The sequence below is a fragment of the Paenirhodobacter sp. genome, from assembly GCF_047600745.1.
In the GTDB taxonomy this organism is placed as follows: Bacteria; Pseudomonadota; Alphaproteobacteria; order Rhodobacterales; family Rhodobacteraceae; genus Rhodobacter.
In genome coordinates, this window is the sequence record NZ_JASGKI010000006.1 from 1 (window position 1) to 113,228 (window position 113,228).

The 113,228-nt window shown below is 67.5% G+C and carries 106 protein-coding genes and 7 pseudogenes (1 of these 113 running past the window's edge); 60 read left to right on the plus strand and 53 right to left on the minus strand.

Going from position 1 to position 113,228, the window contains the following annotated elements; genetic code table 11:
- The 7 genes from QM789_RS19100 to QM789_RS19130 all read left to right on the plus strand — a co-directional run.
- The coding region (locus tag QM789_RS19100; protein WP_420353440.1) for a hypothetical protein at positions 1–664 on the plus strand (664 nt) is incomplete at its 5' end.
- Positions 661–1,269: a DUF4159 domain-containing protein gene (locus QM789_RS19105; protein ID WP_420353441.1), complete on the plus strand. Its 609-nt coding sequence runs from the start codon at positions 661–663 to the stop codon at positions 1,267–1,269. The genes QM789_RS19100 and QM789_RS19105, both read left to right, overlap by 4 nt.
- 13 nt (positions 1,270–1,282) lie before the next feature.
- On the plus strand, positions 1,283–2,980 hold the full coding sequence (locus QM789_RS19110; RefSeq protein ID WP_420353442.1) for a hypothetical protein: 1,698 nt from the start codon (positions 1,283–1,285) through the stop codon (positions 2,978–2,980).
- A 25-nt stretch (positions 2,981–3,005) separates the two neighbouring features.
- Positions 3,006–4,679, plus strand: a complete 1,674-nt coding sequence (locus QM789_RS19115; RefSeq protein ID WP_420353443.1) for a TldD/PmbA family protein — start codon at positions 3,006–3,008, stop codon at positions 4,677–4,679.
- A gap of 252 nt (positions 4,680–4,931) precedes the next feature.
- A complete protein-coding gene (locus QM789_RS19120) occupies positions 4,932–6,047 on the plus strand; it encodes a metallopeptidase TldD-related protein (protein ID WP_420353444.1) in 1,116 nt (371 codons plus the stop codon).
- Between the two features lie 104 nt (positions 6,048–6,151).
- Entirely contained in the window at positions 6,152–7,330 is a 1,179-nt protein-coding gene (locus QM789_RS19125) for an efflux RND transporter periplasmic adaptor subunit (RefSeq protein WP_420353445.1), read from the plus strand.
- On the plus strand, positions 7,327–9,297 hold the full coding sequence (locus tag QM789_RS19130) for a MacB family efflux pump subunit (RefSeq protein ID WP_420353446.1): 1,971 nt from the start codon (positions 7,327–7,329) through the stop codon (positions 9,295–9,297). Before QM789_RS19125 ends, QM789_RS19130 begins: the two co-directional genes overlap by 4 nt.
- A 165-nt stretch (positions 9,298–9,462) precedes the next feature.
- Here the strand turns inward: QM789_RS19130 and QM789_RS19135 are convergent, their stop codons facing one another.
- Both QM789_RS19135 and QM789_RS19140 read right to left on the minus strand, forming a co-directional pair.
- On the minus strand, positions 9,463–9,918 hold the full coding sequence (locus QM789_RS19135; protein WP_420353447.1) for a TonB-dependent receptor domain-containing protein: 456 nt from the start codon (positions 9,916–9,918) through the stop codon (positions 9,463–9,465).
- 94 nt (positions 9,919–10,012) lie between these two features.
- Positions 10,013–11,842, minus strand: a pseudogene (locus QM789_RS19140) (TonB-dependent siderophore receptor); the annotation flags it as partial.
- On the opposite strand from QM789_RS19140, the gene QM789_RS19145 reads away from it, so the two are divergent.
- The 10 genes and pseudogenes from QM789_RS19145 to sigJ all read left to right on the plus strand — a co-directional run bounded on the left by QM789_RS19145 (position 11,827) and on the right by sigJ (position 21,314).
- On the plus strand, positions 11,827–12,342 hold the full coding sequence (locus tag QM789_RS19145; protein ID WP_420353448.1) for an RNA polymerase sigma factor: 516 nt from the start codon (positions 11,827–11,829) through the stop codon (positions 12,340–12,342). The pseudogene QM789_RS19140 and the gene QM789_RS19145 overlap by 16 nt on opposite strands.
- Positions 12,343–12,423: 81 nt before the next feature.
- Positions 12,424–13,335 carry a FecR family protein gene (locus QM789_RS19150; RefSeq protein WP_420353449.1) on the plus strand — a complete coding sequence of 304 codons (912 nt, stop codon included), beginning with the start codon at positions 12,424–12,426 and terminating at the stop codon, positions 13,333–13,335.
- A gap of 103 nt (positions 13,336–13,438) precedes the next feature.
- Positions 13,439–15,823 (plus strand): TonB-dependent siderophore receptor, encoded by a 2,385-nt coding sequence (locus QM789_RS19155; protein ID WP_420353450.1) that lies wholly within the window; start codon positions 13,439–13,441, stop codon positions 15,821–15,823.
- Positions 15,823–16,098, plus strand: a complete 276-nt coding sequence (locus QM789_RS19160; RefSeq protein WP_420353451.1) for a DUF3649 domain-containing protein — start codon at positions 15,823–15,825, stop codon at positions 16,096–16,098. The genes QM789_RS19155 and QM789_RS19160 overlap by 1 nt, the downstream gene beginning before the upstream one ends.
- An 83-nt stretch (positions 16,099–16,181) precedes the next feature.
- Positions 16,182–17,635 (plus strand): annotated as a pseudogene (locus QM789_RS19165) (PepSY-associated TM helix domain-containing protein).
- Positions 17,632–17,931 carry a DUF3325 domain-containing protein gene (locus tag QM789_RS19170; protein WP_420353452.1) on the plus strand — a complete coding sequence of 100 codons (300 nt, stop codon included), beginning with the start codon at positions 17,632–17,634 and terminating at the stop codon, positions 17,929–17,931. Before QM789_RS19165 ends, QM789_RS19170 begins: the two are co-directional and overlap by 4 nt.
- A 4-nt stretch (positions 17,932–17,935) precedes the next feature.
- Entirely contained in the window at positions 17,936–19,072 is a 1,137-nt protein-coding gene (locus QM789_RS19175; RefSeq protein ID WP_420353453.1) for a YncE family protein, read from the plus strand.
- Positions 19,073–19,273: 201 nt separating this feature from the next.
- A complete protein-coding gene (locus tag QM789_RS19180; protein ID WP_420353454.1) occupies positions 19,274–19,759 on the plus strand; it encodes a hypothetical protein in 486 nt (161 codons plus the stop codon).
- Positions 19,760–19,984: 225 nt separating this feature from the next.
- Positions 19,985–20,425: a carboxymuconolactone decarboxylase family protein gene (locus QM789_RS19185; RefSeq protein WP_420353455.1), complete on the plus strand. Its 441-nt coding sequence runs from the start codon at positions 19,985–19,987 to the stop codon at positions 20,423–20,425.
- A 22-nt stretch (positions 20,426–20,447) separates the two neighbouring features.
- Positions 20,448–21,314, plus strand: a complete 867-nt coding sequence (sigJ, locus tag QM789_RS19190) for an RNA polymerase sigma factor SigJ (protein WP_420353456.1) — start codon at positions 20,448–20,450, stop codon at positions 21,312–21,314.
- Positions 21,315–21,727: 413 nt separating this feature from the next.
- Here sigJ and QM789_RS19195 read toward each other — a convergent pair whose 3' ends face one another.
- The 9 genes from QM789_RS19195 to QM789_RS19235 all read right to left on the minus strand — a co-directional run bounded on the left by QM789_RS19195 (position 21,728) and on the right by QM789_RS19235 (position 29,414).
- On the minus strand, positions 21,728–22,417 hold the full coding sequence (locus QM789_RS19195) for a SufD family Fe-S cluster assembly protein (RefSeq protein ID WP_420353457.1): 690 nt from the start codon (positions 22,415–22,417) through the stop codon (positions 21,728–21,730).
- Positions 22,418–22,851: 434 nt separating this feature from the next.
- The gene (locus tag QM789_RS19200; RefSeq protein WP_420353458.1) at positions 22,852–23,571 is read right to left on the minus strand and encodes an ABC transporter ATP-binding protein; all 720 of its coding nucleotides are present in this window, start codon (positions 23,569–23,571) and stop codon (positions 22,852–22,854) included.
- A gap of 120 nt (positions 23,572–23,691) precedes the next feature.
- The gene (locus QM789_RS19205; RefSeq protein ID WP_420353459.1) at positions 23,692–24,741 is read right to left on the minus strand and encodes a class I SAM-dependent methyltransferase; all 1,050 of its coding nucleotides are present in this window, start codon (positions 24,739–24,741) and stop codon (positions 23,692–23,694) included.
- Between the two features lie 189 nt (positions 24,742–24,930).
- Positions 24,931–25,830: a helix-turn-helix domain-containing protein gene (locus QM789_RS19210; protein ID WP_420353460.1), complete on the minus strand. Its 900-nt coding sequence runs from the start codon at positions 25,828–25,830 to the stop codon at positions 24,931–24,933.
- A gap of 209 nt (positions 25,831–26,039) precedes the next feature.
- Positions 26,040–26,801, minus strand: a complete 762-nt coding sequence (locus QM789_RS19215) for an ABC transporter ATP-binding protein (protein ID WP_420353461.1) — start codon at positions 26,799–26,801, stop codon at positions 26,040–26,042.
- Positions 26,798–27,736 (minus strand): FecCD family ABC transporter permease, encoded by a 939-nt coding sequence (locus tag QM789_RS19220; RefSeq protein WP_420353958.1) that lies wholly within the window; start codon positions 27,734–27,736, stop codon positions 26,798–26,800. The genes QM789_RS19215 and QM789_RS19220 overlap by 4 nt, the downstream gene beginning before the upstream one ends.
- A gap of 19 nt (positions 27,737–27,755) precedes the next feature.
- Entirely contained in the window at positions 27,756–28,769 is a 1,014-nt protein-coding gene (locus QM789_RS19225; RefSeq protein WP_420353462.1) for an iron ABC transporter substrate-binding protein, read from the minus strand.
- A complete protein-coding gene (locus QM789_RS19230; RefSeq protein WP_420353463.1) occupies positions 28,766–29,212 on the minus strand; it encodes an SAM-dependent methyltransferase in 447 nt (148 codons plus the stop codon). Before QM789_RS19230 ends, QM789_RS19225 begins: the two co-directional genes overlap by 4 nt.
- Complete coding sequence (locus QM789_RS19235; protein WP_420353464.1) at positions 29,205–29,414, minus strand: TOBE domain-containing protein; 210 nt, start codon at positions 29,412–29,414, stop codon at positions 29,205–29,207. Before QM789_RS19235 ends, QM789_RS19230 begins: the two co-directional genes overlap by 8 nt.
- A 193-nt stretch (positions 29,415–29,607) precedes the next feature.
- Between QM789_RS19235 and QM789_RS19240 the strand changes: the two genes are divergently transcribed.
- Entirely contained in the window at positions 29,608–31,674 is a 2,067-nt protein-coding gene (locus tag QM789_RS19240) for a TonB-dependent receptor plug domain-containing protein (protein ID WP_420353465.1), read from the plus strand.
- A gap of 258 nt (positions 31,675–31,932) precedes the next feature.
- On the opposite strand, the pseudogene QM789_RS19245 reads toward QM789_RS19240, so the two are convergent.
- Positions 31,933–32,493, minus strand: a pseudogene (locus QM789_RS19245) (integrase core domain-containing protein); the annotation flags it as partial.
- Here QM789_RS19245 and QM789_RS19250 point away from each other — a divergent pair.
- Positions 32,489–33,262: pseudogene (locus tag QM789_RS19250) on the plus strand (IS3 family transposase); the annotation flags it as partial. The pseudogenes QM789_RS19245 and QM789_RS19250 sit on opposite strands and share 5 nt — an antisense overlap.
- A 152-nt stretch (positions 33,263–33,414) precedes the next feature.
- Here QM789_RS19250 and QM789_RS19255 read toward each other — a convergent pair.
- From QM789_RS19255 to QM789_RS19270, 4 genes are read right to left on the minus strand one after another with little or no spacing between them, the layout of a single operon-like run.
- Complete coding sequence (locus tag QM789_RS19255; protein ID WP_420353466.1) at positions 33,415–34,335, minus strand: ABC transporter substrate-binding protein; 921 nt, start codon at positions 34,333–34,335, stop codon at positions 33,415–33,417.
- Positions 34,336–34,355: 20 nt separating this feature from the next.
- Positions 34,356–35,123 (minus strand): ABC transporter ATP-binding protein, encoded by a 768-nt coding sequence (locus tag QM789_RS19260; RefSeq protein WP_420353467.1) that lies wholly within the window; start codon positions 35,121–35,123, stop codon positions 34,356–34,358.
- On the minus strand, positions 35,120–35,872 hold the full coding sequence (locus QM789_RS19265; RefSeq protein ID WP_420353468.1) for an ABC transporter permease: 753 nt from the start codon (positions 35,870–35,872) through the stop codon (positions 35,120–35,122). Before QM789_RS19265 ends, QM789_RS19260 begins: the two co-directional genes overlap by 4 nt.
- Positions 35,863–36,981 (minus strand): aryl-sulfate sulfotransferase, encoded by a 1,119-nt coding sequence (locus tag QM789_RS19270; protein ID WP_420353469.1) that lies wholly within the window; start codon positions 36,979–36,981, stop codon positions 35,863–35,865. Before QM789_RS19270 ends, QM789_RS19265 begins: the two co-directional genes overlap by 10 nt.
- 122 nt (positions 36,982–37,103) lie before the next feature.
- Here QM789_RS19270 and QM789_RS19275 point away from each other — a divergent pair, with 122 nt between their 5' ends.
- The 3 genes and pseudogenes from QM789_RS19275 (at position 37,104) to QM789_RS19285 (ending at position 38,985) form a co-directional block, all read left to right on the plus strand.
- Positions 37,104–38,150 (plus strand): substrate-binding domain-containing protein, encoded by a 1,047-nt coding sequence (locus QM789_RS19275; protein ID WP_420353470.1) that lies wholly within the window; start codon positions 37,104–37,106, stop codon positions 38,148–38,150.
- 75 nt (positions 38,151–38,225) lie between these two features.
- Positions 38,226–38,645, plus strand: a pseudogene (locus QM789_RS19280) (SDR family oxidoreductase); the annotation flags it as partial.
- A gap of 103 nt (positions 38,646–38,748) precedes the next feature.
- Positions 38,749–38,985, plus strand: a complete 237-nt coding sequence (locus QM789_RS19285; RefSeq protein WP_420353959.1) for an SDR family NAD(P)-dependent oxidoreductase — start codon at positions 38,749–38,751, stop codon at positions 38,983–38,985.
- A 35-nt stretch (positions 38,986–39,020) separates the two neighbouring features.
- Here the strand turns inward: QM789_RS19285 and QM789_RS19290 are convergent, their stop codons facing one another.
- Entirely contained in the window at positions 39,021–40,280 is a 1,260-nt protein-coding gene (locus QM789_RS19290) for an MFS transporter (RefSeq protein WP_420353471.1), read from the minus strand.
- Positions 40,281–40,548: 268 nt separating this feature from the next.
- Here QM789_RS19290 and QM789_RS19295 point away from each other — a divergent pair, with 268 nt between their 5' ends.
- Positions 40,549–41,046, plus strand: coding sequence for a MarR family winged helix-turn-helix transcriptional regulator (locus QM789_RS19295; RefSeq protein ID WP_420353472.1), 498 nt, complete (start codon positions 40,549–40,551; stop codon positions 41,044–41,046).
- On the opposite strand, the gene QM789_RS19300 is transcribed toward QM789_RS19295, so the two are convergent.
- The 4 genes from QM789_RS19300 to QM789_RS19315 form a co-directional block, all read right to left on the minus strand.
- A complete protein-coding gene (locus QM789_RS19300) occupies positions 41,007–41,336 on the minus strand; it encodes an NIPSNAP family protein (protein ID WP_420353473.1) in 330 nt (109 codons plus the stop codon). The genes QM789_RS19295 and QM789_RS19300 overlap by 40 nt on opposite strands.
- On the minus strand, positions 41,333–43,042 hold the full coding sequence (locus QM789_RS19305; RefSeq protein WP_420353474.1) for an FAD-dependent oxidoreductase: 1,710 nt from the start codon (positions 43,040–43,042) through the stop codon (positions 41,333–41,335). Before QM789_RS19305 ends, QM789_RS19300 begins: the two co-directional genes overlap by 4 nt.
- A gap of 13 nt (positions 43,043–43,055) precedes the next feature.
- Positions 43,056–44,378, minus strand: coding sequence for an MFS transporter (locus tag QM789_RS19310; protein ID WP_420353475.1), 1,323 nt, complete (start codon positions 44,376–44,378; stop codon positions 43,056–43,058).
- Between the two features lie 226 nt (positions 44,379–44,604).
- Positions 44,605–45,363 (minus strand): IclR family transcriptional regulator domain-containing protein, encoded by a 759-nt coding sequence (locus QM789_RS19315; protein WP_420353476.1) that lies wholly within the window; start codon positions 45,361–45,363, stop codon positions 44,605–44,607.
- Between the two features lie 103 nt (positions 45,364–45,466).
- On the opposite strand from QM789_RS19315, the gene QM789_RS19320 reads away from it, so the two are divergent.
- From QM789_RS19320 to pcaF, 3 genes are read left to right on the plus strand one after another with little or no spacing between them, the layout of a single operon-like run.
- Positions 45,467–46,189, plus strand: coding sequence for a 3-oxoacid CoA-transferase subunit A (locus QM789_RS19320; protein ID WP_420353477.1), 723 nt, complete (start codon positions 45,467–45,469; stop codon positions 46,187–46,189).
- Positions 46,186–46,857 (plus strand): 3-oxoacid CoA-transferase subunit B, encoded by a 672-nt coding sequence (locus QM789_RS19325; RefSeq protein ID WP_420353478.1) that lies wholly within the window; start codon positions 46,186–46,188, stop codon positions 46,855–46,857. Before QM789_RS19320 ends, QM789_RS19325 begins: the two co-directional genes overlap by 4 nt.
- Before the next feature lies 1 nt (position 46,858).
- Positions 46,859–48,058 (plus strand): 3-oxoadipyl-CoA thiolase, encoded by a 1,200-nt coding sequence (gene pcaF, locus QM789_RS19330; protein WP_420353479.1) that lies wholly within the window; start codon positions 46,859–46,861, stop codon positions 48,056–48,058.
- 33 nt (positions 48,059–48,091) lie between these two features.
- On the opposite strand, the gene QM789_RS19335 is transcribed toward pcaF, so the two are convergent.
- The 3 genes from QM789_RS19335 to QM789_RS19345 are packed head-to-tail and all read right to left on the minus strand — an operon-like array spanning position 48,092 to position 51,907.
- Positions 48,092–49,567: an AMP-binding protein gene (locus QM789_RS19335; protein ID WP_420353480.1), complete on the minus strand. Its 1,476-nt coding sequence runs from the start codon at positions 49,565–49,567 to the stop codon at positions 48,092–48,094.
- Between the two features lie 21 nt (positions 49,568–49,588).
- A complete protein-coding gene (locus QM789_RS19340) occupies positions 49,589–50,416 on the minus strand; it encodes a p-hydroxycinnamoyl CoA hydratase/lyase (RefSeq protein WP_420353481.1) in 828 nt (275 codons plus the stop codon).
- 30 nt (positions 50,417–50,446) lie between these two features.
- Entirely contained in the window at positions 50,447–51,907 is a 1,461-nt protein-coding gene (locus QM789_RS19345; protein WP_420353482.1) for an aldehyde dehydrogenase, read from the minus strand.
- 129 nt (positions 51,908–52,036) lie between these two features.
- Here QM789_RS19345 and QM789_RS19350 point away from each other — a divergent pair, with 129 nt between their 5' ends.
- Genes QM789_RS19350 through QM789_RS19365 form a run of 4 tightly spaced genes read left to right on the plus strand, consistent with a single transcriptional unit; the run spans position 52,037 to position 56,123 of the window.
- Positions 52,037–52,486, plus strand: a complete 450-nt coding sequence (locus tag QM789_RS19350) for a MarR family winged helix-turn-helix transcriptional regulator (protein WP_420353483.1) — start codon at positions 52,037–52,039, stop codon at positions 52,484–52,486.
- A gap of 45 nt (positions 52,487–52,531) precedes the next feature.
- Complete coding sequence (mhpT, locus tag QM789_RS19355; protein WP_420353484.1) at positions 52,532–53,728, plus strand: 3-(3-hydroxy-phenyl)propionate transporter MhpT; 1,197 nt, start codon at positions 52,532–52,534, stop codon at positions 53,726–53,728.
- Positions 53,725–54,606, plus strand: coding sequence for an amidohydrolase family protein (locus tag QM789_RS19360; protein WP_420353485.1), 882 nt, complete (start codon positions 53,725–53,727; stop codon positions 54,604–54,606). The genes mhpT and QM789_RS19360 overlap by 4 nt, the downstream gene beginning before the upstream one ends.
- Positions 54,603–56,123, plus strand: a complete 1,521-nt coding sequence (locus tag QM789_RS19365) for an acyl-CoA dehydrogenase family protein (RefSeq protein ID WP_420353486.1) — start codon at positions 54,603–54,605, stop codon at positions 56,121–56,123. Before QM789_RS19360 ends, QM789_RS19365 begins: the two co-directional genes overlap by 4 nt.
- Here the strand turns inward: QM789_RS19365 and QM789_RS19370 are convergent.
- Genes QM789_RS19370 through pcaD form a run of 5 tightly spaced genes read right to left on the minus strand, consistent with a single transcriptional unit; the run spans position 56,120 to position 59,681 of the window.
- Complete coding sequence (locus QM789_RS19370; protein ID WP_420353487.1) at positions 56,120–57,133, minus strand: 3-carboxy-cis,cis-muconate cycloisomerase; 1,014 nt, start codon at positions 57,131–57,133, stop codon at positions 56,120–56,122. The genes QM789_RS19365 and QM789_RS19370 overlap by 4 nt on opposite strands.
- Positions 57,134–57,186: 53 nt before the next feature.
- Complete coding sequence (pcaG, locus tag QM789_RS19375; protein ID WP_420353488.1) at positions 57,187–57,786, minus strand: protocatechuate 3,4-dioxygenase subunit alpha; 600 nt, start codon at positions 57,784–57,786, stop codon at positions 57,187–57,189.
- A gap of 1 nt (position 57,787) precedes the next feature.
- Entirely contained in the window at positions 57,788–58,516 is a 729-nt protein-coding gene (gene pcaH / locus QM789_RS19380; protein WP_420353489.1) for a protocatechuate 3,4-dioxygenase subunit beta, read from the minus strand.
- Positions 58,513–58,899 carry a 4-carboxymuconolactone decarboxylase gene (pcaC, locus tag QM789_RS19385; protein ID WP_420353490.1) on the minus strand — a complete coding sequence of 129 codons (387 nt, stop codon included), beginning with the start codon at positions 58,897–58,899 and terminating at the stop codon, positions 58,513–58,515. Before pcaC ends, pcaH begins: the two co-directional genes overlap by 4 nt.
- Positions 58,896–59,681 (minus strand): 3-oxoadipate enol-lactonase, encoded by a 786-nt coding sequence (pcaD, locus tag QM789_RS19390; protein ID WP_420353491.1) that lies wholly within the window; start codon positions 59,679–59,681, stop codon positions 58,896–58,898. The genes pcaC and pcaD overlap by 4 nt, the downstream gene beginning before the upstream one ends.
- Positions 59,682–59,768: 87 nt before the next feature.
- Here pcaD and QM789_RS19395 point away from each other — a divergent pair, with 87 nt between their 5' ends.
- Positions 59,769–60,683, plus strand: coding sequence for a LysR substrate-binding domain-containing protein (locus tag QM789_RS19395; RefSeq protein WP_420353492.1), 915 nt, complete (start codon positions 59,769–59,771; stop codon positions 60,681–60,683).
- Here the strand turns inward: QM789_RS19395 and pobA are convergent.
- Positions 60,680–61,849: a 4-hydroxybenzoate 3-monooxygenase gene (gene pobA / locus QM789_RS19400; protein WP_420353493.1), complete on the minus strand. Its 1,170-nt coding sequence runs from the start codon at positions 61,847–61,849 to the stop codon at positions 60,680–60,682. The genes QM789_RS19395 and pobA overlap by 4 nt on opposite strands.
- 92 nt (positions 61,850–61,941) lie before the next feature.
- On the opposite strand from pobA, the gene QM789_RS19405 reads away from it, so the two are divergent.
- Positions 61,942–62,781, plus strand: a complete 840-nt coding sequence (locus tag QM789_RS19405; protein WP_420353494.1) for a helix-turn-helix domain-containing protein — start codon at positions 61,942–61,944, stop codon at positions 62,779–62,781.
- A 9-nt stretch (positions 62,782–62,790) separates the two neighbouring features.
- Here the strand turns inward: QM789_RS19405 and QM789_RS19410 are convergent, their stop codons facing one another.
- The 10 genes from QM789_RS19410 to QM789_RS19455 form a co-directional block, all read right to left on the minus strand.
- Positions 62,791–63,309, minus strand: coding sequence for an NTP transferase domain-containing protein (locus tag QM789_RS19410; RefSeq protein ID WP_420353495.1), 519 nt, complete (start codon positions 63,307–63,309; stop codon positions 62,791–62,793).
- Positions 63,306–64,208 (minus strand): XdhC family protein, encoded by a 903-nt coding sequence (locus tag QM789_RS19415; RefSeq protein ID WP_420353496.1) that lies wholly within the window; start codon positions 64,206–64,208, stop codon positions 63,306–63,308. Before QM789_RS19415 ends, QM789_RS19410 begins: the two co-directional genes overlap by 4 nt.
- The gene (locus QM789_RS19420; protein WP_420353497.1) at positions 64,208–64,810 is read right to left on the minus strand and encodes a flavin reductase family protein; all 603 of its coding nucleotides are present in this window, start codon (positions 64,808–64,810) and stop codon (positions 64,208–64,210) included. The genes QM789_RS19415 and QM789_RS19420 overlap by 1 nt, the downstream gene beginning before the upstream one ends.
- A gap of 18 nt (positions 64,811–64,828) precedes the next feature.
- Positions 64,829–66,112: a solute carrier family 23 protein gene (locus QM789_RS19425; protein ID WP_420353498.1), complete on the minus strand. Its 1,284-nt coding sequence runs from the start codon at positions 66,110–66,112 to the stop codon at positions 64,829–64,831.
- The gene (locus QM789_RS19430; protein WP_420353499.1) at positions 66,109–66,735 is read right to left on the minus strand and encodes an isochorismatase family protein; all 627 of its coding nucleotides are present in this window, start codon (positions 66,733–66,735) and stop codon (positions 66,109–66,111) included. Before QM789_RS19430 ends, QM789_RS19425 begins: the two co-directional genes overlap by 4 nt.
- A 46-nt stretch (positions 66,736–66,781) precedes the next feature.
- The gene (locus QM789_RS19435; protein WP_420353500.1) at positions 66,782–67,813 is read right to left on the minus strand and encodes a leucyl aminopeptidase; all 1,032 of its coding nucleotides are present in this window, start codon (positions 67,811–67,813) and stop codon (positions 66,782–66,784) included.
- Between the two features lie 14 nt (positions 67,814–67,827).
- Positions 67,828–68,601, minus strand: a complete 774-nt coding sequence (locus QM789_RS19440; RefSeq protein WP_420353501.1) for an alpha/beta fold hydrolase — start codon at positions 68,599–68,601, stop codon at positions 67,828–67,830.
- A 10-nt stretch (positions 68,602–68,611) separates the two neighbouring features.
- Complete coding sequence (locus QM789_RS19445; protein WP_420353960.1) at positions 68,612–69,313, minus strand: maleate cis-trans isomerase family protein; 702 nt, start codon at positions 69,311–69,313, stop codon at positions 68,612–68,614.
- A 160-nt stretch (positions 69,314–69,473) separates the two neighbouring features.
- Positions 69,474–70,127, minus strand: a complete 654-nt coding sequence (locus QM789_RS19450) for a TetR/AcrR family transcriptional regulator (protein ID WP_420353502.1) — start codon at positions 70,125–70,127, stop codon at positions 69,474–69,476.
- On the minus strand, positions 70,127–70,561 hold the full coding sequence (locus QM789_RS19455; protein WP_420353503.1) for a MarR family winged helix-turn-helix transcriptional regulator: 435 nt from the start codon (positions 70,559–70,561) through the stop codon (positions 70,127–70,129). Before QM789_RS19455 ends, QM789_RS19450 begins: the two co-directional genes overlap by 1 nt.
- A gap of 210 nt (positions 70,562–70,771) precedes the next feature.
- Between QM789_RS19455 and QM789_RS19460 the strand changes: the two genes are divergently transcribed.
- From QM789_RS19460 to QM789_RS19475, 4 genes are all read left to right on the plus strand, one after another.
- Positions 70,772–71,251: a (2Fe-2S)-binding protein gene (locus QM789_RS19460; RefSeq protein ID WP_420353504.1), complete on the plus strand. Its 480-nt coding sequence runs from the start codon at positions 70,772–70,774 to the stop codon at positions 71,249–71,251.
- The gene (locus tag QM789_RS19465) at positions 71,244–74,591 is read left to right on the plus strand and encodes a molybdopterin cofactor-binding domain-containing protein (protein ID WP_420353505.1); all 3,348 of its coding nucleotides are present in this window, start codon (positions 71,244–71,246) and stop codon (positions 74,589–74,591) included. Before QM789_RS19460 ends, QM789_RS19465 begins: the two co-directional genes overlap by 8 nt.
- A 151-nt stretch (positions 74,592–74,742) precedes the next feature.
- Positions 74,743–75,891, plus strand: coding sequence for an FAD-dependent monooxygenase (locus QM789_RS19470; RefSeq protein WP_420353506.1), 1,149 nt, complete (start codon positions 74,743–74,745; stop codon positions 75,889–75,891).
- A gap of 94 nt (positions 75,892–75,985) precedes the next feature.
- Positions 75,986–77,305: an MFS transporter gene (locus QM789_RS19475; protein ID WP_420353507.1), complete on the plus strand. Its 1,320-nt coding sequence runs from the start codon at positions 75,986–75,988 to the stop codon at positions 77,303–77,305.
- Positions 77,306–77,431: 126 nt separating this feature from the next.
- On the opposite strand, the gene QM789_RS19480 is transcribed toward QM789_RS19475, so the two are convergent.
- Positions 77,432–78,151: an ATP-binding protein gene (locus tag QM789_RS19480; RefSeq protein ID WP_420353508.1), complete on the minus strand. Its 720-nt coding sequence runs from the start codon at positions 78,149–78,151 to the stop codon at positions 77,432–77,434.
- Positions 78,152–78,701: 550 nt separating this feature from the next.
- Between QM789_RS19480 and QM789_RS19485 the strand changes: the two genes are divergently transcribed.
- Positions 78,702–79,490: an ATP-grasp domain-containing protein gene (locus QM789_RS19485; RefSeq protein ID WP_420353509.1), complete on the plus strand. Its 789-nt coding sequence runs from the start codon at positions 78,702–78,704 to the stop codon at positions 79,488–79,490.
- 577 nt (positions 79,491–80,067) lie between these two features.
- Here QM789_RS19485 and QM789_RS19490 read toward each other — a convergent pair.
- The 4 genes and pseudogenes from QM789_RS19490 to QM789_RS19505 form a co-directional block, all read right to left on the minus strand.
- Entirely contained in the window at positions 80,068–80,715 is a 648-nt protein-coding gene (locus tag QM789_RS19490; protein WP_420353510.1) for a DUF1826 domain-containing protein, read from the minus strand.
- Entirely contained in the window at positions 80,712–81,875 is a 1,164-nt protein-coding gene (locus QM789_RS19495; protein WP_420353511.1) for an S-(hydroxymethyl)glutathione dehydrogenase/class III alcohol dehydrogenase, read from the minus strand. Before QM789_RS19495 ends, QM789_RS19490 begins: the two co-directional genes overlap by 4 nt.
- 31 nt (positions 81,876–81,906) lie before the next feature.
- A complete protein-coding gene (locus tag QM789_RS19500; protein ID WP_420353961.1) occupies positions 81,907–82,194 on the minus strand; it encodes a GTP-binding protein in 288 nt (95 codons plus the stop codon).
- A pseudogene (locus QM789_RS19505) lies at positions 82,185–82,321 on the minus strand (GTP-binding protein); the annotation flags it as partial. The pseudogene QM789_RS19505 and the gene QM789_RS19500, both read right to left, overlap by 10 nt.
- A gap of 527 nt (positions 82,322–82,848) precedes the next feature.
- Between QM789_RS19505 and hisI the strand changes: the two are divergent.
- From hisI to QM789_RS19565, 12 genes are all read left to right on the plus strand, one after another.
- On the plus strand, positions 82,849–83,313 hold the full coding sequence (gene hisI / locus QM789_RS19510) for a phosphoribosyl-AMP cyclohydrolase (RefSeq protein ID WP_420353512.1): 465 nt from the start codon (positions 82,849–82,851) through the stop codon (positions 83,311–83,313).
- A 10-nt stretch (positions 83,314–83,323) separates the two neighbouring features.
- Entirely contained in the window at positions 83,324–83,980 is a 657-nt protein-coding gene (ribD, locus tag QM789_RS19515) for a bifunctional diaminohydroxyphosphoribosylaminopyrimidine deaminase/5-amino-6-(5-phosphoribosylamino)uracil reductase RibD (RefSeq protein WP_420353513.1), read from the plus strand.
- Between the two features lie 7 nt (positions 83,981–83,987).
- A complete protein-coding gene (locus tag QM789_RS19520) occupies positions 83,988–84,215 on the plus strand; it encodes a hypothetical protein (RefSeq protein ID WP_420353514.1) in 228 nt (75 codons plus the stop codon).
- 763 nt (positions 84,216–84,978) lie between these two features.
- The gene (locus QM789_RS19525) at positions 84,979–85,824 is read left to right on the plus strand and encodes a sugar transferase (RefSeq protein WP_420353515.1); all 846 of its coding nucleotides are present in this window, start codon (positions 84,979–84,981) and stop codon (positions 85,822–85,824) included.
- 110 nt (positions 85,825–85,934) lie between these two features.
- On the plus strand, positions 85,935–87,308 hold the full coding sequence (locus QM789_RS19530; RefSeq protein WP_420353516.1) for a hypothetical protein: 1,374 nt from the start codon (positions 85,935–85,937) through the stop codon (positions 87,306–87,308).
- Positions 87,305–89,281 carry a glycosyltransferase gene (locus QM789_RS19535; protein ID WP_420353517.1) on the plus strand — a complete coding sequence of 659 codons (1,977 nt, stop codon included), beginning with the start codon at positions 87,305–87,307 and terminating at the stop codon, positions 89,279–89,281. Before QM789_RS19530 ends, QM789_RS19535 begins: the two co-directional genes overlap by 4 nt.
- A complete protein-coding gene (locus QM789_RS19540; protein ID WP_420353518.1) occupies positions 89,278–90,849 on the plus strand; it encodes a hypothetical protein in 1,572 nt (523 codons plus the stop codon). Before QM789_RS19535 ends, QM789_RS19540 begins: the two co-directional genes overlap by 4 nt.
- 62 nt (positions 90,850–90,911) lie before the next feature.
- Entirely contained in the window at positions 90,912–92,069 is a 1,158-nt protein-coding gene (locus QM789_RS19545) for a glycosyltransferase (protein ID WP_420353519.1), read from the plus strand.
- On the plus strand, positions 92,066–93,166 hold the full coding sequence (locus tag QM789_RS19550; protein WP_420353520.1) for a glycosyltransferase family 4 protein: 1,101 nt from the start codon (positions 92,066–92,068) through the stop codon (positions 93,164–93,166). Before QM789_RS19545 ends, QM789_RS19550 begins: the two co-directional genes overlap by 4 nt.
- A 9-nt stretch (positions 93,167–93,175) precedes the next feature.
- Complete coding sequence (locus QM789_RS19555; RefSeq protein ID WP_420353521.1) at positions 93,176–94,099, plus strand: glycoside hydrolase family 16 protein; 924 nt, start codon at positions 93,176–93,178, stop codon at positions 94,097–94,099.
- Between the two features lie 67 nt (positions 94,100–94,166).
- On the plus strand, positions 94,167–95,372 hold the full coding sequence (locus QM789_RS19560) for a glycosyltransferase family 4 protein (RefSeq protein WP_420353522.1): 1,206 nt from the start codon (positions 94,167–94,169) through the stop codon (positions 95,370–95,372).
- Positions 95,373–95,435: 63 nt separating this feature from the next.
- Positions 95,436–96,878, plus strand: coding sequence for a lipopolysaccharide biosynthesis protein (locus QM789_RS19565; protein ID WP_420353523.1), 1,443 nt, complete (start codon positions 95,436–95,438; stop codon positions 96,876–96,878).
- Between the two features lie 3 nt (positions 96,879–96,881).
- Here the strand turns inward: QM789_RS19565 and QM789_RS19570 are convergent, their stop codons facing one another.
- The 3 genes and pseudogenes from QM789_RS19570 to QM789_RS19580 form a co-directional block, all read right to left on the minus strand.
- Positions 96,882–98,132: a polysaccharide biosynthesis/export family protein gene (locus tag QM789_RS19570; protein ID WP_420353524.1), complete on the minus strand. Its 1,251-nt coding sequence runs from the start codon at positions 98,130–98,132 to the stop codon at positions 96,882–96,884.
- A 75-nt stretch (positions 98,133–98,207) separates the two neighbouring features.
- Positions 98,208–99,128: a glycosyltransferase gene (locus QM789_RS19575; RefSeq protein ID WP_420353525.1), complete on the minus strand. Its 921-nt coding sequence runs from the start codon at positions 99,126–99,128 to the stop codon at positions 98,208–98,210.
- A gap of 7 nt (positions 99,129–99,135) precedes the next feature.
- Positions 99,136–99,273, minus strand: a pseudogene (locus tag QM789_RS19580) (hypothetical protein); the annotation flags it as partial.
- A gap of 509 nt (positions 99,274–99,782) precedes the next feature.
- Between QM789_RS19580 and QM789_RS19585 the strand changes: the two are divergent.
- The 6 genes from QM789_RS19585 to QM789_RS19610 all read left to right on the plus strand — a co-directional run bounded on the left by QM789_RS19585 (position 99,783) and on the right by QM789_RS19610 (position 105,391).
- On the plus strand, positions 99,783–100,049 hold the full coding sequence (locus tag QM789_RS19585; protein WP_420353526.1) for a hypothetical protein: 267 nt from the start codon (positions 99,783–99,785) through the stop codon (positions 100,047–100,049).
- 600 nt (positions 100,050–100,649) lie between these two features.
- Positions 100,650–101,705, plus strand: coding sequence for an NAD-dependent epimerase/dehydratase family protein (locus tag QM789_RS19590; protein WP_420353527.1), 1,056 nt, complete (start codon positions 100,650–100,652; stop codon positions 101,703–101,705).
- A complete protein-coding gene (rfbF, locus tag QM789_RS19595) occupies positions 101,702–102,481 on the plus strand; it encodes a glucose-1-phosphate cytidylyltransferase (protein ID WP_420353528.1) in 780 nt (259 codons plus the stop codon). Before QM789_RS19590 ends, rfbF begins: the two co-directional genes overlap by 4 nt.
- 12 nt (positions 102,482–102,493) lie before the next feature.
- Entirely contained in the window at positions 102,494–103,837 is a 1,344-nt protein-coding gene (locus QM789_RS19600; protein ID WP_420353529.1) for an NAD(P)H-dependent oxidoreductase, read from the plus strand.
- The gene (rfbC, locus tag QM789_RS19605) at positions 103,834–104,382 is read left to right on the plus strand and encodes a dTDP-4-dehydrorhamnose 3,5-epimerase (RefSeq protein ID WP_420353530.1); all 549 of its coding nucleotides are present in this window, start codon (positions 103,834–103,836) and stop codon (positions 104,380–104,382) included. The genes QM789_RS19600 and rfbC overlap by 4 nt, the downstream gene beginning before the upstream one ends.
- 40 nt (positions 104,383–104,422) lie before the next feature.
- Positions 104,423–105,391 (plus strand): DUF707 domain-containing protein, encoded by a 969-nt coding sequence (locus tag QM789_RS19610; protein ID WP_420353531.1) that lies wholly within the window; start codon positions 104,423–104,425, stop codon positions 105,389–105,391.
- Between the two features lie 48 nt (positions 105,392–105,439).
- Here QM789_RS19610 and betC read toward each other — a convergent pair whose 3' ends face one another.
- From betC to QM789_RS19630, 4 genes are all read right to left on the minus strand, one after another.
- The gene (betC, locus tag QM789_RS19615; protein ID WP_420353532.1) at positions 105,440–106,948 is read right to left on the minus strand and encodes a choline-sulfatase; all 1,509 of its coding nucleotides are present in this window, start codon (positions 106,946–106,948) and stop codon (positions 105,440–105,442) included.
- 5 nt (positions 106,949–106,953) lie between these two features.
- Positions 106,954–107,667: a glycine betaine ABC transporter substrate-binding protein gene (locus QM789_RS19620; protein WP_420353533.1), complete on the minus strand. Its 714-nt coding sequence runs from the start codon at positions 107,665–107,667 to the stop codon at positions 106,954–106,956.
- Complete coding sequence (locus tag QM789_RS19625; RefSeq protein WP_420353534.1) at positions 107,564–107,878, minus strand: hypothetical protein; 315 nt, start codon at positions 107,876–107,878, stop codon at positions 107,564–107,566. The genes QM789_RS19620 and QM789_RS19625 overlap by 104 nt, the downstream gene beginning before the upstream one ends.
- 157 nt (positions 107,879–108,035) lie before the next feature.
- On the minus strand, positions 108,036–108,281 hold the full coding sequence (locus tag QM789_RS19630) for a hypothetical protein (protein WP_420353535.1): 246 nt from the start codon (positions 108,279–108,281) through the stop codon (positions 108,036–108,038).
- 79 nt (positions 108,282–108,360) lie between these two features.
- On the opposite strand from QM789_RS19630, the gene QM789_RS19635 reads away from it, so the two are divergent.
- The 5 genes from QM789_RS19635 (at position 108,361) to QM789_RS19655 (ending at position 112,934) form a co-directional block, all read left to right on the plus strand.
- Positions 108,361–109,197, plus strand: a complete 837-nt coding sequence (locus tag QM789_RS19635) for an ABC transporter substrate-binding protein (protein WP_420353536.1) — start codon at positions 108,361–108,363, stop codon at positions 109,195–109,197.
- A gap of 1 nt (position 109,198) precedes the next feature.
- The gene (locus QM789_RS19640) at positions 109,199–110,239 is read left to right on the plus strand and encodes a FecCD family ABC transporter permease (protein ID WP_420353537.1); all 1,041 of its coding nucleotides are present in this window, start codon (positions 109,199–109,201) and stop codon (positions 110,237–110,239) included.
- Positions 110,236–111,030, plus strand: a complete 795-nt coding sequence (locus QM789_RS19645) for an ABC transporter ATP-binding protein (RefSeq protein WP_420353538.1) — start codon at positions 110,236–110,238, stop codon at positions 111,028–111,030. Before QM789_RS19640 ends, QM789_RS19645 begins: the two co-directional genes overlap by 4 nt.
- Before the next feature lie 3 nt (positions 111,031–111,033).
- The gene (locus QM789_RS19650) at positions 111,034–111,471 is read left to right on the plus strand and encodes a pseudoazurin (RefSeq protein WP_420353539.1); all 438 of its coding nucleotides are present in this window, start codon (positions 111,034–111,036) and stop codon (positions 111,469–111,471) included.
- A gap of 959 nt (positions 111,472–112,430) precedes the next feature.
- Complete coding sequence (locus QM789_RS19655) at positions 112,431–112,934, plus strand: VPLPA-CTERM sorting domain-containing protein (protein ID WP_420350317.1); 504 nt, start codon at positions 112,431–112,433, stop codon at positions 112,932–112,934.
- Between the two features lie 139 nt (positions 112,935–113,073).
- On the opposite strand, the gene QM789_RS19660 is transcribed toward QM789_RS19655, so the two are convergent.
- Positions 113,074–113,228: the 3' end of an amino acid permease gene (locus tag QM789_RS19660; protein ID WP_420353540.1), read on the minus strand. Its footprint extends 1,261 nt past the window's final position; the window shows 155 of its 1,416 coding nt (coding positions 1,262–1,416); its start codon lies off the right edge, out of view; its stop codon occupies positions 113,074–113,076.

Genomic DNA, 113,228 nt, shown 5'->3' on the forward strand with positions numbered 1-113,228 from the left:
TGACGCCTTTGTCGAGGAAGCGATGCCGCTCGCCGCGCATGCCACGGATATCCGCGGCAAGATCGACGGATTCGTCGAGGAGATCGGCGAGGGCGGGCGCTTCCCGGTGCCGCCTTTGCTGCTCGACGCCCAGGCGGCGATGTGGGAGGGCAGCCGCGCGCTCGCGGTGGCCGAGACCGGCGAGGCGCTGCCGCCGCTGCGCCGCGCACATGAGGCGCTGAAGCTCTGGAGCAATGCCGCGAAGTATTACCTGCGCGGCCAGGCCGAGGGCGCCCATGTCGAGATCGACAAGGTTCGCATGACCGGCGAGGAGGTGGTTTCCATCGGCCCCCGCCAGCCCGCCGGGATCGACCCCGCCCCGCGCGACAGGCTCGCCGGGCAGGTCGACGCGGCGCTGCGCCTGCTGGCCTTTGATCGTGAACGCGCCGTCGAGGCGCTGACGCTCCTGCGCATCGAGGCCCTGCGCGACGGACCCGCCGCCGCGCCGCCGCTGGAACAGGCGTTGGCGGCTCTGCGCAGCGAAGGCGAGGCCGGGCAGGAGCGGGCACGAGCGCGCGCCCTCGACCACCTGCGCGCAGCCCGCGCGCAACTCGTCGGCGCCCCGGCGGTGCTGAACCGCCTGCCGGACTGGAGCCATGCCGGAAAGAAAGGGATGCAGCCGTGATCTTCACCTTCGCCACCGCCAAGTACGAATCCGGCGACTGGGACAGCATCCCCAACCTGCCTGCCGCCGTCACCGACGCGCTGGTGCGCTATACCGGGATCCCGGCCACCCCGGCCGGGGTGGTGGTGGAACTCGGCGGCAGGGAGGTCTTCGACTATCCCTTCCTGTGGCTGACCGGGCATCTGCCGGTGCGCTTCACCGACCGCGAGCGCGAGAACCTGCGCCGCTATGTCGATCGCGGCGGCTTTCTGGTCATCGACGACCACAACCACGACATCGAGGGCGTGTTCCACCAGACCGCCACCGAGGAGATCCTCCGCACCTTCGGGCCGCTGGAGAAGGTTCCGAATGGTGACGAGCTCTATCGCTGCTTCTTTAGCTACGAGAACGGCCCGCCCAACACCAGCCACGAGCTGAACGGCTGGGGCGACCAGCTGGTGCATGAGGAGCTTTGGGCGATCCGTCGCAATGGCCGCATCGGGCTGCTCTACAGCAACAAGGACTATTCTTCGGAATGGGACATGCGCCCGGACAGCAAGCGGTTTCTGGCGGTCGATCCGACGCTCTTCGGGGTGAACATGATCGTCTACGCCCTGACGCGCTGAGGGGAGACCAGCCATGAACACGATCCCTCCGAGACCCCGGGACGATGCCGCCCTCTGGCGGCGTGCAGCGGAACGGGCGCTTTACCTGATCGCCGTGGCGGCGCTCATCGCGATGCTCTGGCTGCTGGTCTTCGCCTCACCGCAGGGTGGGGGCCATGCGCGGACGGATTCGGCCGGTCTGACGCAGGCGCTGGCGACATGGAGCCGGGTTGCACCGGACGAGGCAGACGTGACCCTCAACACCCAGCCCGATGCCGCGGCCCGCGACTGGCTGCGCGCCATCGCCGCGACCGGGACATCGGTGAGTTGGCAGAACGGTGCCGCCCCGGTCTTTACCCCTCTGGGGTTGACCGCCGAGCCCGTCGCCGATCCGAAACACCCCACCCGGATCTGGGTCGCGGCGCCGGGTGGGACCGTCGAGGAACTGATCCTGCCGCCGGTCGAGGGGCAGTCGGGAGAAGGCCAACAAGCGGGTGACGCAGAGGCCGGGGGCGGCAGTCACGCTGCCATTGACAGGCAGGCTGTGGCTGCTGGTCAGAATGATCCTCAGGCCTCGGATGGCGTCCTCGGCATGCCGATCGCAGACCTGCCCGCCGGCCAGTCCGGCGGCGGGTTGATCCAATGGCCGGGCCGGCCCGATGCCCTGCGGCTGCTGGCGGGCGAAGGCCATGCCGGCGCCGTGCTGCACGACAGCCTCACCCTGAAGCCGGTGCTGCTGCTGGCCCGGGCCGGCTGGGAGCCGCGTTTCGCCGCCGCCGCGTTGGAGCGTCAGGGCTGGCAGGTCGAGATGCGCCTGTCGCTTGGGCCCGACCGCGAGGTCGTGTCGGAGGATGAACCCTCGCCGATCACCACCGAGACCTACGCGGCGGTGCTGGTCTTCGACGACAGCGCCGAGGATCTGGCGCAGGAGATCGCCGGCTTCGTCCGGGACGGTGGCGGGCTGATGCTCTTCGGCAAAGCCGCCGCCCTGCCGCAATGGCGGGGCCTGCTGCCCGCGGTTCGCATGGGCCTGGAGATCGAGGCTACGGAGTTCGCTGGCGAAGATGAAGGTGCCGTGAACGCCGCTGCCTTGTCCGACATGCCAGTGGAGCAGAACGCTATCGGTAAGTCGCAGCCTTCGCAGGAGTTGGCGGCGCAGAACCCAGCCGAAATTGAGGCTCGTGCGGATGCACCGCCCCCGCAGGATGCCGCCGGTGCGGTTCCGGCCGACGTGGAAGAGCGCACGGAACCGGCAACTTTGCAAAACGCAGCCGATAGCGCCCCGCCCATAGGGGACCCGCGCGATCATCTGGCACTGACGCCGCTTGAAGGTCTCGCGGATGGGGCCGAAGTGCTGGAACGCCGTGGCGACAATGCCGCCATCGCCCTGCGCCGGTTCGGCGAGGGTCGCGTCTGGCAAAGCGGCTATGTCGATCTCTGGCGCTGGCCGATGGCGGCGCAAGACGATGCCGCGCAGGGCTATCAGGACTGGCTGGCGGGTTGGCTTTCGCTGGTGGCGCAGGCGCCGCGCGGCGATGCCACACTCGGCGTTCGGCAGATCGGCCTCGACGATCCGGCACCCATGGCGGAATGGGTCGCGGCCTTCGGCCCGGCGGGGCCGGGCGGGGCGCCGGTCGCGGAGCGGCCCGACCTCATCGCCCGGCTCTTCGCCACGGCCTGCCTGGCCCTGCTGCTGCACTGGGCCAGCCGCCGGTTGCGCGGCGCGATGTGAACGTATTCTCGGAAAGGAGTAGCCGATGAGTTACAGCTTCAACCGCAGGGATGTCCTGCGCACGGCGGCGTTGGGGGTCTGGGCGATGGCTCCGGTCCTGCGCAGCCCCGCCGCCTGGGCGCAGACGCCGCAGGGCCTGCTGCGCGGCCCGGAACCCGATGCGGATGCGCTGGTGGTGGTGGCGCAAAAGGCCGTCGCGGCGGCGCGGGCGGCGGGGGCCGCTCAGGCGGATGTGCGGGTGCTGCACGGGTCGCGGCTGAGCTGGGCGCCGCCGCCGAATGTCACCGTGTCCTCCGCCGCGCACCGGCCCGGCGGGGCGGATATCGGCCAGCCGATGATCGGCACCTTCATGCGCATGGGCATCCGCGCCTGGGTCGGCGGGCGGATGGGCTTTGCCGGGAACCTGCTGCCGGTGAGCGATGCCGAGACGGTGGCGCTGGCCCGGATGGCGGTGGAGCGTGCCCGGGCCTGGCCGGGCGCGGCGGCGGAGATCGCGCCTGCGCCGGTGGTCACGAATGGCCGCTGGGAAAGCCCGGTGCGGGTCGACCCGTTCACCGTGCCGATCCGCGAACAGGAACAGCTTTTGCTGGATGTGGTGCAGGACGTGCTGAAGACGCCGGTGGAGCGGGGGCAGGTCATCGCGCTGATCAATGTCGCCTTCACCCGCACGCTGGAGATTTTCGTGTCGAGCGAGGGGGCGGAGATCCGGCAGCGTTTCCATACCGCGGAGGATCAATCCGCCGCCGTCAGCGTGCCGGGCAACGACCGGTCCGATATGTTCGTTCTCCGGACACCGGGTTTCGCCGGGGCCTATGGCTACGAAGTGTTTGACGATCTGCGCAGCCGCATGGCGCGCAAGATCGAGACGCTGCACGAGATGCGCAAGACGCCGGGGCGGCCCGTGGACATCGGCCGCCATGAAATCGTGCTGAGCGCCAATGCCGCGGCGCAACTGCTTGGCCCGACGATCGCCGATCCGCTGCAACTGGACCGCGCCCTGGGGCGCAGTTCGGTGAAGAAGGGGCATTACGGTTCCTATGCGGTGCCGCCGGAGGAGGCTTTGGGGACGTTCCGGCTGGGCAGCGAATTGCTCAATGTCCGGGCCGACCGGACCCGGGCCGGCCTGACCGGCACCTGCGGCTGGGATTCCGAAGGCGTGGCCGCGCGGGAATTCGATCTGGTCCGGGGCGGGGTGGTGGCCGACTACCTGACCGACCGCGCCACCGCTCCGGCGCTCAGGACGGCCTATGAACGCATGGGCCGGGAGGTCCGCTCGAACGCCTGTAGCGCGGATACCGGCGGGCGGGTTCCGGTGATCAAATCGCCCAACCTGGCGCTGCTGCCCGAGGCCGAGGAACGCTCGGAGGACGATCTGATCGGGGACGTCAAGCGCGGCTACTACATCGACTTTCTGGTTCCCGGCCCGGACCATGCCGGGCTGAACGTGCAGGCCGATGCCGCCCACATCCGCCAGATCGTCGATGGCAGGAAGGGCGATTTCGTCTATGGCGCCGCGCTGCAATTCAACACGCCGCAGTTCTGGCGGGAACTGGATGCCGTTGGCGGGCCGGGGTCTGTCGAAACCTTCGGGCGGGTGATCGACGATCCGGGGATCGAAATGCTGTCCCAGACCGGGGTCAGCGCGCCGCCGGTGCATCTGCGCCGGGTCAATGTCGTGAACACGAAAAAGAGGGGCTGAGCATGAGCGACAGCGTGCAGGGCATGCCGGACAAGGCGCAGGCCGAGAAAATCGCCGCCTTCGTCCTTGGCCGGGTCAAGGCGACGGAGGCCCAGGTCGGCATCATCTCCCGTCAGGAGAGTTACGCCGAAATCGCCCGTAACGAATTGCTGTCGATGGACGGCACGACGCTGACGGGGGTGGAGCTTGAGGTTTCGCTCGATGGTGGCCGACAGGCGAAATGCGTCACGCAGGATTTTTCCGAAGCGGGCCTTGCCGCGCTGGTGGCCGAGGCGGAGGGGCTGGCCGAACAGCGGATCCGGACGGTGCCCAAGGGGCTGCTGCTTCTCGGATCCGACGCCGCTCGGGGATCCGCGGGGGCTGTTCTTTGGCGCCACGGTGCAGGCGGCGCAGCCAAAGGCGCAGGCCGGGTTGATGCTGGATGCGGCGAGACAGGGGGCGCAGGCGGGGATGATGCTCAGCGCCGGGCTCAAACATGCGTTCGAGGCGAAGCTGATCATGAGCAGCAACGGCTATGGCGGCTACACCCGCAGCAGCTATTGCGAGGTCAACGCCAGCGCGCGGACAGGTTCCGGGCGGGGCTCCGGCTGGGCCTGGGCGGGGACCGAGGACGCCCGCCGGGTCGATGTGGCGGCGGCGGCGGGGCGGGCCATGGACCTTGCGGCGCGCGGCGAAAGCCCGGTGGCGGTGGAACCGGGGCGCTATACCGTGATCATCGAACCCGAAGCGCTGGCGCAGCTGTTGTTCATGATCCTGCGCGCCGATACGACCAGCGTGATGAGCGCCCGCGCGGCGGAACGCGGCGGTGTGGTGTTCAGCAATCCCGAAGGCGGCACCCGGATCGGCGAGCGGATGGCCGATCCGCGGGTGCAGTTCCTTTACGATCCGGCCGACCCGCTGATGCCGTTTTCGCCGCTCAACCCGATGGCGATGATGCGGCGGACAGAGTGGCTGCGCGATGGCGTGCTGGTGAATTTGATGTTCGATTCCCACTATGCCGACCAGCACAAGCTGCCGGTGATCCCGCAGCCGATGAAGGCGCGGCTGGAGATCAAGGGCCCGACCCAGACGCTGGAGGAGATGATCGCCGGCACGCGGCGCGGCATCTGGATCCACCGTTTCAGCGATCCGGTGCTGATCGACAGCCCGTCGCTGTTGCTGGGGGGTGTGACGCGCGACGGGACGTTCCTGATCGAGAAGGGCAAGGTCACCCGGCCGGTGAAGAACATGCGCTTCTCGGAATCGCCCTTCTACATCCTCAGCAGGCTCGACGCCTTCGGCGTGCCGCAACGGGCATCGGAGCGCATCACCTGCCCCCGGATCAGGGCCCATGACTTCGAGTTCACCGCATTGAGCGATGCGATCTGAGGCGGGGCAGGGGAAACAGGGGCGATCCCATTGGAAACGCAGGCAACATGAACCGACACCACACCGACAGCGCCGTTGCGCTGGACAGGAGCAATCCGCCGCCCATGACCGCCGGACGCAGGCTTTTCCGGCGGCTGGCGGTGCTTGCGGTGATCGTCGTCGCGGGCGGGGTCAGCGTATGGCTGCGGCCCGGAAGCGGCGAGGCCCTCATCACCGAAGAGGTCAACCGTGGCGACATCGAGACCTTCGTGACCGCCGTGGGCAGGCTGCAACCGCGCGCCTTTGTCGATGTTGGCGCCCAGGCCTCGGGGCAGTTGCGCAGGCTGATGGTCGCGGTCGGCGATCAGGTGGCGGTGGGCCAGCCGCTCGCCGAACTCGATCCCGAGGTGCAGAACGCGAAGGTCGCGGCGAGCCGGGCCGAGCTCGAACGGCTGGAGGCGGTGCTGGAGGAGCAGCAGGCGCTGGCGGATTTCGACGCGGCGCAACTGGCGCGGAACGGCGCGCTGGCGCGGCGGAACGCGGTTTCGGATCTGCGGCTTGAGGAAAGCCGCCGCGACATGCGCACCAGCGCCGCAAGGGTCGCGGCGACACGCGCCCAGATCCGGCAGATGCAATCCACGCTGCGCGCCGACGAGGCCGCGCTCGCCTATACAAGCATCGACGCACCGATGGCGGGCACCGTCCTGTCCATAGATGCGCGCGAGGGCCAGACCCTCAACGCCAATTATTCCGCGCCGCAGATCATGCGCATCGCCGATCTGAACACGATGACGGTCTGGACCGAGGTGTCCGAGGCCGACGTGACCCGGCTGTGGGTCGGGATGGATGTGGTCTTTACCACGCTCGGCCATGGCGTCCGGCGCTGGCAGGCGAAGCTGCGCCAGATCCTGCCCGCGCCGCAGAAGCCGGACCAGACCGCCGACTCCGGTGCTGTTTCGGGCAATGTGGTTCTTTATGCGGCGCTGTTCGATGTGGAGAACGAGGGCGGTGCGTTGCGGCCGGAGATGACCGCGCAGGTGTCCTTCGTCACCGCCTCGGCGAAGGATGTCGTCCTGGCGCCGCTGTCGGCGCTGAAGGACGCGGCGGGCGAGCCGTTCATGACCGGCGACACCGCCTTTGTCGCGGTGGCGGCGGCGGGCGGTGTCGAGCGGCGGCAGATCCGCCTGGGCCTGCGCGACCGGTTCACGGCGGAGGTGGTGGCGGGGCTGAAGGCGGGCGAGCGCATCGTCACCGGCACGGGCAGCGGCAAAGCCGGACCCTCACGCGTGGGGTTCTCGCTATGAACGCGGAAGAGAGGGGCGTCGACGCGCTGCGGTCAAGGGCGGCGCCGCTGATCGAGTTGCGCGACATCCGCCGCAGCTATCACGCCGGGACCAGCGCGGAGGTCGAGGTGCTGCGCGGTATCTCCATGACGATCCACGCCGGGGAGTTCGTCGCGATCATGGGGCAGTCCGGCTCGGGCAAGTCGACGCTGATGAACATCCTCGGCCTGCTCGACCGGCCCACCGGCGGGGTCTATCGTTTCGAGGGCCGCGATGTTGCCGGGCTCGACCGCGACACCCGCGCCAGGCTGCGGCGCGAGGCCTTCGGCTTCGTCTTTCAGCAATACAACCTGATCGCGTCGCTCACCGCGCTGGAAAATGTCGAGATGCCCGCCGTTTACGCGGGACAGCCCGGCGGTGAGCGCCGTGCCCGGGCCGCGGGTCTGCTGGCAATGCTCGGCCTCGGCGACCGCATGGTGCATCGTCCGAACGAACTCTCGGGCGGGCAGCAGCAACGGGTCTCCATCGCCCGCGCCCTCGTCAACGGCGGCCGCATCATCCTGGCCGACGAGCCGACCGGGGCGCTCGACACCGCCAGCGGCGTTCAGGTCATGGATCTGCTGACCGGGCTCGCCCGCGACGGCCATACCGTGATCCTCATCACCCACGATCCGGCTGTGGCGGTGAAGGCCGACCGGACCATCGAGATCCGCGACGGCCGGATCGTGACGGACAGCGGGACCATGCCACCGGATGGCCTGACCGGCGAGGGCACACCACCGTCGATGCCAATGGGTTCGGCACCGATCCTGTCGGATCTGCGCGAGGCGGTGCGGTCCGGCGGGCGGGCGCTGCTCGCAAGTCCGGTCCGAACGGGGCTCACCCTGCTCGGCATCGTCGTCGGCATTGCCTCGGTGATCGCATTGCTGGCGATCGGGCAGGGGGTGAAGCAATCGGTGATCGGCGAGATTTCGGTCTTCGGCGCGAGCCGCCTCTTCGTTGTGCCGGGTGGCGAGGACAGCCGCGGCCCGCCGGGGCGCCTGCTCGCACGCGATGCCGAGCTGATCGGCGGGATCGCCAATGTCGCCGCCGTCATGCCGCAGCTTGATGGCAGCGTGACCGTCCGCGCCAGCAATATGGACGTCGCCGGTCCCGCTCTCGCGGTTTCCACCGACTTCCCCCGGGTGATGATGTGGGAGGTGGAAAAGGGCGTGTTCTTCAACCGCGAGGACGAGCGTTCGCTCGCCACCGTCGCCGTGATCGGCAGCAAGCTCGCGCAGCGTCTGTTCCCGCCCGGCGCGGTCGGCCGGACGGTGCTGGTCGGCAATATCCAGTTTCAGGTCATCGGCGTTCTGCGCGAACGCGGTGCGCTGGCCGAGGACAACGAGGACGAGAGCATCGTCTTTCCGCTCTCGACCGGAAGCCTGCGGGTCTTCGGACGCCAGGACCTGTCGGCGATCCGGGTTCTGGTCGAGGATGTCGCGCGGCTCGACGCGACCGAAGCGGCCATCGGCAGGGCGCTGGAAGAGGCGCATCATGTGCGGGATTTCCGCATCTTCAATGCCACCGAGGCCATCGCGACTGGGAACCGCATCTTCGACCTGCTGACGCTGCTGCTCGCCGGCACGGCGGCGATTTCGCTTTTCGTCGGCGGCATCGGCGTCATGAACGTCATGCTGATGACGGTGACCGAGCGCACCCGCGAGATCGGCATTCGCATGGCCACCGGCGCGCGCACGGGCGACATCCTGCGCCAGTTCCTGACCGAGGCGATGATGGTGGCGGGCGCGGGCGGCATCGTCGGCCTCGCCCTCGGCCTGGGCCTCGGCATCGCGGCCGCCTTCCTCTTCGGCATCACCGTGATCTTCTCCCTGACCGGCATCGCAACGGCCGTCCTCTGCGCCGTCCTCACCGGCCTCGCCTTCGGCTTCATGCCCGCCCTGCGCGCCGCGCGGCTCGACCCGGTTGCCGCTTTGGCGCGGGAGTAGGGGGGTGACATGGCGCGGGCGGGTGGCGTGAAGCAGCGCCCTGGATGGCCGGGCGCTGGTCGTGGCGGTGAAGGCCCCGCAGGGCGGGGGCCGCCCGTAACCCTGCGCGGTTCACCGCCGCGAATTGAGGCTTCGGCGCGAGGGTCGCCCCCCGCGCCGCGAATGTCAGAACCGCGCGCGGAGGGTCAGTTCGAGGCTGCGATCCTCGCCATAGACCACGGTGTCGTAGAACCCCGTTGTGGCGTAATATTTCCTGTCGAGGATGTTGTTCACGCTCAGCGTCAGATCCGCCTTTTCCGACAGCGCATAGGAGGCGTTCAGGTCGAAGACCGCATAGGATCCCTGATGCACGTTCGGCTGTTCCACATCCGAGGCGAAGTCCATGCTGTCGGTGCCGGTCTGCCAGCGCATCGCGCCGCCGAGCGTCAGCCTGTCGCCGAGGCGGTAATCCGTCGCGAGCTTCAGCGTGTGCTTCGGCTGATCGGCGGCGAATTTATGGCCGTCCTTGTCTTTCGAGGTGCGGAACGTATAGCCCGCCGAGACGTTCCAGCGGTCGCTGATCGCCCCCGCCGCTTCCAGCTCGAAGCCGCGGGTCGTGGTGCCCTCGACGTTCTCGGTCAACGCTGCGGTTCTCCTCGGGGATCCAGGCGACATAGCGCGCCACGTCCTTCTGGTCGGTCTGGAACACCGCGGCCGAGACGTAAAGCGCCCCGCCCATCAGCCCGCCCTTGACGCCCAGTTCGTAGTTCCAGCCGTAGGTCGGATCCAGATACTGCCGGTTCACGTCCTGCTCCAGCCCCGGCTTGTAGATGCTGGTGATGCTGCCATAGGCGGTATAGGTCGGGTCGATGTCATAGGTGAAGCCGAGGTAGGGCGTCACCTTGGCCGCGAAGTCATAGCGCGCCGTCGGCGGCCCGCCCGCGCCCTGGCTTCCGTCCCACCAGTTCGCCCGCGCCCCGGCGATCAGCTTCAGCCGGTCGCTCAGGCTGAACTGTCCGGTGGCGTAAAGCGCGTATTGCTTCGCCTCGCTGTCGGAGAAATAGTTCGGCTCGCGCAGCAGCATGGGGGCGGGCGCGCGGCCGTTCATGTGGCGGATGTTGACCGGGAAGGTCGCGCCCGATCCGTAGCCGTAATAATGCCCCTCGCCCTTCGACGCCATCGCGCCCAGCACGAATTGATGCGTCCGGCCAAAGGCGCCGAAATCGCCGTTCAGCACCGCGTTCAGGTTGGTCTGCTTATAGCCGCCATCGTAGCGCGTGCCGTAGCCCACCATGCCCTCGCCGGTTTCGCGCAGCGGCGTGCCGTAGATCCAGGCCAGCGCCGCATCCATGTTGTTCTTGACATGGGTGAGCACCACCCGCCCGGTCCAGCCATTGTCGAACACATGTTCCAGCGAGCCGAAGATCTCGGTGCGCTCGGTGTCGGCATGGGTCCAGTCCTGCCCGGTGCTGGCGCCGCGCGGCCAGTCGATCAGCCCGCCGTCGGCATAGAACGGCGCGAGCCCGCCCCAGGTCACGTTGTCGGCCTCGGTCTTCTGGTAGCTGATGCCGGTGCTGAGCGTGGTATTCGGCCCGAGGTCGATGTCGAGCGCGCCGAACAGCACATATTTCTTCTTGTGATACCGGTCGAGCGAGCCGTCGCGGTCATCCATCGCGCCGATCAGCCGCCCGCGCATCGTGCCCGCCGCGTTGAGCGGCCCGGAGACATCCGCCTCGACCCGCGCGCCGCGCGGCGAGGCGAGCGCGAAGGCGCCCTGGCTGAGGAATGTGTCGGTCGGCCGTTTGCGGATGAAGTTGACCGAAGCCCCCGGCTCGCCCGCGCCCTGCATCAGCCCGGTGGCGCCGCGCACGATTTCGACGTGATCGTAAAGCGCCATGTCGGCATTGTTGTCGCCGAACTGCCAGACACCATCACGCGGCACCGGCACGCCGTCATACTGATAGGCGTCGATGTTGAAGCCGCGCGCGTAATAGTTGATCCGGTCGCTCTCGTAGGCCTGAACGGTGATGCCGGTGGCCGCCTCCATCGTTTCGGAAACGGTGGTGATGTTGCGGTCCCGGATCTGGGTGTTGGTGATGACGCTGGTGGATTGCGGCGTCTCCTTCTGGCTCAGCACGAGGCCGGTGGCCGAGCGCATCCATTCGGTCGTCCAGCTGTTCTTGTCCTCGGTCTGGGTGCCGGGGGCGGCGGTGATTTCGAGCGTATCGAGGACGGTGGCATCGTCCTCGCTGTCCTGGGCCTGGGCGGTTGCGGGCAACAGCCAGACCCCGGCACAAAGCGCGGTGGTCAGGGAAAGGAAGCGTTTCATCGGGGCCTCTCTCGCGTTTCGGGGAAAGGCTGGCATCCGCTGGCGCCCGTCGGGTGGCGCGGATGCCGCACCGATACAACAGGATTCCCGGGGCGGGGGCGCGATCCGGCCCGCGTTGTGGCGCAGCGGGCACAGAGGAGCGCTTGGGGGGGGGTGCTTGCGGTTCGGGCGGCATTGGGCTAATGGCCTGAGTGTTTTTGTCGGGAAATGGCGGCGCCACGATGCTCGAATCCCCATCGCCCCCGCCGGGTGACCTGCGGCAGGAGATCTATCTGTCCCACCGGGCGGCGCTGATCAATTACGCGGCGCCGATCCTCGGCTCGCGCGAGGCGGCGGAGGATGTGGTGCAGGAGGCCTTCCTGCGCTTTGCCCCCGCCCGGCTGCGCGCGCTTGCGCCCGGGCAGATGCGGGCCTTTCTGTATCGGATCGTGCGGAACCTGTCGTTCGACCGGCTGAAGCGGCGCGGGCTGGAACAGCGGCAGGCGCCGTTCTGGGCAATTCCGGCGGAGCGCCCCACGCCCGAGGAACATCTGCTGATCCGCGACCAGATCCGCATCGTGAACGAGGTGCTGGCCGGTTTCCCGCCGGAGGTGCGCGTCGCGGTGGAGATGCACCGTTTTGGCGGCTTTACGCTGGAGGAGGTCGCGGCGCATCTGGGCGTTTCCGTCGCGACGGCGCAGCGCTATGTTCAAAAGGCGCTGGTGGCGGTGGCGCTGCGTCTTGACCGGCGCGATTGAAACAGGGGCGGTGAGAAAAATCCCGCCCCGGATCGTCTTATGAACAGCCAGCGTAGCCAGCAAGATCGCGAGCGAGACAGCATGACCCGACCCAGCCCCCCGATCCCGGAAGCCCGCCTTGAGGAGGCGGCGGAGTGGTTCATGCGCCTGAACGACCCCGGGGCGGATGCGGCGCTGCGCGCGGCCTTTGACGACTGGCTGGCGCAGGGGGAGGAGCAGCGCCGCGCGTGGGAGCGGATCTGTGGCACATGGCAGGTCATGGGGCAAAGGGCGCCGCGTCGTCCGGTCTGGCCGCTCGCGGCGGCGGCGGTGGTTCTGCTGGCGGTCGGGGTGCTGGCGGGGCCGCGGATCCTGTTGTGGTCGCGGGCCGATTATCTGACGCAGGTGGCGCAGACGCGGACGATCCCGCTTGAGGATGGATCTGTCATCAGCCTTGGCGCGCAAAGCGCGGTCGAGATCGACATGGACGGCCGGAAACGCCGGGTGCGGCTTTTGGCCGGGGAAGCCTTTTTCGACGTCGCGCCCGATCCGGAGCGGCCCTTTGTCGTTACCGCCCGCGATGTCCGGGCGAAGGTTCTGGGCACCGCCTTCAACGTGCGGCTGTCGGAGGGGGCGACGGAAATCGAACTGGCGCGCGGGTCGCTGCGGGTTGCGGGGGCGCAGAATGCCACCCTGTCGCCCGGAGACAGCATCACCGTTTCCCACGGCACCGGGCGGATGCAGCGCGGCCATGTGCCCCCGGCGGATATTGCCAGCTGGCGCGACGGCCGGATTTTCGTCGATGACGAACCGATTTCCGCCGTGGTCGAGCAGATCCGCCGCTATCACCCCGGCTGGATCCGGGTGGCGAGCGCGGAGCTTGGCCGTCAGCGGGTCACCGGCCTTTACGACCTGCGCGACCCGGACAGCGCCCTGCGCGCGCTGGTGCATCCCTATGGCGGGCGGGTGCGGCAGATCTCGCCCTGGGTCACGGTGCTGCTGGCGGGAAGCTGATTTCTGTAAAAAATCGTTAACGGGGTGAAAAATAACGCCGCGCTGATCGTCCTTGAGGCAGGAACCATGTGCGCGATGCACGCCAGAACTCAGGGACGGATCCATGAAACCGTATCAAGACAAAGGGTTGACCCGTATCAGGGCGCTGCTGCTGACGACGGCGCTTGCCGCGATGGGGGCGCCGGTGCTGGCGCAGGGGTTCGACATTGCCGCGCAGCCGCTGGCCTCGGCGCTGAATGCCTTTGGGCGGCAGTCGGGGTTGCAGGTGTCGATGGCGGCTTCGGTGGCGCGGGGGATGTCGTCGCGCCCGGTGCATGGCGCGCTGAGCGCGGAGCAGGCGCTGGCGCAGATGCTGGCGGGAACCGGCATTCCGTTCCGGATCACCGCCGATGGCACCGCGCTGATCGGAACCGCGGAGGCGGGGCAGGCGGCGGATGGCTCGGTGATGCTCGACACGCTCACCATCGGCGCGACGGGCGGCACGCCCGCCCCCTATGCGGGCGGGCAGGTGGCGACGGGCGGGCGCGTCGGCATGCTGGGCAACAAGGAGGTGCTCGACACGCCCTTCAGCACCGTCAGCTATACCGAAAGCTATGTCGCGAACCGGCAGGCGCACAGCATACAGGAGGTGATCGCCAAGACCGACCCGGCGGTTTTCACCTCCGGTTCGACCGGGATGATCAACGAAAGCTATTCGATCCGGGGCTTCGGCTCGGCGATCAGCGATGTTTCCGTTGGCGGGCTGTTCGGGGTCAGCCCCTATTGGCGCATCTCGCCCGAGGCGTTCGAGCGGGTCGAGGTGCTGAAGGGGCCTTCGGCGCTGTTGAACGGCATGCCGCCGGGCGGGTCGGTCGGCGGCACGGTCAACCTGGTGCCGAAACATGCGCCGGACGAGCCGCTGACCAATGTCACGCTGAGCTATGCGAGCGATGCGCAGATCGGCACGCATGTCGACCTTGCCCGCCGGTTCGGGGCGGAGGGGCAGTTCGGCCTGCGCGCGAACGGTGTCTGGCGCGATGGCGACGGCGCGGTGAAGGACCAGAAGATGGGCACGCGGCTGTTTGCCCTCGGGATGGACTGGCGCGGCGAGCGGGCGCGGCTCAGCGCGGATCTGTATTATAGCCGCGACCATGTGGACGGGCTGAACCGGGGGGTCAGCCTGGCGCCCGGCATCGGCGTGCCGCGCGCGCCGGATACGGATACGCTGCTGAACCCGCCATGGACCTTTTCCACCACCAAGGACCGGGCGGCCATCCTGCGCGGTGAGTTCGACGTCACCGACAGCGTGACCGCCTATGCCGCCCTTGGCTTCAGCCATTCCGATTTCGATGCGATGGCGGCCTCGACCTATCAGGTCTTCAACGAGGCGGGCGATTTCCGGACCAACGTTTCGCATCAGCGCTCGATCTACAGCCGCAGGACGGCGGATGTCGGGCTGCGCGGGCAGTTCACGACGGGCGAGGTGCGCCACGAATGGACGGTGAACGCGACCTATTACGACCATGACAACAAGTTCGGCTTTGCGCGCAACATGATGGCGCAGGACTGGATCACCAATATCTACAACCCGGTCTGGGGTCCGGCGGTGGATCGCGGCTTCAGCCATGCGCATCTGGACCGCACCGGATCACAGCGGACGCAGAGCATCGGTTTCGCCGATACGATGTCCTTTGCCGATGACCGGGCGCAGGTGACCTTTGGTCTGCGGCGGCAGAAGGTGGTCACCACCAGCTGGAACCCGGACGGCAGCCGCGCCGGAACGCCCTATGACGCCGGCGCCACGACCCCGGCGATTGCGGCGAACTGGCGGCTGACGGATCAGGTCTCGATCTATGCCAATTACATCGAGGGGCTGAGCGCGGGCGCGACCGCCCCGGCGACGGCGGAAAACGCCGGAGAGGTCTTTGCCCCCTACAAGACCCGGCAAAAGGAGATCGGCGCGAAATGGGACATGGGCAGCCTGATCCAGACCCTGAGCCTGTATGAGATCCGCAAGCCCAGCAGCTACACCGACCCGATCACCAACGTCTTCTCCTTCGGCGGCGAGCAGCGCAACCGGGGCGCGGAATGGTCGGTGGTCGGCGCGCTGCGGCCGGACCTGCGGCTGATGGGGGGGCTGGGCTATGTCGAGCCGGAGCTGACCCGCACGGCGGGCGGCGTCAATCAGGGCAAGATGGCGACGGGGATGCCGAAGGTTCAGGCCAAGCTGGGCGCGGAATGGGATCTGCCCTCGGTCGAGGGGCTGACGCTGATCGGCAACGCCACCTATATGTCGAAGCAGTATATCAACGCGGATAACACGCTGTCGATCGGCGGGCGCACGGTCTATGACCTTGGCGCGCGCTATGTCACCACGGTGCAGGACCGGCCGCTGACGGTGAAGGCCAGCCTGACCAATGTCACCGACAAGGCCTATTGGGCGACGACGCTGTTCAGCGGCCTTGGCGCGCCGCGGACGTTCCTGCTTTCGGCGACGATGGCGTTCTGATGGCGGTCGGGCAACAGATCAGGGCGCATGGTCCGGTGGCGTCGCGCATCGTCGCGGCGCTGTTCGGGGGCTATGCGCTGGCGGCGCTGACCTCGGTCGCGGCGCTCGCGCTGCCGATGCGGGGGACGGAGGCGGTGTTCACCGGAATGCTGCTGAGCTTTCTGGTCTATGCGGGCGCGGTGGTCTGGGTCTTTGCCGTGCGCTCGGCCCGGCGGGCCTGGGCGGGGCTGGCGCTGGCCGGGCTGGGGCTGTGCGCTGTCTGGGGGCTGGCATGAGCGCGAAGCCGCGCGGCATCCGGCAAACGATGTCGGACCTGCATATCTGGACCGGGCTTCTGGTCGGGTGGATCCTTTATGCGATGTTCCTGACCGGCACGGTGAGCTATTTCCGCGAGGAAATCTCTGCCTGGATGCGGCCCGAACTGCCCGCCGCCTCCGCGCCGATGGCGCCCGAGGTGGCGCAGCGGGTGGCCGATGCGCTCCCCCCGGCGCGACGACATGGAGCATCACCCTGCCCACCGCGCGCAACCCGGCGGCCTCGGCCTTCTGGCGCGAGGGGAGGGGGTTCCGCAACGGCCTCTTCGATCCGCGGACCGGCGGCAGGCTTTCGGCGCGGGACACGCAGGGCGGGGATTTCTTCTATGCCTTCCACTTCAACCTGCATTACATGTCGCCGCTCTGGGGCCGCTGGATCGCCGGGATCTGCGCCATGTTCATGCTGGTCGCGATCATCAGCGGCGTGATCACGCATAAGAAGATCTTCACCGATTTCTTCACCTTCCGCTGGGGCAAGGGGCAGCGGTCCTGGCTTGACGGGCATGCGGCGCTGTCGGTGCTGGGGCTGCCGTTCCATTTCATGGTGACCTACAGCGGGCTGATCACGCTGATGGTGATGTATATGCCCTGGGGGCTGCAAACCCTGCCCACGCCCGCCGAGCGCGCGGCGGTCACGAACGAGATGCGCTTCTTCCTGCCCGCGCCGCCGCCGAAGGGCGAGGCCGCGCCCCTCACCGCCCTTGCGCCCCTCGTCGCGCAGGCCGAGGCGCGGTGGGGCACCGGCACCGTCGGGCGGATACAGGTCAACAATCCGGGCGATGCGGGCGCGCAGATCGCCATCGCGCAGGCGCAGGAGACGCGGGTTTCCACAACCCCGCGCTATCTGCTGTTCGATGGCGTCAGCGGCGCGCTGATCACGGCGAAGGAACACTCCGGCCCCGCCGCCGAAACGCAGGGCGTGCTGTATGGCCTGCACATGGGCCGGTTCGCCGATCTGGCGACGCGGTGGCTTTATTTCCTCGTCAGTCTGGCGGGGACGGCGATGGTCGGCTCCGGGCTGGTGCTGTGGACGGTGAAGCGGCGCGCGCGGCCGCTCCATTTCGGTTTCCGGCTGGTCGAGCGGCTGAACATCGCCACCATCGCCGGGCTGCCGCTGGCGATGGCGGGGATGCTCTGGGCGAACCGGCTGTTGCCGCTGGACATGGCGGGGCGGAAGGAGTGGGAGGTCCATGTGGTCTTCCTGCTCTGGGCCGCGGCGCTGGTCCATGCGGTGCTGCGCCCGCCGAAACGGGCCTGGGTGGAACAGTTTCTGGCCACCGGCGCGGTGCTGGCGCTGTTGCCGGTGCTGAACCTGCTGACGACGGCGCGCGGGCTGCCGTTCAGTCTGGCGCGGGGGGATTTCCTGTTTGCCGGGTTCGACCTGACGCTGCTGGTCCTTGCGCTGTCGAGTGTCGAGATCGCCCGCCGCACCGCCCGCCACAAACCCCCGCAACCGAAAAAGCGCCGCGCTGCCCCGGCGCTGAGCGAGGCCGCATGACCCATCTTGCCGTTCTGCTGCTCGCGCTCGCCGGTTTCGCCGGGCTCGCCCTGTCGATGGAGCGTCATCAGCGCGACCAGTTCGGCCATCTGCTGATGCCGGGGCGGACGCGGGCGCTGCGCTGGCTGGGCTGGGGTCTGATCGGGCTGGCGCTGCCGGTGGCGGTGGGGGGGCTTGGCACGGGTTTCGGGCTGGTCGCCTGGACCGGGCATATCAGCCTCGCCGCCGCGCTGGTTTTTGCCGGCCTGCTGCTGCGGCTGCGCTGGCCGTTTCGTTTCACATCAACCGAAGGATGAACACATGCGTCGTTTCCACCGTCTGGGCCTGAGTGCCGCGCTTGTCGCCGCGCTGATGGGGGGCACTGCCGTTCTGGCCGAGGTGCCTGCAACGCCCGCCGTCGCCACCGATGCCCGCGCGCTGCGCGCCGAAATCGCCCCGGCGCTTTACGAACTGGCCTATTCGGCCGGGCAGAAGGCGCTGTTCGTGGCCTCTGCCGGAGGGTTTGGCGATGATGCGCCGCCCTCGAAGATCCTGCGCCTCGATCCGCGCACGCTGAAGGTGGAGGCCGAGATCGCGCTGGAGGGCCGGGGCTTCGGCCTTGCGCTCGATGATGCGGCGGGGCGGCTTTATGCGGGCGATACCATGGACGGCGCGGTTCATGTCATCGACATCGCGGCGAACAAGGTGATCGGCAAGATCCGCCTGGCCGAGAAGGTGAAGGGCGAAGACGGCACCGAGCGGCCCGCCTACAACCTGCGCGAACTGGTGCTCGACCCCGCGCGCAACCGCCTTTATGCGCCCGGCCTGACCTTCGAGGACAGCGTGCTTTATGTCGCCGATACCAAGGCGATGCAGGTCGAGAAGGTCGTGCCCGGGTTCGGCTTTGTCGCCACGGGCATCGCGCTGGATCCCGGCGCGGGGCGGCTTTACGTCTCGAACATGCAGGGCGCGCTTTATACCGTCGATACCGGCAGCCTTGAGGTTCTGGGCAAGGTGGAGACCTCGGGCGATCAGCTTCTGAACCTCGCGCCCGATCCTGCGGGCGGGCGGATCTTCGCGACGGACGAGGGCCATCCGCGCATCGACGGCATGCGCGCGAAAGCCGTGCCGGATTACAAGGTCAAGGGCGCGGGCAATCTGGTGCTGGTGCTGAAGGCCGCCGATGGCAGCACGATCCGCGCCCTGCCCACCGGCGAAGGCCCGATCGCGCCGCTGTTCGACGCCGCGCGCAAGCGCCTTTATGTCACCAATCGCGGCGAGGGCACAGTGAGCGTGTTCGACACCGAAAGCTATGCGCTCCTGGAAAAGATCGCGCTGCCTGCGCATCCGAACAGCCTCGCTCTGGATCCCGCAAGCGGGGCGCTGTTCGTCACCGTGAAGAACGGCGAGGATGCGGCGAAGGGTGCGCCCGAAAGCGTCCTGCGCATCGGTCTGTGACCGGCGGGGCGGGCGGGGCGATGGCGCCGCCCGCTTCGGTGTGCGGGGGGTGCCCGATCCCGGGCGATCGGCGGGGATCGGACCTCCGGGCGGGTTGCCGCGCATGCCTCCCGGCCCGGCCTTGTTCGCTGCCCATGGCGCACCTAGATCAGCGCCAAGCCATGAGGCCAGCGACAATGATAATATACGGGCATGCTGACGATGCGCTATCTGCTTATGTTCCACACCCCGACGACCAGCCAGTGGCGGTGCCTCGACACCGCGTTCCTGCCGGTCAGGATCGGCACACCCGGGGATCTGCCCGAGGTGCTCCGCGCCGCCCCGGAGATCATGCTGCGCTGGATGCTGGCCCGGAGGGAGATCGGGGCGTTCTCCCCGGGCAGGCCGGTCGGGAGCGCGGGGCAGATCGTGGTCTATCGGCTTGACCGAGGGGCCGCGCGCTTCAGCATGGCAACCGGCTATCAGGGGGTTCGGCTGGAAATGTTCATGCTGTCGAACCGCCCTGTCGGCACGATCACGCTGCGCGCGGCCTTGCCCCGCAAACCCGCCAGCCTCGGCCTGCTGGAACGGCGCATCGCCGATCCGCTCAAGGCCGACGATCCCGTCTGTCAGCAGACGATGGACATCCTGCGCGAACAGGGGGGCCGCGCGGCGCGGATCGGGGCGATGCCGCGCGAGACGACCTGACAGCCGGTTTCGCGGCCCATCGCGCTGACCGGGGTGCCGAAGCGAGGTGGGGGTTTGGCGGCCGAATTGCAGATGCCTCCAGGCCGGGCGCAACTGTCCGTCCCCCAGCGACCACGGTGATTTCGGCGAGGTGCCTGGCCTCCGTGCCGATTTCCACGGGCGCGTCACAAACCGATGCGCTGGTTCGTCATATCAAGGTAAGACCGTCCTGAGGAAGGAACCACCATGACCGAACACGAGACCACCGCACCCTTCAGCTATCAGAAGTCCATTCCCGACGTCCTAGAGGCCTTCCTGAAGGTGCATGGCGCCATCGACGCGCACGGGTTGGAGCGCCGCCTGTATCACCTGATTTTGTTGCGTGCATCGCAGATCAATGAATGCGCGCATTGCATAAAGCTGCACGTCAGGGAGGCGCTTGAGGATGGCGAAACGCATGATCGCCTGCATCGTCTTGTCGTTTGGCGCGATGTCAGCGATTTCACGCCGCGCGAACGCGCCGCATTGGCATGGACGGAGGCGCTGACGCGGCTGGAGCATGGCGCGGATTACGGGCCGCTCCGCGCGGAGCTGCGCGCACATTTTACCGACGAAGAAATCGGTGCGGTGACCGCCAATATAACGATGATCAATGTCTGGAACCGTATTCGGATTTCGGCGCATTGAACGGGATGACGGGCGAAAGCATGTGCGTCTCTTCGAGGAGCGGCGCCGGTTTCTGACCGGCCTCGCCTATCGCATGCTGGGGTCCGTCGCCGATGCCGAGGATGCCGTTCAGGAAACCTGTGTCCGATGGCTGAGGGCCGATCGGGCCGCGATCGGAAATCCGGCGGCCTGGCTGACGACGGTCTGCACCCGTCACTGTCTCGACCTGCTGCAATCGGCCCAACGGGCGCGGGTGGATTATATCGGCATCTGGCTGCCCGAGCCGGTGCAGACGGCCGAAGCGGCGACACCCGAGGATGCTGCGGAACTGGCGTCTTCGCTGTCGATGGCGTTTCTGCTTGTTCTGGAACGGCTTTCGCCGAAGGAGCGGGCGGCCTATCTGCTTCACGAGGTGTTCGATCAGTCCCATGCGGATGTCGCGGCAACGCTGGGCGTGACCGAAGCGGCGTGCCGCAAGCTGGTGTCGCGCGCGCGGGCGGGAGTCGGGCACCGGGGGAAGCGGAATACGGTGTCTTTGGAGCGGCAGGACGCGCTGCTTTCGGCCTTTCGGCAGGCCGTGGAGACGGGCGATACAACACGACTTGCCGCGCGCCTTTCCGAGGACATTGAACTCCGCGCGGATGGCGGAGGCAAGGTTCCCGCCAATCCCGAACCGCTCGTCGGCAGGATCGACGTGCTTGACTTCATTTCCGGGAAGCTCGGAATATTCTGGAAGAATTACGCGTGGAGGCCAATATCGCTGAATGGTTTCCGAGGGGCTCTTCTGTGCGAGAATGGCCGGATTGCGGCCTCGGTCAGTTTTTCATGCGATGTCGAGGGGAGGCTTTCCGGAATATTCATTACCCGCAACCCGGAGAAATTATCGCGATTTGAGGGGGGCGCGATTTGAGGGGAGATCAGGCATTATTCCGGCGAAGCCGTAGGGCATGCGGAGATTGGGGCTTCATGGTGCGTTTGCGGATCAGTAGTCGGGAGGCGCTACTCACCCTGTCCGAAGAAGCGCATTGCCCCAGGCTGCGCGCGGCGTGGCTTGTTCGATGACCGGACGATCCAACGGCGCCCGGGCCGGACGGCCATTGCCGCTTATGGACGCCAGCGTTTCCGGGCACCCCCCGGAGGGCGGGCGGTGGATCATCCCGACCCCTTGCCCGGGCCGGGACGATCCCGCGATCCGGCCCGGGCGAAACCCGTTCATGCCGGTAACTGCGGAGGAAACGCCGCGCGGGCGTAACCCCATGTCTTCGGCTTTCGGAGCGATTGTCGTGGCGACTATCGCCCCGGGCCGCATGCGGAACAGCCGCGCTACATGGATCCGGATTTCGCGGCGGCGATCATCGCCGTGACCTCGGCGCGCATGGCTTCGGGCATGTGGCTTTCGTCGAGCCGCAGGAAGCCTTGCAGGATCAGGTCGCGCGCGGCGTCCTCGGTCAGGCCGGTGGCCATCAGATAGGCCATCTTCTCCGCCGAAATCATGCCAATCGAGGCCTCGTGCGACAGTTGCGCCTCCGCGCTTTCGGCACGCAGGCCGGGGATGGAGACGATCTCCCCCGCCGCCCCCAGCCTGAGCCCGTCACAGCCCAGAAAGCCGCGCGTGCCCGGTGCGGCCCCCACCAGCAGGTTGCGGTTGGTGATATGTCCGCCCGCGGTGACCATCCGCGTCACGCTGTCGGAACTCGCGCCGCGCCCCGTCAGGCGGATTTCGCTGTCCATGATCCGGGTGGTGCCTTCGGGGGCGAAGACGATGGCCTGATCGCTCGACGATCCGTCCTGCGCGATTTCGGTCACGCTGTGCGATTGGTGGTGGCGCAGCGGTGACATCATGATGTTCGTCGCCACCGAATGCGCGCCCCGGGCGATGCGGCTGCGGGCATAGGAATGGACCTGCATATCCGCCCCCCATTGCTCGACCGAGACGGAGCGGCAGGTCGCCCCCTCGCGCAGGAAGCTTTCGGAGATCGAGACGTGATGCCCCGCGCGCACATTGCCCGACACCGAGGAGCCGGTGACGAAATCGACCTCCGCCCCCTTTCAACCACGGTGATGTTGTGGAAGAACTGCCGCTGCTGCGGGGTTTCGATCATGTCGAAAAGCTGCACCGGCAGGCGCAGTTTCGCGCCCTCCATCACCCGGACGAAATGGCCCAGTGGCGGGTCGGTGCTTTCGGACGCCTGCCGGACGTGTTCGTCATGGTCCGGCGCGATCAGCGAGAACATCAGATCCTGCACCCAGTCGTAACGCTTCAGCGCCTCGGCGATGGGCAGGATTTCGACCTGATTGTCCTGCACCGAGATATGGCGCACGCCCTGATCGACCAGAATACAGGTGCCCGCGCGTTCGGCATCCGTCGCATAGCCAAGGCGCGCCAGCCGCGCGACCTCTTCCGCCGACAGGGGAGGGGTGTGGATGGTCATGGTCGTCACTCCTGTTCACGCCATCTGCGCGGCGGGCGCGCGATAGCCGTGGTTGCGGATATGGGTGAACAGCGCCCGCGGATCGCCGGAATGGACGATCCGCCCCCCGGCCATGATATGACCCACATCCGCCGTCAGATGGTCGAGGATGAAGCCGGTATGGGTGATGACCAATCCGGTCCGCCGCCCCTTCGGCCCCTGCATCAGCCGGTCGATGGCCGATCCGACCGCCGCGATATGTTCCAGATCGACCCCGCTTTCCGGCTCGTCGAAAAGCAGAAGGTCGGGCTGCTGAAGAAACAGCTTCAGGATCTCCCACCGCTTGATCTCGCCGCCCGAGAAGCCCTGATTGATGCCGCGCCCGATGAAGGGTTCGAGGTCCAGCGCGGCGGCCTCGGCCCGCAGCCGGTCGCCGGCGCCAAGCGCATCGGCCAGGCCGGTGACCGTCACCCCGTCGAGCGCGGGCGGGCGCTGGAACGCCATGCCGATGCCGAGGCGCGCGCGTTCATCGACCGCCAGCGTGTCGATCCGCTGGCCCCGGAACAGGATCTCGCCCCCGGTCACCCGGAACGGCGGCAGCCCCATGATTGCCGCCAGCAGCGACGATTTCCCCGAACCGTTCGGGCCGAACAGCACATGCAGCTCGCCCTCCCTCACGGTCAGATCGACGCCCGAGAGGATCTGCGCCTCCCCGGCGGAAACATCCAGATTGCGGATTTCTAGCGTTGCGGCCACGAGCCTTCCTCCTGCTCATGTGGTTTGAAAAACCGGACCCGCTGCGGAAAGGGCGTGGCCTGCCGGAAACAGGATCATGATATTCGGGGCGAACGCGAACGCGCCTTGATCTGGCGCAAGTCATCCGCCACCGGGGGCGATGTTCGGATCAATCGAACAGGGGCGAGCGGGGCCCTTGCGCGCGCTGTCGAGCCGATAGCGCCCGAACGGGGTGAAAATGGTCTCGACACTCGCGCGCAACAGCCCGGCACCGGCCATCGCCCGCGCGATCTCGCCCTCCGTGAACGAGGTATCGCCGCTGCGCAGCGCGGGCATCAGCCGCCCGATCACATGTTCGGGCGGCGCGGTGCGGGCATCGGTCAGCGCCTCGTGGAAACTGACCAGCACCCCGCCCGGCGCAAGGCGCTCTGCCAGCCGGGCGATCAGCGCGGGCAGGCCCCGGTCGTGGAAATAAAGCGTCATCGAACACCAGATAATGTCGAACGGACCCTCGGGCAGGGTCTCGTTGTAGCTGCCGCCCAGAATGGCGACGGGCAGGTCCGCCGCGTCGTGACGGATCCGTTCCGCGACGGGGGGCAGGTCGAACAGCGTCACCCGCAGATCCGGCCGCCGCGCGAGAAGCCGCCGGGCCAGCACCGCGGACCCCGGGCCGATGTCGAGCAGGGTCCGGGCCCGCGGCCATTCCGGCAGGCCGGTCAGGCAGGGTTCCATCGCATCGGCGGCCAGGGCACGGTGAAAGGCCGCGAGCGAGCGGTGGCTTGCGTCCCAATGCGCGGCGTCGAACAGCGGTTTGCCCGGCGCCTCGTCACCACCGGCCAGCAGCGCCGCGATCCGGTCGAGCCCGGTGTGCCGGGTCGTCGCCAATGCGCGCAGGGTCTCGACCATATTGCGCGGGCTGCCGGTGGCGACGAAGGGCAGAACCTCCGGCGCGGTGCGGAACCCGGCCGCTTCGGGCCGCACAAACCCCGCCGCCGCCAGCGCCCGCAGCACCGTCAGCAACCTGTCGGGCCGCAGATGCAGCGCTGCGGCCAGATCATCAACCGGGGCCGGGTCGGCGCAAAGATCGAAAATCCCCACCGTCAGCGCCCAGTCCAGAAGCGCATGGCGGATCGGCCCTTCCAGCGTTTCGAGCAGCAGGCCCGCGCCCGTCCGGTGTTCCGGCGTCACCATGACATCCTCCGGTTCACGCCGGTGATCGCGCCTTTCCGGGCGCATGCGCGCACGCCGCAACGGGTGGTGGTCAGGCAAAACCTCAGGGATGTTCGGGACATGGGCGGCCTCCTTTGACAAAGGCTCTGGCATGGCGCCGGGCAGAAGGCTTGTAACGGGCGAAAGAAGCCTTGAATCTGGCGAAACCGGTCAGGGATTCCCTCTGCGCCGCCACGCGCCTGCCGTTGTGCCGTAACGCTTGCGGAAGACCCGTGACAGATGGCTGGCATCGGCAAAGCCGCATTCCGCCGCGATCTCGGTGATGCTTCGGTCCGTGTGCCGGATCATGCGTTCCGCCGCCTCGATCCGCATCTCGCGCAGCCGCGCGAAGATGGTCATGCCGGTTTCGGCGCGAAAGATCCGGTTCAGGGTGACGTGGCTGAGACCGGCCGCCTGTTCGATCTCGGCCATGGTGATCGGCCCGGCCAGACGTTCGGACAGCAGCGCGCTCAGCCGCCCGGTGAGCAGGGCCGGATCCGCCGGGCCATCCGCCGCCAGTTCCTCGAACGCATGGCCGAGGAGGGCAAGGCACTGGCCCTCCTTGCGCAGCAGCGCGGCCGGATCGGTGCGCCCGTCCCGCAGCGTATCCAGAACGGCGCCGCCCGGCATCGGCAGCCGCAGCCGTCGAAAGGGCGCGTGCCGGGGCAGGGCGCGATGGCACAATCCGGCCAGCCGGGGGCCCATCCGCGAGAGCGTCCCCGCGATGACCAGATTCGCGCAGCCCTCCCCCTTCTCCACGACCCGCTGCATGCGGTTTCCGCCGCAGCGGATCATCCATGCCTGCCCGCCGGACATGTCATGCGCCCCTCCGTTCGGCTCGATCAGCCGCATCCGCCCCGAGAGGTTGATCGCCAGGATCACCTGATCCCCGGGGCGGCGGATTTCGGCGTCATGACGGGTCGCGGGCGAAAAGTGGCTATGGGCCAGCACCAGCCCGTCGCTGATCCGCAGCACATCGACATGGGTGCTGCGATGCAGGCCGGGAAGGGTGACGCGGGTCGCATTGCCGGTTTCGCGCGGCGTGAAGCGATGGGGTTCGATGAGGGTCATCCCGAGGCGTCCACAGCAGGGTCAGGCGCTCCGGCCACGGCGGAGGGCAGGCGGATCAGTGTTCCCGATTTCGCGGCCCTCCGCAAGCCGCCGCCGATCCGGGTTTCCGTAAGGCGGCCAACTCCGAGGGGGATGGTCGCGGGGAAGCCTTTGCCCGTTGACGACGGGCAGGGTGCAAAGCTCGGCTCCGCGCCGGATCGCCGCGCGGGCTACCAGAAGTGCAGGCGGCCGTCCGGGGTTTTGTCCCGCCGCACCGGGATGCCGTAAAGGCGGGAGAGGGTTTCGGCGGTCATGGCGTCAGCCACCGGGCCGGAGGCGACGACGCCTGTGCGGTTGAGCAGCAGGGCATGGTCGGCGATGGCGGCGGCGTGGTCGGGGTCGTGGCTCGACAGGATGATCCCGGTTCCGGCATCGGCGAGCGCGCGGATCGCCTGTCCGACCTGCAAGCGGTTCGCGAAATCGAGGCTGGCGGTGGGTTCGTCCATCACCAGGGCGCGGGCCTCCTGCGCGAGCGCGCGGGCGATCAGCACCAGTTGCCGCTGCCCGCCCGAAAGCCGCGTGACCTCCGCCCCGGCCAGATCGTTGATGCCGAGGCGGGCGAGGGAAGCCATCGCGCGGGCGGTCTCGGTGCGGCCGGGGCGGGCAAAGGGGCCAAGCCGTGCCGCCGCCCCCATCAGAACAATATCCAGCGCGGTGAAGGCAAAAGGCGTGCTCAGCGCCTGCGGCACATGGGCGAGGCGGCGGGCGATTTCGGCGCGCGACAGGCGGGGGAGGGGCGTGCCGTCCAGCGTGATCCGGCCCTGAACCGGTGGGATCAGGCCCAGAAGGGTGCGAAACAGCGTCGTTTTCCCCGTCCCGTTCGGGCCCAGCAGGCACAGCACGCGGCCCGGTTCCAGCCGCAGCGAAACCCCCCGGATCAGCGCGTGGCCGCTGTGCCCGATGGCCAGATCCGTGGCCTCGATCAGGCTCATTCCCGGCCCCCGCGCGCCAGCAGCCACACGAAGAGCGGCGCCCCCAGCACGGCGGTGAGGATGCCGAGCGGAACCTCCACCACCGCGATGCTGCGCGCGCAGGTATCGACCAGCACCATGAACCCCGCCCCGATCAGCACCGCCGCAGGCAGCAGCCGGTCGAAGCGCGGGCCGGTCAGCAGCCGCGCCATATGCGGCACCATCAGCCCGATCCAGCCGATCACCCCCGCCATCGCCACCGCCGCCGCCGTCATCAGCGTGGCGCAGGCGATGACCAGCAGCCGCAGGCGGGTGGCGTGGATGCCCATCGCGCGGGCCTCGTCATCGCCCATCGCCAGAAGGCCGATCCGCCAGCGCAGCGCGATCAAGGGCGCGATCCCGACGATCAGCGCGGGCAGGGCGGGGGCAAGGTCCGCGCGCTTGACCCCCGCAAGGCTGCCCATCAGCCAGAAGGTGATCGCGGGCAGTTGCTGATCCGGATCGGCGAGCAGCTTGACCAGAGAAATCCCCGCCCCCGCCAGCGCGCCGATGGCGATGCCGCACAGCACCATCACCAGAACCTGCCCCCCGCCCCGCAGCGCCAGCGTCAGCCCCAGCACCAGCGCGACGGTGCCGAGCCCGGTGCCGAAGCCCAGCATCTGGATCGCCATCACCGGCCAGCCGAGCAGGATGCCCAGCACCGCGCCAAACCCCGCCCCCGCCGAAACGCCCAGAATATCGGGCGAAACCAGCGGGTTGCGGAAGGTCGTCTGATAGGCCGCACCCGCCGCCGCGAGCGCCGCCCCCACCATCGCCGCCGCCAGAACCCGGGGCAGGCGGATGTTCCACAGCACCGTTTCCGCCTGCGGATCGCCGCCGGTAAGCAGCACGCGCAGCGGGATCGGATAGGGCCCCGTCGCCGCACCCACCGCCATCACGACGATCAGCCCGAGCATGAGGCCAAGGGTGCGCCGCTCACTCACCCAGCAGCGCCCTCAGCGCGGCCTCATCCGGGCGCTGGCCGTAGAACAGTTCGTAGAACCCGGCGATCCGGTCGCGCAGATCGCCCGTCGCCGCGCCCGGATAAAGCCGGTGGCTGAGCCAGATCAGCCCCGCCAGCCGGTTGACCGAGGGCGGCGCGTCGACAAACCCGAAGGGCGCCGCGGGGATCAGATAGACCCGCCCCTGCGCCACCGCCGGTATCCCCTGCCATTCCGGCATCTTGCCGACATTTGCGGCGAAATCGGGGCTGGTGGCGAGGATCACGTCGGGCGCCCAGGCCTGCACCTGTTCGGGCGACACCACGGCCAGCCCGTCGCTGTCGGTCTCGGCCACGTTATGCGCGCCGATGCGGGTGATGACCTCGGCATTGACCGAGGCGGGCCCGGCGGTCTCGATCCCCTCCGGCCCGCGCGCGAGGTAGACCCGCGGGCGGTCCCCCTGCGGCACGCGCGCCAGAACCGCATCGGTATCGGCCAGCACCCGTTCGGCATGGGCGGCCAGCGCTTCGCCGCGCTCGGGCACGCCCAGCACCCCCGCCATCTGCCGGATCGTGCGGGGCGTGTCGTCCAGCCCGCCGTCGATCAGCACATAGGGCACGCCCGCCTGGTCCTGCACCCGGTCGGCAAGGTCGATATAGGTCGGGTTCACCGTGCCGTAATCCACGATCAGGTCGGGCCGCGTGACAAGCAGCCCCTCAAGGTTCAGCGTGCCGCCCCGCCCGGTCAGCCGCCCGAGTTCGGGCAGGTCCGCCACTTCGGGCCGCAGAAAGGGCCGGTCCTGCGGTTTCGGCGCCCGGACCCAGCCGACCATCGCCCCGGGCTTCAGCGCATAGAGCAGCACGGCGGCGGGCGGCCCGGCGGCAAAGACCCGCTCCGGACGGGCGGGCACCTCGACCACGCGCCCGGCGGCATCGGTCAGGGTCTCGCCCCCGAACGCAGGCGTGGCGAGCAGAAAGGCCAGAACCAGACGGCGGGTGAGGGCGATCATGGCAGGGCTCCGCAGTCCGATTTCAGGTCGATCAGCGGGGTGCCGTCGAGGCAATCCAGCCCCCGCACCGTCAGCACCGGCCCATCCACCGCCAGAAGCCGCACCACCGAAGAGGCCACCGGATTGGGCCGCACCGGCGAGCGCAGGGCAAAGGTGCCGGTCGCGCTGTCGCCAAAGCCCGGGTTTTGCAGGACCAGATCCCGCCGCGCCCTGTCCATCCAATAGAGCACCTGCACCCGGTCGTGCCGCGCGATCCCGGTCAGGCCCGGGGTCCAGGGCTCGAACAGTTCGATCCGGCAGTCGGGCCCGGCCTCCGGGTCGCCCCGGCGCGGGCAGTGGCCGCGCTCGGTCCAGGGCGTGCGGATCCGGCCGATGAACCACAACTGCGCATCGAACCGATCGGGAACCGGCACCGTCAGTTCGTGCGGGCGCAGATCAGTCATCGACCCCGACCATGACATCCGACGCCTTGATCACCGCCGAGGCGCGGGCCCCGACCGCAAGGCCCAGATCCTTCACCGCCTCGTTGGTGATCGAGGCGGTCACCACGCTGCCGCCGAGGTCGATGCGGACATGGCTGGTCACCGCGCCGGTGACGATCTCGACCACGGTGCCGGGCAGGACGTTTCTTGCGCTGAGTTTCATCTTCAGGCTCCTTGTTCGACAATGGTTGCGCAGGCAGGCCAGGATCGGCCCCGGCGCCTCCCGCAGCTTCCATATGTATAATGGAACATATCGTGGGGGGCTTGCAACTCCCTGCGGCCTTGTGCCGTCCGGCTCCGTTCCATTATGTTTCGCCAAACACAACGATTCCCCGAAAGGGACAGGAGGGACGTGCATGCGGGTCGCGATACGGGCGGGGTTGGTCGGCGCCACGATTCTGGGGGGCGCACCACTGGCGGCGCAGGAAACCCCCTTCGTTCTGGGCACGATCACGGTGCGGGCCGAAGATGGCACCGGCACCACGAGCCGCGTGACCCCGGATGATGTCCTGCGCGAAAACCGTGCCACGCTGGATGATGCGCTGCGGACCGTGCCCGGGGTGCAGGTCGGCAATACCGGCGGCAGCCGGAACGAGCGGCTGATCTTTGTGCGCGGCTTCGACCGGTTTCAGGTGCCGCTGTCGGTCGATGGCATCCGGGTCTATCTGCCGGCCGACAACCGGCTGGATTATGGCCGCTTCGTGACGCCGGATCTTGCGGAGATTCAGGTGCAGAAGGGCTATGTCTCGGTGCTGGACGGGCCGGGGGGCATGGGCGGGGCGATCAACCTCGTCACCCGGCAGCCGGTCAGGCCGTTCGAGGGCGAGGCCCGGCTGGGCATCGAGGCGGGCAACCGGGGCGACATCTCTGCGCGGACGGGCTTCCTGTCGCTGGGCGCAAAGCGGGATGCGTGGTGGGTGCAGGGCAGCTATCTGCGCCGCGACAACGACGGGTTCTATCTCTCGCGCGACTACAAACCCCGCCCGCAGCAGGGCAAGGGCGCGCGCGACAACAGCGCCACCGATGACAGCCGCCTGAACCTGAAGGCGGGCTGGACGCCCAATGCGACGGATGAATATGTCCTGAGCTACACCCGCCAGACCGGCGAGAAAGAGGCGCCCTATAACGTCGATCAGCCGATCCGGGGCCGCACCGATCCGCCCGGCCTGGGGCAGAGCTGGCAGCGGGACTGGACCTGGCCGGAATGGGATCTGGAGAGCCTCGCCTTTTATTCACACACCGATCTGGGCGGGGGCTATCTGAAGACCCGCGCCTATTACAACAGCTTCGACAATCTGCTGTCGGCCTGGGACGATTCCACCCATGCGTCGCAGACCGTGCGCCGCGCGTTCGATAGCCGTTACAAGGATCGCGCCTGGGGGCTGAGCCTTGAGGGCGGCGTCGATCTGCCTGCGGACAACACCCTGCGCGCCGCGCTGCATTACCGCCGCGACCGCCACCGCTCGATCCAGACGCCGCAGCCCGGCCTTGGCATCGGCGCGGATCCGACCGAGGTGAGCAAGGAGGAAACCTGGTCGCTGGCGGTCGAGGATAGCTGGCAGATGCGCGACGACCTGCGTTTCGTCGCCGGGATCAGCTATGACCGGGCCGAGGTGTTGCAGGCCGACCGCACCGCCACAGACCGGGGCCAGCCGACCGGTTCGACCCATGCGGTGAACTGGCAGATGGCGGCGATCTGGCAGCCCGAGGGCAATGGCGAATTCCACGCAAGCCTGTCGTCGCGCACCCGCTTCCCGACGCTGTTCGACCGCTACAGCACGCGCTTTGGCCGCGCCGTGCCCAATCCGGGGCTGAAATCCGAACGCGCGCTGAATGCCGAAATCGGCTATGGCGGCGATTTCGGCCCCGCCCGGATCGAGGCCGCGCTGTTCCACAGCCGGGTGCGCGACATGATCCAGTCGGTCCCGACCGGCGGGCGCAACAGCGAGGACGAGGCCCTGTGGCAGAGCCGCAATGTCGGCGATGGCCGCTATACCGGCTTTGAGATCGCGACGCGTTGGGAGATCAGCGACGCGCTCGGGCTGGCGGCGAATTACACCTGGCTGCATCGCGGCATCGACGATCCGATCCGCGCCGACTACCGCCCGACCGACACGCCGCGCCACACCGCCTATCTGCGGCTGGACTGGAAGGCGCGGGAAAACCTGACGCTCTCGCCCTCGGTCGAGGTTTCGGGCGCGCGGCTGTCCGATGCCGCGATCCAGCCCGCGGATCCGGCCCAGGTCGCCTATAGCCGGATGGGGGGCTTCGCGCTCGCCAATTTCGACGCGGAGTGGCAGGTGACGGAGCAGGCCAGCTTTGCCTTCGGTGTCCGCAACATTTTCGACCGGAACTATCAACTGGTCGAGGGTTTCCCGGAGCCGGGCCGGAGCTTCTTCCTCACCACCCGGATGACGTTCTGACGGGATGGGGGGCCTCGGGCAGCCGGGGCCAGCCCGGCATGCCAGACCGTTTCGGGGAAATTCCGCGTGAACCGCGCAGGTCACACCGGCGGCGCTGGTGATCGGGGTCCGCCCCGGTCGTCGGGCGTGACCCCACGATACCACTGGTCGCCTTTGCTGTGACCCCCGATAATTCCTCCATTTGATGCTAGAGTCCGGCCCAAGAATGCTCTGCTCCCCGACCTTGGACCGCCGCGATCTGGAGTTTTGCGGCTCTGATCACAGGGGCGGGCTGGTTGCGCCACCGGGAATATGCAGGTCGATCGGCACGTTGTAACCGATCGCGCTGTGAGGCCGGACCTCGTTGTAGTCTCTGCGCCAAGCCTCCAACTTTTCGCGGGCATCCGCAAGATCCATGAACCAGTGGGCGTTCAGGCATTCCGCCCGCAGCTTGCTGTTGAACGCCTCGATGAAGCCGTTGTCGGTGGGTTTCCCCGGTCGGGAGAAGTCCAATGTGACGTCGTTGGCATAGGCCCACAGATCCAGGTCGCGGGAGATGAACTCGCTGCCGTTGTCGACCCTGATCGTCTGCGGGTAGCCGATCTGCCGACAGACCCGTTCCAAGGTCTGAACCACGTCCTCGCCCCGGTAAGCAAATCGTGGATCCGTCGCCGGACAATAGCGCGAATGGATATCCACGATGGTCAGGATCCGCAGTTTCTTGCCCAAGGCGAGTTGGTCATGGACAAAATCCATCGCCCATACTTCGTTTGGCCCGGAGGCCTCCTGACGGTCCTCGCGCAGCTTTGCCTTCACCCGGCGCTTCGGATGCTTGTTGCGCGATGCCGCCGAGACGCATCGGCGGTTCGGTTATCGGCGCCTGCATGTGATCCTCCAGCGGGACGGCCATGTGCTGAACCGCAAGCGAACCCAGCGGCTCTATCGCGAGGAGGGCCTGTCGGTGCGCCGTCGTCGCAGCCGCAAACGCGCTATCGGAACCCGGGCACCGCTGGTGACAGTGGCCGTGGCAAACGCCCGCTGGTCGGTCGATTTCGTCCAGGATCAGTTCGCTGACGGGCGGCGCTTTCGCATCCTGAACGTGATCGACGACGTCACCAAGGAGAGCCTGGCAGCCGTGGTCGATACCTCGATTTCCGGCCGCCGGGTTGCCCGGGAACTGACGGCGCTGATCGAGCAGCGCGGAAAGCCCGGCGTGATCGTCAGCGATAATGGCACAGAGTTCACCTCGAACGCGATCCTGGAATGGGCGGAGAAGATGCAGGTGAAATGGCACTACATCGCGCCGGGCAAGCCCATACAAAACGGCAATTGCGAAGCCTTCAACGGTCGAATGCGTGACGAGTTGCTGAAAGAGACCCTGTTCTTCGGCATTGACCATGCACGAGCGGCCGTGGCTCGCCGGACTCACTCCTGCAACACCGAGCGGCCGCATTCAGCTCTCGGCTATCAGGCCCCGGTGGTCTTTGCCGCCCAAATCACCGCAATGGGCGATCTGCTTCGCGCATCTGAACCGCTGCGCAGATCGCCCATTGCCCCGTCGGAGCAACCGCGCCAAATTCAACCGCCGACTCTAGCATCAGATGGATGAGTGTCGGGAGTCATAGCAACCTGGGCCACCTTCGGCGGCATATGTCACCGCCTTCGTCAGGGGGCGACGGTATCCATAAATCATTGGTTCTTTTCACCGTTCACTGATGAGACACGGACAGATGCAGCCGTCCCTCCGGGCACATCGGGGGCCTAGTGCGGGTCCGGGAAGAAGCCTTTCACCGTGGCGAGGTCGGGTTTTTCGGCGCGGATCTGGCCCTGATCGACGATCCAGCCGCCCTGCCGCACCAGCAGTTCGGCGAGGTTGTCGCTCAGCCCCACGCCGATCACCGTGTCCTGCCATTGTGCCAGAACCTGTTCGGCGGAGATGTTGCCGCTGGTGGCGTCGGACATGATCTGCGCGGCTTCCTGCGGATGGGCGGCGATGAAGGCGTCGGCCTTGCGGAAGGCGTCGAGCAGCTTGCCGATTTCCGCTGCCTTGCCCGTCGCGGCGGGGAGCGTGGCGGTGACGATGAAATAGGGCTCATAGGCATCGTTCGGGATTTCGGCCGCGCGGGCGCCAAGCGCCTGACGGATCTGCGGATAGGCGTTCGGGAAGGCCGAGACCGCCTCGACATCGCCGCGCGCCAGCGCCGCCGCAAGGTCGCCCGGGCCGACGTTGACGATCTCCGCCGTCACCCCGGCTTCGGCGAGCAGGCTCGACAGCGCGAAATCGACATTGGTGCCAAGCGTGGTGCCGATCCGCCGCCCCTTCAGGTCTGCGGGCGTGGTCAGCGGCCCGGCGTCGGTGCTGCCGATGATGCGGCTGCCGGTGAAATGCGACAGTTCCGCCACGATCCGGAACGGCTGCCCGGTCAGGATCCCGGTGGCGGCGGGAAATTCGGCCATCGCCGCCAGATCGGCCTGCCCGCCCAGAAGCGCCTCGAACGCCTCGCGCCCCGATTGGAAGGTGGTGACGGTGAGGTCGAGCCCGGCTTCGTCGAGGTAGCCTTTGGCGCGGGCGACATCGAGTTGCGGCGTCTGCGGCGAGGGCGACCAGGCGATGGACAGCGGTTCGGCCAGCGCGGCGAGCGGCATGAGCGCGAAGGCGGCGAGAAGGACGGAGAAGCGCATGGGAAATCCTGTCATTCGGGTCAGGTTGAAGGCGGGCAGGTCTGGCTGAAGGCGGGATGCAGCAGGTCGAGGATCTCGGCCTTGACGGCGTGAGGAAGCTCAGCGGGGTTGCGCGGGCGCGGCAGGTCGATCGCGTAATCGCGCAGGATCCGGCCCGGCCCCGGGCTCATCACCAGAACCCGGTCGGCGAGCATCAGCGCCTCGTCGATGTCATGGGTGATGAACAGCACCGTGGCCCCGGCCTTGAGGAAGATCCGCGACAGCAGCCGGTGCATCGACAGCCGCGTCTGCGCATCCAGCGCGCCGAAGGGTTCGTCCATCAGCAGCAGCGCCGGGCGGCGTACGAAGCTGCGCGCGAGCGCCACGCGCTGCCGCATGCCGCCCGACAGCTGGGCGGGGTATTTGCGCATGTGGTCGGAGAGGCCGACCTCGGCCAGCGCTTCCTCGGCGCGGGCCTTTTCCTCGGCCCGGCCAAGGCCGAGCGAGCGCAGCGCGAAGCGGACATTGCCAAGCGCGGTCATCCACGGAAACAGCGCATATTGCTGAAACACCACGCCGATCCGGTCGGATTGCGCGGCGATCGGGCGACCGTCGAGCAGGACTTCGCCCGCGCTTAGCGGCTGAAACCCGGCGACGACATTCATCAGCGTGGACTTGCCGCAGCCCGAAGGCCCGACCAGCGCCGTGAACCGCCCGCGTTCAAGGGTCAGATCGGTGGCGGGCAGCGCCACGGCCCGGTTGAAACGGACCTCGACGCCCTTGAGGATGACTTCGGCCCCGGTCGTCATGCTGCCCCCTGCCAATGGATCAGCCGCCGCCCGATCCGCGCCACCAGCCAATCGAAGCTGGCGCCCAAGAGGCCGAGCAGGATCAGCAGCGCGAACATCCGGTCGGTGCGCAGATACTGCCGCGCCTCCTGCAAGCGGAAGCCAAGGCCGGAGGACGCCCCCGACAGTTCCGCCGCGATCAGGCTGAGGAAGGCCAGCGCCACGCCCAGCCGGATGCCGGTAAAGATATGCGGCGCCGCAGCGGGCAGCGAGACGAAGAAGAATTCGCGCGGCCCCGAAACCCCGATGGAGCGCGCCGCAAGGCCGTAGATCCGGGGGATGAACTCCATCCCCTGATGGGTGTTGAACCAGACGGCGAGGAAGACGGTATAGGAGATGACGAAATATTTCGACCCCTCGCCGATGCCGAACCACACGATCGCCAGCGGCACCAGCGCGATCGCCGGGATCGGGCGCAGCAGGGTGAAGAACGGCTCCAGCACCGCCCGCACGATCCGGATCCGCCCGGTGGCGAGGCCGATCAGCACGCCCAGAACCGCCCCGATGCCAAAGCCCACCGCCGCCCGCCCGAGCGAAACCGCAAGGTCGCGCCCCAGCGTGCCATTGGCCCAAAGCTCGGTCAGCGCGCGCCAGGTTTCCGCCGGGGAGGGCAGGAACAGCGCGGGCACCAGGCCGCTGGCCGAGACCGCGCCCCATAGCGCCAGCACCAGCCCGAAGGACACCACCGCGGGGGGGATCCTCACAGCCATGGCAGGGATTCCGCGCGGTAGCGATGCGCCTTGAAGCAGGAATTCTGCGCCCCGGTGATGAAGCGGTTCAGCGGCGCCGGATATTCGTTGAAATGCGGGATGACATATTCCCAGACCACGCGGCCCTCGGGCGTGACCTCGAACAACCGGCCAAAGGCGCTTTCGCAGATCAGCGTGTTGCCGTTCCACAGCCGCTCGCACGAGCCCATGAAGGGCGAAAAGAAGCTGTTCGGCACGTTGTCCACATAGCGCCAGGTGACCGCGCCGGTCAGCGGGTCGAACTGCACCGCGCGCGAATGGGTCGAGGACATGCCGCGCCGCAGATTGCCGTTGTCGAAGGCGAGGATCGTGCCGTCCTCCATCTCCACCGGGGCGTGCTGCTGCGTCACGGTATCGCCCGCGACATGCCAGCGCACGGCCCCCGTCGCCCGGTCCACCGCGATCACGCCCGAGGTGGTGCGCAGGCTCATCAGCACCAGCCCGTCGCGGGTGAGCGACAGGCCGTTGATCATCGGCCAGTGGCGGCGGTCGAAGATCTCGTGGATCGGGAAATCGCGCGGGTCGAGGTGCTCCCACGCGCGCCATTCCCAGACCGTCTCGCCCTTGCGGTTCACCTCGCGCACGATGTCGGACTGAATCACGCCATCGGCGCCGTCCTTGCGCGGATCGCCGCCGGTCACGCGGGCGGCCTTGTCGGCGGGCATCGGCGCGGCGGCGGTATAAAGCAGGTTTCCGTTGTCGAGCCACTGCCCATCGTGGTGGTGGAACGGATCCTCATATCGCCACAGGATCTCGCCCGCGGGCGAAACCTCCATGAAATCGCCGCCATGCCAGATGTCCCAGGCGGGATACAGCCCGACCGAGGTCGCATGCGAACCGTTGTAGCCGAGGTTGCCGTTCTTCAGGATCACCGCATCCCGCCCGGGCCGCACCGGCAGGTGCCATTGATGCGCCGGGGTGCCGTCCATCGCCACCAGCTCCACCAGCCCGCCCGCCGTCTGCGGCGCATAAAGCGTATAGCCCCCCGCGCTGTTCTGCGGTTCATGTCCACGCAGGCCGATGCCCGCGCGCCTGCGAGTAACCTGGTCCATTTCGATCAGAGGTGTCATTCCGCCATTCCAAATTAAAACGTTTTAATGACCTTGTGCCGCACCACCAAACCAGAGGACAAGGGGGTTCCGGTCCCCTGGCCCACAACGCAGGGGATCTTTCCTCCCGGGGGGTATGAGCGATGAAAAAATACTCCGATCCGCCATCCGGGCAGCAGGCTGAGAACAAAGCGCCGAAGCGGGTGACGATTCTCGATGTCGCGCGGGCGGCGCGGGTGTCGGCGGGCACGGTGTCGAATGCGCTCTCGGGCAAGCGGCAGGTCGATCCGGAGACGCGGGCGCGGATCGACGCGGCGATCGCAGCGCTTGGCTATGTGCCGAACCGGGCGGCGCGGGCGCTGCGGCATGGGCGGTCGAACCTGATCGCGGTGTGTTCGTCGATGCCGTGGCAGGTGGCGGGCGGGTCGTCGCGGCTGGGTTTTCTGATGGAGGTGGTGGCGGCCGTCGCGCCGGTCGCGCTACGCCATGGCATCGCGGTGACCCTGCTGCCCGCCGAGGCGGAGGCGGAGGGCTTTCTCGACCGGATCGCGCTCGACGGCGCCATCGTGATCGAACCGCTGCGCGAGGATCCGTTCCTCAGGGCGCTGCGGGCACAGGCGCTGCCCGTCGTGGTGATCGGCCAGCCGCCGGTGCCGGACTGGGTGCATGTCGATCTGGATTATCCCGCCGTCACCCGGCTGCTGTGCGACCATCTGTATGGGGCGGGCGCGCGGCGGTTCCCCCTGTTGACCGGGCAGGAGGATCGCGTGGTGCATGAGGAGACGATCCGCGCCTATCGCGCCTTCGCGGCGGAGCGCGGCATGGTGCCCGAGGTGCTGCGCCTGCCCGAAGCCGCCGGGGAGGCCGGTTCCGCCGCGCTGATGACCGAACGGCTGGCGCGCCGGGACATCGACGCGGTTCTGGTGCCGGTCGATACCTTTGCGTCGGGGGTGATGGCGGCGGCGCGGGGGCTGGGGCTGGTGGTGCCCCATGACCTGAGGATCGCGACGCGCTATGACGGGCTGCGCGCGCGGCAGGAGGTTCCGGGCCTGACGGCGGTGGATCTGAACCTGCCGGAGGCGGCGGCCCATTGCATCCGGCTGCTGCTGGCGCTGATCGCGGGGGAGGGGGTGCCGCCCGCCACCCCGGTCGCGCCGCCCCGGCTGATCCCGCGCGGATCGACGCGATAGGGGCGCATGGCTATTGCGCGATGCCCGGGGTGGAAATATGTTGCGATAGCAACACTCGTGATGGGAGGATCCGCGATGGGATGGCTGCAACTCGAAGGGAAGACGGCGGTGGTGACGGGGGCCGCCGGGGGGATTGGCGAGGCGATCGCCCGGGCCTTTGCGTCTGAGGGCGCGCGGCTGGTGCTGATCGACCGGGCGGGCGACCGGCTGACGGAACTGGCCGATGAACTGGGCGGCGTGGCGCGGGTCTGCGACCTGTCGCGGGCGGCGCAGATCGCGGCGGCGGCAGAGGGGATCGAGGCCGATATTCTGGTCAACAACGCCGGGATCCTGCGGCCCGGCCCGCTCGAATCCGTGTCCGAGGCGGATTGGAACCTGATGCTGGCGGTCAACCTGACGGGGGGGATGCTGGCGGCGCAGGCGTTCGGGCGGGGGATGCTGGCGCGTGGGTCGGGGGCGCTGGTCCATGTCGCCTCGATCGCGGGGAGCCAGCCGCAACCGATGAGCGGGGCCTATTCGGCCTCAAAAGCGGGGGTGGTGATGCTTCTCGCGGCAGCTGGCGGCGGAATGGGGGCCGCGGGGCGTGCGCTCGAACGTGGTGAGCCCGGGGCTGGTGCTGACGCCGATGTCCGAAAAGTTCTACGAGGATCCGCAGGTCAAGGCGCGGCGGGAGAAGATCGTGCCGATGCAGCGGATCGCGACCCCGGCGGATATGGCCGATGCGGTGCTGTTCCTGGCCTCGCCCCGGGCGGGCTATGTCACCGGGCAGGAGATCGTCGTGGATGGCGGGCTGTCGCAGGTGCTGATGGGGCTGGTGCCCCGGCCCGGATACTAAGCGGAGGGGCCCGGTGAAAGCCGGGCCCGACCGGATCAGGCGCCCTGATGGAAGACGCGGGTCGTGGCCAGCGCGACGGCGCCCAGCAGCCCCACCACGGCAAAGACATAGAAGCCCCACGGATGGCCGATCCCCATGGAAACCAGCGTGCCGCCCAGAAGCGGGCCGGTGATCGCGCCCAGACGCCCGACCCCCGCCGACATGCCAAGCGCGGTGGCGCGGATCCCGGGCGGGTGGTTTGCGGCGGTGAAGGCATAGACCAGCACCTGCGCCGAGAACACGAAGCAGCCGGTGAGGAACACCATCGGATACAGCAGCGGCGCCGGCATCCGCACCGACAGCGCCGCAAGCAGCACCGCCCCGCACAGGAACCACAGCAGTGCCGCGGGCTTCAGCCCGATCCGGTCGCCGACCCGGCCCGCCACCAGCAGCCCGCAGATCGCCCCGGCATTGAGCAGAAGCAGCAGCCACAGCCCGCCGGTCAGGCCATAGCCCGCCGCCACCATCAGCTTTGGCAGCCAGGTGTTGAGCGCATAGACCAGCAGCAGCCCCATGAACGAAGTCACCCAGATCGCCAGCGAATTGCGCAGGAACGGGTGGCGGAACAGCGCGCTGATGGAGGTGTGCTCCGCCGCCGCTGGGGCGGTGAGGGTCAGGCCGTATTGCGCGGCGATCGCCTCGGCCTCGGCCTTGCGGCCCTTGGCGAGCAGGAAGGAGGGCGATTCCGGCAGGTATTTCAGCATCAGGGGCGCCAGGACGAAGCCCGGGATCGCCCCGGCCAGAAACATCGCCCGCCAGCCAAGCCACGGCAGCAGCACGAGGCCCAGAAGCGCCGTTGCCACCGCGCCGACGTGATAGCCGGTCATCACCGAGGTCGAGGCCTTGCCCGCCTTGCCGCGGGAAAACTCCGTCACCATCGCGATCGCCGTCGGCAGGCAGCCGCCAAGGCCGAAGCCCGCGAGGAACCGGAACAGGCCCAGCTGGATGTAATTCGTGGCGAAGGCACAGGCCAGCGTCAGCGCGGAAAAGGCGAAGACCGCCCAGACCATCGCCTTGCGCCGGCCGAGCCAGTCGGTCGCGATGCCGATCGACAGCGCGCCAAGCGTCATGCCGACGAGGCTGATGGTGGAAACGAAGGTGGCCTCGGCGGGGGTCATCCAGGGGGTGTCGCCGCCCGTCAGCGTCGGGATCAGGGCGCCGAGAACGACCAGATCGAACCCGTCAAGGACGACGGCGATCCAGCACAACAGCGCGACGGTGCGCGGAGAGATACTCTGGGGCGAGGTGGGGGACACGGGTTTCTCCTTCCTGGGTCAGGACGGTCGGGCTCCTCAACCCGATGGCAGCGCGCGCGCTGCCCCGTCCGGAGGGCGAGAGTAGAAGGCGCGTGTTGGGGCAGCAATATTCCCTTGGCATGCGAAAAGATGATATTTTCCGGCGGATACATATCCCGTGGGTTATGGTTCATGCGGTCCGGGCGAAAAACCCGGCGCGGAGCGGGAAATTTCCCTTCCGGTCTTTGGGCTTGCGCGGCAATGGTATAGGCAGGCCGCAGGAGGGCCCATGGATCAGGACCGTTTCGATCTTCAACGCTGCATCGGTGCGCTGAGCACCAGCTTCTCCAGCCGTCTGGGCGCGGGGGCGTCGCAGGAATACCACCGCCGGTTCGGCATCGGCGTGGTGGAGTGGCGGGTGCTGTGCCACCTTGCGGTCGAACCGTGGTCGAATGTCATCGCGATGGCGAATTCGATCGGGCTCGACAAAAGTTCGGTCAGCCGGGCGCTGTCGGGGATGGAGACGCGCGGTCTGGTCGAGATGCGCGACGGTGCCCGGCGGCGGCGCGAGGCGGCGCTGACCCCGGCGGGCTGGACCCTGCACCGCGACGTCCTGCCGGTGGCGCGGGCACGGGAGGCGGCATTGCTCGATGGCTTTTCGGCGGCGGAGTTCGAGCAGTTGCTCGATTACTTCCACCGCCTGATCGCCAATCTCCCCCGGGTCGAGGAAGACGCGCAGAGCCGCGCTCAGGACAGCGGTGCCGCCCTGAGCAGCCGGTCCTCCTGAGCCACGACCAGATGCGCCGAGGCCCGAAGGTAGGCCGGGAAATCGGGATGCGCATCGCGGGCGGCCCAACGCGCCTCCATGTCCGCGAAATCGCGATAGGCCCAGAGGTGCACGACCTGATTGAGCGGGCCGACCGCGCTGGTATAAAACCCGATCGGCGCGCCGAGGGTTTCGATCAGCACCGGCATCGCCAGACGGCCGAAGACATCGAGGAATTCGCCCATCTTGCGCGGCGCGATGGTGTAATAGCGCAGGTTGACCAAAGGGCGGTCGGTGGGGGCGGTGATCATTTTGTCTTCTCCGTAGCAGGTTGGCCGGCGATAGCGCGCGCGGCGACATAGCCGAAGGTCATTGCCGGGCCGATGGTGATGCCCGCGCCCGGATAGGCGCCGCCCATGATCGACGCCGCATCGTTCCCCGCCGCCCAAAGGCCCGGGATCGGCACGCCCTGCGTATCCAGCACCCGCGCCTGCGTATCGGTGACAAGGCCCGGGAAGGTGCCCAGATCGCCCATCACGATGCGCAGCGCGTAGAACGGGCCGTGCTCGATCGGGGCCACGTTCGGGTTCGGCCCGTGGTTCGCATCGCCCAGATAGCGGTTGAAGGCCGAGGTGCCGCGCCCGAACTGCCGGTCCTCGCCCACCCGCGCGCCTTCGTTATAGGTGCGGATTTCATCGGCGAGCGCGGTCGGATCAACACCGATGCTGCGGGCCAGATCCGGAACCGTCCGGCCCCGGCGCAGGTAGCCCGAACGCAGATGCGGGCCGAGCGGCATCGGATAGGGCTTCACGAAGCCGATGCCGTATTTGCGGATCGTGCGGTGATCGGCGATCAGCCAGGCTTCGGTTTTCCCGCTGCCGTGGCAGGCCTCGATCATCGCGCGGCCCACGTCGTGATAGGACCAGCTTTCGTTGACGAAGCGGCGCCCCGAGGCGGTGACCATGATGAAGCCGGGTTTGTAGCGGTCCACCAGATGCGGGAAGGCGATCTCGCCGTCCGGATAGGGCACCTTGGACACCGGCATCCAGGCGGCGGCATTCGGCAAGCCCGCGGACATATGGCCGCCCACCGCCTCGCCGAGCGCAATGCCGTCGCCGGTGTTGCCCTCGGGGACGGGGGTGAAATGTTCTCCGCCGTCCTGCAAATGCGGGTAATGCGCCGCGGTCCGGCTGGCATCGCGCGCGAAACCGCCCGCCGCCAGCAGCACGCCCCGGTTGGCGGCAATGCTGCGCCGCTGGCCGTTGAGGGTGACGATCACGCCGGTGACGCGGTTGCCTTCGCGGGTCAGTTCCGTCACCGACGCTTCGGTCACGATTTCGATGCCGAGGTCGAAGGCCGATTTCGCCAGCCGCGCCGCCAGCGCATTGCCGGATGTCAACTGCACGCCCCGGCCATAGCGCGCCAGATGCGTCAGATGCACCGCCAGCCGCTTTGCCACATAGGCCGCCGACACCGGCGATCTGGTGACGTTGAAGAAATGCTTCAGGTCGTTGTTCGAGGAATTGAACATCATCCCCATGAAGGTGATCGTCCTGAGCGGCGGGCGCAGACGCTTGAACTCCTTGCCCAGACGGCGCCCGTCATAGGCCGCCGCCGTCACCGAGCGGCCGATCTGCACGCCGCCCGCTTCCTCCGGGTGGTAATCGGGGTAGAGGGTGCGGACGAACCTGACCTCGGTCTCCCGCTCCAGAAAGCGCAGCATCTCGGGGCCGTGGTCGAGATAGGCATCGACGAAACCGGCATCGTATTTGTTGCCCGCCTCGCTCTTCATATAGGTGTGGACGGCCTCGCGGTCCTCGGTATAGCCCTCGGCCTCGTAATGCGGGTTGCCGGGGATCCAGACCACGCCGCCGGAAAAGGCGGTGGTGCCGCCAAAGACCGGCGCCTTTTCCAGAACCACGACCGACAGCCCCGCCTTCTTCGCGGTGATCGCGGCGGTCAGCCCCGCGGCGCCAGAGCCGACCACGACCATATCATAGGCATTCTTCACGGACATATTCGGCTCCTTCTCATTCAGCGGGGGCAGGTTGGCGGGCGCGCACCAGAAGCGCCGCCAGCCCGGCGATCACCAGCGGGATCGCGTAGATCATCATCAGGTTCGGGATGCTCAGCCCCTGGCCGATCAGCACGCCCCCCAGCAGCGGCCCGATCACCGCGCCCAGACGCCCGATCCCCATCGCCCAGCCAATGCCGGTGGAGCGGATTTCGGTCGGATAAAGTTCCGCCGCCAGCGCGTAGAAGCAGTTGAAGCCGCCATTGGTGGTGAAGCCCGCGCAATAGGCAAGGAACAGCGTGACGGCGAGCGAGACCGACAGATGCCCGAAGGCCGCGACCACGACCGCCCCCGCGACCATGGCGGTGAAGGTGATCCCCTGCAACCCGAAGCGCAGCGCGAAGGTGCCAAGAACCAGCGTCCCGGTAAAGCCGCCGAGGTTGAACAGCGCCCCGGCATAGATCGCGTTTTCCACCGCGAGGCCCGATTGCACCGACAGTTGCGTGATCCAGGACACGAGGAAATAGAAGGTCATGAAACCCATGATAATCGCGAGCCAGAGCGCCAGCGTGGGCAGGGTGCGGCCCTGTGCGAAGATGGTGCCGACCGAGACCTTTTGCGCCGTTACGCGCGGCGGCAGCACGGCCATCGGCGCTTCGCCCAGCCGGGCGCGGATCGCGTTCAGCCGTGCGAGCGCGTTCTTCGGCTGCACCCGCGACAGGTAGTCGATGGATTCCGGCAGGATCAGGATCACCAGCGGCAGCGTGACCAGCGACACCAGACCCGCCATCGTCAGCGCCCCGTTCCAGCCCCAGACCGGCAGGAAATGCGCGACCGTCAGCCCGGTCACCACCGCGCCGAAGGCATAGCCCGAGATCGCCATGGCAACGACGAAGGCCTGCCGTCCCGGCGGGGCGAAATCGGCGGCCATGGTGGTTACGCTGGCCAGAAAGGCGCCGACCGAAACGCCGATCAGGGCGCGCAGGATGACCAGTTCGGTCACGCTGGTGGCGCGGCTGCTGATCAGCATGGTCACCGTGATCACCGACAGAAGCGCGATGATCAGCGGCCGGCGCCCGAACCTGTCGGCCAGCGGCGCGATGAACAGCCCGCCAAGCGCCATCCCGGCGAGCGAGGCGGAGAACACCGTGCCAAGCGCCTCGGGGCTCAGGTTCCAGGCCGATTTCAGCTCCGGCGCGATGTAGGACATGATCACGATGTCCATGCCGTCAATCGCGTTCAGCACGAAGCAGATGAAGATGACCGCGATGCGCAGCGGCGTCCAGCGCCCCGGCCCGGCAATGTCGTCCGTCGCGCCCGACGGCAGGTGATGCGCCATGAAGTTCTCCCCCCAAAACCGGACAAAGGGATCCTGCCCATGGCGCGGGCACGCCATGCGGGTGTGGTCTCTTTGTCGAATGATCCTCCGGCGCCCGTCTCCCCTGGGCGCCTTCCTATGTGCTATTCAGGTTGCACCTTTGCGTCAAATGTTTTGTTGCGATGACAACATAAACCTGAGCAGGGAATTGGAATGGCTTGGGAAAATTTTTCGGGCCGGGCGCGAATCAGCGCAGGATGCGGCGCAATCCGTCCTGAACGCGCAGCAGCGCGGGCAGGTAGAGCGCGGCCAGATCGCCCGCCTCGTCCTGCACCGCGGCAACGCCGGTGTTGAGCGCGGCGACCACCCGGCCATTCGCGGCAAACAGCGGCACGGCGATGGAGCGCAACCCGCTCTCGACCTCCTGATCAATCAGCGCGAAGCCTTCGCTGCGGGCGGCGGCGATGCGGGCCATGATGTCTTCGGGATCGGTCAGGCTGCGCGGTGTGCGCGGCGCGAGGTCGGAGCGGTCGATCAGCGCCCGTGCCTCTGCCACCGGCAGCGCGGCGAGCAGCACCCGCCCGAGCGAGGTGCAATGCGCCGGAAGCCGCGAGCCGGGCAGCAGCCCGATCGACATCACCCGCCGCTGCGCCGCGCGGGCGATATAGACGATCTCGGTCTCGTCCAGGATCGCGACCGAGGTCGATTGCCCGATCCGCTCCGACAGCTGATCAAGCCACGGCTGCACCAGCTGCGCCATTGGCAGCGCGGCCAGCGCCCCCATCCCCAGCCGCAGGATCCGCGGCGTCAGGGTAAAGAACTTGCCGTCGTAATCGGCATAGCCAAGCGCATGCAGCGTCAGCAGGCAGCGCCGCGCGGTGGCCCGGTCCAGCCCGGTGCGTTCGGCCACATCGGCAATGGCGAGTCGCGGCGTTTCGGCGCGGAAGGCCTCGATCACCTTCAGACCCTTGGCCAGCGCGGCGATGGTATCGGTTTTGTTCAACATGCGCACAGGATCTGACACGATCCGAACAAATGTCAACATCCGCACGAAATTGCTGGATCGGCGCGCGGGCAGGGGTAGCTTCCGGCCATCGACGGAGGAACTCATGGACAAACGCATTGCCACATTGGCCGAGGCGGTCGCCGGGATCCCGGACGGCGCCACGGTGATGATCGGCGGGTTCGGCGGCTCGGGCGCGCCGATCGAACTGATCCACGCGCTGATCGACCGCTTTCTGGCGACGGGCAGCCCGAAAGACCTGACCATCATCAACAACAACGCCGGGAACGGACATGTCGGCATCGCCGCGCTGATCGAACAGGGCATGGTGCGGAAAATGGTCTGCTCCTTCCCGCGCTCGGCCGATCCGAAGGTGTTCACGGACAAATACCTGGCCGGAGAGATCGAACTCGAACTGGTGCCGCAGGGCACGCTTGCGGAACGGATCCGCGCGGGCGGGGCGGGGATCCCGGCGTTCTTCACGCCCACCTCCTTTGGCACCGACCTTGCGAAGGGCAAGCCGGTCGAGGTGTTCGAGGGCCGCTCCTATGTCATGGAGCGCTGGCTCAAGGCCGATTTCGCGCTGATCAAGGCGGAACTCGGCGATCATTACGGCAACCTGACCTACCGGATGGCCGCGCGCAATTTCAGCCCGATCATGGCGATGGCCGGAGCGCGGACCATCGCGCAGGTCACGCGGGCGGTGGCGCCGGGCGCGATCGACCCGGAACATGTCGTCACCCCCGGGATCTTCGTCGATGGCATCGTCGAAGTCACCGATCCCGCTCAGGAAGAAGCCCTCAACCGCGCCGGAGCGCATCACCCATGACGCAGAAACTCACGAATGCGCAGATCGCCTGGCGCGCGGCGCAGGACATCGCGGATGGCGCCTATGTCAACCTTGGCATCGGCTTCCCGGAGATGGTGGCAAAGTTTCAGCCGCCGGGCCGTCAGGCGGTGTTCCATACCGAAAACGGCGTCCTCGGCTTTGGCGAGGCACCGGCCCCGGGCGAAGAGGACTGGGATCTGATCAACGCGGGGAAAAAGGCGATCACGCTGAAACCCGGCGCGGCCTTCTTCCACCATGCCGACAGCTTTGCCATGGTGCGGGGCGGGCATCTGGATGTGGCGATCCTGGGCGCCTATCAGGTGGCGCAGAACGGCGATCTGGCGAACTGGTCCACCGGGCCGAAGGGCGTGCCTGCGGTGGGTGGCGCGATGGATCTGGTCCATGGCGCGAAACGTGTGGCGGTGATCACCGATCACGTCACCAAGGACGGCAAGCCGAAACTTCTGGAATCCTGCACCCTGCCGCTGACCGGGGTGGGCTGCGTGACGCGGGTCTATACGTCGCTTGCCGTGGTGGACATTCAGGACGGCCATTTCGTGCTGCGTGAAAAGCTGCCCGCGCTGTCGTTCGACGCCTTGCAGGCGGTGACGGGCGCGGTATTGCATCTGGATGGCCCGGTGGGCGATCTGATTGTTCCGGAGGTGTGAGATGACCGAAGTTTTCATTTGCGACTATATCCGCACGCCCATCGGCCGGTTCGGCGGGGCGCTGGCGCCGGTGCGGGCCGATGACCTGGGGGCGGTGCCGCTGCGCGCGCTGATGGCGCGCAACCCGGGCGTGGATTGGGAGGCGATTGACGATGTGATCTTCGGCTGCGCCAATCAGGCGGGCGAGGACAACCGCAACGTCGCGCGGATGTCGCTGTTGCTCGCGGGTCTGCCGATCGCGGTGCCGGGCACGACGATCAACCGGCTGTGCGGATCGGGGATGGATGCGGTGATCACCGCCGCCCGCGCGATCAAGGCGGGCGAGGCCGAGATCATGATCGCGGGCGGCGTCGAGAGCATGTCCCGCGCGCCCTTCGTGATGCCCAAGGCCGAAACCGCCTATAGCCGCACGACCGAGATCCACGACACCACCATCGGCTGGCGCTTCGTCAACCCGCTGATGAAGGCGCAATACGGCGTCGATTCCATGCCGCAGACCGGGCAGAACGTGGCGGATGACTTCGGCATCACGCGCGAGGATCAGGACGCGATGGCGCTGCGCTCGCAGACCAATGCGGCGGCTGCGCAGGCGAACGGGCGTCTGGCCGAGGAGATCACCCCGGTCACGATCCCGGCGCGCAAGGGCGATCCGGTCGTTGTGTCGCGCGATGAACATCCCCGGGCGACCACGCTGGAAACGCTGGCAAAGCTGCGGCCGCTGTTCCCGAACGGGTCGGTCACGGCGGGGAATGCCTCGGGCGTGAACGATGGCGCGGCGGCGCTGATCGTGGCCTCCGAAGCGGCGGCGAAGAAATACGGCCTGACGCCGCTGGTGCGGGTGCTTGGCGGTGCGGCGGCGGGCGTGCCGCCGCGGATCATGGGCATCGGCCCGGCGCCCGCGTCGAAGAAGCTGCTCGCGCGGCTTGGCCTGACGCAGGCGCAGCTGGACGTGATCGAACTGAACGAGGCCTTTGCCTCGCAGGGGCTGGCGACGCTGCGCGACCTTGGCATTGCCGATGACGATCCGCGGGTGAACCGCAACGGCGGCGCGATCGCGCTTGGCCATCCGCTCGGCATGTCGGGCGCACGGATCACCGGGACGGCGGCGCTGGAACTGGTGAAGACCGGCGGGCGGGTGTCCTTGTCCACGATGTGCATCGGCGTCGGGCAGGGCATCGCCATCGCGCTCGAACGGGTCTGAAACGGGGTCGGCGCGGGGAGACCGCGCCGACCTTTACCTCTGCTCCCGCAGGATGTGCTTCATCACCTTGCCCGATCCGGTGCGGGGCAGGTCGGCGACGATCAGCACCTCCTTCGGCACCTTGTAGCGCGCGATCAGCCCGGCGCAGTGGCGCATCAGCGCCTCGGGCGTGGGCGCTTCGCCCGGCATCGGGATCACATAGGCGCGGCCCACCTCGCCCCAGCGGTCATCGGGGATGCCGATCACCGCCGCCTCGCGCACCTGCGGATGTTCGCGCAGCGCGGTTTCCACCTCCACCGGATAGACGTTTTCGCCGCCCGAGATGAACATGTCCTTGCGCCGGTCGACGATGGCGATGAAGCCATCCGCATCGCGCCGCCCGACATCGCCGGTGCGGATCCAGCCGTCGGCGGTAAAGGCGCGGGCGCGTTCCTCGGGGCGGTTCCAGTAGCCGGGCGTGACGTTCAGCCCGAAGATCAGGATCTCGCCCGGGGTGCCGTCGGGGACGTCGCGGTCCTCCTCATCCACCAGCCGAACGGCGGTCAGCGGCCCGCACAGGCCGACGGCCCCGGCCTTCTCGCGCAGGATCTCGGGCGCGAGCGGCATGCCCAGCGTGGTGCCGGTTTCCGTCATGCCGTAGCCGTCCACCATCCGCACGCCACGGTCGAGCCACCAGCGGATATTCGCGGGCGGGTTCGGCGCGCCACCGGTGAACAGCGCCTTCAGCCGGATCCAGCGTTCGGGGGCAAAGTTTGGCGCATGGCGCAGCGCATCGGCCATCTGCGGCACGCAGAAGTAATGCGTCACGCCGAAATCGGACCCCAGCCAGCCGTTGGTTTTTTCCGCGTCGAACCCCGGCGTGACGATGAAGGTGCCGCCGCGCAGCAGTGGCGGCCAGATCTGCGTGACGATGCCGATGACATGGAACATCGGGCTGTCGCACAGGAAGACGCAGCCGGTATCGACCTCGCCCAGAACGTTGAAATTCACCGCCGTCGCCAGCAGGAATTGCGAGGTCAGCAGCGCCCCCTTCGGCACGCCCGAGGTGCCCGAGGTATAAAGGATGATGCAGGTGTCATGCCCCGAATGCGGCGGCGGGCGATCGGCGGGCTGCGCCGCCACAAGTGCCGCGGCGAACCCGGCGAAGGGCAGCGTGCGGCAGCCCGGCGGCGCCTCCTGATCCGCATAAAGCAGCGCGGGCGTGCAATCGGCCAGCAGCCGCGCCAGTTCCGGCAGGCTGAGCCGCCAGTTCAGCGGCACGAAGATCGCCCCGAGCCGCATCAGCGCCTGTTGCAGGACGATCTGATAAACGGAATTCTTCGCCAGCGCGGCAACCCGGTCGCCCCGGCCGATGCCTTCGGCGGTCAGCACGGTCACCGCACGCTGGATGTCGCGGTCCAGCGCGCGATAGCTCCAGCGCTGGCCGGTTTGCAGATCGACGCAGGCAAGCGCCTCCGGCCGGAGGCGCGCATGGAGCGCCACCGGATCGGGTGAGATGAAATCGAGCATGGTCTCCTCCCTGCTCCCGCCTCAGCCCTGCCGCGACTTGTCGTAGGCGCCAAGGCCGGGCTTGTAGCTCTTTTCGTCGATGAACTGACGGATGCCTTCCTTGCGGCCCTCGTTGTCGTAGGAATTCGCCGCCTCCTGCGCGCGCACGAGGTAATCCTCGGCCTCGTCATAGGTCAGGGTGCCGACGCGGCGGATCGCGTCCTTCGTGGCCTTCAGCGCGACGGGGTTCTTTGCCAGCAGGGCCTGCGCCACCGCCGTCACCCGGGTCTTCAGCTCCGCCAGCGGCAGGGATTCATTGACCAGCCCCCAATCCGCCGCGGTCCTGCCGTCGATCGGCTCGCCCAGCATGGCGTGATACATCGCCTTGCGGAACGGCAGCAGTTCCACCGCGACCTTGGTCGCGCCGCCGCCGGGCAGGATGCCCCAGTTGATTTCCGACAGCCCGAACTTCGCCTCGTCGGCGCAGAAGGCCAGGTCACAGGCGAACAGCGGGCCATAGCCGCCGCCGAAGCACCAGCCGTTCACCATCGCGATCGTCGGCTTCTGATACCAGCGCAGCCGTCGCCACCAGCCGTAGGATTCGCGCTGCGCCTTGCGGGTGCCCCTGAGGCCCTGCGCCTCGGTTTCGCGGAAATATTCCTTCAGGTCCATGCCCGCCGTCCAGGCCGCGCCCTCGCCGGTCAGCACCAGCACGCCGACGTCATCGCGGAATTCGAGGTCATCGAGCGCCGCCATCATCTCGCGGTTCAGCGTGGGGGACATGGCGTTGCGCTTGTCGGGGCGGTTGAAGCGCAGCCAGGCAATGCCGTCCTGCACGTCATAGGCGACGGTATCGTGATCGTTGGCCATCGGGGCCTCCTTTGCGGTATGGGAAATGGGTTACAGCGGGTAGTGGCCCGGCTGCGTTTCGATGGTGATCCAGCGCAGTTCGGTGAATTCGGCGATCCCCGCCTTGCCGCCGAACCGGCCATAACCGGAGTCCTTCGTGCCGCCGAAGGGCATCTGCGCCTCGTCATGCACGGTGGGGCCGTTGATGTGGCAGATGCCGGAGCGGATCCGCTTCGCCACGCTCAGCGCGCGGGGGATGTCGCGCGAAAACACCGCCGCCGAAAGGCCGTAGTCCGTGGCATTCGCCAGCCGGATCGCGTCCTCCTCATCGGTGGCGCGGAAGATCGCGACGACCGGGCCGAAGCTCTCCTCGGTCGCGATGCGCATGTCTTCGGTCACATGGTCCAGCACCTGCGCGGGCATCAGCACGCCCTCGGCGGCACCCGCGGAATGGAGGGTCGCGCCCTTCGCCCGGGCGTCCTCGATCAGCGCGGTGACCTTCTGAACGGTCAGGGTATCGACCACCGCGCCAAGCGGCGCCGTGCCCTCGCGCGGATCCCCGGCCTTGAGCGCCGCCGCCCGGGCGGTGAAGCGGGTCACGAAGTCATCGGCGATTTCCGGGGCGAGGATGATCCGCTCGGTGGACATGCAGATCTGGCCCTGATTGAAGAAGGCGCCGAAGATCGCGGCCTTCACCGCCTCGTCAAGGTCGGCATCCTTCAGCACCACGAAGGGCGCCTTGCCGCCCAGTTCCAGCAGGCAGGGTTTCAGCACCCGCGCCGCGCGTTCGGCGATGATCCGTCCGACCCTGGTCGAGCCGGTGAAGTTGATCCGCCGCACCGCCGGGTGATCGACCAGCGCGCCGACGATTTCGCCCGCATCCTCGGGCGCATTGGTGACAAAACTGACAAGGCCCGGAGGCAGGCCGCCTTCGTCCAGCGCCTCGACGATCAGCGCATGGGTGCGCGGGCAGATCTCGGATCCCTTGAACACCACGCCATTGCCGCAGGCCAGGGGCGTCGCCAGGGCCCGCACGCCCAGGATCACCGGCGCATTCCAGGGCGCGATGCCCAGCACCACCCCCACCGGTTCGCGCAGGCCCATCGAAAGGCAGCCCGGCTTGTCCGACGGGATCACCTCCCCCGCGACCTGCGTTGTCAGCGCGGCGGCCTCGCGCAGCATCGCCGCCGCGATCATCACGTTGAAGCGCGCCCACATCTCGGTCGCGCCGGTTTCCTCGGCCATCGCCGCCGCAAAGGCGTCGCCCTTCGCGGCCAGCGCATCGGCGGCCCTGAGCAGCACCGCGCGCCGCGCATTCGGCCCGAGCGCGGCCCAGCCCGGGAAGGCCGCCGCCGCCGCATCCGCCGCATCCGCCGCCGCAACGGCGTCAGCCACCGTCGCGGCCGGGGCCTCTGACGCGAGAGCACCGCTGATCGGGTTCAGGCGGCGGAACACCCGCCCGTCGGACGCGGGGCAGGCCGCGCCCGCGATTTTCATGCTGATATGGGTCATGTCTCTCCTCCCTTCGGCCCGCCTGCGCGAATCGGCGAGCTGTCCGTATGCTATGAAGCATAGCGATTGACTGCTATGCTGTATAGCATTATCACGGAGGCAACCAGAAACCGGCCCGAGGGGGATTCCATGACCATCCAGACACCCGCAAAGCCCGTGCGGCTTCAGGATCTGATCGGCTATCACCTTCGCCGCGCTTCGGTTTTCGATCTTCAGGGGGCGGTGGCGGCGCTGGAACCGGCGGGGCTGCGCACGGTGCCGATGTCGGTCCTGTTCGCCATTGTCGAGCAGCCGGGAATCAGCGCGGCGGAGATCTGCCGTGCCCTTGGCATCCAGCGCGCGAATATCGCGCCGATCCTCGCCGATCTGGAAAAGCGCGGGCTGTTCCTGCGCGAGGCCGACCCGGCGGACAACCGCGTTCAGCGCCTGTTCCCCACGCCCACCGGCGCGGAACAGGCCGCGCAGGCGATCGCGCGGATCGCCGCGCATGAGGAGACCATGCTTTCCCGGTTCACGCCGGGCGAGCGCGAGGAGCTTCGCCGCCTGCTGGCGAAGCTGTGGCAGCACGACGGGGGCTGACCCCGGCGCTTTCGCGGGACGGGAGACCCGCTCAGGGAGGACAACATGGAATTCGCAACTGAACCCCGCCGCGGCGGGGGGCGGGCGCTTGCGCTCGTCTGTCTGGCCGCGGTGATCGAGGGCTTTGATCTGCAATCGGCGGGGGTCGCGGTGCCGAAACTGGCGCCGGCCTTCGGCCTCAGCCCGCAGCAGATCGGGCTGTTCTTCTCGGCGGCGACCTTCGGGCTGATCTTCGGCGCGCTGATCGGCGGGCGCATCGCCGATGCCCGGGGGCGGCGCGCGGGGCTGGTGGTGTCGCTGGTGACCTTCGGGGTGTTCTCGCTCGCGACCGCCATGGTCAGCACCTTCGAGCAGCTTGTGGTGATCCGCTTCCTGACCGGCGTGGGCCTTGGCGGCGCTTTCCCGAACCTCGTCAACATCGCGGCGGAGGCGGTCGAGCCCAGCCGCCGGGGCCGGGCGGTGGCGGTCATGTATGCGGGGGTTCCGCTGGGTGGCGCGGTCGCTTCGGGCGTGGCGATGACGGGGCTGCATGGCGACGACTGGCACACGATCTTCATCGTCGGCGGGCTGCTTCCGCTGATCATCGTGCCCTTCGTGCAGTTCCTGCTGCCGCCGCTGACCGTGCCGAAGACGGAGAAGAAATCCTCGACCGCCGCGCTGGCCGAGGTGTTCGCGCCCGGCACGCTGATGACGACGGCGGTGCTGTGGCTGTCGTTCTTCCTCGGTCTGGTGGTGGTCTATCTGCTGCTGAACTGGATGCCGCAGCTTCTGGTGTCGCGCGGGCTGGCGAAGAACGAAGCCTCGCTGGTGCAGGTGCTGTTCAACATCGGCGGCGTTCTGGGCGGGCTGATCGGCGGGCAGATGCTGGACCGGCGCAACCCGCTCGGCCCGGTGGCGCTGTGCTTTGCGGCGGCGGCGGGGGCGCTGCTGATCCTCGGCATGCTGCCCGCGAGCCTTGGCTTCATGCTGCTGGGCGGGGCGCTGGTGGGGGGTGCGATCCTGTGCGTGCAGGCGATCCTTTATGGCGTGGCGCCGCAGTGTTATCCGCTGGCGATCCGGGGCACCGGTGTGGGCGTCGCGGTGGCGGTGGGGCGGCTCGGCTCGATCGCGGGGCCGCTTCTGGCGGGGGCGCTGGTCGCGGCGGGGGCGAGTTCGTCCGACATCATGTATATCATGGTGCCGATCACGCTGGCCGCCGGGCTGTTCACGGTGCTGCTTCTGGCGCGGCGGGGTGGGCGATGATCGACCTTGCGGCGCTGCGCGCGATCGACTTTCACACCCATGCCGAAGAGCCCTGCGGCTGTCATGCCGATGATGGCTATGACGCGCTTCAGGCCACCATGGCGCGCCATTTCCGCGCGCCCTGGCGCCACCCGCCGACCATCGACGAAACGGCCGCGCATTACCGCGCGCAACGGATCGCGGCGGTGATCTTCCCCGTCGATGCGGAGCGCGAGACCGGCTACCGGCGTTATCGCAACGAGGAGGTGGCCGAGGCCGCCGCCCGTCACGCCGATATCCTGATCCCCTTCGGCTCGATCGACCCGGCGCGGGGCCGGATGGGCGCGCGCGAGGCACGGCGGCTGGTGGCGGAGCACGGCATCCGGGGCTTCAAGTTCCACCCGACGATGCAGGGCTTCTACCCCAACGACCGCATGGCCTGGCCGCTGTACGAAGCCATCGCCGAGGCCGGGGTGCCCGCGCTGCTCCACACCGGGCAGACCGGGGTGGGCGCGGGCATGCGGGGCGGCAACGGCATGCGGCTGAAATACTCGAACCCGATGTATCTGGATGATGTCGCGGCGGATTTCCCGGACATGCAGATCATCGCCGCGCATCCCTCCTTCCCCTGGCAGGAGGAGGCGCTGGCGGTGGCGGTGCACAAGCCGAACGTCTGGATCGACCTTTCGGGCTGGCGGCCGAAATACTTCCCGCCGATCCTGATCCAATACGCGAACACGCTGCTGAAGGACCGGGTGCTGTTCGGCTCGGACTGGCCGATGATCGCGCCCGAGGGCTGGCTTGCGGAATTCGCCGATCTGCCGATCCGCGATGCCGTGCGCCCGATGATCCTCAAAGACAATGCCGCCCGGCTGCTCGGGCTGAAGGAGGCCGCATGATCCCGTTTGAAGCGCCCGTTGAGGAGATCCTGTTTTCGCTCGACCATGTGGCCGGGGCGGGGCGCCTGCCCGGTTGGGATGCCGACCTGGTGCGCGAGATCGTCACCCAGTTCGCGCGCCTGGCCGAAAGCGCGATTGCCCCGGCGGATGAGGCCGCCGACCGTCTGGGCTGTGTGCTCGATGGCGGGCGGGTGCGGATGCCCGGGCCACTGGTTGCGGCCTATGCCGATTTCGCCGCGCAGGGCTGGCCCGCGCTGACCCTGCCCGAAGAGGCGGGCGGGCAGGGCATGCCCGGCCCGGTTGCGGGCGCGGTGACCGAGATTTTCGCCGGGGCCTCGCATGCGTTGCAGATGGTGGCCGGGCTGGTTCCGGCGGCGGCGCGCACCATCGCCACCTTCGGGACGGCGGCGCAAAAGGCGCTGTGGCTGCCCCGGCTGGCCTCGGGCGCGTGGCTGGCGACGATGGCGCTCACCGAACCCGGGGCGGGGTCGGACCTCTCCGCGCTGCGCACCCGGGCCGAGGGCGGGCGGATCACCGGCGAAAAGATCTTCATTTCCGGCGGCGATCAGGATCTGACGCCGCGCATCCTGCATCTGGTTCTGGCGCGGACCGGCGGCGCGGGGGTAAAGGGGCTGAGCCTGTTCCTGATCCCCTCGCATGACGACGCGGGCAACCGGCTGCCGGTCACGGTGACGCGGATCGAGGAGAAGATGGGCCTGCACGGCTCGCCCACCTGCCAGATGCTGTTCGATGCCGCGCCGGGCGACCTGCTGGGGGAGGAAGGCGAGGGGCTGCGGGTGATGTTCACCATGATGAACCACGCCCGGCTCGATGTCGCGTTGCAGGGCGTGGCCCATGCCACCCGCGCCGGGCGGATCGCCACCGCCTATGCGGCCACCCGGCGGCAGGGGCGCGGCCTGACCATCGACCAGCACCCCGACGTGCGGCGGATGCTGGACGATATGGCGGCGCTGGCGCTTGGCGGGCGGGGGCTGGCGCAGCTGGCACTGGTGGAGCTGGAGCTCGGCGAACGGCCGGAGCTGGTCGATGTCCTGACCCCGCTGTGCAAGTTCACCTGCACCGAGGCGGGGATCACGGCGGCGAACCTGGGGGTTCAGGTTCTGGGCGGCTACGGCTACCTGCGCGAATACCGGATGGAGCAGGTGCTGCGCGATGCCCGGATCTGCGCGATCTACGAGGGCACGAACGGCATTCAGGCGATCACGCTGGCCACGCGGCTGCTGCGCCGGACGGATGCCTTTGCCGCGTTCCTTGCTGAACGGCCCGAGACGCTGGCCCTGTGGCAGGAGGTGCGGGCGCGGATGCTGGCGGTCGAAGACCCGGTGGCGGCGGCCGATGCCTTCATGCGGCTGACGGCGGAGGCGGCGCTGGCGGTGGTCTGGCACCGGATCGCGGCCTCGGGCCGGTTCGACCGGCTCGCCGCGCGCGAGGCCGGGCTGCACCCGATCCGGATGCGGTTTCATGCGGAGATGGTCGGGCTGGCGCTACGCGCCTAGCCCATCCGCTGCACCTGACCGGCAAGGGTCCGCGCCACGACAAGGGCGCGGCCCGTCGCCTGCGCCATCTGCGGCAGCACCATCCATTCGAGCGCCCAGGCCGTGCCGGAGCGTTCCTGTTCATGCACCAGCGCCAGATGCACCGCCGATAGCTGCACCGCGTTGAACCGCGCCAGCGTGACCAGAAGCTCCGCCCCGACCGGGTTCTGCTTGTGCGGCATCGCCGAGGATCCGCCGCCGCCCGAAAGCGCGATTTCGGAAATCCCCTGTTGCGCCATCAGCGCGATATCCTGCCCGATCTTGCCCAGAGTGCCGCTGACCAGCGACAGGAACCCGGCGAATTCCGCCACCCCGTCCCGCATCGCATGCCAGGCGCGCGGCGGCGCGCCAAGGCCGAGCGCGGCGGCAACATCCTCGACCATCCCGGGCCTCAGCCCCGCGCGGTCGCCCGAGGCCCCGCCGATCTGCACCACCGCCACCCGGGGGCGCAGTTCCGCCAGCCGGTGCCGATGGGTCAGCAGCGGCAGCAGCCAGGGCGCGATCCGGTCATGCACGGTGATTTCCGTCGCCGCCTGCATCCGCGTCCGCCCCATCAGGGGCCGGGTGCCAAAGCGCATGTCCAGATCGGTCAGCGCCTCGACCAGCGCGGCAAGGCGGGTGTCGAGCAGGGCCAGCGTGTCGCGCATCGCAAGCGCGGTCGCGCTGTCGATCACGTCTTGCGAAGTGGCGCCCTTGTGGACGGGCGCGCCCGCCGCGGCCTTCATCTGCGCGACCAGCCGGGGCACGACGACGCCATCCTGCGCCGTGCCCGCGCGCAGATCGGCAAGGTCGAACTCCATCGCCTCGATCGCGCGCGCCGCGGCCTCTGAATTGTCTTGGCCAAGCGCCCGGCTCCACGCGGCCTCGAAGGCGCGCATGCCGGACAGTTGCGCCTCGGGTGACCACAGCGCGCCCATATCCGGATCGGCGAACAGCCCGCCAAGCCAGGGGTGATCGAAAACGTCGGTCATGGTCTTGTCCCGTGAAAAGGGCGGCGCGTGCCCGCACCGCCCGTCTAACCCGTTCAGATGTCGAGGAACACCGTTTCGCCCTCACCCTGAAGGCGGATGTCGAAACGGTATCTGTTCTCGCCGATCTTCTTCGCGATCAGGGTGTCTACCCGGGGACGCTGCTCGATCCGGGCGAGCAGCGGGTCCGTGGAATTATCCTCGTCCTCGAAATAGATCCGGGTCTGAAGGCCGATGTTGATGCCCCGCGCCACGACCCAAAGCGCGATATGCGGCGCGAACGCCTTGCCATAGCGCGAGGGCACCCGGCCCGGCTTGACCGTGCGCAGGGTGAATTCCCCCGTCACCGCATCCGCCGCGAACCGGCACAGGCCGGAAACGGCGGGGTTGGCGCCTGCCTGCCCCGGAAAGATCCCGGCGGCATCGGCCTGCCAGCTTTCGATCAGCGCATCGCGCAGCGCCCAGCCGGTGCCGTCATAGACGGAGCCGACGATCTCGATCACGGTGCCCTGCGCGCCGTCGGCAATCGGCGAAACGCCGATCTCTTCGTGGTAATAGCCCGGGTTGCCCGCATAGGTCGGCATCAGGCCGATGTGGACATAGGGCCCGGCGGTCTGCGACGCGGTTTCGGGCAGGTAGTTCAGCGGTTGGACCATCTCACATCCCCTCCAGCTTGTTTTCGAACATGGTCTGGCGGCGTCCGCGCAGCACGATGTCGAATTTGTAGGCCAGGAAATCCAGCGGGCGCGAATGCGCCATGTCGAGCGGCGCCACCAGACGGTCAAGCTGCGAGCGGTCCTGGATCGTTTTCGCGATCGGGCACAGCCTGATCAGCGGGTCGCCCTCGAAATACATCTGGGTGATCAGCCGCTGGCCGAAGCTGTGGCCATAGACCGAGATATGGATGTGCATCGGGCGCCAGTCGTTGCCACGGTTCGGCCAGGGGTAGGCGCCGGGGCGGATCGTCAGGAACTGGTAATAGCCGTTCTCGTCCGTCAGGGTCCGGCCGCAGCCGCCGAAATTCGGGTCGAGCGGGGCAAGATAACCGTCCTTCTTGTGCCGGTAGCGCCCGCCCGCGTTCGCCTGCCAGATCTCGACCAGCGTCTGCGGCACGGCACGGCCGTTTTCGTCGAGCACGCGGCCGTGCATCAGGATCCGTTCGCCCACGGCGGGGGCGGCGCCCTTGGTCCAGTTCAGGATCAGGTTGTTGTCGAGCGCGCCGATCTTGTCATGGCCGAAGGTCGGGCCGGTCTCCTCGGAGGGGCCGGATTCCATCGACAGCAGCGGCAGGTTCGGCGACCGCGCGATGGATGTCTTGTAATCGGGGAAATAGGGGACCGGGTGCATGTCCCGATTTCGCGGGATGAGTGGGCCTTGGTCGATCATTTCTCTGCCGCCTCCATTTCGGCATAGGTCTGTTTCGCCAGCTTGATGGCGTGGTTCGCGCGCGGCACGCCGGCATAGATCGCTACATGCAGGAAGGCCTGCATCACGTCTTCGCGGCTTGCCCCGGTTCGGGCGGTGGCCCGGATGTGCATCGGGATTTCCTCGAAATTCCCGGTCGCGGCGAGCAGCGCGAGGGTCAGCATCGAGCGTTCGCGCCGCGAGATCGCATCCGATGCCCAGACCGTGCCCCAGGCCGAAGCGGTGATCAGATCCTGAAACGGCTGATCGAACTCGGACTTCGCGGCCTCGGCCCGGTCGACATGCGCATCGCCCAGCACCGCGCGGCGGGTCTCCATGCCCCGGTCATAGCGAGCATCGGTCATCCTGCGGTCCTTTCGAGAAATGCGGTCAGTCGTGCGGCGGTCGCCGCCGGTTGCTCGACGCAGGGGATATGGCCCGCATCGGGGATCAGGTGGAACTCGGCCCCGCACAGCGCCGCCGTCGCGCGGACCAGATCGGGCGGGGTCGAGCCATCTTCGTCCCCCGCCAGCGCCAGCACCGGCAGGCGCAGCGCGCGGGTGCTCTCGGTCAGGTCCGCCGCCGCGATGGCGGCACAACAGCCGATGTAGCCCTCGACCGTGGTGCGGGTCAGCATGTTGCACCACAGCGCAAATTCGGGGTTGGTGTCGCGGAACGGCGCCGTGAACCAGCGCTCCATGATCGGGCCTTGCAGCGCGGCGATGCCCTGCGCGCGGATGGTGTCGATCCGCGCCTGCCACATTTCCGCACTGCCGATCTGCGCCGCGGTATCCATCAGCACCAGCGCGCGCAGAAGGTCCGGCCGTTTCGCCGCCAGCCCCTGCCCGATCAGCCCGCCGATCGACAGGCCGACGAAGGTGACCCCGGTCAGGCCCAGCGTCTCGCACAGCGCCTCGGCATCATCGACCAGCGTGTCGAGCCTATAGGGCGCGGGCGGCGCATCCGAAAGCCCGTGGCCGCGTTTGTCGAACCGCACGATCCGCAGCCCCGGCGGCAGCATCGGCAAAAGCGCGTCCCAGACCCGCAGGTCGGTGCCCAGTGAATTCGCGAAGACGACGGGCCTGCCGTCGCGCGGGCCATCGTCGCGGATGTGCAAGGTGGCGTCAGGTCGAACAAGTGTGTGCATGAGTGTCCCCCTGCGCCGGTTATGCCATGGCGAATCCGGCGTGAAAATTATAATGATGCGAAGAAGGCATAACTGAGGGGTTATGAAATGCTGTCCCAGCATCTGCGCCTGCGCCACCTGCGCTGTTTCCTTGAGGTCGCGCGGCAGGGCAGCCTGTCCGCCGCCGCCGCCGCGCTGCATGTCAGCCAACCGGCGGCGTCGAAGACGATCCGCGAGCTGGAGGAGATCCTTGGCGCGCAACTGTTCGACCGCTCCGGGCGGCGGCTGACGCTCACCGCCGCCGGGCGGGTGTATCAAAGCCACGCGGGCGCGGCGCTGGCCGATCTGGAGCGCGCGCAGCGGCTGGTTCTGGATCCGCCGGGCGAGCGGGTGCGGCTGCGGGCGGGGGTTCTGCCGACGGCGGCGACGGGGCTGGTACCGCGCGCGGCGCTGGCGTTTCGCAAGGATAATCCGCGGGTTCTGCTCGATGTGATGACGGGGCCGAACTGGCTGCTGCTGTCGTTGCTGCGCGAAGGGCAACTGGATCTGGTCGTCGGCCGCGCGCCGCCCGAGGGTGAGGGCGAGGCGCTGACCTTCCGCGCGCTTTACTGGGAACGGGTGGTGCCGGTGGTGCATCCGGGCCATCCGCTGCTGCGGCAGGATTGGGAGTATGGCGCGCTGACCCGCTATCCGCTGATGCTGCCGCCGCAGGGCGCGCTGATCGCGGCGGGGGTGCGCAGCTGGCTGCATTCGGTGGGGATTCCCGATCCGGAACCGGCGTGGGAAAACGTCTCGCTCGCCTTCGGGCGCGAGGTGGTGCTGCATTCCGATACGGTGTGGTTCATTTCCGAAGGCGTGGTGCGGCCGGAACTGGAATCGGGCACGCTGGCGGTGCTGCCGATCCGCAACGAATTGCTGGGCGGACGGGTGGGGATTTCGCTGCGCGACCGGGCCGAACCTTCGGCCCCGGCGCAGGCGCTGATCGCCGCGCTGGAACACGCGGCGATCGGGATGGGCGCCTAATAGGGCAGGCCGACGTAATTCTCCGCCAGATCGCGCCGCGCGGTTTCGGATTCCGCCAGATGCGCCAGCGTCGCGCGCCGCATCTGCGCGGCAAAGCTGTCCTCGCCGTCGAACCGGTGCAGCATCGTCGTCATCTGCCAACTGAACCGCATTGCCTTCCAGATCCGCCGCAGGGCGCGGTCGGAATAGGCGTCGATGCCCTTGTCGCTGTTTTGTTTCAGCGCCTCGGTCAGCGCCTGATGCAGATAGAACACATCCGAGGCGGCGAGGTTCAGCCCCTTCGCCCCTGTCGGCGGCACGATATGCGCCGCATCGCCGACAAGGAACAGCCGGCCCCAGCGAAGCGGCTCGCTGACGAAGCTGCGCAGGGGCGCGATGGATTTTTCGATCGACGGGCCGGTGATCAGCTTCGCGGCGGCGGAGGAGGGGATCCGGCGCCTGAACTCGGTCCAGAACCGCTCGTCGGACCAGTCTTCGACCGTATCGCGCAGCGGCACCTGCACATAATAGCGCACCAGATTGGCGTTGCGCATCGAGGCCAGCGCGAAGCCATGCGGCGAATTCGCATAGATCAGTTCGTCATTCACCGGCGGCGTGCGCGACAGGATGCCGAGCCAGCCGAAGGGATAGACGCGCTCGAACTCGCGGCGCTTTTCCTCGGGGATGGTGCGGCGCGAGACGCCGTGGAAGCCGTCGCAGCCCGCGACATAGGCGCAGGTCAGGCGGCGCTTTTCCCCGTTCAGCGTGAATTCCACCGCCGCCTGCGGCCCGTCGAGGTCAAGGATCCGCACATCCTCGACGCCGTGCAGGATCGTCGCGCCCATCGCATCCTGCGCGGCATACAGATCCTGTGTCACCTCGGTCTGGCCATAGACCATGACGCGCTTGCCGGTGAGGGCCTTGAAGTCGATATGCACCATCCGGTCGGCATCGGTGATCCAGGTGCCGTCATGGGCGAAGCCCTCGGCATCCATCCGCGCGCCGACGCCCGCCTCGCGCAGCAATTCGACCGAGCCCCATTCGAGGATCCCCGCCCTGATCCGCGACAGCACATGTTCGCGCGTGCTGCGTTCCAGAATGACCGTGGCGATGCCCGCGCGGTTGAGCAGTTGCGACAACAGCAGCCCCGAAGGACCGCCGCCGATGATGACGACCTGAGTATCCATGATGTGTCCGATTGTTCTCCCACGGATCTGTCTATCGGGGCGGGGGCGGCGCGCGAATGGACGGGGCGGGCAAAAGATGGTATTTTTCGTGCATGGGCTTGGCATCGCAAATCCCCGTCTTCAACCTCTTCGGCGAGACCGGGGCCTTTCCGGACGTCGTGCATTGCGAACGGATTTGGGACCGGGCGCGGCTGCACGACTGGCGGATCGCGCCGCATCGGCATCTGGAAATGGCGCAGGTGTTCTTCATGCGGCGGGGGGAGGCGCGGGTGCGGGTGGATGGCGCCGCGACCACGCTGGGGGATGGCGATTTTCAGTTCATCCCGGCGCGGTCGGTGCATGATTTCCTGATCGGGCAGGGGAGCGAGGGGCTGGTGCTGTCCTTCCCGCTCGCGGTGGTGTCCGGGCTTCCGCCGGGGCCGTTTCATGGCGCGGCGGATGCGCGGGCGGTGGTGCTGATGGATCAGCTTGCCGAGACATTCGGCGGCACGGGGGCGTTCCGCGCGCCGCTTCTGGTGGCGCTGGCGCAGGCCGTGCTGGCCGCCGTGGCCGAGGTCGCCGCGCGCCGGGCCGAGGCGGTGGAGCCGCTGGCCCTGCGCCGGATGCGCGATTTCGACCAGCTGCTGACGCTGCATCTGGCGCAGGGCTGGGGCGCGGCGGAGTTCGCCTCCGCGCTCGGGATCACGCCGGGGCATCTGAACCGGATCTGCCGCGCGGCGACGGGAACCCACGCGACCCGCCATATCGAAACCGCGCGGATGACCGAGGCGCGCCGCCTGCTGGCCTTCACCCAGCTTGCCGTGGCCGAGATCGGCTATCGGCTGGGGTTCCAGGATCCGCCCTATTTCTCGCGCCGGTTCCGGGCGGTGACGGGCGAAACGCCCTCGGCCTATCGCGCGCGTTTCGCCGATGTGGCGCCGCCGGGCCTGTGAACCCTGCCGTCAGGCCATGTCGCCCGGCGTGTCGATGTCGCGCAGGGTGTCGGCGGTGGTGCGGATCCGGGCAAGGCCGGGCAGGGCGCGCAGGAGGGGGCCGGCGCCACGGTCTCCGGTCAGGGCCAGAAGGGCGGGGAACAGTGCGCGGGGCAGATGCGCGGGCGGGCCGGGCGGGCCTTCGGCCACGGCGGCGGCGGGGGGCGGCGCGGCGGCCAGCGCGCGCAGCAGCGCGGCGCCGACATGGGGCATGTCTCCCAGCACGACCAGCACACTTTCGCCCGTCACCGCCTGGATCCCGGCGCGCAATGATGCGGATTGCGGCCCTTTGGTCCAGACGATGCGGAACTCGGGCAAGAGCCGCGCCACCGCCGGATCGGCGACCACGGCCACCCGGGGCAGGCCGGTGGCGAGGATGGCCTCGGCGGCGTGGCGGATCAGCGGCTGGCCGCGATAAGGCGCCTGCAACTTGCACTCCGGCCCGAAGCGGCGCGACGTTCCGGCGGCGAGGAGCAGCGCCGTGATCATGTCAGCGCCGCGCCCAGATCGAGGATTTCGGCCAGCACCGAGACCGCCAGCATCCGCGGATCGCGGCTTGAGGGGATCAGCCCGATCGGCCCGCGCAGGCGCATCAGGTCGGCCTCGCTCACGCCCTCGGCGCGCAGCCGGGCCAGCCGGCTCGCCTGTGTCGCGCGGCTGCCCTGCGCGCCGATGTAGAAGGCAGGCGAGGCGAGGGCGCGGCGCAGGATGCCGGGTTCATGATCGTGGTCGTGGTAGAACAGCACCACCGCCGTTGCCGGGTCGATGCCGAGCGCGTCGATTTCGGACAGCGCGCGCAGGGGCCGGGCGTTGCAGCCCTGCGCCGCCGCGATCAGCGCATCCTGATGCGAGAGCAGCAGATGGTCATGCCCCAGCCCCGCAACCAGCCGCGCAAAGACCAGCGCCTCCGGCCCCGCGCCAAAGACCACGAAGCGCAGCGGGCGCGCAAAGCCCAGCACGAACCGCCCGGGCAGGGCCTGCGTCGGGCGAAACGGCACCAGCCGGAGCCGGTCGCCGATCTCCAGCGCCACCGGCTGGCGCGCCGCCCGCGCCCGGGCCAGCGCGTCGAGCGGCGCATCGTTGAGCGCGAACAGCAGGACGTCAATCGCGCCGCCGCAGGGCAGGCGCAGGTCGAAGAAGGGCGAGCCCCGGCCATAGCGCAGGCGCTGCGGCCCGCCCCGGCGCACATCCGCCGCGCGCAGGACCAGATCCGCCTCGATACAGCCCGAACTGATCGCCCCCGCCGTCCGGCCATCCGGCGCAATTGCCAGCGCCGCGCCGATGCTGCGATAGGCGGGCCCCTCGGTCCCCACCAGAACCGCCATCACCGTGCCCGCACCCCAGTCCCGCGCCGCATCCCAAGGGTCCGAAAGCGCGCGCGACAGCATCACAGCGCCGGGCGTTTCATCCGGAATACGCTGTCGATCGCCGCGAAATCCGAATAGCCCAGCCGGGTCAGCGGGCGGTAGCGGGTGACGTCGAACCGGCCCTCGTTCAGGCAGTCGTCGCGCAGGTGGATCGCCTCGACCCGGGCGATGACCAGATGGTTGCCCGCGCCCTCCAGCACGATGTGCTGCGTCAGCACGCATTCCAGCGCGGCGGGCGCATGGGCCAGGCGGGGGCAGGCGATCACCCGGCAGGGCTCGGTCGCAAGGCCAAGGGCCGCGATCTCGCTCACCCCGCGCGGATAGGGGGCGGAGGACTGGTTCAGCGCCTCGCGGTCGTCATATCCGGCGATGTTGACGCAGAACTCCCCGGTTTCGAGGATGTTCGACAGGCTGTCCTTGCCGGTCTCGCGGTCGGGCTTGCTGCCGACCGAAGCCAGGATCACCTGCGGCGGGGCATAGGCCACGGCGTTGAAGAACGAATAGGGCGCGAGGTTCACGCCCTCCACCCCCCGGGTGGAAACCCAGGCGATCGGACGCGGCGAGACGATGGCCGAGAGCGGGTCGATCTTCAGGCCCGATCCGTCTGCTGTCAGGTAGAACATGAGAAACCTCCGGGATGTTCAGGGCGTCCTGCGGCCGATGCCAAGCAGCTGATAGACGATCAGCGCGGCGAATGTGGCCGTCCCGATCCCGCCGAGCGCGAAGCTGCCGAACTGGACCGTAAACCCGCCCGCGCCAAAGACAAGCGTGATGCCCACGGTGAACAGGTTGCGCGGATCGGCGAAATCGACCCGGTTATCGACAAAGAGCCGGATCATCGCGGCGGCGATCAGGCCGAAGACCGCGACCGCCAGCCCGCCCAGAACCGGCGCCGGAATGGTGCGCAGGAGCGCGCCGAACTTCGGCGAAAAGCCGAGCGCGATCGCCACCACCGCCGCCACCACGAAGACCAGCGTCGAGAACACCCGCGTCACCGCCATCACGCCCATGTTCTCGACATAGGTGGTGACGCCGGTGCCGCCGCCCGCGCCCGAAACCATGGTGGCAAGACCGTCGCCGATGAAGCCGCGGCCGATGTAGCGGTCCATGCTCTCGCCGGTCATCGCGCCGATGGCCTTCAGATGGCCGAGGTTCTCGGCCACGAGGATCAGCGCGACCGGGGCGATCAGCGCCATCGCCGGGGCGCTGAACTCCGGCCGGTGGAAGGTCGGCACGCCGAACCAGGGCGCGGCGGAAAGCTCGGTGAACGAGACCGGCGGCAGGAGGCCGAAGCCGTTGCCAAGGACCAGCACCGCGCCATAGCCGACCGCGATCCCGATCAGGATCGACACCCGCCGCAGCGCGACCGGCCCGAAGGTCGAGATCAGCGCCACCGCAAGCAGCGTCAGCATCGCGACGAAGACATGCGGCCCGCTGCCCTGACTACCCTGCACGGCAACCGGCGCGAGGTTGAGCCCGATCGCCGCGCCGATCGCGCCGGTGACGGCGGGCGGCATCAGCCGTTCGACCCAGCCGGTGCCGGTAGCCATCACCACCGCGCCGATCAGCGTGTAGAGCGCCCCGGCGGCGATGATGCCGCCAAGCGCCGGGCCTATGTTCGGGTTCGGCCCCGCCCCGGCATAGCCGGTAACCGCCACCACCACGGCGATGAAGGAGAAGGACGAGCCGAGGTAGCTTGGCACCCTTCCGGCGGTCAGCACGAAAAAGATCAGCGTGCCGATCCCGGAAAACAGGATCGCGAGGTTCGGGTCGAACCCCATCAGCAGCGGCCCGAGGATGGTTGACCCCGACATCGCCACCAGATGCTGCACCCCCATCGGGATCGTGGCGCCCCAGCTCAGCCGCTCGCCGGGCAGGACGGTCGGCCCGTGCGCGACGGGCCAGCGCGGGAAATAGCGGCTCATTGCGGCAGGCTTTCGATCCACTCAAGGATCTCCGCCGCCTCCGTCACATCGGCGTATTTCTGGCCCATGTCGTAAAGGTTCGCCTCATGCGGGGCCTGTGCCCGATCCGCGCATCCGTCGCGCGGCACCAGCACGTTGAAGCCCGACTGCACCGCGTCGACCACCGTCGCCCGCACACAGCCCGAGGTCGTCGCCCCGGTGACGATCAGCGTATCCACCCCCGCCCCGGTCAACAGCGCCGCGAGCGTCGAGCCGAAGAAGGACGAGGCGCCCTTCTTTACCACCACCGCATCGCCGGGCTGGATCCCGGTGGCGGCGTCGATTTCAACGAGCCGCGTGCCCTCGATCAGGGCGGCCATGCCGGCGGCCTTCTTCAGCCAGGGCAGCTTGTCGATCTCGCCCGGGTGATAGGCGATGGTCGAAAAGATCACCGGGCAGCCGCGCGCCCGCAGCGCGTCGCAGATCTCGCGGGTGCGGGCCATCTGGGTGCTGGCGTCGGAGGCGGTGGGATATTGCGGGTCGGTGAAGCCATAGGAGAAATCGACGACGATGATCCCCGGGCGGGTGCCGCGCGGTACCGCGCGCCCGAAACCGGCTTCGGAATAGATCTGTTCCTGGGACATGGAAACCTCGGAGAAGGAAAAGCCCCGCCTTGTGGCGGGGCGGGGGTCAGGCGCGGTTCATCCGGATGTCCTTGACGACGATATCGCCGTCGATCACGACGGGTTCGTCATCGAGGAACAGCGAGCAGCCCCGCATCGGAATGTCCAGATGGCAGGGCGTATCGTTCGGCCCGCCCAGCTCGTTGTTCGGCCCGGTCGAGAACATCACGTTGCCGTAGAAGCTGCGCGGCTCCATCCCCATGCCGCCGGGGAATTCGCCGGGCACGAAGTTGTGCCATTTCGCCTGCGGGTTCATGCCCCAGCCGACATGGCTCATGCCGTAGCCGCGCTTGTCGTTGAAGCCCTCCATGTAGGATTTGACGATCTGCGCCTCCAGCCCGCCGCGAATGTCGGTGATCCAGCCCTTTTCGATGGTGTAGGTGATCGGCTCGCGCACCATCAGGTTTTGCGGCAACAGGATGTCGCCCGGCGCCACCACGATCTGGCCATCCACCCCGTCGTCATCGCCGCCGGTAAAGACAAAGCCCGAGGGCCAGTGGTCCCAGCGGCCCGGCGTATCGGTGCAGGCGTATTCCGGCACCGTCGGATAGGTGTTCAGCCGATAGGTCACATCCGTGCCATGGGGCGAGGTGATCCGCATCACCTTCGCCTTGTCGAGGATCGTGGCCGCGATCTCGACCTTTTCGCGCAATTCGGGGTAGGGCAGCATCCGCGCCAGCAGCTCGGGCGGCTCGACCGCCGTCAGGATCCGCGTGCCCGCCGCCTGGATCGCGAATTGCTCGGCGCTGAACAGCAGGAAGATGCAGTCGATCAGCATGTCGCAGTTCTTCAGCGCCTCGACCGCCTCGGGCATCGCGGCAAGGCCGGTGACCCCCACAGACCAGCCCGCCGTGGGCAGGGGCGCGGGCAGGCGCATGTGATACATCTTCGCCCCCAGCCGCTGGCCCGCCGCCATGAAGGCATCGGCATAGTCCAGCCGGTCGTTGCCCTGGGTCAGCACGATCAGCTTCTCGCCCTCGTGCACGCCCGACATCTTCAGCTGATGCAGGCAGATTTCGGTGAAACTTGCGTGGTCCATATCCGTTTCCCTGTTCAGGCGGTGAAATCCATGACGGTGGCGAGGAAGCCTTCGAGGTCGTCCCACGGGATCATGTGGCCCGCGCCCTCGACCCGGCGGATGTCGATCTGCGGCATCAGCGATTGCACCTCCGCCGCATCCTCGGGCAGCACGACGGTCGCGCCCCCCGCGATGACCAGCCGCGCGGGCAGCCGGACCTGCGCCATGTCGGCGTGGATGTCATCGGTGGCGAAACCGTCGAAGGCGATGCGGATCGCGCCCCATTGGCAGGTGTGCAGCCATTCGGCCCGCAGCGCGACCTGTTCATCGGTCCAGGTCGGGCAGAACTTGCGCATGTCGTCGATGCCGCAGCCCTTTTGCGCGATGCGGATGGAATCGCCATACCACGCCCAGTTCGCCGGATAGCCGCGCCGCCCCGGACCCGACATCGGCGGATCGACGAGGATCAGCCCCGAGATGACATCCGGATTGAGCCGCGCCGCCCGGATCGCGGTGCGCGCCCCCATCGAATGGCCCATCACCAGCGGGCGGTTCATCCCCCCGGCCAGCGCGACCACATCCGCCGCCATCGCGTCGAGCGTATAGTCCAGATCGCCCGCCTCGCTCAGGCCCCGCCCGCGCACGTCGAGGATATGGACGTCGAACCGCTCCGCCAGCCGCGCGCCGACAAAGCCCCAGGTGATCGCCGGAGAGGTGATCCCCGGCACGAGCAGCAGTTCCGGCCCCGGCCCGGGATAGCGGATCAGGTGCTGCCGGATGCCGTTGGCGTGGACGTTGTAACCTTGCATCTCCGTCTCCTCAGTAAGCGCCCGAAAGCAGTGCGCCGCCGCCCGGCACCCGGGTCGGCAGGTCGAGCGATTTCAGCATCGACCAGGTGGTGGCGATCGCGGCGGTCAGCACCGGCTTGCCGGTCAGCGCCTCGACCATCGGCACGGCGGGGAGCGACGGCATCTGCACACAGGCAGACAGCACGATCACATCGGCCCCGGCGGTATTCATGCCGGACACGATGCCGGGCAGGTTCATCGGGTCATGCGCCGCCACCGCCAGATTGTCCTGAATCTCCAGCGCGCGGGCATCGACGACCTCGAACACCTCGTTGGCGATATAGTCGAAGACCATCTGCGCCAGCGGCTTCATATAGGGCGCGACGACGGCGATCTTCTTCGCCCGCATCGCGTTGAGCCCCTCGATCAGGGCGCCGGCCGAATTCACCACCGCCCCGGCACAGTCATTGCCGCGCACCACCTGCGTCAGCCGCTCCTGCGAGGCGCGGTGATAGCCAAGGCCCATCGACATGATCGCGACCAGACAGGCATAGCCCATCACATCCACCTTCGCATCCGACAGTTCCAGCGCGCAGCGGTCGCTGTCGGCATCCATCTTCGACAGCTCGTTCCGGGTGACGTGCTTCATCCGCATCCGGGCGGAGTGGAAGGTGAAGCGTTCGGGGGCGATGGCTTCGCGCGCGCGCAGCAGGGCCGGGATCTCGGTCTCCATCGTGATGTTCGAGCTGGGGACGATCTGGCCGATTCGATAGGGTTTCATGGGCGGCTCCTCAGGGATGGGGCCAGTTAATTTATTCACCTGAATAATTACAACGCGGAAGATGCGCCGGGCCTGCATATTTTATTCAGGTGAATAATATCTGCGCAAAAAATCAGCGCGCCTGCATCCCGGCGGCCAGAAAGGTGACGAGATGCAGCAGCATCGGCTCCTTGCCAAGGTCGGTCACCTGCCCTTCGGACATGTCGCCAAGCCGCCCCAGATCGTTGAGCATGAACATGTAGGTGCCGACCATGAAGGCCATCCGGATGCTGATCGTGCTGCGCGGAATGTCCGGCAGGGCGCGGCTCAGCGCCTCTATATAGCGGTGGACGGAACTGCCGTAGACCTCGCGGCGCAGGCGCAGGGCGTGGTCCTCGGCCTCGGAATGCAGGCGCGCCTGTAGCTGCACAAAGGCCGCGCCGCCCGGGCCGCTGTATTTCATCTCCCATTGCGGCAGAAGGTAGGCGTGAATGATCTCGGCCACGCCCGGATCGGGGTTGCGCACCAGCAGATCGTCCAGCAACTGGTGACGTTTCGCCGACAGATCCCCACCCCGGCGCCGGAACACTTCGTCGAACAGATCGTCCTTCGAGCCGAAATAATACCGGATCAGCGCCTGATTGACGCCCGCCCGCTCGGCGATGTCGCGCATCCGCGCCCCGGCAAAGCCGGTCTCGGCAAAGGCCAGTTCCGCCTGATCGAGGATCGTGTCGCGCAGGTCCGTGCCCTCTTTCGGGCGGCCGGGGCGGCGTTTCGGTTCGTCCATCAGCACAGCTTTTTCAGCAGATCGACCAGCGTGCCCCGTTCCGCGGGGGTCAGGGGGGCCAGCGTCTCGCGGGTGATGTCCTGCATCACCGGCACCACGGCCTGCAACAGCGCCCGGCCCTCGGCGGTGGTCGACAGGATATAGCGCCGCCGGTCGCCGGGGTCGGGTTCCATCGCGATCAGGCCGCGTTCCTTCAGCCGGGTGACGACGCCCTTGGTCGTGGCCGCATCCATCGCCACCATCCGGCCAAGCGCGTTTTGCGACACCGGGCCGGGTTCGCTGGCCAGCCGGAACAGGGTCGAGAACTGCATCGAGGTCAGGTTCCCGGGGATCCGCGCGGCAAAGATCGTCTGGTGGCGCTGGTTCGCCTTGCGCAACAGGAAGCCGACCTGCTCATCCAGTTGATAGCCCTGGGCTTCAGGATCGGGGGCCATGCTGTCCTCTCGCGATGCGGGCCATCGGGTGAATGCGTCAGGCCAAGGTTTCAACAGATTATCCTTCGACGTGCAACATCGCATGTTCCCGCCCATTTTTCGCGCAGAACCCGGCCTGCGGCGGCGGGCAAAGATGTTTCGCGCAGGAATCATTTGTATACATCCAGTTTTCGGCGACATCTGGAGCCTACGGAAACAGGCGGCAAGGTCATGACTACTCCATTCGGTTTCATCTTGAACGGGTCCGCCGTCACGCTCGCGGATGTGGGCCGGCGGACGTTGCTGGACGTGCTACGGGCGGATTGCGGGCTGAACGGGCCGAAATACGGCTGCGGTATGGCGCAATGCGGTGCCTGCACCGTGCTGGTGGATGACAGCCCCGCGCGGGCCTGTGTGCTGGCGGCGGCGCGGGTGGCGGGGCGGCGGGTGACCACGCTCGAAGGGCTGGCCGATCCGGTGACGGGGGCACTGCATCCGGTCCAGCGCGCCTTTGTCGAGAAACAGGCCGCGCAATGCGGCTACTGCCTGAACGGGATGGTGATGACCGCCGTCGCGCTGTTGCGGCGCGAACCGGCGCCGGACCGCGCGCGCATCCGCGCGGCGCTGCGCGACAATCTGTGCCGCTGTGGCACGCATCTGGAAATTCTCGATGCGGTGGCGCGGGCGGCGGAGGTCGGGCAAGATGGCTGAGGGGCTGGTCTCGATCCGGGACGACAAAGCGACATTCCTTCAGATCGACGCGGCGGGGCGGGTGACGGCCTTCAACGGCCATGTCGATCTGGGCACCGGGATCGGCACCGCGCTCGGGCAGATCGTGGCGGAGGAACTCGACCTGACCATGGATCAGGTCCGTGTGGTGCTGGGCGATACCCGCTTGACCCCGGATCAGGGGCCGACCATCGCGTCCGAGACGATCCAGATCGCGGCGCATCCGCTGCGCCGGGCGGCGGCGCAATTGCGGCTGTTTCTGATCGGCCGCGCGGTGCAGCGGCTGAACCGCCCGGCGGAGGCGATGACGGTCGAGGCCGGGGTGGTGCACGCGGGCGATGCGGCGGTGCGCTATGGCGATCTGGTCGCGGGGCTGGATCTGGTGATGCGGCTGGACCCGGAGACCCCGGTGAAGGATCCGGCGCGCTACCGGCTGGTGGGGCAACCGGTGGGGCGGGTCGATCTCCCGGCCAAGGTCACCGGCGCCTTCACCTATATTCAGGACGAAACCGTGCCCGGGATGGTGCATGGCCATGTCATCCGCCCGCCCTATGCCGGGCGCGACAGCGGCGATTTCATCGGCCACAGCCTGCGGGGCTATGACGAGGCCGCCGTGCGCGACATGCCGGGCTTTATCGCCGTGGTGCGGCAGGGGGATTTTCTGGGCGTGGTGGCCGAAACCGCGCATCAGGCGCAGGCCATTGCCGAGGCAGTTCCGGTGCATTGGCGGGTGCCGCCCGATCTGCCGCCGCTTGCGGATCTGCGCCACGCGCTGAAGGCGTTTCCGTCCACGCCGCGCGTGCTCGACGCCACCGGGGATTTCGAGCGCGGGCTTGCGGGCTGCGGGATCCGGCTCGAACGGGCCTATGTCTGGCCGTATCACGAACACGGCTCGATTGGCCCGTCCTGCGCCATTGCCGATTGGAACGGCGGCCAACCGATCGTGTGGAGCGGCACGCAGAACCCGCATATGGTGCAGGCCGATATGGCGGTGCTGCTCGACCTGCCCCCGGCGGCGGTAGAGGTGCGGCGGCTTCAGGCGGCGGGCTGCTATGGCCGCAACTGCGCCGATGACGTCTGCGGCGATGCGCTGTTGCTCGCGCGCGCGGTGGGCCGTCCGGTGCGGGTGCAGCTGACGCGGGCGCAGGAACATCTGTGGGAGCCGAAGGGCGCGGCGCAGCTGATGGAGGTTGCGGGCGGCATCGGGGCGGATGGCGACATTGGCGCCTATCGGCTCGATAGCTGGTATCCGTCGAACCGGGGGCCGAACCTGGCGCTCTTGCTCACCGGGCGGATCACGCCCGAGCCGCGCGCGGCGGATATGGGGGACCGCACCATCGTCCCGCCCTATCGGATCCCGAACAGGCGGATCACCGTGCATGACATGGCGCCGATCGTGCGGGCGGCGTGGATGCGCGGGGTTTCGGCGCTGCCCAATACCTTCGCGCATGAGAGCTTCGTCGATGAACTGGCGTTCGAGGCGGGCGAGGATCCGGTGGCGTTCCGGCTGCGCCATCTGGACGATCCCCGGGTGCGCGATCTGGTCCGGCGCACGGCCGAGGAGGGCGGCTGGACCGAACGCAGCGGCCCGCGTCTGCGGCGCGAAGGGCGGATGGCCTATGGTCAGGGTTTCGCCTATGCGACCTATGTCCACGGCACGTTCCCCGGCACGGCGGCGGCCTCGGCGGCCTGGGTGTGCGATGTCGCGGTGGATATGGAGACGGGCGAGGTTACCCTGACGCGGGTGTTCGTCGGGCAGGATCAGGGGCTGGTGATCAACCCCGATGGCGTGCGCGCGCAGATCCATGGCAATGTGATCCAGACCGCCAGCCGCACCCTGCGCGAGGAGGTCACCTTCGACGCCATCGCCCCGGTGCCGAAAAGCTGGGCCGCCTATCCGATCCAGACCTTCGACGAAGTGCCCGAGATCGCGACGATGCTGGTGGCCCGGCCCGGCGATCCGGCGCTTGGCGTGGGCGAAAGCGCCGCCGTGCCCGCCGCCGCGGCCATCGCCAATGCGATCTTCGACGCGACCGGGGTGCGGCTGCGCGAGGCGCCCTTTACCCCGGAAAAGCTGCGCTCTGCCCTGACGGGGGCGCCCGCATTGCCTGGCCCCCCGCCCCCCGCCCGCCGCTGGCGCAGGGTTCTGGCCGGGATCGGCGGCGCGCTGACCTTTGGCGCGGTGTCGCTGGCGCTGCATCCGGCGATCGCGCCGAGCCGCGCGCCAGCGGCCAGCACCTTCTCCGCCGAGACGCTCGAACGCGGGCGGCAGGTCTTTGCGGCGGGCGATTGCGCGGTCTGCCATACCGCGCCGGGCGGCGTGCCGAATACAGGGGGCCGGGCGATGGCCACGCCCTTCGGCACGGTCTATAGCAGCAACCTGACGCGGGATCCGGAAACCGGGCTGGGCAACTGGTCCTTCGCCGCCTTTGAGCGCGCGATGCGGCGTGGGATCAGCCGCGACGGGCACAACCTCTACCCGGTTTTCCCCTATACTGCCTTCGCGAAAATCGACGATGCGGATATGCTGGCGCTATATGCCTATCTGCAAACGCTGGAGCCGGTCACGGCGGCGGCGCCCCCCGCGCGGATGCAGGCGCCGGTGAACCTGCGCCCGGTCAATGCGCTGTGGAACGCGCTGTTTCTGGACAGTGCGCCGTTCCGGCCCGATCCGGCGCAATCCGATGCGTGGAACCGGGGCAAATACCTGTTCGAGGCGGCGGGCCATTGCAGCGCCTGCCACAGCCCGCGCAATGCCCTTGGGGCGGAGCGCAAGGTGCTCAGCGGGGCGATGGTGGATGGCTGGTGGGCGCCCGCGCTCAGCGGGGGGCGCGGCTGGACCGAGGCGGGGCTGTACAGCTATCTGCGCAGCGGCCATGCCCCGGGGGTGGCGAGCGCGGCGGGCCCGATGCTGGAGGTGGTCCATGCGATGACCGCCCTGCCTGACGCCGATCTGCGTGCGATGGCGACCTATCTGGCCAGCCTGACCGGGACCGCGCCCGCGACACCCGTCCCCGCGCAGGCGGTGCCCGGCCCTGGCGCGCGGCTGTTCCGCGCGGCCTGCGCCAGTTGCCATGAACCGGGCCTGAGCGGGGCGCTGACGGCGGCGCAGGTGCCGCTGTCGCAATCGGCGGTGCTGCGCGCGCCGACGTCCGAGGCCCTGCGCAGCCTGCTGCACGAAGGGATCGTGGCGCCGCTCGACCTGCCGCTGCGCGACATGCCGTCCTTCGCGGGCCAGTTCAGCGATGCGCAGCACGCCGACCTCATCGCCTGGCTGCGCGCGACCTATGCGCCGGATCTGCCCGCCTGGCCGGTTCATTAGTATAGAAACGATCATTTTCCGGGCAGAGGCCCCTGCCCGGGATGTGATTTTGAACGCAGGTCAACAAATGCGGGTCTGGGAGACACATTTACCTTCCCAGAATCATTCGTACACGAACAACTAACCGGGTCACCTCAAAAGGACGTCACCCATGACTGATATCGAAACCATCGACATTGCCGTGATCGGCGCCGGGCTGGGCGGAGCGGCGGCGGCGGCGCTGTTGCAACAGGCCGGTTTCTCCGTCCACAGCTTTGAACAGGCCCCCGAATTCACCCGGCTCGGCGCCGGGATCCACATCGGCCCGAATGTGATGAAGATCTTCCGCGCGATCGGGCTCGAAGACCGGCTGGCCGCGATCGGCTCGCATCCCTCGCACTGGTTTTCGCGCGACGGGCGGACGGGGGAATATCTCTCGCGCATCGAGCTGGGGGAATTCGCGCTCAGGGAATACGGCGCACCTTATATCACCATCCACCGCGGCGATATGCACGCCGAGCAGATCAAGGCCCTGCCCGCCGGAACGGTGCATTTCGGCCACCGGCTGGTGGATCTGGTGGAACGCGACGGCGATGTCCTGCTGAGCTTCGACAATGGCAAACAGGTTGCGGCACGGCTGGTCGTTGGTGCCGATGGCATCAATTCGATGATCCGCGAAAAGATGCTGGGCGTTGAAAAACCGCGCTTCTCCGGCTGGATCGGGCACCGGGCGCTGGTGGATATGCGCAAGCTGCGCGCCACCGGGCTGGAGTACGAACGCTGTGTGAAATGGTGGTGGGAGAAGTCGCGCCACATCATGACCTATGCGACCAAGAACGACGGTTCGGAATATTACTATGTCACCGGCGTGCCGGTCGATGGCTGGGACCACGAGGCCGGTTTCGTCGACAGCTCCCGCGAGGAGATGGAGGCGATCTTCGGCGACAATGCCCATCCGATGGTGAAGGGCCTGATCGACGCCACCACCGAGGTCACCAAATGGCCGTTCTGGAACCGCGACCCGATGCCGCTGTGGAGCCGGGGGCGGCTGGTGATGCTGGGCGATGCCTGCCACCCGATGCGCCCGCATATGGCGCAGGGCGCGTGCATGGCGATCGAGGATGCAGCGATCCTCGCGCGGGCGCTGTCGCTCACCGGGGCGGCGGATTATCGCACGGCCTTCGGAATCTATGAACACACGCGGCGCGACCGTGCGACCAAGGTGCAGACGATTTCCAACGCCAACACCTGGCTGAAACAGCCCGAGGATCCGGCCTGGGTTTATGCCTACGATCCGGTCCACGCCGAATTGCAGCACTGACAATCCACCGGGCCAATCCGTCAAGCGCCGGGAGAGCGCGAAACGGGGCGGTGGCGCCTGCGCCATCGCCGGCCGATGTAACAGGGAGTTACACATGTCCACATCCTCTATCACCGTCGAACAGGGGCTACAGGCCGCCGGGGTCGGGCGGTTCCAGTATCGGCTGTTCGTGATCTTCGGGCTGGTCTGGCTGGCCGATGCCATGCAGGTGCTGTCGATCGGGTTCAGCGCTCCGTCGATTGCCGCGGCCTTCGGCATCACCGTGCCCGAGGCGCTGTCCACCGGGACGTTCTTCTTCGTCGGCATGCTGATCGGCGCCTTTGTCTTCGGCCGTCTGGCCGACCGGATCGGGCGGCGCCCGGTTCTGATGATCTCGGTCGTGATCGACGCGCTATGCGGCGCGGCCTCGGCCTTTGCGCCCGACCTGCAATGGCTGATCGTGCTGCGCTTCCTCACCGGGATCGGCGTTGGCGGCACGCTGCCGGTCGATTACACGATGATGGCGGAGTTCCTGCCCTCGGCGCGGCGGGGGCGGTGGCTGGTGCTGCTCGAATCGTTCTGGGCGGTGGGGACGATCCTGCTCGCCGTTCTGGCGCTTTATGCGGCCTCGCAGCATGGGCATGACGCGTGGCGGGTGATCTTCTTCGTCACCGGGGTTCCGGCGATCATCGGGCTGGTGCTGCGCTTCTACATCCCGGAATCGCCGCTGTTCCTGAACAAGACCGGCAAATCAGACAAGGCGCGCGAGGTGCTCGAACGGGTCGCGAAGGCCAACGGCTCGACCACGCCGATCGCGCCGCTGGTCCCCGAACAGATGACCCACACCCCGGTGACCGCGCTGTTCGACGCCACCAACCGGCGCCGCACGATTGGGCTTCTGGTGGCGTGGATGCTGATCTCGGTCGCCTATTACGGGGTGTTCGTCTACCTGCCGATCAAGCTGGCGGGGCAGGGGTTCGGCTTCATGCGCGGGCAGGTGTTCCTGATCATCCTCGCGATCGCGCAGCTGCCGGGCTTTGCGCTGGCGGCCTATGGGGTCGAGAAATGGGGTCGCAAGCCGACGCTGATCGGGTTCCTGCTGCTCGCGGCGGTGGGGTGCCTGCTCTACAGTCTCGGCACCTCCGTGCCGCTGGTGATCGGCTCGACGCTTTTGCTCAGCTTCGCGCTGCTTGGCACCTGGGGGTCGCTCTATGCCTTCACGCCCGAGGTCTATGCCACCGGGCTGCGCGCCTCTGGCATGGGTGTCGCGGGGGCGGTGGCCCGGCTGGGCGGGCTGTTCGCGCCTTCGGTTGTGGCGCCGGTGATGAGCAGCCATTTCACCCTGTCGCTGTTCATGCTGGCGGCCTTCCTCGCGGTGGCCGCAGGGGCGATCTGGTCGATCGACGTGGAATCGCGCAACCGCGCCCTCGACTGACCCTGTTCAGGCCCCGCCTCCCCGGTGGGGCCTGACACTGCCGGTTCGGGCTATCGCCGGGAAGATTGCTGCGCGAGGGTGTCCTTGCCGCATGGATTGAGGTCATCCGGCCGGTATGGAGCGACTTCACCATGCCCGGCGGCACCGACCTGCCTGATCGCAATCGAAGACAATACGAAACCGGGTCGGCTGGCCCGACTGTAGCGTGATGTCCGCGCGGTGGGCGGCAAGCAGGTTGCGCACCACGGCGAGGCCCATGCCCGTGCCGCCCAGGGCGCGGCGGGTGGTGAAGAACGGCTCGAAGATCCGCGTCGCGTTGCCCGCCGAAATGCCGCGTCCATCGTCCATGACATCGAGCATGATCCGCCCCTGTTCCTGCGCGACGGTCAGGGTGACGCGCCGCGCATCCTGTTCGGCGGCGTTGCGCAGCATCTGGCCCAGCACGATCGCCATCCCCTCGGCCGCGATCGGCAGGGGCTGCCCCTCGCCGCTGGCGGTCAGTGCCAACCCGGGAAACTCGGCGCTGAGCCCGGGCAGCAGCTCAACGAGCCGGGTCTGGCCGAGATACCGTGCCTCGCGCGCCTGCGCGGCCCGACGCAGGGCGGCCAGTTGCGCCGCGATCTGCATGTTCGCCCCGCCGATATCGCCGAGCAGACAGGCATCCGCGGGCGTAAGACCACCGCCATCCTGAAGCAGTTCCACCGCCGCCCGGATCGCCGCGATGCGGAAGCCCAGCACCGGGCCGAGATAGCGCAGCGCCACCAGCCCCGCGAGCGAGAAGGCAAGCGTCGCCGCCAGGGCACCGCCCAGCACGAAAGCCAGCGAGGGCCGCCAGCGGCGGGTCATGCGCAAGACCCCAGACGCATCCCCTGCCCATGCACCGTCTCGATCACACCCGCACAGCCCGCCTCGGCCAGCTTGCGCAGGTGGCTGTCCAGCGTGCGGTCGGACACGGAACTATGCGCCCCCCAGAGCGTGGCGCCCGGGTCATGCGGGAACGCAGGGGGGCGTCGGAGGGTGCATCCAGCCACCAGCCGTCTTGTGCAAGGGATTTTGGCAGGCCGGGGATCAGCAGGGTTCGGGTCATCTCGTTACTCCGAGGGTTTTCTTGCGCCACCCTGCGAAGGCGGGTGTGCAGAGCAGGCGCGGAGCATGTGCAGGTTTCGTGCAGGCCGTCGGTTTTTCCTTCACCTCGAACCATGGCGGCCCGAACCGCAGCCACCCGAACGACAGCTTTGCAATTGCGCATGAAGCATGGGCTTGGGCGGACTGACGCATATCTCGACCCACTCCTGTCAAACACCAGATAGTGGGCCGGGGCCACCCTGTCGCGGGAACGTGGTGGCGCTGCCCATGTGCTCTCAAACCGATTGTTCGGCATGGGATGTGAAACGGGATGCAGTGGATTCTTCAGCAGTTCGAGGACACGCAGAAGCTGGCGGATGCGCTGGACCGTCTGGGCATTTCCTATTCATGGCACAAGGTGGTTCCGTTTATCGGTGATCTGGCGCCCGAACCGGACGTGCGCGACCCGCAAGCCGTGGTGATGTTCGGCTCCTACACGCTGTGGCGATACGCCGAGGCAAAGGGCTTTCATCCCGGCGTTTTCCGGATAGCGCCCTTCGTCCACGAGAAGCCGTGGCAGCCCTTCATGCTCAACGGGCCGGATGCGACGTTTCTGCGCGTCGGCGAGATCGAGGCGGGACTGCCGGACGATGGCCGTCACTGGTTCATGCGTCCGGTCGCCGACAGCAAGGAACAGGCGGGAAACATCAAAACCGCTGCGGAGATTCGCGAGGCGGCCCGCAAGGTCATGTCGCTTGATCCGGACGAAATACCCAATGGCTCGTTGCGCCCGGACACGCTGATGATGCTGACCCTGCCGGCCCGGATCCTGAAGGAGTGGCGCATCTGGATCGTGAACGGCGATGTCGTCCCCTATTCGCTCTACAAGGAAGGCGCACGGGTCACCTATCGCCATGAGATCGACGAGGACGCGCTTGAATTCGCCCGGATACTGACCCGGCTGAATGGGGGTTATGCGCCCGCCTATGTCATGGACATCTGCCGCACCGAGGAAGGTCTGCGGCTGCTGGAGACGAACTGCATCAACGCGGCCGGGTTTTACGCGGCCGATCTTGTGAAGCTCGCGGCGGCGATAGACGGCATGGTCGGCAAGAACTGACCTCAAGCATCTTGCCGCGGCACCGGCCGAATAACAGCTTTGGAAACATCCGCCACGCTACAAGGGTCGCGGCTGACTGACGGCTTGGGACCGGGCAGCAGAGGGCGCTTCTGGCAATGATGCGCGGCAGCGCGGGACCTATGCGCCCCCATCTCCAGCGCGAAGGCCAGGCCGAAATCACGTTTCAGGGCGCATGGTTCGGAGTTGCTCCGATTGATGGCAGCCACCCCTTGCGATCCGTGCGAAAGCTAAGCCGAACTCATGCGGTTGGCCCCGGCCTGACTGGAATGCAGGCAGAACGGCGCAGGCAGAGAATGGGGGTAAATAGCGCGCATATGGGCAGGAGTTCCTTCGCGTGCGGCGCCATAACCGGCCTCGTGGCCCCGCCCTAGGGGATCGGGTAGAGCGAGACCTTCGCCCGCAACCGCGCTTCGGCCCGTTTGCGACGGCAGCGGATCGCATCGGTGTCCCCGCCGCATTCGCGGATCAGAGCCTCAGCGCCGCATGTGGGCATCAGCGCGGCGGCCGCATGCCATTGGCGCAGTTCCGGCGGTATTCGTCGCCGGGTTGCGCGCCATCAGTGGACAAACCCGTCCGGCCGATGCTCCGATGCCGGGTCGATCACCAGCAGAAGCCGGGTCTGGCCGGTGCCGCCGATGGGCGGAGAGCGGTGCAGGAGAGCCGTCGCCTCTTGCCCCGGCCAGAGGGTGCCGCGCAGGATCGCCGCAGCGCCAGGCGCCACATCCTGCGGGGCCTGCTCCTGACCCGGCTGCGCCAGTTGCGTTCCTGCCCCGCGATAGGTGCAAAGCATCCGGGCCGTCATGTTGTCGACGTGGAACCGGCGGCAGGCATCGGTCGAGATCGCATCCAGCCGCAGATGCAGAAGCGGCGACTGCATCACCTCGGCCATGATGAAAGCCAGCGCGGCAATGTCGCCCGCCAGCATGTCCCGCATCGTGCCGGACGGCGTTCCCATCATATCGCAGGCCGCCTGGACACAGCTCTCCACCGCCCCGACATCGGCAATGGTGCGCAGTCTCGGAAGATGCCCGGGTGGCAGGGCCTCGATCCAGTCGGTGAACTCCTTGGCCGGTGCGCGTTGCCAGATCGCCGCCGCGATGCCCGGCGCCGCAATCTGCCGCAGGACCGAAGGATCGCGGGCCTGAAGGATGGCCCGCGCTTCGGTCAGCCCCCGGAACGGGACGACGTTCCGTGCAACACTCATGCGCCGACGATCTTTCCGGGCAGGGAGTTGGTCAGCATGGTCGCCTGCGGCTGGTAGTGGATGACCGAGCGGATTGCCTCGCCCGCGTTCAGCAGATCGAACGCCGTGTTGATCCGGTCATGGGTCATGTTGTGGGTGATGTAGGGATCGACGCTGAAATCGCCGCGCAGCCATTCATCGACCATGCCGGGCAACTGGCTGCGCCCGCGCACGCCGCCGAAGGCCGAGCCGCGCCAGACCCGCCCGGTGACAAGCTGGAACGGGCGGGTGGCGATTTCCTCGCCCGCGCCCGCGACGCCGATCACCGTGCATTCGCCCCAACCCTTGTGGCAGGCTTCCAGCGCCGCACGCATCACGCCGACATTGCCGATGCACTCGAAAGAATAGTCCACACCGCCATTGGTCATCTCGACGATGACATTCTGGATCGGCTGCGCGAAATCCTTCGGGTTGATGCACACATCCGCCCCAAGGCTCTGCGCCAGCGCGAACTTGGCCGGATTGGTGTCGATGCCGATGATGCGGCCCGCGCCGATCATCTTTGCGCCCTGAATCACCGCCATGCCCACGGCGCCAAGGCCGAAGACCGCCACGGTCGAACCCGGCTCCACCTTCGCGGTGTTCCGCACCGCGCCCATGCCCGTCGGCACGGCGCAGCCCATGACGCAGGCTTTGGAAAGCGGCGCCTCCTTCGAGATCTTCGCGACCGAAATTTCCGGCAGGACGGTATATTCCGAGAAGCTGCTGATCCCCATGTAGTGGTGTAGCATCCTGCCCTTGTAGGAGAACCGGGACGTGCCGTCCGGCATCAGCCCCGCGCCCTGCGTTTCCCGGATGGTCTGGCAGAGGTTGGTCTTGCCCGACCTGATATAGGGGCAGTTCGGATCCTCGGGGATATAGAGCGGGATGACATGATCGCCGGGCTGGACTGAGGTCACGCCCTTGCCCACCTCCTCGACCACGCCGCAGCCCTCATGGCCGAGGATCACCGGGAACAGCCCCTCGGGATCCTTGCCCGAGAGGGTGAAGACATCGGTATGGCACAGGCTGGTGGTGACGATGCGGATCAGCACCTCGCCCTCCTTCGGGCCGTCCAGATCGACCTCCTCGATTTCCAGCGGGCGGTTCGGCTCCCAGGCAATGGCGGCGCGGGTTTTCATGAGGGTCTCCTTCGGGTCGGTTCAGGGCCGCTCAGGCGACCCGCTTTGGGCCCCATTGCGGGAAAGGATCGGGCAGCTTCGCCCATGCGCGTGGGTTAAAGGTCCGGGCAGCGACCGGCGCGGGGTTGTCCATGCCCGCGCCGATGACGGCCAATTCCTGTCGGCGGTCGTCTTTCAGGATCGGCCAGCGTGGAACGCTTGCCCATGGCGGCGTGACCGGGGACATCCCCCCGGCAAGGCTGCACGCCACCGCCCGCTTTGGGCGTGAGGTGATCCGGAAATGTCCCTTGGCCCGGATCACGCCCTGCGCCTTGGACATGTCGTTGACGATGAGGCGGCGCCCTTCGCAGTTGTTCAGGATCCGGCCCGGAAGCGTCGTTTTCCCCGCACCCGGAAAGGACGGTGACGGGCAGGCGCTTGTCGCGTTGTTGCGGACTGGCTGGCATGGTATCCCCGAAGATGTAATGTTATTACCTAACTAAATAAGCAGAATCACCGGGGTCTGCAATGTCGTTTTCGCCCGGCGCCGCAGCCAGGGGGCGCAGGGGCAAGGAGAGGAAGGCCGTGCTGGCAGAGGACAGGACCACGCTGCGCATCCGGGAGGATGCGGGCTTCGAGGCAGCGGCTCGCCCCCGTCTCGCGCAAGCGTGCAAGGCCCTGATACGATCGGAGATCGCCTCATCGGGTCGGCTTGAAGACCTTCTCGCCCCTCTGGTGCCGACGATGGAGGGTCATGCCGATGAGCGGCGGGCCTGTTTCGAGAGCTTTCTCGCCAATTCCAATCTACGCTGCCGCATCGACTCCCTGTGCAAGCTGGTGGTGACAGGCGGGCCCTACACTTTTGCCTTCAGGCGCGGCGGGTCTTCCCGCGCGACACCTGTTCCTCTTCGAGGAAATCGACGGGGCCTGGCTCATCACCGGGCACCACTCCTCGCGGATGCCCTCCTCTTCATAACCATGCACGGAAAACACCATGTCCCTCTTTTCCCCCCGCCTCTCCGTGGAACAGGTCGAGGAAGGCCACGATCTGGCTCCGCGGTTCAATGCCGAGGGTTTCATCCCGGTCGTCACCACCGATGCCGCCAGCGGTGAGGTTCTGATGATGGGGGTGATGAATGCCGAGGCGCTGACGCGCAGCATCGAGACCGGCGAGGCGCATTATTTCAGCCGCTCGCGACAATGCCTCTGGCACAAGGGCGCGACCAGCGGGCTCGTTCAGAAGATCGTCGAGATGCGGATCGACGACGATCAGGATGCGATCTGGCTGCGGGTCAGGGTGGATGGCGGCGCAAGCTGCCATGTCGGCTATCGGTCCTGTTTCTATCGCGCCGTGCCGATTGGTGGATCGGCGGGATCGCGACTGACCTTTACCGAGACCAGCAAGGTTTTCGATCCGCTTCAGGTTTATGGCGATGCACCCAACCCTACGCAGCTCTGACGCCTTGTGGATGGGACATGCCCTGGCCCTGGCGCGGCGGATGCGCGGCCACGTCTGGCCCAATCCGCCCGTGGGCTGCGTCATCGTGAAAAACGGAGCGATCATCGCCGAAGGCGAGACCCAACCCGGAGGCCGCCCGCATGCCGAGCGGATCGCACTGGAGCGCGCCGGCGCGGCAGCAGAAGGCGCCACGCTCTACGTCACGCTGGAGCCCTGCTGCCACTGGGGCAAGACGCCGCCCTGTGCGGATGCGATCATCGCGGCGGGTGTGGTGCGGGTGGTCGCCGCGATGCGGGGCCCCGATCCCCGAGTGAACGGCGGTGGTTTCCGGCGGCTGCGCGAGGCGGGCATCGGGGTGACGGTGGGCGAAGGTACGACCGAGGCCGCCGCGATCATGTCCGGCTTCCTCCACCGCACCCTGACGGAAGAACCGGAGTTGATCCTGACCGAACAAGCGGCGATGGTGCCTGAAGGCGTCGATGCGCTGCTGGAGACGCGGGGCAGGCGGCACAGGCTGCGCCTGCGTGATCCCGGTCGGACCCTGGATCTGGACCGCGATCTTCATGCCGATGAGCTCCTGCGCCACCTCGGCGGCCTCGGCCTGACCTCTGTTGCGCTCTGGCGCGACGACCCGCTGGCCGAAGTTCTTTTCCCCGCACTTGCATGAGGCTGATATGAATTTCATTCCGCAGAGCTATGACGAATGGGAGCATTGCATCACCGTCAAATGCGGCATCCCGCTGACCTCTGACTATGTGGCAGGGCGGATCGCAGCACTTGAGAACCGCCGCGACTTCCATACCGAGAAATTCATCGCACGATGGGGTGCGGCCCATCACGCCCGAACCCTCGCATGGTTCCGCGAGGCACAGTCAAAGCTCGCCGGAACCGCGCAGCACTGAAGAACCGCTGGCTCGCCCTGAGTGACGGCCACCTCCGCTCGCCCTTCATGCGAACCGATGCGGCAGGGGCCGAGGCGCCTTGCGGGACCATTTGGCATCCGGTCAGCAAGCCGTTGTCATTGGTACGGTGAAGCTGCCGTTGCCGACTTTGATCATGCCCACCAGGCTTGGCAGGTGGCACGGGCCGGTCGCGCAATTGCGCTGACCATCCGGCGGGTGCAATGGCACCTCGCATATCAGCGGCCCGCTACAATCTCCCGTTGTACGGGGTTGCAAAGGGCAACCGGGTCTGCAAGGATTTTGCTACCGATCGCGGGTTTTGCGAGGATCTGGCGGCCACGGTTCGTTCAGACCTTGGGCAGACCGAAACCGCAGGACCGGAGCCGATGCGCACCATGGCCGGGGTCCATTTGCGGCGGCATATACAGATCCAGCGTCCCGACGTTGCTCCGAATCACCTGACTTTCAACCCATGATTGATTTTCGGATTGCATGGCATCCGACGGTTGTTTCCCCTGAGCGCGTCATTGGCTTTCGCGCCGACCCAATATCAAATTATGCTCAAAAAATAGGCTCTTTGTCCACTGCGACCATTGCCATCTTCATAGGGGATTGAGCGTCACAAAACATTCAATCAGAGGAATATCATATTATTTTTTAACTATTTTCTCCGTGGAGTTCGATCGCGGGACGGCACTCTTCAGGAAGAGTTTCGAAAATATGTATCCAAGAAAAATTATTGATCTGTGCGTCCGGAACCCGCATGATTTTTAAAGATCAAGACATTAATACTTTTTTAGGAGTTTTCTGCATGAGAGCGATATTTTATCGCCACGGTGGTGATCTGATTCGTGAAGACGCCATGGATAGCCTGCAAAATGTTGCCGTGGAATTTCCTGCTCATATTCAGCCGTCCGGAAATACATTGGTCTATGTGGAACATGACATTTCTTCTTTCCATGGCCCGCCGTCCACCTCTTTGGCGGCGGGTCCATCCGGATATTACAACCGGACCGGGAAACGAATTCTGGACATTCTTATATCCGCATTGCTGTTGATGACATTTGCGCCGCTGATCGTCTTTCTGTTGCTGATGGCCAGCCGCGATGGTGGCCCGGCAATTTTCAGCCACCGCCGGATCGGCCAGAACGGCCAGCCCTTCAATTGCCACAAGATCCGATCCATGGTGGTCGATGCGGAACAGCGCCTGGCCGATATCCTGCGCAGGGATTCACGCGCCGCTGCGGAATGGGCAGCGACGCACAAGCTCACCGACGATCCCCGCACCACCCGCTTCGGGCGGCTGATCCGCAAGACCAGCCTCGATGAATTGCCTCAGCTTTGGAACGTGTTGCTGGGCGACATGAGCCTGGTCGGCCCAAGGCCGATCGTGCAGGAAGAAGTCGCCCGCTATGGCGCCGCGATCGGCCATTATGCCCGCGTCCGTCCGGGGATTACCGGGCTGTGGCAGGTCAGCGGTCGCAACGACCTGTCCTATGACGAACGCGTCGCGCTGGATGTCGATTATACGCAGTCGATCTCTCTGGCCCGCGACCTGCGGATCCTGGCGATGACGGCCTGGTCCGTCCTGTGCCGAACCGGCCGGTAGACCACCGGCCCGATTGCGAAACGCCGTTTTTGCCCAGACCGTTTTGTCAGGAGAGATGCAGGTCCGATGCGCCATCCCAATTACTTACCATGGAGCGGGCAGGTGAAGCGATGAGCATTGAACCGATCGGCGCGATCACCCTCGTCCTTGGCCTGCTCTGCCTGTTTCTCGACTATCGGGTCACGCTGGTCGCGCTGGTGTTCACCACGGTGTTCGGCGCGGCAGCGGCGCTGTTTCTGGGTGCCGCCAACATTCCGCCCGGGCATGTCTTTCTGGGGGTCGCGATGATCGTCACCCTGACCCGTCGGCGCGCGGCGGCGGCCTTCCTGCGCGCGCTGCATCCGGACCGGCCGGGCTTCTGGCTCGCCTGCATGGTGGTTTACGGCATCGCGACGGCCTTTCTGTATCCCCGCGTGATGGCGGGGCTGACGCAGATCGTGCCGCTCGGCTCCTCGGGGTTCGACAATACCGGCTCGACCGTGCCGCTCGGCCCGGTGTCGAGCAACTTCACCCAGAGCGTCTACATGGTCGCGAACCTGATGTGTTTCGCGCTGGTGGCGGCGCTGGCCTCCTCCGCCGACGGTTTCCGCGCCGCGCTGGCCGGGGTCATCGCCTATGCGCTCGGCAATACCGTATTCGCGGTGCTCGACCTTGCGACCTATGTCACCGGAACCTCGGCGCTGATGGATTTCATGCGCAACGCCCGCTACGCGCTGCATACCGATACCGAGATCAGCGGCCTGAAACGCATCGTCGGCGCCTTCACCGAGGCGTCCTCCTTCGCGCGGTCTTCGCTCGGCGTGCTGGGCGTGACCGGGACGCTGTGGCTGTGCGGCTACCGGCCCCGGCTGACCGGCTTTCTCGCGCTGGCCTCGTTTGGCCTGATCGTGCTGTCGACCTCTTCGACGGGGCTTGCGGGGATTCCGGTGGCGGTCGGCCTGCTTTACCTCACGGCGCTGTGGCGCTGCGGCACATCGGCCCGGGCGTTCAACAGTACAGTTCTGGTGCTGTCCCTGCCGTTTCTGACGGCCTTCGTCGTTCTGGCCGCATTGCTGCATCCGCAGACCTCGGCGATGATCCAGACCTATGTCGATACCGTGGTCCTGTCCAAGATGCAGACGGATTCCGGGGTTGAGCGCAGTTCCTGGAACGCGGTCGCCATGGCCAATTTCCTCGATACCGGCGGGCTTGGCGTGGGTCTCGGCACGATCCGCACATCAAGCCTCGCCACCGCTCTGCTGGCCGGTGGTGGCCTGATCGGCACCCTGCTTTATGCCGTGTTCTTCGGCGCGGCCTTTCTGGTCAATCCCGGTCCGAAGGGCAGCCTGGCGCGCGATGTCCGCACCGCGGCCCGCAACGGTTGCCTGTGCCTTGTCGCGGGGGACCTGCTGATCAGTTCGACCATTGATCAGGGCCTGTTCTTCTACGTCCTCGCCGCGATCGCCTCGGCGCGTCCGGCCCTGCCCGAGGAGGCCACCGCATGAGCCGGGATTTCACCATCAACGGCCGTTTCCTCGGTCAGCCGCAGACCGGGGTGCAGCGCTATGCGCGCAATGTCCTCGCCGCCCTCGACGGGCTCCTGACCGGAGACGCCGCCGGGATTCTTGCCCCGCCGGGCAGTCCCGATCCGGGTCTCGCCGCGCTGCCGCTGCGCCGGGTCGGGCCGCTGTCGGGGCATGCCTGGGAACAGACGGTTCTGCCGGCCCATTGCGGCGGGCGGCTGCTGAGCCTGTGCAACACCGGCCCGGCCCTCAAGGCCGACCAGATCGTCTGCATCCACGACGCCAATGTCTTCACCGCCCCGCACAGCTATGGCCGCGGGTTCCGCCATGCCTATCGCCTGCTGCAACCGCTGCTGGCACGCCGCGCGGCGCGGATCGTCACCGTTTCGCCGTTTTCCGCCCGGCAGATCGCCCGCGTGCTGCCGGTCCGTTCCGCGGATGTCGCCGTGTTGCCCAATGGGCACGAACACGCGCTGGCATGGGATCCGGCGCGGGCCGACCGGGCGCGGGGGCTGCTCTCCGGGCGGCCCTTCGTGCTGGCGATCGGCTCGCGGGCCCGGCACAAGAACCTCGCGCTGCTCTCCGGGCTGGCGCCCGAACTGGATGCGATGGGGCTCGATGTCGTCGTCGCCGGGGGCGGGGCGGGGATCTTTGCCCCCGCCGCCCTTGCCGCCGCGCCGAACCTGCGTGTCAGCGATGGGCCGCTGAGCGACGATGACCTCGCCCTGCTGCTCGACCATGCGTTGTGCCTTGCCTTCCCGTCCTGGACCGAGGGCTTTGGCCTGCCGATCGTCGAGGCGATGGCGCGGGGCTGCCCGGTCATCTCCTCGGACCGCGCCAGCATGCCCGAGATCTGCGGCCCGGCGGCGGCTCTGGCCGCGCCCGATGATCCGGGGGCCTGGCTGCGCCATATCGCGGCGCTGGCCGGATCGCCGGGATTGCGCGACGATCTGGCCGGGCGGGGCAGGGACCGGGTGGGCCTGTTCCGCTGGGCCGAGACCGCCGCCGGTTACCGTGCGCTTCTGGAGGAACCCGCCCGTCGGCTGCGGGCGCCCCCCGCCCCTCCGCCCCGGGGCAAGGTCGCGGTGGTGATCGCGACGCGCGGCCGGCCCGAGGTCGTATCGGCCACCGTGCGCCACCTGCACGCGACCCAGAGCCTGCGCCCGGAGACCATTCTCGTCTCTTGCGCCGATCCCGCCGACGCGGGCGACCTCGCGCGGCTTCCGGGGGTGCGGGTGCTGTGCGGCCCCGCCGGGCTGCCCGCGCAGCGTAACACCGCGCTTGCCGCGCTCCCGCCGGAAACCGAGATGGTGGCCTTTTTCGACGACGATTTCGTCGCCGACGCGGATTGGCTCGCGGTGGCGCTGCGCAGTTTCCGCGACGATCCGGGCCTTGTCGGGCTGACCGGCCGGGTTCTGGCGGATGGCATCAAGGGCCCCGGCATCGGCTTTGACGAGGCCCGGCGCATCGTCGCGGCGGCGGGCCCCTGCGATTGGGACTGGATCGAACCCTACAGCCCCTATGGCTGCAACATGGCCTTCCGCTGCGCCGCGATCGGCCCCTTGCGTTTCGACGAACGGCTGGTGCTGTATGGCTGGCTCGAAGACCGCGATTTCGCCGCCGCCCTCGCCCGCCGGGGTGGGCGGCTTGCGAAATGCGCCGGGGCCACCGGGGTCCATATGGGCGTCAAGGGCGGCCGGGTGAGCGGTCTGCGCTTCGGCTATTCGCAGATCGTCAACCCGCTTTACATGCTGCGCAAGGACACCATGACGGCATCGCAGGTCTGCGGTCAGGTCTTCCGCAATGTCGCAAGCAATGTCGTGCTGTCGCTGCGCCCGGAACCCTTCGTCGATCGCAAGGGCCGGCTCAGGGGCAACATCCTGGGTATTGCGGATGTGCTTCGGGGGCGCCTGGCCCCGGAACGCGCCGCGCAACTGGAAACAGGAGCAAAATGACCACGCAATGGAGCGATCCGCAACAGGATCGGCGCAATCCCATCACGCCCCCCGGTCTGCGCCCGCGGATCGCCCGGCCCGCCGCGCCCCCGGTGCACGATGGTCCGCTCGCGCTGCTTGGCGCGGTGATGACGGTCCTGCGCCGCCACCGGGTGCCGCTGGCGCTCTGGGTCGCGGGCTGCGTCCTGCTCGCGCTGCTTTACGCCCGGTCGCTGGCGCCGGTCTATACCGCCTCCGCGACGCTGATCCTGCAACCCGTGATGACCTCCGGCAGCGTTGCTCAGGATGCCGCCTCGCCGCTGATGCTGGATCTCAACCGGGTCGACAGCGAGCTTCAGGTGATCCGCTCCGAACGGCTGCAAAGCCTGGTGTTCGACGGTCTCGCGCTCGCCTCGGGGCCGGAGTTCGCCCCGCCGCCGCCCGGCCTGCTGCGGCGGCTGTTCCGGCGTGCCCCCGATGCGGCCCCCGCCGCCGAAGATACCCGCCAGCAGGTCTTTTCCCGGTTCCGCGACGGGTTTTCCTCCCGCCGGATCGGGCAATCCTATGTGATCGAGATTTCCTATTCCGCATCCAGCCCGGACCTCGCGGCGCGGGTGGCGAATGCGGCGGTCTCGGCCTATCTGCTGCAATCGGTCGCCTTCAAGGCGGGCGTCGCCAACAGCGGCGGCGAATTCGTGCAGGGGCGGCTGGATTCGCTGTCGGCCCAGGTCGAGGATGCCGCCAACGCGCTGCGGCTGGGTCGGCTGCCCGACGGGCAGATGCCCGATGCCGATGCCCGGATCATCGGGGCCGCGCTGCTGCCGCTGAGCCCGTCGGCCCCGCGCCCGAAGCTGATCGTTGCGATGGGCGGGCTGCTCGGCCTGATGAGCGGGCTGTTCGTGCTGTCGATCAGGGCCGCGCTCGACCCGCGGGTGCATCAGGGCGCGACGCTCGAACGCGAAACGGGGCTGCCCTGCCTCGCGGTGCTGCCGCCGTTGCGGGGCGTGACGGCGCCCCTGTCCGATGCGCCCTTCGCGCAGGCAATGCGCGGGCTGCGTACCGGGATCGACCTCGCCGCGATCACCGACCCGATGCAGGGCAGCCGGGTCACGGCGCTGGCCTCCTGGGCGCCCGGAACGGGGTCGGGCCTGATCTGCATGAGCCTCGCCCGGCTGGTGCAGGACGGGGGCCGGAGGGTCACGGTCGTCGATGGCGCGGAGGGCCCGGACAGCCTGAGCGCGCTTTATGCCGCCGCGCCGGTGCTGCCCGGCGCGGTGCAGGCCGTGGATGCCGAGGGCGTCGCGCTGGTGACCGCGCAGGCGCTGCGGGCCTGTTGCGGCGCGGCGATGTCCGACATCCGTGATCCCGGCCTCGCGGCGCTTCTGGAGAGCCTCCGGGCAGAGGGCGATGTGCTGCTGAACCTGCCTCCGCTGCGGGAATCGGCAGAGGCGCTGGCTCTGGCGCGGTGGGCCGATGCCGTGGTGGTGGTCGCCCCCGAACACGGCACTTTCGACGAAATCGCACAGGCCGCCGCGCAACTCGGCAAGGCCGGGGCGACCCCAATCGGCGCCGTGGTCATCCGGGCCTGAGCCGACATCCGCAAGACCACGACTTCGATTTCAGTGACGCATTTCAGCATCGGGAGGCAGCCTTGAATTTGCCAGACGTCATAACCGGCATTGCGGCGCCGTCCATACACCGGCCCGGCCTGCGCGTCGCGCTGATCCATTACTGGCTGGTGACGATGCGCGGCGGCGAAAAGGTGCTGGAATCGCTGTGCCGGATGTTTCCGGAGGCCGACATTTTCACCCATGCCTATGACCCCGGGGCGGTTTCGCCGATCATCCGCGGCCACAAGGTCACGACCACCCTGATCGGCCGACTGCCACGCCCGACGCGGCATTACAAAAGCTACCTGCCGCTGATGCCGCTCGCGCTCGAACATCTCGACCTGCGCGGCTACGATCTGGTCATCAGCAGCGAATCCGGCCCGGCGAAGGGGGTCGTCCCGGCGCCCGACGCATTGCATGTGTGCTACTGCCACTCGCCGATGCGCTACGTCTGGAACATGTACCACGACTACCGCGAGCGCAGCGGCGGGTTCACCGGCTTCGCGATGGCGCCGCTGGGACATTACATCCGCAACTGGGATGCGGCCTCGGCGACGCGGGTGGATCATTTCATCGCCAATTCCGATAACGTCCGGCGGAGGATCGAACGCTATTACCGGCGCGATGCCGCGGTGGTCTATCCGCCGGTGGCGACGACGGATTTCACGCCGCTGGCGCCAGAGGGGGCGGGCGATCACTATCTGATGGTGGGGGAACTTGTCGCCTACAAGCGCCCCGACCTCGCCGTCATGGCCTTCAACCGCCTCGGGCGGAAGCTGACGGTTATCGGTGGCGGCGAGATGCTCGACGAGATCCGCAAGATCGCCGGGCCGACGGTCACGGTGCTTGGCCCGCAGCCGTTTCCGGTGCTGCGAGAAGCCTATGCCCGCTGCCGGGCGCTGGTGTTCCCGGGCGAAGAGGATTTCGGCATCGTGCCCCTCGAAGCGATGGCAAGCGGCCGCCCGGTGCTGGCCTATCGGCGCGGCGGCGCGCTGGAGACGGTGGCCGAAGGCGTCACGGGGCTGTTCTTCGACGTCCAGTCGGAAGAGGCGATCATCGAGGGGGTGGAGCGCATGGACCGTTTCACGATCGACCAACCGGCGATCCTCGCCCATGCCGCGAGCTTCTCCGAACCCGAGTTCCGCCGCAGGATGCGCGACCTGCTTTCCGGCTGGCTTCCGGCGGGGGCATTTCCATGACGGGGGACACGATGCGGATCCTGCATGTCCTGAACCACACCAACCGGCTGAACGGCCATGTCCACGCGGCGGTGGACCTTGCCTGTGCGCAGCGCGAGGCGGGCCATGCCGTGGCCATCGCCAGCGGCGGCGGCGATTTCGATACGCTGCTGACCTCCGCCGGGGTCGAGACCATGGTCCTCGACCATCGCCGCAGGCCCGCCGTGCTCGCCGCCTCGGCACTGGCGCTGCATCGGCTCATCCGGCGCTGGCGGCCCGATGTCGTCCATGCCCATATGATGACCAGCGCGGTGCTGGCCTGGCCCGGCTGCCGGGTTGCGGGCATCCCGTTGATCACCACGGTGCACAACGCCTTCCAGAAGAGCGCGGTGCTGATGGGGCTGGGCACCCGGGTGATCGCCGTCAGCGCGGCGGTGGGGGCGTCGATGCAGGCACGCGGGATCCCGGCGTCGCGGCTCGATGTGGTGCTGAACGGCACGATCGGCTCGATCCGGCAGCGCGGGCGCGAACGCGTGCCGGTTACGCTCGACCGGCCCGTGATCCTGTTCGTGGGCGGGCTGCATCCGCGCAAGGGGCTGCCCGACCTGCTCGAAGGGTTCGACATCGCCTGGGCGCGGCACCCGGAGGCGCGGCTGTGCATCGTGGGCGACGGCCCCTTTGCCGCGGAATACCGCGCGATGGCCGGGCGGCTCGCCTGTGCGCGGGCGGTCACCTTCGCCGGGGCGCAGGCCGATCCGTTCGGCTGGATGCTGGGGGCGGATATCTTCGTGCTGCCCTCCCATGCCGATCCGGCGCCGCTGGTTCTGCCCGAGGCGCGCGAGGCCGGATGCGCGGTGATCGGCACCGATGTCGACGGCATCCCGCAGCTTCTGGGCGACGGCCGGGCCGGCATCATCGTGCCGCCGCGCGATCCGCAGGCGATCGCCCGCGCGCTGTGCGACCTGCTCGGCGCCCCCGAAACCCTGCACCGCTGGCGCGCGAACAGCCAGGCCGACATCGCAAACCTGACCATCGCCCGGGTCATGCACGAGACGAGCGACGTCTACGCCCGGGCGCTTGCCGACCGGGGAAGACCCCTCGGCGCAATCGTAATGTAGGAGGACGAGATGCCACCCATGCTGTCCCGACGCCATCTGTTGCGCGCCGCGCCCCTGCTTGCCTGTCCGGGGCTGAGCCGGGCGGACCCCGCCTTCGATCCGGAGGCGGATCCGACATTCGGGCGGCAGATCGTCTTTGACGAGTTCTTCACCGCGATCGACCCGGCCATCTGGCACGCCGGGCGCAAGGCCACGACCTTCGACGGCGGCTATTACGGGCGCTCCGCCTTTGCGCCGATCGAGGGGGCCGAGGGGGTGGTGCCCTATGCCATCGTAGACGACCCGGAGGCGGAGAACGGCCATGCGCTGCGGCTTTCGGCCTATCATATCGGCCGCCCGATGACGATGCCGGACTATTACGGCAACGAAGACCCGGAATTCCAGTGGGTTTCCGGCAATCTGCAAACCGCGCGTTCCGACGGGACGATCCTGCGCGGCTGGCGGCGCGGCTATTTCGAGACCCGGATGCGGATGCCCCTGCATCCCCTCACCTGGTCCGCGTTCTGGATGATGAATGGCAACAGCATCCTGACCCCGCGCACCAGCATCGAGATCGACGTGATCGAGCACAAGGGCTTTGAGCCGCACCTTTATGGCGCCTACCTGCACGAATGGGGCCAGCCGGGCGAACACCACGAGGGCGCCGGCGTGCCGGTTGAGCCAGACCTGAGCCGGGGCTATCACCGCTATGGCGTCCTGCTCACCCGCAACCGCTGCCAGGTCTATTTCGACCGGCGGCCGATCCGTGCGCCCTTCACCGGCAAGCCGCTGGTCTGGGTGATCAACCGCTCCGTGGAGATGGACATGGACAACGACACCTTCTGGCCATTGCTGACGCTGGCTCTGCTCAGCGATGTCAGCTACCCCGATCCCCTGCGCGACCAGGACCGGGAAGCGCATCTGCATATAGATTACTTCCGTGTTTTCGCCTGAGCCCCCGCGCGGGATGCGCGACATGGCCGCAACGCCGGACCTGTCCGGGAAACCCGGAGGATGCAGGATGACCGGCGCAGAACACCGGGGCCATATGGCGCCGCTGAATGTCGCGATGCTTCTGAGTTGTACCAGTTTCGAGGGGTTCTTCGGCAATGTCCTCGGTCAGTCGCGCCAGCGCTATCTCGACACCTACCGCGGCGATTGGGCATGGTATTATGCCGCCGGTCTGCGGCAGAACGGAGTGGCGCCGGTGTTGTATGTTCCCGCGCTGAACGAAAGCGGACGCCACGAGACAGACACGGGGATCGCGGTGCGGTTCCTGCCGCTCGCGCGCTGGTACCGGCCGTTCGAACGGGTCTGGCTCAAGCGCCTGCTGCGCCAGAGCCGCTATGCGCTTTACGCCGACGAACGGCTCAACGCCCACGCCCTGATGGCGCCGCTGCGGGCGGCGCTGGCCGAGGACCGGATAGATCTGCTCTATGTCCAGGAATACTGGAGCGGGCGGTTCGATCATCTCGTGCATCGCGCGGGCATTCCCGTCGCGGGCGCCGATCACGGCGGGCTGGCCGCGACGGCGATGACGGGGTTCAAGCGGCCCGCCTTCGCCCGGGCCGCGGTGCTCTACAGCCAGACCCCGGACGAATGCGCCTCGGTTCGCGAATGGGGCGGTGTGCCGACGCTTCAGCCGAATGGCTGCGACACCGCCTTCTTCTGCCCCGACCCGGCGGTGCAGCGCAGCAAGACGATCCTGACCATCGCGCGGCTGACCAACCGGCAAAAGCGGATCAGCGACCTGATCGACGCGCTGGCGCGGCTGCCACGGGACTGGACGCTCGACATCGTGGGCACCGGGCCGGACCGGGGAATGCTGGAGCGGCAGGTGGCCCGTCTGGGTCTGGGCGGGCGGGTCCGGTGGCACGGTTTTCTCGGGCGCGAAGCGGTGCGCGAGCGGCTGCGCCGCTGCGGCGTTTATGTGATGGCCTCCTCGAACGAAGCGGTGGCGATCGCCGCGCTCGAAGCCATGGGCTGCGGCTGCGCCATGGTGCTCAGCCGGATCCGCGCGTTCGAGCATCTGGTGCAGGACGGTATCAGCGGGCGGCTGGTGCCGGTCCGCGATCCGGATGCCCTCGCCGCCGCGATCGAGGAAGGCTGGGTCCATCGCGAGATCTGGGGGCAGGCGGCGACGCATCGGGTGCGCACCCGTTTCGATACCCGGTTGCTGTATGGCGACCTTGCGCAATCGCTGCGGCAGGCCGCGCATGCCGGGTGACGGATCGCCCATGGCAATGAGCCGCCCCTACACGGCGCCGCATCCTTCGGAAAGGCCCCGGCCATGTTGACAATGCGGACGATGCGGGGGGCGGCGTGGCTGGTGCTGTCGCGCTTCGTCGGGCGGCTGATTGATTTCGTCACCCTGATCGTTCTCGCGCGGATCCTGACGCCGGCCGATTTCGGCCTGACCGCGCTGGCGGCAAGCCTGATCGCCATTGTGGACATGGTGCTGGAAGTGCCGATCCTTCAGGCGCTCCTGCGGCGGCAGGTGTTCGACAAGTCGCATCTGGACACCGGCTTCACCATCAACCTGCTGCGCAGCCTGCTGGTCGCGCTGGTCATCGTGGCGGCGGCCTGGCCCTTTGCCCGGGCCTATGCGGACATGCGCCTGGTGCCGGTGCTGGCGGTGCTGGCGATCGGGCCGATCGCGCGGGGGCTGGCCAGCCCGGCGATGGTGACCTTCGCGCGCGACCTGAAATTCCACCAGACCTTCATCGTCGAGCTGACCGGCAAGATCTGCGCCTTCGGGCTTGCCGTCGCGCTGGTGCTGAACGGGGCGGGATACTGGGCGATCGTGGCGAATTCGGTGATGGCGGCGGTGATGGGCGCGGTCGCCTCCTATATCCTCGCGCCCTATCGTCCGGCGCTGTCTCTGTCGCGGTTCTCGGATTTCTCGCGGTTCACGGGCTGGTTCAGTTCGGCGCAGATCGTTTCCGCCGTCAACTGGCAGCTCGACCGCATCCTGCTCGGCCGCTATGTCGACAAGGGCACCTTCGGCCAATATGTGCTGGCCAGCGACCTTGCCGTATTCCCTACGCAAAGCGTGATCGGCCCGGCCATGCAATCGGTGATGGCGGCATTTTCGGCGATCAACGCGGATCCGGGGCGGATGCGCCAGGCCTTTCTCAAGGCGGTGCGCCTCGTGATGCTGGTGTCGGTGCCGGTCTGCCTTGGCATCTCGATCACGTCGGACCTGATCGTGGCGATCCTGCTCGGGCCGAACTGGCACCGGGCGGCGGACCTGCTGGGGATGATTTCGCTCGCGGTGCTGCCGGTGCCCTATTACCAGACGCTGCATTCGTTCTGTCTGGCGCTGGACCGGCCGGCGATGCTGCTGCGGATCAGCATGATCGAACTGCTGCTGCGGCTGGGGCTGGTCTCGGCAGGGCTATGGTTGTTCGCGCTGGAGGGCGTGGTCTGGGCCCGGCTCCTGCTCGCGGCGGCGATGGCGGTGGTCTACATGCTCCATGTGCGCCACCTAGCGCAGATCGGCCTGCGCCAGCAGATCGGCAATGTCTGGAAGGTGGCGGCGGCCACGGCGCTGATGGTGGCGGCGGCGGGCACGCTGCGCCACCTGCTCGCCCCGATGGCGTTGCCCGCCACCGTCGAACTAGCCGCGACGGCCGCCACCGGCATTGCGGTCTATGTCGCGGGGCTGGCGCTTCTCGGCGTCAGGCTCGCGCGGGGGGCGGGGCGCTTTGCGCTCCATGACCGCTGGTTGTGAGGGCTACTGGCCGACCGGCGCCGGGGGCTCCAGGCTGACCTGAAGCACATCGCCCGGTTGCAGCAGGGTGGACGGGTCCACCACGGCGGTCACCGGACCCTGCGGGCCCTGCCGCACCAGCCGATAGCCCGGGACGATACCGGCGCCGCCCACCATCGCCTCCTGTCCGCGCTGCATCGCCGCCTGAAGCAACTGCCCCACCGTCTGCATGCGGTGCCGGTTCTGTTCAAGCTGCGCGCGGGTTTCGGCCGCCCCGTCGAGCGCGGCCTTGCGATAGCCCGCGCGCAGATCGACTTCGGCCCTTTCGGTATCCGCAAGGCTCTGCTGCGCGCGCAGGCGGGACACCTGCACATCAAGCAGCACGCTCTGCACCGACATCTGCGAGTTCTCCGAGGAGATCAGCCCCCGGGCGGTGCCCAGACCACGATCGCGCAACCCGATGTTGAGTTCATGCTCCTCGGTGAAGAGGGCAAGCTGGCGCTCCAGCGTGCGGGTCTTTTCGTCCAGCGAAACCAGTTCCGCGCGCAGCAGCCGTTTCGATTCACCAAGCGCCGAAAGGCCGGTGTCCAGCGCCTCGCGGTTGGCGGCGAAGCGCTGCGCCTCCCCGCGCAGCGCGGCCTCGACCCGGGGGTCGTCGTGGCGTGCGGTCAGCGCCTCGGGGACGGTCGGCGCCAGGTCGGCCTCGGCCTCGAACCGCGCCAGCCGGGCTTCCAGCATCAGCACCTGCGCATCGCGTTCGTTCAACTCGCCCCGCGCGCTGATGATGTCGCGTTCGGTCCCGGCGATGTCGATCGCGCGCAGGAACCCCTGCGCGACGCTGACGGCCTGCAACACCGTCAGACCGGGCTCGAAATCGTATTTCCCGGGCTGCTGCACCGCGCCCATGATGAAGAACGGCCGATAGCCGATCACCTCGACCGCGGCCGAGGGCTCCTCCGAGAGGTTGGCGGTTTCCTTCAGCATGGCGCGGATCCGCGCGGCGAGTTCGACCGTGGTGACCCCCGCGGCCTCCAGCCGGCCGATGATCGGCAACGACAGCGCGCCATCCGCGCCCACCGAGAATTCGCCGGTGAGGGGATCCCAGCGATAGGCCTCCCCGGTGCTGCGCCGAAGCGAATGGACCCGCACCATCACCCGGTCCTGCGGCCCGAGCAGATATTGCCCGGCCTGCGCGGCGGGCAGCGGCTGCTGGGCCATGCCGGGCGGGGCCAGCGCGAGGAGGGTCACAATCAGGCCGGCGGCAATGCGTTTCATGTCGGTCCACTCCTGTCTGGACGGGATGAGCCGGCGCGGGGAGGGGAGTCGCATCCGGAGGAGAAGGTCATGGTATCAGCGCGGCGCCATCATGACGCGCAGAAAACCACGCATCGAGCGGCTCCCGGCCTTTAGCCGATAGGCAAGCAGCGGCTGCGACCGCCGGTTCGGCAGGATCGTCGCGAGAAGGAAGAACGCCGCCAGCGCGCCCCGGACCCGTGGCGAACGCGGATCGCGCCACAGCGCGCCGAGCAGCCGCCCCATGTCGGTGAGGGATGGGCGTTCGCCGCGCGCCATCCGGGCATGGAATTCTGTTTCCAGGAAGAAATATGTGTCCTGCGGCCGGACCAGCCGATGGCCGAGGCCCTGCCGGTCGAGGATGCGGCGCAGATGGTCCATGCGGGCGACGAAACGCTTCAGATCACGTTCCAGCGTGGCCGCCTGCGGCAGTTGACCCAGACCGGAATCGTTGCGACCGTGGATCCGGTAGCGCCCGAGTTCCTCCGACAGGCTCAGGACGTCGCCATAGAAGGGCGCGGCGAACAGGATCGCGCCATCGACGAAGCTGTCGTAATCGGCCTCGCGCAGGATCTCGCACAGGTCGCGGCGGAAGACATTGCCCGAGGTGGGCGGGCTGGTATAGACGCCCTGACGCAGCACCAGACGTTGCAGCCCGTCGCGGTCGCGAAAATCCTCCAGCGCCGGAATCCCCGGGCTGATGACCGCGCCATCGGCGTCAATCCGCGTCAACGGGAACTGGAGCTTGGCGATATCCGGGTCGAGACAATCGAGAATCCGGGCCACCGCGCCGGGCGCGAGTTCGTCATCGGCATCGAGAAACAGCACGAAGGGCGCGCGCGTCCGGTCCAGCCCGAAAAGACAGGCGGCGCGCGCACCGGAGTTGGCGATCCGGTGACAGGGCACGCCGCTGCGGGAAATCACCTGCCACGAGTTCGTCGGTCGATCCGTCGTCAACGACGACGAGTTCCACCGCATCGCAGAGTTGCGTGACGACGCTTTGAATCGCCCGACCGACATATCTTTCATAATTGAAGCAGGGAATGACAATTGCCAACTGCGGTTCCACCCGCCCCGGCGCCGCGTCGGCAGCACCCAGGGATAAATCACGGATCATCGTCATTCCTTCTCTCCGCGCAGGAATTGTTTTTAGAAACTCTGTGAAATCTTCAAATTGATTGAGCCGTATGATGCCAGATGACGCGATGGCCCCGCCTGTCCGGAAAGGAAAACGCGCTGCATCTGCAAATACTGTGCCGGTCCGCAGAGATTTGGGCAATAGTTTATGCGCGGAATGGGCGGGAAGATGCTGATGCCGGACATTCCGCGATCAAGCCCGGGGCCGCGCGACGCCACCAGGTTCCCGGATCATCTCCCGCAGATGAGAGGGTTATGGCCCCGCGGGCACCCGCCGTAGCGGGTGGCAATCCTTCCGGCGGCCCGATCCCGCCCCGGCGTCGCAGGGAGTGGAGGTCTGAACCCCCTGTCTTTCAACGCGCTTCTGAGTCAGTCGGCACCCTAACCCGGCCGATCAGCGCCCTTTGCCTGCGGCCAACGCTCGGCAGGGCGATCCGAGGCGCGGCGCGGGGGGGCCGTGACCGGCTGTCCATCGCGGCGCCGCAGGGATTGGTCTTGATCCGCGCGGTCGCGCCGAGCCCAATGAGGGAGCGGATCGGCATCATCGGCGGCAAGGGCCGGGAAAACTGTTTCAGCGCCCGTAAATTGATGAGGATGTTCCACCGAAAGACGGTCGAGATCGAATCTCAATGCCTGAAGCAGGCGATTCAGAGGCACAACAGGACCGGTCATCAGGCCGGAAAGACACGCGCCGGGTTCGCCATGCAGGAAAAAGACAAGTCGCGCCCGACTCCCGTGGGCGACTCTTCTCGGACCGGATGATGCACCGTCATAAATGACTATTTCCGCCCAGATTCCGCATCGGGCGCTGGATCCGATCCGCCGGGGGACGATTATAATTGACGTCCGGCCTCCCTGAGGCAGGGGAGCTGGTCGCGATGCCGCCATCCCGCTGAACGGTCCGGATTACATGCGTTCCGATTTTGCCACGGGATGCGCGAAACCGACACGCGGGATTGCCCGTCGCGCGTGGCCGGTCCTGCGATGGGGTGTCGTTTCAGGCAGCTTCAGTCGTCGCGACGTAGCGTTGAGGCCGAGGCGACGATGGGCGCGATCCTTCCGCAGCGAGAGACTCACGGATCCGCCCGCCAGAAAACCTCCGGCTCAAATATCTGGGAAACGGCGTTAATTTTCCGTGGACAGAAATCCGGACACATGCCATCCTTTGCAAGGAATTCCAAATATACCTCTGCGCAGATCCGGACTTTAGCCGATTGCCTCATGTAATTGGCGCGGGCTTCCGAATCCTCCCCTGTTCGGCGCCTGCGGAAGATTTCACATTATAAGCCACAGAATTTTCTGGAAAATCAGCCATCAGTTTAAAGGCATATCAACCCCTGATTGAATCTGGAGAGGATTGTGTTGAAGATCCTTGTAACCGGAAACATGGGCTATGTCGGCCCGTCCGTTTCGCGCCATTTGCGCTCTGCCCACCCGGAGGCGGTGATCCACGGTTTCGATACCGGGTATTTCGCCCATTGTCTGACAGGTGCGGAATTTTTGCCGGAAACCGCGTTGGATGCGCAGTTTTTCGGCGATGTCCGGCATTTCCCGGTTCAGATGCTGAAAGGCTATGATGCGGTGGTGCACCTCGCCGCGATCTCCAACGACCCGATGGGGCATCGTTTCGAGCAGATCACCCTGGACATCAATCAAACCGCCTCGGTGACGCTTGCCCGGGCCGCGGCGCGGGCGGGGGTCGGGCATTTCGTGTTTGCGTCGAGTTGCAGCGTCTATGGCATCGCCGAGGGCGGGCCGCGCCGGGAGGGCGATCCCCTCAACCCGATTACCGCCTATGCGCGTTCCAAGATCGGCACGGAAACCGCGCTGGCCGGGATCGAGGGCGATATGGTCGTCACCAGCCTGCGCTTCGCCACCGCCTGCGGCATGTCGGACCGGGTGCGGCTGGACCTTGTGCTCAACGATTTCGTGGCCTCGGCGCTGGCGACGGGGCGGATCACGGTCCTGTCGGACGGCACGCCGTGGCGGCCGCTGATCGACACCGCCGACATGGCGCGGGCCATCGGCTGGGCGATCACGCGGGACGCCGGAACCGGAGGCCGGTGCCTGTCCGTCAACGCCGGTTGCGACGGCGGCAACTATCAGGTCCGGCATCTGGCCGAGGCGGTGGCCGCGGCGATCCCCGGCGCCACCGTCAGCATCAATACCGATGCCCCCGCCGACAGCCGGTCTTACCGGGTTGATTTCGGCCTGTATCGCGCGCTCGCGCCCGATCATCAGCCGGTGGTGACGCTGGCGGACTCGATCGCGGGGCTGAAGGCCGGGCTGACCGGCATGGGCTTCGCCGATGCCGGGTTCCGCGCATCGCAGATGATCCGCCTGCGGGTTCTGGAGGCGCATCGCGCCGCCGGGCGGCTGGATGCGGATCTGTTTTGGCAAGACGGGAGGCAGGCATGAAGGTCGCGATCCTGGCCGGAGGGTTCGGCACCCGGCTCAGCGAGGAAACCCAGATCCGCCCGAAGCCGATGGCGGAAATCGGCGGCCGGCCGATCCTGTGGCATATCATGAAGATCTACGCCCATCACGGGCTGACGGATTTCGTCATCCTGGGCGGCTACAAGGTTGACTTCATCCGCGACTATTTCCTGCGCTATCGGGCCGCGCACAGCGATTTCACCATTGATCTTGCCACGGGCGAGGTCGAATGGCTCGAAGTGCGCACCGAGAACTGGCGGGTCACGGTGCTCGATACCGGGCAGGAGTCGCTGACCGGCGGGCGGCTTTTGCGGGCGCGCAGGTATCTCGAAGGCGGGACGTTCTGCCTGACCTATGGCGATGGGGTCAGCGACGTGGACATCGGCGGGGCGATCCGCAGCCACCGCGCGGGCGATGCCTGGTGCACCCTGACCGCCGCCATCCAGCCCGGCCGCTACGGCGTGGTGCAGATCGCCGAAGACAGGCGAACCATCCTCGGCTTCGGTGAAAAGCGCGCGGGGGACGGCGGGCTGATCAACGGCGGGTTCTTCGTCTGCGAACCCGAGGTCTTCGACCTGATCGACGGCGACCGCACGACCTGGGAGGCCGAGCCGATGGAACGGCTGATCGAACGCGGCAAGCTCGCCTGCCATATCCACGAAGGGTTTTGGCAGAGCATGGACACGTTGCGCGACAAGCATGTGCTGGAGGCCGCCTGGGCCAGCGGCGCGGCGCCCTGGAAAATCTGGCGCGACTGAAAGGGGACCGGCATGATCATCGTGGATACCGCACTGAAGAAACACGCGGCACAGGGCCGGAGCATTGCCGTCGCCATCGTCGGGGCCGGGATGCAGGCGCGCGCGCTGGCCCGGACGATCGAAGTCTCGACGCCGGGGATGCGGGTGGTGGCGGTGGCGAACCGCAGCCGGGCCAATGGTGAGGCCGTATTCGGCGACATGGGCATGGTGCCGGTCTGGTGCGAGACGGCGCAGCAGATCGGCGAAACCATCGCCGCCGGCGGGCGGGCGGTGACGGGGGATCCCGTCCTGCTCGGCGCCGCAAAGGGGATCGACGCGGTGGTCGAGGCCACCGGCGCGCTCGAATTCTCGGCCCGCGCGGTGCTGGCCGCGATCGAGGGTGGCAAACACCCGATCCTGGTGAATGCCGAACTCGACGCCACCGTCGGCCCGATCCTGAAACGCAAGGCGGATGCGGCCGGGCTGACCTATACCGCGGGCGACGGCGACCAGCCGGGCGTGGCGGGCAACCTGCTGCGCTTCGTCGAGGGGATCGGCGTGCGCCCGGTTCTGGCGGGCTCGATCAAGGGCCTGCACGATCCCTACCGCAACCCGCAGACGCAGGTCGCCTTTGCCGCGAAATGGGGAATGCTGCCCTCGACGGCGGCCTCCTTTGCCGATGGCACCAAGATCTCCATCGAACAGGCGCTGATGGCCAACAGCCGCGGGCTGCGGGTCGCGCGGCGCGGCATGACCGGGCCGGATTTTTCCGGCGGCGACCCCTATGCGCCGCTGGTGCCGCTCGACGAAGCGGTCAAGGCGCTGTTTCCGGTGCTGGACGACCATCTGGCGGCGGGCGGGCCGGGGATCGTGGATTATGTGATCGGCGCGCGGCCGAACCCGGGGGTCTTCGTGCTCGGCACCATCGAGGATCCGGTGCAGCGCCACCAACTGGCCTATTACAAGCTCGGTCCCGGACCCTATTACCTGTTCTACACGCCCTATCACCTGTGCCATTTCGAGGTGCCGTCCTCCATCGCGCGGGCCGTTCTGTTCGGGGATGCGACGCTGGCGCCGCAGGGTGCGCCCACCGTCGCCGTCGCCGCGCTGGCCAAGAAGGATCTGGAACCGGGAGAGACCATCGCCGAACTGGGCGGGTTCGAGGTCTATGGCGTTCTGGAGAACATCGAAACCCTGCGCGCCGAAAACCTGATCCCGCTCGGCATCGCCATCGGCGGCAAGGTCAGGCGGAGGGTTGCCAGGGACGCGCCGATCACCTTCGCCGATGTCGACCTGCCGCCCGGGCGGCTGATCGACCGGCTTTATGCCGAGCAGGAAGCCCTCTACGCGCCCGAAACCGGGGAGGTGGTCCCGTGATCTTCCATGAAACCACGCTCAAGGACGCGATGCTGATCGACCCGGAGCCGCGCGGCGACGACCGTGGCTTTTTCGCCCGGATGATGTGTCGCGCGGAATTCTCCCGCCACGGGCTGATCGGGGATTTCGTGCAGCACAACATGTCGGTGTCGCGGCTGCGCGGCACGGTGCGCGGCTTGCATTTCCAGCGCGGCACCGATGTCGAGGCGAAGCTGGTGCGCTGCCTGAACGGGGAACTCTACGACGTGATCGTGGATCTGCGGGGCGGTTCGCCCACCTATCTGCGCCACGAGGGGTTCGTGCTGACCGCCGAAAGCCGGCGCATGCTCTATGTCCCGCCGGGCTTCGCGCATGGGTTCCAGACCCTGACCGACGATTGCGAGGCGTTCTATGCCGTCAGCGCCGCCTATGCCCCGGCCTCCGAAGGCGGGCTGCGCCATGACGACCCGCTGCTGGGGATTGCCTGGCCGCTTCCGGTCACCGTTCTGTCGCCGAAGGATGCGTCCTGGCCGCTGCTGCGCCCGGACAGCCCGGCGCCCTTTTGATGCCGCCCGCGCGGGATGTTCTTATTCATGGTGGTGTGCAATGACACAGGATCTTGACAGACGGTTTCTCGTTCTCGGACGCTGCGGCGACAAATCGCTGCATCGGGAGTGGATTGCGGACCGCTCCTGTCCGCGCAACTGGGATCTTCAGATCAATTCCTACGCGAAGGACCAGAGCACCTGTCAGGACGGCGACCTGCCGACGGTCTTCGACTATGGCACGAAATGGGACAGTATCGCGCGCCACCTGCGGGCGCGGCCAGAGCTGCTGGACCGCTACGACTACGTCATGCTGCCCGACGACGATGTGCGGATCGGGGCGGGCGACATCAACCGGCTGTTCGAGATCGCCGTGGAGCATGACCTGACGATCGCGCAGCCGGCCATGACGGCGGACAGCTACCTGTCCTATCCGATCCTGCTGCGGATGCCGTGGTTCAAGCTGCGCTACAGCACCTTTCTCGAATCCATGGCCTGCTGCATCAAGTCCTCCTACCTGCGTCGGCTGCTGCCGATGTTCGAGCGGCACTTCACTGGCTGGGGGACGGATCTGGTCTGGGCCATACTGATGCCCGATCCGGCCTTTCGCGCCGCGATCGTCGATGCCGTGCCGATGACCCACACCCGCCCGCTTTATACCGGACCGCTCTACGATTCCTATGCCACGGGGGTGGATCCGCGCGCGGAGATCCGGAACGTCACGGGGGCCTTTGAAAACATGCCCCCGGGGATGCAGGTCTATGGCGGCTACCTGACCAACGGGCGCCGGGTCGGGCCGGTCGCGGCACGGGTGCTGAACGCTGCGGGGATGTTTTCGGTCGGGCTGCGGTCGCGGGCGCCGGTGGCTGCGGCGCGGGCGGGGCTGGGGCTGGGGCTGCGCGCCATCGCGCGGATCGGCTACCTGCCGGAACAGTTGCGCCCGATCTCCGGTTCGGACTTCGAGAGCCTCGGCCTGTTTCGCCCCGCCGACGCACAGGGCGGCCCGATCTCCCGGGTCGGTCGGGGATGAAGGCGCTGCGACATCCGCGACGGGATCGGGCGGGGCGCGAATGAAGCCTCATTCCCCCCTTGGATAGCGCTTGTTTTCCTCAAGAACGTTGAGGTCCATGTGGTTGCGCATATAGCGTTCCGACGCCTTTTGCAGCGGCTGGTAGTCCCAGGGGAAATAGGCGCCGTTGCGCAGGGCCTCATATACCACCCAACGCCGGGCCTGACTTTCGCGCACCTCGCCGTCATAGGCCGCCAGATCCCAACGCGCCTCCATCTGCGCCCGCAGGCGGGCAAGCGTCTCGGGCGCGGTGTCGGCGCGGTTCACCCGCTCCTGCGGGTCTTCGGCCAGATTGAACAGCATCGGCGCATCGGCGTTGCACAGCGTCAGCTTCCACTCACCCTCGCGCAGCGCGACCATCGGCGTCACCGTGCCCTCGGCGGCATATTCCATCGGTACCGGCCCGCGCGTGCCCTGCCCGGTGGCGAGCGGCGTCAGATCCTCGCCATCGGTCCAGCGCGCGAGCGACCCGATGTCCAGCCCCGCCAGCGCCGCGACCGTGGGCACCACATCGAGCGTCGAGACCGGCGTGTCGATCCGGCGCGGCGTCCAGCCCGGCGCAGACACCATCAGCGGCACCCGCGCCGAACCCTCGAAAAAGCTCATCTTGAACCACATCCCGCGCTCGCCCAGCATGTCGCCGTGGTCGGAGACGAAAAGCACGATCGTATCCTCCGCCATCCGGCCGCGCTCCAGCACGTCGAGGATTTCGCCGATCTTTTCGTCCACATAGGAGATATTGGCGAAATAGCCCCGGCGGGCGCGGCGGACATCCTCGGGCCGGATGTTGAAATTGCGGAAGTCGCAGGCCTCCAGCAGGCGTTGCGAATGGCTGTCCTGTTCGTCGAACGGGATCGCGGGGGTTTCGGGATCCAGCGCCGGGCAATCCTCATACAGATCCCAGAACCGGCGCCGCGCGACATAGGGGTCATGCGGATGGGTAAAGCTGACGGTCAGGCACCAGGGCCGCTCGTCCAGCCGGCGCGACAGATCGTAAAGCTTCTGCGTGGCGTTGAAGGCAACCTCGTCGTCATATTCCATCTGGTTGGTGATCTCGGCCACGCCCGCCCCAGTGACGGAGCCGAGGTTGTGATACCACCAGTCGATCCGCTCGCCCGGTTTGGTGTAATCGGGCGTCCAGCCGAAATCGGCGGGATAGATGTCGGTGGTCAGCCGTTCCTCGAACCCGTGCAGCTGATCGGGGCCGACGAAGTGCATCTTGCCCGACAGCACGGTGTGATAGCCCGCGCGCCGCAGGTGGTGGGCATAAGTCGGAATGTCGCTGCAAAACTCGGCCGCATTGTCATAGACCCGGGTGCGGCGCGGCAACTGCCCGGACATGAAGCTCGCGCGCGCGGGGGCGCAAAGGGCGCTCGCGGTATAGGTATTGGCGAAGCGCACCGAACGCGCGGCCAGCGCCCTGAGGTTCGGCGCATGCAGGAAATCGGCCGGACCATCGGGGCACAGGGTGCCGTTGAGCTGGTCCACCATCAGGATCAGGATATTCGGACGGGTCATCGCGTTCACAGTCCAAGCGCCGCCTTGACAGCCGGTTCCGCGGGCTGGCCGTCCAGCGTGGTCACCCCGTTCAGCCAGGGCGTCAGCGCCGCCGGATGGGCCTTCAGCCAGGCGGCAGCGGCGTCCTTCGCATCGGTCCCGCTCAGAATATCGCCCATCAGCGCGTTTTCCATATCCAGATCAAAGGTCATCTGGCCGAACAGCTTCGCCGCGTTCGGGCAGGCTTCCGGCCAGCCTTTGCGCGCCAGCGTATAGACCTCGGCGCCGCCATAATCCGGGCCGAAATAGTCATCGCCGCCCGACAGATAGGTGATGCTGAGCTGCGTGTTCATCGGATGCGGCGCCCAAGCCAGGAAGACGATCGGCTTGCCTGCCTTTTCCGCCCGCGCGACCTGCGCCAGCATCGCCTGTTCGCCCGATTCCACCAGTTCCCAATCGCCCAGCCCGAATTTCCCATCTTCGATCATCCGGGCGATGGACTGGTTCGCCGGGGCGCCGGGTTCGATGCCGTAGATCTTGCGCTCAAAGGCATCGGCATGGGCGGCAAGGTCGGCGAAGTCATGGACGCCCGTTCCCGCCGGAACCGCCAGCGTGAACTTCGCCCCCGTCAGGTTCTTATTCAGAACCTCGATCGCATCCGCCGCCTTCAGATCCGTGATGAAGGCCGCCTGCGCGGGCATCCAGTTGCCCAGAAATACGTCGATCTCCTTGTTTTTCATCGAACTCATAGCCGATCGGCACCGACAGCAGCTTGATGTCCGGCGCATAGCCCAGGGCCTCAAGCACCACCTGCGCCACGCCATTGGTGGCGTTGATGTCGGTCCAGCTGGGGTCCGACAGGCGCACGGTCTTGCACGACGCGTCATCCGCCGCCTGCGCCGCCGTAGCCCCCAACACAAGCGCCACCAGAAGGGTTGCTGTCCGTTTCATGTTCCATCTCCCTGTCGGATCGTCTTACTTATTACATAAATTCGGAGAAGATACTTCCGTTTAGCGGGATTTTTACAGGCGTCTTCCACCGTCATGACCGGTGCGGGGGAAACAGTCCTATTGTTGACTATATTTATCATAAATTGTAAGGGGCTACCTAAGGCCCTTCGCGGGCCTGTTCAATATGAGGAAGACCATGCTTAGTTTTGCCACGGCGGGCCGCCGCGCCCTTGCCATGACGGTTGCCTGCTGCGTGCTTGCCGGTGCCGCCTTTGCCGATGAAAAAACCATCACCGACATCATGGAGCGGGAGGTCACGCTGGACCTGCCGGCCAAGCGGGTCTTCCTGGGCTTCTACTATCCCGATTACCTCGCCGTCGGCGGGGTCGAGAAGCTTCGACAAGGTTGTCGGCTTCTCGCGCGAGGTCTGGGAAGGCTGGACCCCGGCGCAATGGGATCTGTATCGCGCGGCGATGCCGCAATTGGAACAGCTTCCCGATGTGGGCGAGGTCGAGGCGGGAACCTTCTCGGTCGAAAAGCTGCTGGCGCTGAACCCCGAGGTCGCGGTGCTGGCGGAATGGCAATACATGGCGCTCGGCCCCGATGTGGACCGGATCGAGGAAGCCGGGATCAAGGTCGTTGTCGTGGATTACAACGCCGAGACGCTGGAACGCCATCTGGCCTCGACCCGGCTGTTCGGCGAGATCACCGGCCAGACCGCGCGCGCCGAGGAGATTGCCACGGTCTATGAAACCGCCGTCGAGACCGTTCAGAAACGCATCGCCGATGCGGGCCGTCCGAAGCCGCGCCTTTATGCCGAATTCGGCAACAAGGGGCCTGCGGAATACAGCATCACCTATGGCAAGAACATGTGGGGCGGGCTGGCCGACATGGCCGGGGCCGACAACATCGCCAAACCCTTCGTGGAATGGTGGGGGCCGATGAACCCCGAACAGGTGCTGGCCTCGAAGCCGGAGGTCGTCCTGATCGCCGGGCGCGAGACCGAGCTGAAGAAGAACGCCGAGGCGATGGTCATGGGTGTCGGCATCGACAAGGCCGAGGCCGCCCGCCGCCTCGAAGGCTTTACCAAACGCGCCGGCTGGGACCAGCTTCCGGCGGTGCAGAACGGTCAGGTCTACGGCGTCTACATGGGGGCCTCGCGCACCATCCTCGATTTCACCATGGTGCAGTTCATCGCCAAGGCGCTCTATCCCGACCTGTTCGCGGATCTGGACCCGCAGGCGGAATACATCGGCTTCTACAAGAAATACCTGCCGATCGTGCCGGAGGGCACCTTTACCCTGAAGCTGGGCGAATGATGTGAGCCGGTCCGAGAGCTTTGCCTCGGCCATTGCCGACCAGCGCCGGAGTGAGTTCCGGCGTTGGCGCATCGTGGCGGGGTTCGCGGTGATCTGCGTCGTCAGCCTGGTGCTGGACGTGGCGACGGGGCCATCCATGCTGCCGCTGCGCGAGGTGCTGGCGGCGCTCGCCTTCCGCGAGGGGGTGGAGCCGATGACTCTGGTCATCGTCCATGACCTGCGCCTGCCGATGGCGCTGATGGCGCTGGTGGTGGGTGCGGCGCTCGGCGTCGGCGGGGCAGAGATCCAGACCCTGCTGAACAACCCGATGGCCAGCCCCTATACGCTGGGCCTTGCGGCCGCGGCGGGGCTGGGCGCGTCGCTGGTGATCGCCTTCGGCACCTTCGGGCTGCCGCTCGCCGTGGCGGTGCCGGTGGGGGCGTTCGTGGTCACCATGATCGCCTCGTCGATCCTGTTCGGGCTGGCGTCACTGCGGCGGATTTCGTCGTCGATGCTGGTGCTGGCGGGGATTTCGCTTCTGTTCCTGTTCCAGTCGATGCTGTCGCTGGTGCAATATCTGTCGGCCCCCGAGGTCAGCCAGCAGATCCTGTTCTGGCTCTTCGGCAGCCTGACCAAGGCGACCTGGGCGAACCTGTCGGTGACGACCGTGGTCACGGTCGCCTGCGTCCTGCTGCTGTTCCGCGATGCGTGGAAGCTGACGGCGCTGAAGCTCGGTGAATCGCGGGCGGCGTCGCTGGGCGTGAACGTGGCACGGCTGCGCTTCACCACGCTGGTGATCGTCGCGGTGATGACGGCGACGGCCATCGCCTTCGTGGGCATCATCGGCTTCGTCGGGCTGGTGGCGCCGCATGTCGCGCGGATGCTGCTCGGCGAGGATCAGCGCTTCTTCCTGCCCGGGGCGATGATGGCGGGGGCGGCGTTCCTGTCGGTGGCCTCGGTGCTGTCGAAGGTCATCATCCCCGGGGCGCTGTTCCCGGTGGGGATCGTCACCTCCTTCGTCGGCGTGCCGTTCTTCTTCTGGATCATGCTGAGGGCGAAATGAGTGCGCTGGAGATTCACGGCCTGACCCTGATGCGCGGGCAGACCTGCACCGCGCGGGATGTCTCGCTCCGCTTCCGGCCCGGTGCGGTGAACGCGATCCTGGGGCCGAACGGCACCGGGAAATCCTCGCTGATCAAGGCGATGTTTGGCGAGTTGACGCCGAAGGCCGGGCGCATCACGCTGGGCGATCAGGTGTTGAACCGGCGCAACCTTTACCGCTGGCGCGGGGTCATCGGCTACATGCCGCAGGACACCGGGATCGAGGCGGCGCTCTCCACGCTGGACGTGGTGCTGCTGGGCCGGATGGATGCGCTGCACATGCATATCGGCGATGACGACCTGCATGCGGCGCTGTCGGCGATGCGCGCCGTCGGCATCGACCATCTGGCGCAGCGCGACGTGCAGAGCCTGTCGGGCGGGCAGCGGCAGCTGGCGCTGTTCGCGCAGGTGATGCTGCGCGATCCGCAGGTGCTGCTGCTCGACGAACCCGTCAGCGCGCTGGACATGCACCATCAGATGGTGTTGCTGGAACATGTCCGCGCCGAGACCCGCGCCCGCGGCCTGATCACCGTGATGGTGCTGCATGACCTCAGCCTCGCGGCGCAGTTCGCCGATCGGATCACGCTGCTGGGTGATGCCCGCATCGTCGCCGAAGGCGCGCCGGGGGATGTGCTGACCCCTGAAATCGTCGGCCCGCTCTACCGCGTCGCGGTCGAGCGGCTGACCGACAGCCTGGGCCATCCGGTGATCCGGCCGATCGCCCGCCAATCCTTTCCATCCACGGGACTGTAACCGATGAAGACCCTGATCCTTGCCGCCGCGCTGGCGCTGACCACTGCCATGGCCCATGCCGCCGACCATGAAATCAAGATGCTGAACTTCGGCGAAGAGGGCGGGATGGTGTTCGAGCCCGGCTTCCTGAAGGCCGCGCCCGGCGATACCGTCACCTTCGTGCCGACCAATTCCGGCCACTGGGTCAAGGGCCTGATCCAGCCCGAGGGCAGCGCGACGCTGGAAAGCAAGATCGACGAAACCTATACCGTCACCCTGACCGAGGAAGGCGTCTACGTCTATTCCTGCCCGCCGCACATGATGATGAGCATGGTCGGCGTGATTCAGGTCGGCGCGGCCACGAACATGGCGGAGGTCCGCGAGAAGGCCCCGGGCCAGGCGCGGCGGATGTTCCAGAACAAGGGCCGGCTGGACAAATATTTGGCGCAGGTCGAGGAATAAGCCCGCACTGGCCGAAGGAGGGCGCGACCCGCCCTCCGATTGGGCGGGTGCCGGAAAGCTGTGGTCCGCCGCATCGGGCCGAAGGTGGGAGGCCGTGGGCGGTTCCTTCGCCAATGCCCGAAGCGGGGCCGGTTGCGCGGGATGAAAGTCGTTTGGCGCATGGCGATCCGGGTTTGGCAGGCTGTTGAAAAAGCTTCTGGGCCTGCTTCATGCGGAACGATTTCCCGGATCAGACATCGGAGCGCCGCGATATCGCAGGAAGCATTCTGGCCGAGGAAGGATATTCCTCTTTGGACGACGGGCAGGCTGCCGTTCGAGACTTTTCCAGCAGCCTGTCAGGTGGCGAGCGCCGGACCATCGGGATGCAGCGCCGAATCCGCGAAAAGCGCCGGAATGGGCTTCGGCGCCTGATCCGGACCGGGCAGCCGGGGTTCCGTCCGTGTCGGCGATCTGGGGCGGTGCATCGCGCGTTCGCTGAAACCGGCCGAGGCTGCGTGAAAACGCGCCTTTATAACAAGGGCTCGGAAGGAAATCCCCTCGTTCAGGCGCTCTTGGGTCACCTGTGTGTTCCGAGGGGAGCATAGGCGCTACTTTGGGGCATCTTACCCCCCGCTTCGGCGCCGGGGGCGCATTTTGACACAGCCCATGGCGCGGTGATTCCTTTCCCATCCTGCGTCTTCTGGAAACATTCACCAATTCCCCGCCGGAATCATTCCCCTGCCCGCCTGCGGCATTAATCTTAACGCCATTTTAATACCGCGTTGATCCGCAACGGGATTTCCATGTCTTAACCGTAACGGAAATGGTTACCGCCCCTTCGGCATAAAACAAGCCTATAGCACAGCCCGCCCGGACCGGCTAAAAAGCCCTTGTTCCGAATGAGTTCGCTCCGGATCGGGACAAAGTTGAAAATGGTTCGCCCCCGGTCGGGGCACAGTAACGAGGGAAACGTTATGAACATGAAGATGGCTTTCACGGCGGCGGTTCTGGCTCTGGCGGCTCCGGTCGCGGTTAATGCGGCCACGGTCACGGCGGGCTCGAACGGCGAGGCATTTACCCTGAAGCCGGGCGAAACGCACAGCACGGTCTGGAATGCCGGGCAGGCATTTGACATTTCGCAAATCGGCTATACGCTGAATGGCGCGGGGCTCGATACGGTTGTGAAATCGAATATCGAAAAAGTTCTGGCCGAGGGCAATGGCTTTACCGGCACCACCTGGGAATATATCACCGTTCCGGGCGGCAAGGTGACTTTCGGCTTCTCCTACAGCGACGAATTCGCGATCGACGCGGGCAAGAGCTTTGCGATTTCGATGGCCTATGACGCGGCGGGCACGCAGGACCTGCAAGCGACCTATACCTTCACCGCCACCCCCGCCGCCGTGCCGGTCCCCGCAGCGGGCATGCTGCTGGTCTCCGCCCTCGCCGGCCTCGGCGCCGCGAAGCGCCGCAAGAAGGGCTAAGGTTCCCTCGGGACGCCGCCTTCGGGTGGTGTCCATGGATCGGGCGGCGGGGCAACCCGCCGCCCGTCTTGTTCGTGACACACCGCGCGCGAAGGCGGGTATCTTCGGGAAGCGGGCCGGACCCGCTTCCCGTCCGGGATTATTTGCCGGTGGTCGCACCGTTCAGCGCGCTGCTGCGGCGGCTGTAGAAGGCGTAGACCATGGTCCCGATGGCGTTCCATGCCACGAACCACATCAGCGTCTTCGTCGGCAGGCTGAGGAACAGATAGAGGCAGCCCGAGATTGCCACCGTCC

Bases quoted from the DNA above. Each gene is read 5' to 3' on its own strand.
- QM789_RS19485 (WP_420353509.1), top strand. From the start codon at position 78,702: ATGCAGTGGATTCTTCAGCAGTTCGAGGACACGCAGAAGCTGGCGGAT.
- QM789_RS19335 (WP_420353480.1), bottom strand. From the start codon at position 49,567: ATGCTCGATTTCATCTCACCCGATCCGGTGGCGCTCCATGCGCGCCTC.
- QM789_RS19145 (WP_420353448.1), top strand. From the start codon at position 11,827: ATGCTCGAATCCCCATCGCCCCCGCCGGGTGACCTGCGGCAGGAGATC.
- QM789_RS19350 (WP_420353483.1), top strand. From the start codon at position 52,037: ATGACCATCCAGACACCCGCAAAGCCCGTGCGGCTTCAGGATCTGATC.
- QM789_RS19270 (WP_420353469.1), bottom strand. From the start codon at position 36,981: ATGACACCTCTGATCGAAATGGACCAGGTTACTCGCAGGCGCGCGGGC.
- QM789_RS19275 (WP_420353470.1), top strand. From the start codon at position 37,104: ATGAAAAAATACTCCGATCCGCCATCCGGGCAGCAGGCTGAGAACAAA.
- QM789_RS19525 (WP_420353515.1), top strand. From the start codon at position 84,979: ATGATTTTTAAAGATCAAGACATTAATACTTTTTTAGGAGTTTTCTGC.
- QM789_RS19180 (WP_420353454.1), top strand. From the start codon at position 19,274: ATGCGCTATCTGCTTATGTTCCACACCCCGACGACCAGCCAGTGGCGG.
- QM789_RS19205 (WP_420353459.1), bottom strand. From the start codon at position 24,741: ATGGTGACGCCGGAACACCGGACGGGCGCGGGCCTGCTGCTCGAAACG.
- pobA (WP_420353493.1), bottom strand. From the start codon at position 61,849: ATGGATACTCAGGTCGTCATCATCGGCGGCGGTCCTTCGGGGCTGCTG.
- QM789_RS19360 (WP_420353485.1), top strand. From the start codon at position 53,725: ATGATCGACCTTGCGGCGCTGCGCGCGATCGACTTTCACACCCATGCC.
- QM789_RS19655 (WP_420350317.1), top strand. From the start codon at position 112,431: ATGAAGATGGCTTTCACGGCGGCGGTTCTGGCTCTGGCGGCTCCGGTC.
- QM789_RS19405 (WP_420353494.1), top strand. From the start codon at position 61,942: ATGGGCTTGGCATCGCAAATCCCCGTCTTCAACCTCTTCGGCGAGACC.
- hisI (WP_420353512.1), top strand. From the start codon at position 82,849: ATGTCCCTCTTTTCCCCCCGCCTCTCCGTGGAACAGGTCGAGGAAGGC.
- QM789_RS19550 (WP_420353520.1), top strand. From the start codon at position 92,066: ATGACGGGGGACACGATGCGGATCCTGCATGTCCTGAACCACACCAAC.
- QM789_RS19420 (WP_420353497.1), bottom strand. From the start codon at position 64,810: ATGTTCTACCTGACAGCAGACGGATCGGGCCTGAAGATCGACCCGCTC.
- QM789_RS19170 (WP_420353452.1), top strand. From the start codon at position 17,632: ATGACCCATCTTGCCGTTCTGCTGCTCGCGCTCGCCGGTTTCGCCGGG.
- QM789_RS19450 (WP_420353502.1), bottom strand. From the start codon at position 70,127: ATGGACGAACCGAAACGCCGCCCCGGCCGCCCGAAAGAGGGCACGGAC.
- QM789_RS19540 (WP_420353518.1), top strand. From the start codon at position 89,278: ATGACCACGCAATGGAGCGATCCGCAACAGGATCGGCGCAATCCCATC.
- QM789_RS19225 (WP_420353462.1), bottom strand. From the start codon at position 28,769: ATGATCGCCCTCACCCGCCGTCTGGTTCTGGCCTTTCTGCTCGCCACG.
- QM789_RS19620 (WP_420353533.1), bottom strand. From the start codon at position 107,667: ATGAAAAACAAGGAGATCGACGTATTTCTGGGCAACTGGATGCCCGCG.
- QM789_RS19150 (WP_420353449.1), top strand. From the start codon at position 12,424: ATGACCCGACCCAGCCCCCCGATCCCGGAAGCCCGCCTTGAGGAGGCG.
- QM789_RS19240 (WP_420353465.1), top strand. From the start codon at position 29,608: ATGCGGGTCGCGATACGGGCGGGGTTGGTCGGCGCCACGATTCTGGGG.
- QM789_RS19365 (WP_420353486.1), top strand. From the start codon at position 54,603: ATGATCCCGTTTGAAGCGCCCGTTGAGGAGATCCTGTTTTCGCTCGAC.
- QM789_RS19295 (WP_420353472.1), top strand. From the start codon at position 40,549: ATGGATCAGGACCGTTTCGATCTTCAACGCTGCATCGGTGCGCTGAGC.
- QM789_RS19315 (WP_420353476.1), bottom strand. From the start codon at position 45,363: ATGTTGAACAAAACCGATACCATCGCCGCGCTGGCCAAGGGTCTGAAG.
- rfbF (WP_420353528.1), top strand. From the start codon at position 101,702: ATGAAGGTCGCGATCCTGGCCGGAGGGTTCGGCACCCGGCTCAGCGAG.
- QM789_RS19625 (WP_420353534.1), bottom strand. From the start codon at position 107,878: ATGAAACGGACAGCAACCCTTCTGGTGGCGCTTGTGTTGGGGGCTACG.
- QM789_RS19410 (WP_420353495.1), bottom strand. From the start codon at position 63,309: ATGATCACGGCGCTGCTCCTCGCCGCCGGAACGTCGCGCCGCTTCGGG.
- QM789_RS19465 (WP_420353505.1), top strand. From the start codon at position 71,244: ATGGCTGAGGGGCTGGTCTCGATCCGGGACGACAAAGCGACATTCCTT.
- QM789_RS19555 (WP_420353521.1), top strand. From the start codon at position 93,176: ATGCCACCCATGCTGTCCCGACGCCATCTGTTGCGCGCCGCGCCCCTG.
- QM789_RS19115 (WP_420353443.1), top strand. From the start codon at position 3,006: ATGAGTTACAGCTTCAACCGCAGGGATGTCCTGCGCACGGCGGCGTTG.
- ribD (WP_420353513.1), top strand. From the start codon at position 83,324: ATGGGACATGCCCTGGCCCTGGCGCGGCGGATGCGCGGCCACGTCTGG.
- QM789_RS19500 (WP_420353961.1), bottom strand. From the start codon at position 82,194: ATGTCCAAGGCGCAGGGCGTGATCCGGGCCAAGGGACATTTCCGGATC.
- QM789_RS19345 (WP_420353482.1), bottom strand. From the start codon at position 51,907: ATGACCCATATCAGCATGAAAATCGCGGGCGCGGCCTGCCCCGCGTCC.
- QM789_RS19260 (WP_420353467.1), bottom strand. From the start codon at position 35,123: ATGACGACCGGGGCCGAAGTCATCCTCAAGGGCGTCGAGGTCCGTTTC.
- QM789_RS19310 (WP_420353475.1), bottom strand. From the start codon at position 44,378: ATGGCGCATCACCTGCCGTCGGGCGCGACGGACGACATTGCCGGGCCG.
- QM789_RS19185 (WP_420353455.1), top strand. From the start codon at position 19,985: ATGACCGAACACGAGACCACCGCACCCTTCAGCTATCAGAAGTCCATT.
- QM789_RS19300 (WP_420353473.1), bottom strand. From the start codon at position 41,336: ATGATCACCGCCCCCACCGACCGCCCTTTGGTCAACCTGCGCTATTAC.
- QM789_RS19130 (WP_420353446.1), top strand. From the start codon at position 7,327: ATGAACGCGGAAGAGAGGGGCGTCGACGCGCTGCGGTCAAGGGCGGCG.
- QM789_RS19110 (WP_420353442.1), top strand. From the start codon at position 1,283: ATGAACACGATCCCTCCGAGACCCCGGGACGATGCCGCCCTCTGGCGG.
- QM789_RS19230 (WP_420353463.1), bottom strand. From the start codon at position 29,212: ATGACTGATCTGCGCCCGCACGAACTGACGGTGCCGGTTCCCGATCGG.
- QM789_RS19155 (WP_420353450.1), top strand. From the start codon at position 13,439: ATGAAACCGTATCAAGACAAAGGGTTGACCCGTATCAGGGCGCTGCTG.
- QM789_RS19255 (WP_420353466.1), bottom strand. From the start codon at position 34,335: ATGCGCTTCTCCGTCCTTCTCGCCGCCTTCGCGCTCATGCCGCTCGCC.
- QM789_RS19370 (WP_420353487.1), bottom strand. From the start codon at position 57,133: ATGACCGACGTTTTCGATCACCCCTGGCTTGGCGGGCTGTTCGCCGAT.
- QM789_RS19570 (WP_420353524.1), bottom strand. From the start codon at position 98,132: ATGAAACGCATTGCCGCCGGCCTGATTGTGACCCTCCTCGCGCTGGCC.
- pcaF (WP_420353479.1), top strand. From the start codon at position 46,859: ATGACCGAAGTTTTCATTTGCGACTATATCCGCACGCCCATCGGCCGG.
- QM789_RS19460 (WP_420353504.1), top strand. From the start codon at position 70,772: ATGACTACTCCATTCGGTTTCATCTTGAACGGGTCCGCCGTCACGCTC.
- pcaD (WP_420353491.1), bottom strand. From the start codon at position 59,681: ATGCACACACTTGTTCGACCTGACGCCACCTTGCACATCCGCGACGAT.
- pcaH (WP_420353489.1), bottom strand. From the start codon at position 58,516: ATGATCGACCAAGGCCCACTCATCCCGCGAAATCGGGACATGCACCCG.
- QM789_RS19490 (WP_420353510.1), bottom strand. From the start codon at position 80,715: ATGAGTGTTGCACGGAACGTCGTCCCGTTCCGGGGGCTGACCGAAGCG.
- QM789_RS19340 (WP_420353481.1), bottom strand. From the start codon at position 50,416: ATGGCCAACGATCACGATACCGTCGCCTATGACGTGCAGGACGGCATT.
- QM789_RS19320 (WP_420353477.1), top strand. From the start codon at position 45,467: ATGGACAAACGCATTGCCACATTGGCCGAGGCGGTCGCCGGGATCCCG.
- QM789_RS19535 (WP_420353517.1), top strand. From the start codon at position 87,305: ATGAGCCGGGATTTCACCATCAACGGCCGTTTCCTCGGTCAGCCGCAG.
- mhpT (WP_420353484.1), top strand. From the start codon at position 52,532: ATGGAATTCGCAACTGAACCCCGCCGCGGCGGGGGGCGGGCGCTTGCG.
- QM789_RS19530 (WP_420353516.1), top strand. From the start codon at position 85,935: ATGAGCATTGAACCGATCGGCGCGATCACCCTCGTCCTTGGCCTGCTC.
- QM789_RS19560 (WP_420353522.1), top strand. From the start codon at position 94,167: ATGACCGGCGCAGAACACCGGGGCCATATGGCGCCGCTGAATGTCGCG.
- pcaC (WP_420353490.1), bottom strand. From the start codon at position 58,899: ATGACCGATGCTCGCTATGACCGGGGCATGGAGACCCGCCGCGCGGTG.
- QM789_RS19325 (WP_420353478.1), top strand. From the start codon at position 46,186: ATGACGCAGAAACTCACGAATGCGCAGATCGCCTGGCGCGCGGCGCAG.
- QM789_RS19415 (WP_420353496.1), bottom strand. From the start codon at position 64,208: ATGCTGTCGCGCGCGCTTTCGGACCCTTGGGATGCGGCGCGGGACTGG.
- QM789_RS19210 (WP_420353460.1), bottom strand. From the start codon at position 25,830: ATGACCCTCATCGAACCCCATCGCTTCACGCCGCGCGAAACCGGCAAT.
- QM789_RS19305 (WP_420353474.1), bottom strand. From the start codon at position 43,042: ATGTCCGTGAAGAATGCCTATGATATGGTCGTGGTCGGCTCTGGCGCC.
- QM789_RS19440 (WP_420353501.1), bottom strand. From the start codon at position 68,601: ATGCAAGGTTACAACGTCCACGCCAACGGCATCCGGCAGCACCTGATC.
- QM789_RS19480 (WP_420353508.1), bottom strand. From the start codon at position 78,151: ATGACCCGCCGCTGGCGGCCCTCGCTGGCTTTCGTGCTGGGCGGTGCC.
- QM789_RS19220 (WP_420353958.1), bottom strand. From the start codon at position 27,736: ATGCTCGGGCTGATCGTCGTGATGGCGGTGGGTGCGGCGACGGGGCCC.
- QM789_RS19495 (WP_420353511.1), bottom strand. From the start codon at position 81,875: ATGAAAACCCGCGCCGCCATTGCCTGGGAGCCGAACCGCCCGCTGGAA.
- QM789_RS19470 (WP_420353506.1), top strand. From the start codon at position 74,743: ATGACTGATATCGAAACCATCGACATTGCCGTGATCGGCGCCGGGCTG.
- QM789_RS19600 (WP_420353529.1), top strand. From the start codon at position 102,494: ATGATCATCGTGGATACCGCACTGAAGAAACACGCGGCACAGGGCCGG.
- betC (WP_420353532.1), bottom strand. From the start codon at position 106,948: ATGACCCGTCCGAATATCCTGATCCTGATGGTGGACCAGCTCAACGGC.
- QM789_RS19565 (WP_420353523.1), top strand. From the start codon at position 95,436: ATGTTGACAATGCGGACGATGCGGGGGGCGGCGTGGCTGGTGCTGTCG.
- QM789_RS19175 (WP_420353453.1), top strand. From the start codon at position 17,936: ATGCGTCGTTTCCACCGTCTGGGCCTGAGTGCCGCGCTTGTCGCCGCG.
- QM789_RS19435 (WP_420353500.1), bottom strand. From the start codon at position 67,813: ATGGACCACGCAAGTTTCACCGAAATCTGCCTGCATCAGCTGAAGATG.
- QM789_RS19125 (WP_420353445.1), top strand. From the start codon at position 6,152: ATGACCGCCGGACGCAGGCTTTTCCGGCGGCTGGCGGTGCTTGCGGTG.
- QM789_RS19650 (WP_420353539.1), top strand. From the start codon at position 111,034: ATGAAGACCCTGATCCTTGCCGCCGCGCTGGCGCTGACCACTGCCATG.
- QM789_RS19445 (WP_420353960.1), bottom strand. From the start codon at position 69,313: ATGGAGACCGAGATCCCGGCCCTGCTGCGCGCGCGCGAAGCCATCGCC.
- QM789_RS19645 (WP_420353538.1), top strand. From the start codon at position 110,236: ATGAGTGCGCTGGAGATTCACGGCCTGACCCTGATGCGCGGGCAGACC.
- QM789_RS19430 (WP_420353499.1), bottom strand. From the start codon at position 66,735: ATGTCCCAGGAACAGATCTATTCCGAAGCCGGTTTCGGGCGCGCGGTA.
- pcaG (WP_420353488.1), bottom strand. From the start codon at position 57,786: ATGGTCCAACCGCTGAACTACCTGCCCGAAACCGCGTCGCAGACCGCC.
- QM789_RS19235 (WP_420353464.1), bottom strand. From the start codon at position 29,414: ATGAAACTCAGCGCAAGAAACGTCCTGCCCGGCACCGTGGTCGAGATC.
- QM789_RS19520 (WP_420353514.1), top strand. From the start codon at position 83,988: ATGAATTTCATTCCGCAGAGCTATGACGAATGGGAGCATTGCATCACC.
- QM789_RS19575 (WP_420353525.1), bottom strand. From the start codon at position 99,128: ATGCGGTGGAACTCGTCGTCGTTGACGACGGATCGACCGACGAACTCG.
- QM789_RS19395 (WP_420353492.1), top strand. From the start codon at position 59,769: ATGCTGTCCCAGCATCTGCGCCTGCGCCACCTGCGCTGTTTCCTTGAG.
- QM789_RS19425 (WP_420353498.1), bottom strand. From the start codon at position 66,112: ATGAGCCGCTATTTCCCGCGCTGGCCCGTCGCGCACGGGCCGACCGTC.
- QM789_RS19215 (WP_420353461.1), bottom strand. From the start codon at position 26,801: ATGAGCCTGATCGAGGCCACGGATCTGGCCATCGGGCACAGCGGCCAC.
- QM789_RS19610 (WP_420353531.1), top strand. From the start codon at position 104,423: ATGACACAGGATCTTGACAGACGGTTTCTCGTTCTCGGACGCTGCGGC.
- QM789_RS19265 (WP_420353468.1), bottom strand. From the start codon at position 35,872: ATGGCTGTGAGGATCCCCCCCGCGGTGGTGTCCTTCGGGCTGGTGCTG.
- QM789_RS19160 (WP_420353451.1), top strand. From the start codon at position 15,823: ATGGCGGTCGGGCAACAGATCAGGGCGCATGGTCCGGTGGCGTCGCGC.
- QM789_RS19475 (WP_420353507.1), top strand. From the start codon at position 75,986: ATGTCCACATCCTCTATCACCGTCGAACAGGGGCTACAGGCCGCCGGG.
- QM789_RS19455 (WP_420353503.1), bottom strand. From the start codon at position 70,561: ATGGCCCCCGATCCTGAAGCCCAGGGCTATCAACTGGATGAGCAGGTC.